General features: G+C 42.3%; 105 protein-coding genes and 1 pseudogene (2 of these 106 cut by a window edge). 53 read left to right on the top strand and 53 right to left on the bottom strand.

What is annotated here, in order from left to right; translation table 11 throughout:
* Both FHW88_RS07000 and FHW88_RS06995 read right to left on the bottom strand, forming a co-directional pair.
* A protein-coding gene (locus FHW88_RS07000) for an MFS transporter (RefSeq protein ID WP_176624153.1) crosses the window boundary here: on the bottom strand, nucleotides 1-1423 show its 5' portion. Its footprint begins 119 nt before the window's first position; only the first 1423 of its 1542 coding nucleotides appear in the window; its start codon is at nucleotides 1421-1423; its stop codon lies beyond the left edge, outside the window.
* 104 nt (nucleotides 1424-1527) lie between these two features.
* Nucleotides 1528-2220 (bottom strand): hypothetical protein, encoded by a 693-nt coding sequence (locus tag FHW88_RS06995; RefSeq protein WP_176624151.1) that lies wholly within the window; start codon nucleotides 2218-2220, stop codon nucleotides 1528-1530.
* 182 nt (nucleotides 2221-2402) lie between these two features.
* Between FHW88_RS06995 and FHW88_RS06990 the strand changes: the two genes are divergently transcribed.
* A complete protein-coding gene (locus tag FHW88_RS06990) occupies nucleotides 2403-3626 on the top strand; it encodes an alpha/beta hydrolase-fold protein (protein WP_176624149.1) in 1224 nt (407 codons plus the stop codon).
* A gap of 15 nt (nucleotides 3627-3641) precedes the next feature.
* On the opposite strand, the gene FHW88_RS06985 is transcribed toward FHW88_RS06990, so the two are convergent.
* Nucleotides 3642-4013 (bottom strand): DUF779 domain-containing protein, encoded by a 372-nt coding sequence (locus tag FHW88_RS06985; RefSeq protein ID WP_176624147.1) that lies wholly within the window; start codon nucleotides 4011-4013, stop codon nucleotides 3642-3644.
* Between the two features lie 114 nt (nucleotides 4014-4127).
* Nucleotides 4128-5628, bottom strand: a pseudogene (locus FHW88_RS06980) (aldehyde dehydrogenase family protein).
* Nucleotides 5629-5782: 154 nt separating this feature from the next.
* Here FHW88_RS06980 and FHW88_RS06975 point away from each other — a divergent pair.
* Complete coding sequence (locus FHW88_RS06975; protein ID WP_129568699.1) at nucleotides 5783-6715, top strand: AraC family transcriptional regulator; 933 nt, start codon at nucleotides 5783-5785, stop codon at nucleotides 6713-6715.
* A gap of 105 nt (nucleotides 6716-6820) precedes the next feature.
* On the opposite strand, the gene FHW88_RS06970 is transcribed toward FHW88_RS06975, so the two are convergent.
* Nucleotides 6821-7465, bottom strand: a complete 645-nt coding sequence (locus FHW88_RS06970) for a redoxin domain-containing protein (protein WP_090524969.1) — start codon at nucleotides 7463-7465, stop codon at nucleotides 6821-6823.
* A 513-nt stretch (nucleotides 7466-7978) separates the two neighbouring features.
* Here FHW88_RS06970 and FHW88_RS06965 point away from each other — a divergent pair.
* The 5 genes from FHW88_RS06965 (at nucleotide 7979) to FHW88_RS06945 (ending at nucleotide 19717) form a co-directional block, all read left to right on the top strand.
* On the top strand, nucleotides 7979-9634 hold the full coding sequence (locus tag FHW88_RS06965; RefSeq protein ID WP_090526190.1) for a murein L,D-transpeptidase: 1656 nt from the start codon (nucleotides 7979-7981) through the stop codon (nucleotides 9632-9634).
* A 365-nt stretch (nucleotides 9635-9999) separates the two neighbouring features.
* Entirely contained in the window at nucleotides 10000-13173 is a 3174-nt protein-coding gene (locus FHW88_RS06960; RefSeq protein WP_218117135.1) for a SusC/RagA family TonB-linked outer membrane protein, read from the top strand.
* A 5-nt stretch (nucleotides 13174-13178) separates the two neighbouring features.
* On the top strand, nucleotides 13179-14801 hold the full coding sequence (locus FHW88_RS06955) for a SusD/RagB family nutrient-binding outer membrane lipoprotein (protein WP_176624145.1): 1623 nt from the start codon (nucleotides 13179-13181) through the stop codon (nucleotides 14799-14801).
* 246 nt (nucleotides 14802-15047) lie between these two features.
* Complete coding sequence (locus FHW88_RS06950) at nucleotides 15048-18275, top strand: VCBS repeat-containing protein (protein WP_176624144.1); 3228 nt, start codon at nucleotides 15048-15050, stop codon at nucleotides 18273-18275.
* Nucleotides 18276-18379: 104 nt separating this feature from the next.
* A complete protein-coding gene (locus FHW88_RS06945) occupies nucleotides 18380-19717 on the top strand; it encodes a vanadium-dependent haloperoxidase (protein ID WP_218117134.1) in 1338 nt (445 codons plus the stop codon).
* A 102-nt stretch (nucleotides 19718-19819) separates the two neighbouring features.
* Here FHW88_RS06945 and FHW88_RS06940 read toward each other — a convergent pair whose 3' ends face one another.
* From FHW88_RS06940 to FHW88_RS06925, 4 genes are all read right to left on the bottom strand, one after another.
* On the bottom strand, nucleotides 19820-20401 hold the full coding sequence (locus FHW88_RS06940; RefSeq protein WP_090524963.1) for a TMEM175 family protein: 582 nt from the start codon (nucleotides 20399-20401) through the stop codon (nucleotides 19820-19822).
* Nucleotides 20402-20416: 15 nt separating this feature from the next.
* Nucleotides 20417-21625: a glycoside hydrolase family 88 protein gene (locus FHW88_RS06935; protein ID WP_176624142.1), complete on the bottom strand. Its 1209-nt coding sequence runs from the start codon at nucleotides 21623-21625 to the stop codon at nucleotides 20417-20419.
* 219 nt (nucleotides 21626-21844) lie between these two features.
* Entirely contained in the window at nucleotides 21845-22492 is a 648-nt protein-coding gene (locus FHW88_RS06930; RefSeq protein WP_176624140.1) for a LamG-like jellyroll fold domain-containing protein, read from the bottom strand.
* A gap of 19 nt (nucleotides 22493-22511) precedes the next feature.
* Nucleotides 22512-23162 (bottom strand): hypothetical protein, encoded by a 651-nt coding sequence (locus tag FHW88_RS06925; RefSeq protein WP_176624138.1) that lies wholly within the window; start codon nucleotides 23160-23162, stop codon nucleotides 22512-22514.
* A 132-nt stretch (nucleotides 23163-23294) separates the two neighbouring features.
* Between FHW88_RS06925 and FHW88_RS06920 the strand changes: the two genes are divergently transcribed.
* Nucleotides 23295-24623, top strand: a complete 1329-nt coding sequence (locus FHW88_RS06920; RefSeq protein ID WP_176624136.1) for a hypothetical protein — start codon at nucleotides 23295-23297, stop codon at nucleotides 24621-24623.
* Nucleotides 24624-24679: 56 nt separating this feature from the next.
* On the opposite strand, the gene FHW88_RS06915 is transcribed toward FHW88_RS06920, so the two are convergent.
* From FHW88_RS06915 to FHW88_RS06895, 5 genes are all read right to left on the bottom strand, one after another.
* Nucleotides 24680-25126 carry a hypothetical protein gene (locus tag FHW88_RS06915; RefSeq protein ID WP_176624134.1) on the bottom strand — a complete coding sequence of 149 codons (447 nt, stop codon included), beginning with the start codon at nucleotides 25124-25126 and terminating at the stop codon, nucleotides 24680-24682.
* 9 nt (nucleotides 25127-25135) lie between these two features.
* Nucleotides 25136-27346, bottom strand: coding sequence for a PQQ-binding-like beta-propeller repeat protein (locus FHW88_RS06910; RefSeq protein ID WP_176624132.1), 2211 nt, complete (start codon nucleotides 27344-27346; stop codon nucleotides 25136-25138).
* 417 nt (nucleotides 27347-27763) lie between these two features.
* Complete coding sequence (locus FHW88_RS06905; RefSeq protein ID WP_176624129.1) at nucleotides 27764-29074, bottom strand: hypothetical protein; 1311 nt, start codon at nucleotides 29072-29074, stop codon at nucleotides 27764-27766.
* A gap of 98 nt (nucleotides 29075-29172) precedes the next feature.
* Entirely contained in the window at nucleotides 29173-30468 is a 1296-nt protein-coding gene (locus tag FHW88_RS06900; RefSeq protein ID WP_176624127.1) for a hypothetical protein, read from the bottom strand.
* Nucleotides 30465-31112, bottom strand: a complete 648-nt coding sequence (locus tag FHW88_RS06895; RefSeq protein WP_176624125.1) for an RNA polymerase sigma factor — start codon at nucleotides 31110-31112, stop codon at nucleotides 30465-30467. The genes FHW88_RS06900 and FHW88_RS06895 overlap by 4 nt, the downstream gene beginning before the upstream one ends.
* Nucleotides 31113-31692: 580 nt before the next feature.
* Between FHW88_RS06895 and FHW88_RS06890 the strand changes: the two genes are divergently transcribed.
* Entirely contained in the window at nucleotides 31693-32496 is an 804-nt protein-coding gene (locus FHW88_RS06890; RefSeq protein ID WP_176624123.1) for a glycosyltransferase family 2 protein, read from the top strand.
* Nucleotides 32497-32583: 87 nt separating this feature from the next.
* Here the strand turns inward: FHW88_RS06890 and FHW88_RS06885 are convergent, their stop codons facing one another.
* Both FHW88_RS06885 and FHW88_RS06880 read right to left on the bottom strand, forming a co-directional pair.
* Nucleotides 32584-33789, bottom strand: a complete 1206-nt coding sequence (locus tag FHW88_RS06885; RefSeq protein WP_090524937.1) for a glycosyltransferase family 4 protein — start codon at nucleotides 33787-33789, stop codon at nucleotides 32584-32586.
* Nucleotides 33786-35198, bottom strand: coding sequence for an oligosaccharide flippase family protein (locus tag FHW88_RS06880; protein WP_176624121.1), 1413 nt, complete (start codon nucleotides 35196-35198; stop codon nucleotides 33786-33788). Before FHW88_RS06880 ends, FHW88_RS06885 begins: the two co-directional genes overlap by 4 nt.
* A 176-nt stretch (nucleotides 35199-35374) precedes the next feature.
* Between FHW88_RS06880 and FHW88_RS06875 the strand changes: the two genes are divergently transcribed.
* The 6 genes from FHW88_RS06875 to FHW88_RS06850 all read left to right on the top strand — a co-directional run bounded on the left by FHW88_RS06875 (nucleotide 35375) and on the right by FHW88_RS06850 (nucleotide 42624).
* Complete coding sequence (locus tag FHW88_RS06875; protein ID WP_176624119.1) at nucleotides 35375-37090, top strand: hypothetical protein; 1716 nt, start codon at nucleotides 35375-35377, stop codon at nucleotides 37088-37090.
* On the top strand, nucleotides 37083-38102 hold the full coding sequence (locus tag FHW88_RS06870; RefSeq protein WP_090524931.1) for a glycosyltransferase: 1020 nt from the start codon (nucleotides 37083-37085) through the stop codon (nucleotides 38100-38102). The genes FHW88_RS06875 and FHW88_RS06870 overlap by 8 nt, the downstream gene beginning before the upstream one ends.
* Entirely contained in the window at nucleotides 38092-39294 is a 1203-nt protein-coding gene (locus FHW88_RS06865; protein ID WP_176624116.1) for a glycosyltransferase family 4 protein, read from the top strand. The genes FHW88_RS06870 and FHW88_RS06865 overlap by 11 nt, the downstream gene beginning before the upstream one ends.
* Nucleotides 39233-40357 carry a DUF1972 domain-containing protein gene (locus tag FHW88_RS06860; RefSeq protein ID WP_176624114.1) on the top strand — a complete coding sequence of 375 codons (1125 nt, stop codon included), beginning with the start codon at nucleotides 39233-39235 and terminating at the stop codon, nucleotides 40355-40357. Before FHW88_RS06865 ends, FHW88_RS06860 begins: the two co-directional genes overlap by 62 nt.
* Nucleotides 40335-41600, top strand: coding sequence for an O-antigen ligase family protein (locus FHW88_RS06855; RefSeq protein ID WP_176624112.1), 1266 nt, complete (start codon nucleotides 40335-40337; stop codon nucleotides 41598-41600). The genes FHW88_RS06860 and FHW88_RS06855 overlap by 23 nt, the downstream gene beginning before the upstream one ends.
* A 61-nt stretch (nucleotides 41601-41661) precedes the next feature.
* Nucleotides 41662-42624, top strand: coding sequence for a hypothetical protein (locus FHW88_RS06850; protein WP_176624110.1), 963 nt, complete (start codon nucleotides 41662-41664; stop codon nucleotides 42622-42624).
* Nucleotides 42625-42739: 115 nt separating this feature from the next.
* Here FHW88_RS06850 and FHW88_RS06845 read toward each other — a convergent pair whose 3' ends face one another.
* From FHW88_RS06845 to FHW88_RS06830, 4 genes are all read right to left on the bottom strand, one after another.
* Complete coding sequence (locus tag FHW88_RS06845; protein WP_176624108.1) at nucleotides 42740-43561, bottom strand: class I SAM-dependent methyltransferase; 822 nt, start codon at nucleotides 43559-43561, stop codon at nucleotides 42740-42742.
* Nucleotides 43558-45021 (bottom strand): B12-binding domain-containing radical SAM protein, encoded by a 1464-nt coding sequence (locus FHW88_RS06840; protein WP_176624106.1) that lies wholly within the window; start codon nucleotides 45019-45021, stop codon nucleotides 43558-43560. The genes FHW88_RS06845 and FHW88_RS06840 overlap by 4 nt, the downstream gene beginning before the upstream one ends.
* A gap of 92 nt (nucleotides 45022-45113) precedes the next feature.
* Entirely contained in the window at nucleotides 45114-46160 is a 1047-nt protein-coding gene (locus FHW88_RS06835; protein WP_176624104.1) for a radical SAM protein, read from the bottom strand.
* A gap of 9 nt (nucleotides 46161-46169) precedes the next feature.
* The gene (locus FHW88_RS06830; protein ID WP_176624102.1) at nucleotides 46170-47672 is read right to left on the bottom strand and encodes a B12-binding domain-containing radical SAM protein; all 1503 of its coding nucleotides are present in this window, start codon (nucleotides 47670-47672) and stop codon (nucleotides 46170-46172) included.
* 310 nt (nucleotides 47673-47982) lie between these two features.
* Here FHW88_RS06830 and FHW88_RS06825 point away from each other — a divergent pair, with 310 nt between their 5' ends.
* From FHW88_RS06825 to FHW88_RS06815, 3 genes are all read left to right on the top strand, one after another.
* The gene (locus tag FHW88_RS06825) at nucleotides 47983-48735 is read left to right on the top strand and encodes a class I SAM-dependent methyltransferase (RefSeq protein ID WP_176624100.1); all 753 of its coding nucleotides are present in this window, start codon (nucleotides 47983-47985) and stop codon (nucleotides 48733-48735) included.
* Nucleotides 48722-49879, top strand: a complete 1158-nt coding sequence (locus FHW88_RS06820) for an amidohydrolase family protein (RefSeq protein WP_176624098.1) — start codon at nucleotides 48722-48724, stop codon at nucleotides 49877-49879. The genes FHW88_RS06825 and FHW88_RS06820 overlap by 14 nt, the downstream gene beginning before the upstream one ends.
* A gap of 145 nt (nucleotides 49880-50024) precedes the next feature.
* Nucleotides 50025-51125: a glycosyltransferase family 4 protein gene (locus tag FHW88_RS06815; RefSeq protein ID WP_176624096.1), complete on the top strand. Its 1101-nt coding sequence runs from the start codon at nucleotides 50025-50027 to the stop codon at nucleotides 51123-51125.
* Between the two features lie 33 nt (nucleotides 51126-51158).
* Here the strand turns inward: FHW88_RS06815 and FHW88_RS06810 are convergent, their stop codons facing one another.
* Nucleotides 51159-52220: a glycosyltransferase gene (locus FHW88_RS06810; RefSeq protein WP_090524906.1), complete on the bottom strand. Its 1062-nt coding sequence runs from the start codon at nucleotides 52218-52220 to the stop codon at nucleotides 51159-51161.
* Nucleotides 52213-53877, bottom strand: coding sequence for an ATP-binding cassette domain-containing protein (locus FHW88_RS06805; protein ID WP_090524904.1), 1665 nt, complete (start codon nucleotides 53875-53877; stop codon nucleotides 52213-52215). Before FHW88_RS06805 ends, FHW88_RS06810 begins: the two co-directional genes overlap by 8 nt.
* Before the next feature lie 222 nt (nucleotides 53878-54099).
* Here FHW88_RS06805 and FHW88_RS06800 point away from each other — a divergent pair, with 222 nt between their 5' ends.
* From FHW88_RS06800 to FHW88_RS06790, 3 genes are all read left to right on the top strand, one after another.
* Nucleotides 54100-55491: a sensor histidine kinase gene (locus tag FHW88_RS06800; RefSeq protein ID WP_090524901.1), complete on the top strand. Its 1392-nt coding sequence runs from the start codon at nucleotides 54100-54102 to the stop codon at nucleotides 55489-55491.
* A 63-nt stretch (nucleotides 55492-55554) separates the two neighbouring features.
* Nucleotides 55555-55932, top strand: a complete 378-nt coding sequence (locus FHW88_RS06795; RefSeq protein ID WP_090524899.1) for a response regulator — start codon at nucleotides 55555-55557, stop codon at nucleotides 55930-55932.
* A complete protein-coding gene (locus FHW88_RS06790) occupies nucleotides 55932-56975 on the top strand; it encodes an adenylate/guanylate cyclase domain-containing protein (RefSeq protein WP_175489916.1) in 1044 nt (347 codons plus the stop codon). The genes FHW88_RS06795 and FHW88_RS06790 overlap by 1 nt, the downstream gene beginning before the upstream one ends.
* Nucleotides 56976-57275: 300 nt before the next feature.
* Here FHW88_RS06790 and FHW88_RS06785 read toward each other — a convergent pair whose 3' ends face one another.
* Both FHW88_RS06785 and FHW88_RS06780 read right to left on the bottom strand, forming a co-directional pair.
* Nucleotides 57276-58154, bottom strand: a complete 879-nt coding sequence (locus tag FHW88_RS06785; protein WP_090524894.1) for a YitT family protein — start codon at nucleotides 58152-58154, stop codon at nucleotides 57276-57278.
* A 12-nt stretch (nucleotides 58155-58166) separates the two neighbouring features.
* Nucleotides 58167-58742 carry an HD domain-containing protein gene (locus tag FHW88_RS06780; protein ID WP_090524892.1) on the bottom strand — a complete coding sequence of 192 codons (576 nt, stop codon included), beginning with the start codon at nucleotides 58740-58742 and terminating at the stop codon, nucleotides 58167-58169.
* Nucleotides 58743-58861: 119 nt separating this feature from the next.
* Between FHW88_RS06780 and FHW88_RS06775 the strand changes: the two genes are divergently transcribed.
* A complete protein-coding gene (locus tag FHW88_RS06775) occupies nucleotides 58862-60097 on the top strand; it encodes a dicarboxylate/amino acid:cation symporter (protein WP_090524890.1) in 1236 nt (411 codons plus the stop codon).
* 55 nt (nucleotides 60098-60152) lie between these two features.
* Entirely contained in the window at nucleotides 60153-60767 is a 615-nt protein-coding gene (locus FHW88_RS06770) for a trimeric intracellular cation channel family protein (RefSeq protein ID WP_090524888.1), read from the top strand.
* A 187-nt stretch (nucleotides 60768-60954) separates the two neighbouring features.
* Here the strand turns inward: FHW88_RS06770 and FHW88_RS06765 are convergent, their stop codons facing one another.
* The 7 genes from FHW88_RS06765 to FHW88_RS06735 all read right to left on the bottom strand — a co-directional run bounded on the left by FHW88_RS06765 (nucleotide 60955) and on the right by FHW88_RS06735 (nucleotide 72349).
* Nucleotides 60955-63234, bottom strand: a complete 2280-nt coding sequence (locus FHW88_RS06765) for a GH92 family glycosyl hydrolase (RefSeq protein WP_176624094.1) — start codon at nucleotides 63232-63234, stop codon at nucleotides 60955-60957.
* Between the two features lie 103 nt (nucleotides 63235-63337).
* Nucleotides 63338-64840, bottom strand: coding sequence for a RagB/SusD family nutrient uptake outer membrane protein (locus FHW88_RS06760; protein WP_176624092.1), 1503 nt, complete (start codon nucleotides 64838-64840; stop codon nucleotides 63338-63340).
* A 25-nt stretch (nucleotides 64841-64865) separates the two neighbouring features.
* The gene (locus FHW88_RS06755) at nucleotides 64866-68267 is read right to left on the bottom strand and encodes a TonB-dependent receptor (RefSeq protein ID WP_176624090.1); all 3402 of its coding nucleotides are present in this window, start codon (nucleotides 68265-68267) and stop codon (nucleotides 64866-64868) included.
* A gap of 276 nt (nucleotides 68268-68543) precedes the next feature.
* Nucleotides 68544-69737 (bottom strand): FecR family protein, encoded by a 1194-nt coding sequence (locus FHW88_RS06750; RefSeq protein WP_176624087.1) that lies wholly within the window; start codon nucleotides 69735-69737, stop codon nucleotides 68544-68546.
* A 100-nt stretch (nucleotides 69738-69837) separates the two neighbouring features.
* Nucleotides 69838-70434, bottom strand: coding sequence for an RNA polymerase sigma factor (locus FHW88_RS06745; RefSeq protein WP_176624085.1), 597 nt, complete (start codon nucleotides 70432-70434; stop codon nucleotides 69838-69840).
* Between the two features lie 176 nt (nucleotides 70435-70610).
* On the bottom strand, nucleotides 70611-71162 hold the full coding sequence (locus FHW88_RS06740) for a pyridoxamine 5'-phosphate oxidase family protein (RefSeq protein ID WP_176624083.1): 552 nt from the start codon (nucleotides 71160-71162) through the stop codon (nucleotides 70611-70613).
* A 173-nt stretch (nucleotides 71163-71335) separates the two neighbouring features.
* Entirely contained in the window at nucleotides 71336-72349 is a 1014-nt protein-coding gene (locus FHW88_RS06735; RefSeq protein ID WP_176624081.1) for a threonine aldolase family protein, read from the bottom strand.
* 79 nt (nucleotides 72350-72428) lie between these two features.
* Between FHW88_RS06735 and FHW88_RS06730 the strand changes: the two genes are divergently transcribed.
* Together FHW88_RS06730 and FHW88_RS06725 are read left to right on the top strand one after the other, a co-directional pair.
* Nucleotides 72429-73082, top strand: coding sequence for a hypothetical protein (locus FHW88_RS06730; RefSeq protein WP_176624079.1), 654 nt, complete (start codon nucleotides 72429-72431; stop codon nucleotides 73080-73082).
* Between the two features lie 480 nt (nucleotides 73083-73562).
* Nucleotides 73563-74147, top strand: coding sequence for a fasciclin domain-containing protein (locus tag FHW88_RS06725; RefSeq protein ID WP_176624077.1), 585 nt, complete (start codon nucleotides 73563-73565; stop codon nucleotides 74145-74147).
* 67 nt (nucleotides 74148-74214) lie between these two features.
* Here the strand turns inward: FHW88_RS06725 and FHW88_RS06720 are convergent, their stop codons facing one another.
* Both FHW88_RS06720 and FHW88_RS06715 read right to left on the bottom strand, forming a co-directional pair.
* Complete coding sequence (locus FHW88_RS06720) at nucleotides 74215-74748, bottom strand: GNAT family N-acetyltransferase (RefSeq protein WP_176624075.1); 534 nt, start codon at nucleotides 74746-74748, stop codon at nucleotides 74215-74217.
* A gap of 10 nt (nucleotides 74749-74758) precedes the next feature.
* Nucleotides 74759-75244, bottom strand: coding sequence for a hypothetical protein (locus FHW88_RS06715; protein ID WP_176624073.1), 486 nt, complete (start codon nucleotides 75242-75244; stop codon nucleotides 74759-74761).
* 100 nt (nucleotides 75245-75344) lie between these two features.
* Between FHW88_RS06715 and FHW88_RS06710 the strand changes: the two genes are divergently transcribed.
* Nucleotides 75345-75977, top strand: a complete 633-nt coding sequence (locus tag FHW88_RS06710; RefSeq protein ID WP_176624071.1) for a hypothetical protein — start codon at nucleotides 75345-75347, stop codon at nucleotides 75975-75977.
* Here the strand turns inward: FHW88_RS06710 and FHW88_RS06705 are convergent.
* Genes FHW88_RS06705 through FHW88_RS06690 form a run of 4 tightly spaced genes read right to left on the bottom strand, consistent with a single transcriptional unit; the run spans nucleotide 75955 to nucleotide 78400 of the window.
* A complete protein-coding gene (locus FHW88_RS06705; RefSeq protein ID WP_176624069.1) occupies nucleotides 75955-76863 on the bottom strand; it encodes an alpha/beta hydrolase in 909 nt (302 codons plus the stop codon). The two genes, FHW88_RS06710 and FHW88_RS06705, sit on opposite strands and share 23 nt — an antisense overlap.
* 47 nt (nucleotides 76864-76910) lie before the next feature.
* A complete protein-coding gene (locus FHW88_RS06700; protein ID WP_176624067.1) occupies nucleotides 76911-77363 on the bottom strand; it encodes a hypothetical protein in 453 nt (150 codons plus the stop codon).
* A 28-nt stretch (nucleotides 77364-77391) separates the two neighbouring features.
* On the bottom strand, nucleotides 77392-77874 hold the full coding sequence (locus FHW88_RS06695) for an NADH-quinone oxidoreductase subunit B (protein WP_176624065.1): 483 nt from the start codon (nucleotides 77872-77874) through the stop codon (nucleotides 77392-77394).
* On the bottom strand, nucleotides 77867-78400 hold the full coding sequence (locus FHW88_RS06690; RefSeq protein ID WP_255485215.1) for an NADH-quinone oxidoreductase subunit A: 534 nt from the start codon (nucleotides 78398-78400) through the stop codon (nucleotides 77867-77869). Before FHW88_RS06690 ends, FHW88_RS06695 begins: the two co-directional genes overlap by 8 nt.
* 64 nt (nucleotides 78401-78464) lie before the next feature.
* Here FHW88_RS06690 and FHW88_RS06685 point away from each other — a divergent pair, with 64 nt between their 5' ends.
* Nucleotides 78465-79679: an NAD(P)/FAD-dependent oxidoreductase gene (locus tag FHW88_RS06685; protein WP_176624063.1), complete on the top strand. Its 1215-nt coding sequence runs from the start codon at nucleotides 78465-78467 to the stop codon at nucleotides 79677-79679.
* Between the two features lie 491 nt (nucleotides 79680-80170).
* Here FHW88_RS06685 and FHW88_RS06680 read toward each other — a convergent pair whose 3' ends face one another.
* Entirely contained in the window at nucleotides 80171-81052 is an 882-nt protein-coding gene (locus FHW88_RS06680) for a glycosyl transferase (protein ID WP_091167987.1), read from the bottom strand.
* A 194-nt stretch (nucleotides 81053-81246) separates the two neighbouring features.
* Between FHW88_RS06680 and FHW88_RS06675 the strand changes: the two genes are divergently transcribed.
* The 4 genes from FHW88_RS06675 (at nucleotide 81247) to purE (ending at nucleotide 83780) form a co-directional block, all read left to right on the top strand.
* Entirely contained in the window at nucleotides 81247-81636 is a 390-nt protein-coding gene (locus FHW88_RS06675) for a hypothetical protein (protein WP_090524856.1), read from the top strand.
* Between the two features lie 65 nt (nucleotides 81637-81701).
* Nucleotides 81702-82841, top strand: a complete 1140-nt coding sequence (locus FHW88_RS06670; RefSeq protein WP_091210454.1) for a 5-(carboxyamino)imidazole ribonucleotide synthase — start codon at nucleotides 81702-81704, stop codon at nucleotides 82839-82841.
* Between the two features lie 48 nt (nucleotides 82842-82889).
* On the top strand, nucleotides 82890-83240 hold the full coding sequence (locus tag FHW88_RS06665; RefSeq protein WP_176624061.1) for a four helix bundle protein: 351 nt from the start codon (nucleotides 82890-82892) through the stop codon (nucleotides 83238-83240).
* A gap of 39 nt (nucleotides 83241-83279) precedes the next feature.
* Nucleotides 83280-83780 (top strand): 5-(carboxyamino)imidazole ribonucleotide mutase, encoded by a 501-nt coding sequence (gene purE, locus FHW88_RS06660; RefSeq protein ID WP_090526185.1) that lies wholly within the window; start codon nucleotides 83280-83282, stop codon nucleotides 83778-83780.
* Nucleotides 83781-83922: 142 nt separating this feature from the next.
* Here the strand turns inward: purE and FHW88_RS06655 are convergent, their stop codons facing one another.
* Nucleotides 83923-84486: a YqgE/AlgH family protein gene (locus tag FHW88_RS06655; RefSeq protein ID WP_176624059.1), complete on the bottom strand. Its 564-nt coding sequence runs from the start codon at nucleotides 84484-84486 to the stop codon at nucleotides 83923-83925.
* A gap of 109 nt (nucleotides 84487-84595) precedes the next feature.
* Here FHW88_RS06655 and pdxH point away from each other — a divergent pair, with 109 nt between their 5' ends.
* From pdxH to FHW88_RS06640, 3 genes are all read left to right on the top strand, one after another.
* A complete protein-coding gene (pdxH, locus tag FHW88_RS06650; protein WP_176624057.1) occupies nucleotides 84596-85243 on the top strand; it encodes a pyridoxamine 5'-phosphate oxidase in 648 nt (215 codons plus the stop codon).
* Nucleotides 85240-85737 carry an NADH-quinone oxidoreductase subunit C gene (locus FHW88_RS06645; protein WP_176624055.1) on the top strand — a complete coding sequence of 166 codons (498 nt, stop codon included), beginning with the start codon at nucleotides 85240-85242 and terminating at the stop codon, nucleotides 85735-85737. The genes pdxH and FHW88_RS06645 overlap by 4 nt, the downstream gene beginning before the upstream one ends.
* A gap of 264 nt (nucleotides 85738-86001) precedes the next feature.
* Nucleotides 86002-87126: an NADH-quinone oxidoreductase subunit D gene (locus FHW88_RS06640; RefSeq protein WP_176624943.1), complete on the top strand. Its 1125-nt coding sequence runs from the start codon at nucleotides 86002-86004 to the stop codon at nucleotides 87124-87126.
* A gap of 192 nt (nucleotides 87127-87318) precedes the next feature.
* Here FHW88_RS06640 and FHW88_RS06635 read toward each other — a convergent pair whose 3' ends face one another.
* Together FHW88_RS06635 and FHW88_RS06630 are read right to left on the bottom strand one after the other, a co-directional pair.
* Nucleotides 87319-88410 (bottom strand): S1C family serine protease, encoded by a 1092-nt coding sequence (locus tag FHW88_RS06635; protein ID WP_090524845.1) that lies wholly within the window; start codon nucleotides 88408-88410, stop codon nucleotides 87319-87321.
* A gap of 12 nt (nucleotides 88411-88422) precedes the next feature.
* A complete protein-coding gene (locus FHW88_RS06630; protein ID WP_090524843.1) occupies nucleotides 88423-88992 on the bottom strand; it encodes an RNA polymerase sigma factor in 570 nt (189 codons plus the stop codon).
* Nucleotides 88993-89321: 329 nt separating this feature from the next.
* Here FHW88_RS06630 and FHW88_RS06625 point away from each other — a divergent pair, with 329 nt between their 5' ends.
* From FHW88_RS06625 to FHW88_RS06615, 3 genes are all read left to right on the top strand, one after another.
* The gene (locus tag FHW88_RS06625) at nucleotides 89322-89525 is read left to right on the top strand and encodes a hypothetical protein (RefSeq protein ID WP_090524841.1); all 204 of its coding nucleotides are present in this window, start codon (nucleotides 89322-89324) and stop codon (nucleotides 89523-89525) included.
* A gap of 178 nt (nucleotides 89526-89703) precedes the next feature.
* On the top strand, nucleotides 89704-89910 hold the full coding sequence (locus tag FHW88_RS06620) for a hypothetical protein (protein WP_090526183.1): 207 nt from the start codon (nucleotides 89704-89706) through the stop codon (nucleotides 89908-89910).
* A gap of 113 nt (nucleotides 89911-90023) precedes the next feature.
* Nucleotides 90024-90467 (top strand): hypothetical protein, encoded by a 444-nt coding sequence (locus tag FHW88_RS06615; protein ID WP_090524839.1) that lies wholly within the window; start codon nucleotides 90024-90026, stop codon nucleotides 90465-90467.
* A gap of 79 nt (nucleotides 90468-90546) precedes the next feature.
* Here FHW88_RS06615 and FHW88_RS06610 read toward each other — a convergent pair whose 3' ends face one another.
* Both FHW88_RS06610 and FHW88_RS06605 read right to left on the bottom strand, forming a co-directional pair.
* Nucleotides 90547-91002: a PA2169 family four-helix-bundle protein gene (locus tag FHW88_RS06610; RefSeq protein WP_090524838.1), complete on the bottom strand. Its 456-nt coding sequence runs from the start codon at nucleotides 91000-91002 to the stop codon at nucleotides 90547-90549.
* Nucleotides 91003-91084: 82 nt separating this feature from the next.
* Nucleotides 91085-91252 (bottom strand): hypothetical protein, encoded by a 168-nt coding sequence (locus FHW88_RS06605; protein WP_175489913.1) that lies wholly within the window; start codon nucleotides 91250-91252, stop codon nucleotides 91085-91087.
* Between the two features lie 363 nt (nucleotides 91253-91615).
* Between FHW88_RS06605 and FHW88_RS06600 the strand changes: the two genes are divergently transcribed.
* The 6 genes from FHW88_RS06600 (at nucleotide 91616) to FHW88_RS06575 (ending at nucleotide 96874) form a co-directional block, all read left to right on the top strand.
* Nucleotides 91616-91840 carry a hypothetical protein gene (locus FHW88_RS06600; protein WP_090524834.1) on the top strand — a complete coding sequence of 75 codons (225 nt, stop codon included), beginning with the start codon at nucleotides 91616-91618 and terminating at the stop codon, nucleotides 91838-91840.
* 97 nt (nucleotides 91841-91937) lie between these two features.
* Complete coding sequence (locus FHW88_RS06595; protein ID WP_176624053.1) at nucleotides 91938-93440, top strand: ATP-binding cassette domain-containing protein; 1503 nt, start codon at nucleotides 91938-91940, stop codon at nucleotides 93438-93440.
* 146 nt (nucleotides 93441-93586) lie between these two features.
* Entirely contained in the window at nucleotides 93587-94711 is a 1125-nt protein-coding gene (mqnC, locus tag FHW88_RS06590) for a cyclic dehypoxanthinyl futalosine synthase (RefSeq protein ID WP_176624050.1), read from the top strand.
* Between the two features lie 70 nt (nucleotides 94712-94781).
* Complete coding sequence (gene scpB / locus FHW88_RS06585) at nucleotides 94782-95333, top strand: SMC-Scp complex subunit ScpB (RefSeq protein WP_176624048.1); 552 nt, start codon at nucleotides 94782-94784, stop codon at nucleotides 95331-95333.
* A 140-nt stretch (nucleotides 95334-95473) separates the two neighbouring features.
* Nucleotides 95474-95668, top strand: coding sequence for a hypothetical protein (locus FHW88_RS06580; RefSeq protein WP_090524826.1), 195 nt, complete (start codon nucleotides 95474-95476; stop codon nucleotides 95666-95668).
* A gap of 84 nt (nucleotides 95669-95752) precedes the next feature.
* On the top strand, nucleotides 95753-96874 hold the full coding sequence (locus FHW88_RS06575) for a GNAT family N-acetyltransferase (protein WP_176624046.1): 1122 nt from the start codon (nucleotides 95753-95755) through the stop codon (nucleotides 96872-96874).
* A 23-nt stretch (nucleotides 96875-96897) separates the two neighbouring features.
* Here the strand turns inward: FHW88_RS06575 and FHW88_RS06570 are convergent, their stop codons facing one another.
* Nucleotides 96898-97239, bottom strand: coding sequence for a helix-turn-helix domain-containing protein (locus FHW88_RS06570; protein ID WP_090524822.1), 342 nt, complete (start codon nucleotides 97237-97239; stop codon nucleotides 96898-96900).
* Nucleotides 97240-97548: 309 nt separating this feature from the next.
* On the opposite strand from FHW88_RS06570, the gene FHW88_RS06565 reads away from it, so the two are divergent.
* A complete protein-coding gene (locus FHW88_RS06565; RefSeq protein WP_176624044.1) occupies nucleotides 97549-97956 on the top strand; it encodes an Rrf2 family transcriptional regulator in 408 nt (135 codons plus the stop codon).
* Nucleotides 97957-98009: 53 nt separating this feature from the next.
* Complete coding sequence (locus FHW88_RS06560) at nucleotides 98010-98651, top strand: NAD(P)-dependent oxidoreductase (RefSeq protein WP_176624042.1); 642 nt, start codon at nucleotides 98010-98012, stop codon at nucleotides 98649-98651.
* A gap of 87 nt (nucleotides 98652-98738) precedes the next feature.
* Here the strand turns inward: FHW88_RS06560 and prmA are convergent, their stop codons facing one another.
* The 5 genes from prmA to FHW88_RS06535 all read right to left on the bottom strand — a co-directional run bounded on the left by prmA (nucleotide 98739) and on the right by FHW88_RS06535 (nucleotide 102603).
* Nucleotides 98739-99575, bottom strand: a complete 837-nt coding sequence (gene prmA, locus FHW88_RS06555; RefSeq protein ID WP_176624040.1) for a 50S ribosomal protein L11 methyltransferase — start codon at nucleotides 99573-99575, stop codon at nucleotides 98739-98741.
* 54 nt (nucleotides 99576-99629) lie between these two features.
* The gene (locus FHW88_RS06550) at nucleotides 99630-100100 is read right to left on the bottom strand and encodes a hypothetical protein (protein WP_176624038.1); all 471 of its coding nucleotides are present in this window, start codon (nucleotides 100098-100100) and stop codon (nucleotides 99630-99632) included.
* A 120-nt stretch (nucleotides 100101-100220) separates the two neighbouring features.
* A complete protein-coding gene (gene tpiA, locus FHW88_RS06545) occupies nucleotides 100221-100985 on the bottom strand; it encodes a triose-phosphate isomerase (protein WP_176624036.1) in 765 nt (254 codons plus the stop codon).
* Between the two features lie 120 nt (nucleotides 100986-101105).
* Nucleotides 101106-102290 carry a GlmU family protein gene (locus FHW88_RS06540; protein WP_176624034.1) on the bottom strand — a complete coding sequence of 395 codons (1185 nt, stop codon included), beginning with the start codon at nucleotides 102288-102290 and terminating at the stop codon, nucleotides 101106-101108.
* A 64-nt stretch (nucleotides 102291-102354) separates the two neighbouring features.
* On the bottom strand, nucleotides 102355-102603 hold the full coding sequence (locus FHW88_RS06535; protein ID WP_090524811.1) for a type B 50S ribosomal protein L31: 249 nt from the start codon (nucleotides 102601-102603) through the stop codon (nucleotides 102355-102357).
* Between the two features lie 241 nt (nucleotides 102604-102844).
* On the opposite strand from FHW88_RS06535, the gene FHW88_RS06530 reads away from it, so the two are divergent.
* On the top strand, nucleotides 102845-103954 hold the full coding sequence (locus FHW88_RS06530) for an NHL repeat-containing protein (protein ID WP_176624032.1): 1110 nt from the start codon (nucleotides 102845-102847) through the stop codon (nucleotides 103952-103954).
* Nucleotides 103955-103967: 13 nt separating this feature from the next.
* On the opposite strand, the gene mce is transcribed toward FHW88_RS06530, so the two are convergent.
* Complete coding sequence (mce, locus tag FHW88_RS06525) at nucleotides 103968-104366, bottom strand: methylmalonyl-CoA epimerase (RefSeq protein WP_176624030.1); 399 nt, start codon at nucleotides 104364-104366, stop codon at nucleotides 103968-103970.
* 110 nt (nucleotides 104367-104476) lie between these two features.
* Between mce and FHW88_RS06520 the strand changes: the two genes are divergently transcribed.
* The 3 genes from FHW88_RS06520 (at nucleotide 104477) to FHW88_RS06510 (ending at nucleotide 106674) form a co-directional block, all read left to right on the top strand.
* Nucleotides 104477-105688 (top strand): IscS subfamily cysteine desulfurase, encoded by a 1212-nt coding sequence (locus FHW88_RS06520; protein ID WP_176624028.1) that lies wholly within the window; start codon nucleotides 104477-104479, stop codon nucleotides 105686-105688.
* 111 nt (nucleotides 105689-105799) lie between these two features.
* Nucleotides 105800-106213, top strand: a complete 414-nt coding sequence (gene iscU, locus FHW88_RS06515) for a Fe-S cluster assembly scaffold IscU (protein WP_076378185.1) — start codon at nucleotides 105800-105802, stop codon at nucleotides 106211-106213.
* Nucleotides 106214-106347: 134 nt separating this feature from the next.
* Complete coding sequence (locus tag FHW88_RS06510; protein ID WP_090526181.1) at nucleotides 106348-106674, top strand: HesB/IscA family protein; 327 nt, start codon at nucleotides 106348-106350, stop codon at nucleotides 106672-106674.
* 114 nt (nucleotides 106675-106788) lie between these two features.
* Here the strand turns inward: FHW88_RS06510 and FHW88_RS06505 are convergent, their stop codons facing one another.
* Together FHW88_RS06505 and FHW88_RS06500 are read right to left on the bottom strand one after the other, a co-directional pair.
* Complete coding sequence (locus tag FHW88_RS06505) at nucleotides 106789-107619, bottom strand: nuclear transport factor 2 family protein (protein WP_176624026.1); 831 nt, start codon at nucleotides 107617-107619, stop codon at nucleotides 106789-106791.
* Nucleotides 107620-107842: 223 nt separating this feature from the next.
* Nucleotides 107843-108439 (bottom strand): short chain dehydrogenase, encoded by a 597-nt coding sequence (locus FHW88_RS06500; protein ID WP_176624024.1) that lies wholly within the window; start codon nucleotides 108437-108439, stop codon nucleotides 107843-107845.
* 146 nt (nucleotides 108440-108585) lie between these two features.
* Between FHW88_RS06500 and FHW88_RS06495 the strand changes: the two genes are divergently transcribed.
* Together FHW88_RS06495 and FHW88_RS06490 are read left to right on the top strand one after the other, a co-directional pair.
* A complete protein-coding gene (locus tag FHW88_RS06495) occupies nucleotides 108586-110496 on the top strand; it encodes an AMP-dependent synthetase/ligase (RefSeq protein ID WP_176624022.1) in 1911 nt (636 codons plus the stop codon).
* A 214-nt stretch (nucleotides 110497-110710) separates the two neighbouring features.
* Complete coding sequence (locus FHW88_RS06490; RefSeq protein ID WP_176624020.1) at nucleotides 110711-111913, top strand: DUF763 domain-containing protein; 1203 nt, start codon at nucleotides 110711-110713, stop codon at nucleotides 111911-111913.
* Here FHW88_RS06490 and FHW88_RS06485 read toward each other — a convergent pair.
* Entirely contained in the window at nucleotides 111905-112438 is a 534-nt protein-coding gene (locus tag FHW88_RS06485; protein ID WP_176624018.1) for a DUF4142 domain-containing protein, read from the bottom strand. The two genes, FHW88_RS06490 and FHW88_RS06485, sit on opposite strands and share 9 nt — an antisense overlap.
* A 444-nt stretch (nucleotides 112439-112882) precedes the next feature.
* On the opposite strand from FHW88_RS06485, the gene FHW88_RS06480 reads away from it, so the two are divergent.
* Together FHW88_RS06480 and FHW88_RS06475 are read left to right on the top strand one after the other, a co-directional pair.
* Entirely contained in the window at nucleotides 112883-113527 is a 645-nt protein-coding gene (locus FHW88_RS06480; protein ID WP_090524795.1) for a two-component system response regulator, read from the top strand.
* 94 nt (nucleotides 113528-113621) lie between these two features.
* Nucleotides 113622-115343: the 5' portion of an AAA domain-containing protein gene (locus FHW88_RS06475; RefSeq protein ID WP_176624016.1), read on the top strand. It continues 189 nt past the right edge of the window; only the first 1722 of its 1911 coding nucleotides appear in the window; its start codon is at nucleotides 113622-113624; the stop codon falls past the right edge of the window.

The raw sequence follows: 115343 nt of genomic DNA, 5'->3' as shown, positions 1-115343 counted from the left end.
AGGCAATCCCGACTGCCTTTTTGTTGGATCCGTCGATACCGGCGGGCACTTTAGCATTGCCTAAGTTGGCCGATTGTTCCATAACCGTCTTTTTATCATTTTCATTAAGGGATAACTTCTTCAACTCCCCCTGCATCGCTCCCGAAAAAAACAAAACCGCCAGGGCGCCAAAAATGGCATTGGCAAAAACATTGGCAATCCGGGTCATGGCATTGTTAATGCCCGATGCCGTGCCCGAAAAATGATCACTTACCGACCCCATTACCGTTGCCGTAAGCGGCGCTACCGTTAATGACATGCCGAAGCCAAAAACAAGCACACCGGGGAAAAAGCTTGTCCAATAATCAGAAGGGCCTGCAGTTTGTTTGATGAACGACAACATTAGTAACCCTGCTCCCGCCAAAGCCGGACCGATGATGAGCAATAAACGCGGACCTTTTTTATCGGCAATAGCTCCTGCATAACGCGCAATGGAGATCATGAGCACAGTAAAAGGTAAAAATGTTAACCCAGATTGCAGTTGGCTATACCCCTGCACCTGCACCATGTTTAGTGACATGAACAGCATACCGCCACCCAAACCCGCATACAGAAAAAATGTAAGCAGGTTTATCCCGCTAAAGGTTTTATTGCTAAACAGGCTTAGCGGCATCATGGGATGTGTGCTTGTACCTTCTATGCAAATAAAAACAATGAGCAATAATAAGCCCAGGGCTAATGATCCATAAACCTGCCAGTTATTAAATCCAACCGCCGGCATTCGCAGAAAACCAAATGTTAGCAAAGCAAGCCCTGATGCAATGGAAATAGCGCCCGGAAAATCGATAGTTTGATCGGTGCTATCATCCTTGCTTTCGGCAACCTTGCGCCACAGGATAACTAAAGCTACTATCCCTATGGGTATATTAATAAAGAATATGTACCGCCATAAACCGGCATCGGCTAAGGCGCCACCCAATACCGGGCCGCCCATAGTAACTACCGTGGTAATGGCCGACCATGTTCCGATAGCCTTGCCCCTTTCTTTTGCATCGATGGATGATGAAATAAGCGAAAGGCTCCCCGGAATCATCAGTGCCCCTCCTATACCCTGTATGATCCGGAAAACAATGAGATAAAAAACACCTGGTGAAAGCCCGCAAAGGGCTGATCCGGTTATAAAAATAAAAATCCCAATCATGAAGACCTTCTTTCGCCCCAATTTATCGCCAAGCGAGCCGCCTATTAAAATAAGAGAGGCAAGCATCAACAGGTAGGCGTTTAGGATCCAAAAGAGATCAGCTCCTTTGGCATCAAGGCTTTGTTGTAATGCCGGCAGCACCACATTAAGCGCTGTTCCATCAATAAATGCCATGGCCGAAGCCAGTATAGCCGAAACCATGATCCATTTGCCTGCCGGGCTGCCCAATGAAACTGTAGCCATATTTTTATAAGGTTGTAACTGAAAGGTTTATTACAAAGTTGCAGTAAATGATCGGATTAAACGGAGCCTAAAAAAACAATTTAAAGTGTTACAAAAAAATATGACTATCGCCTGAAAACACCGATATTTTCCGGGCAAAGCAGTATCAGCAAAAATATTGCAGCAAAATCAAATGGTAAAACCTCCGACTCGTTTACAGCCGAAAATAGCATTATCAAAATAGTTAATATAATTATTGCGATAACGTGGTTGCGGTGAGGGATAGGAATTCCGATTCTATCAATAAAGCGTTTAGCCCTAAAATTACTCCGATATATAAACGGCAATATCAAAAAGTAAAAAGCACTTGCAGCTATCAAAATCCAATAGAGCACAATTTTTCCGGTCTCATTAATTTTAATTATTCCATTTGCATTTGCCCCCAATATTGCGGTGTTGGCTTTAAAAAGCGAATGGGTTGACAGATGAAAAAGGTCAGGTAAACTGCTCATTTTTTCGGTGATGAAAAACAGGCTTGCTATCCCGGTTAAAATTAAAACCACACAAAACTGGATGCTGCGATAGCGCGAAAGCCTTACAATATATGCTGCCGACACTACAAAAATTACAAGTAACAACAATACCGTGAAGTATCCTATAAAACCGCCATAGCGGTTGTATATCATCTCAAAATATCCTTTATCAATGAAGAAGAGTATGATAGCCCCTATAGTGAACACGATCATTAATCCGAATATCAACGTCTCAAACTTTGTTAAGCTGTTCTTTTTACGGGCAGTATTATAAGTATTGAGCACGGCGATAATTTTATGAATGATTGTAATAACTAACAAAAACTTACCAAAACATGTTTTCGGTCCTTTTTTTAAACGAAAACAAGCTCCAAATTATTTCCGTCACGCCAACGACAACATTCGTCACATTTAATTCTGAAGGTCATATTGTTGCTGTACCATTGAATCATAAAATCAACAGCCACATGAAAAAGCTCATCCTGATACTCATTCATCTCACCATTGCATACCTGTTGAAGGCGCAGCAACCTATAGTTTTGGGGAGGGTGGATACCATTTATTCCAAAATCCTGAAAGAGAAACGACCACTTTGGGTTTATACGCCAGGATATGATACCAACTACTTTTCAAAACCGGAATTTCCGGTTTTGTACGTTTTAGATGCCGATGATCATTTCATGTCGCTGGTTACTATGATCAAAGAACTTAGCGCAACTGCAGGCAATACGGTGCTGCCGCAAATGATCATAGTTGGTATTTTGAATACACCCGGAAATCGTACCCGGGACCTTACGCCTACCAGCAGCGCTATGGACAAGTCATCAGGCGGAGGGGAAAACTTTGCCGCCTTTATGGAAAAAGAACTAATCCCATATATCGACAAAACAAATCCAACTGCGCCCTATCGCACTATGATCGGTCATTCGTTGGGAGGATTAACGGTAATCAATTTATTATCAAAACATACACAGGTTTTTAATGCCTATGTGGCTATAGATCCCAGCATGTTTTATGATAACGATAATTTACTTAAACAGGCAACAATTATCCTTAAGCAAAAGAATTTTGGCGGTAAAAAGCTTTTCCTCGGTTTTGCCAATACGATGAATGCAGGTATGGATACTATACAAGTAAAAAAGGACACGGCCGAAATATCACATCATATCCGGTCTATCATGAAACTGGCTGATGATCTTTCTGTCAATAAAACAAACAATCTGCAATGGGCTAAAAAGTATTATCCTGACGACGATCATAATTCTGTTTCATTCAATGCCGAGTATGATGCCTTACGGTTTATTTTCAAAAACAACCGCTTTCCTCGAAACCAGCCTTATAACCAATATTTTGATAAACAGTATAATGCCGTGCAGCTAAGACAAATGATAACTGCCCATTACAAAATGATGTCCGCTGAAATGGGTTACACCGTACGCCCCCCCGAGCCGGAGATGAATAGCATAGGCTACGCGTTTTTGCAACAAAAAGATTATGAAAAAGCGGCCATGTTTTTCCAGGTGAACATAGATAATTACCCGAAAAACTTCAACGTTTATGACAGTATGGGCGATTGCTTTTTAGCCCGTGGGGATAAAGCAAATGCCGAAAAGTATTTTAAGAAAGCTTTATCAATAAAGTATACAAAAGAGATCATGGATAAGCTGGATAAGGTGCAGGCAGAGCAGTAAGAGATTTGGAGGAGGCTAATCTATAAAACTCACCGGTTCTAAATCTTTCAACTCGTCTTCGGTAAACAACCTTGAATGGATCATAAACCTAAAACCCGTCGGTATTTCTATTGAAAAACTTGAACCACGGCCTTTGGTAATATCGAGCTGGAGCTGGGTATGCTGCCAGTATTCAAACTGGTCCCTACTCATCCAAAATTCACAGTCATCCACCTCTCCTATTTTCACATCGCTGCCGCCGAGTTTAAACTCGCCCTTTTCAAAGCACATAGGCGATGAGCCATCGCAGCAACCACCGCTTTGATGAAACATCAGGTCGCCAAAGCGGGATTTGAGTTCGGCTATCAGCTGTGAAGCTTCGGGGGTTATGGTTACTCTTTTGATCATGTCTTCAAATTTCGCGCGAAGAAGCAGATAAGTAAAGAAATATTCAAACACATAAAGACTTACGAAGTTTCAGAAACTTCGCAAGTCTGGGGAACGGGGGGATTAAAGCCGGGATTAAAAAAATCCCAGCTTGTTCTTATTATATGAGATCAGCATGTTTTTTGTTTGACGGTAGTGACCAAGCATCATTTTATGATTTTCGCGACCAAAACCTGATTTTTTGTAGCCACCGAATGGAGCATGTGCAGGATAAGCGTGGTAGTTATTTACCCAAACCCTGCCGGCCAGTATAGCACGCGGCACCTGGTAAAGCTCGTGCGCATCGCGGGTCCACACACCGGCGCCCAACCCGTACAGTGTGTCATTGGCTATCGCGATGGCTTCTTCAGTAGTTTTGAATGTGGTTACACAAGCCACCGGACCAAAGATCTCCTCCTGAAAAATGCGCATTTTGTTATTGCCTTTAAATAACGTAGGCTGAATATAATAACCGCCTTCCAGCTCGCCATCAAGCTTTTTAACCTCGCCGCCGCAAAGTACCTCTGCTCCCTCTTCTTTACCAATTTTCAGGTACGACTGGATTTTTTCGTATTGATCGTTAGATGCCTGCGCACCCATCATGGTATTCCCGTCAAGCGGGTTGCCCATAATGATAGCATTAGTGCGTTCTATCACCTTCGACATAAATTTATCGTAGATGTTTTCGTGTACCAGGATCCTCGACGGACAGGTACAAACCTCGCCCTGGTTAAGGGCAAATAATACGGCGCCTTCAACGGCTTTGTCAAAAAACTCATCGTCGGCATCGGCCACCGATTCAAAAAAGATATTTGGTGATTTCCCACCCAATTCCATCGTAACCGGAATGAGGTTTTCAGATGCGTACTGCATAATTAAGCGGCCGGTTGTGGTTTCGCCCGTAAAAGAAACTTTGGCAACCCTCGGCGATGAAGCCAGCGGCTTACCTGCCTCCGGACCAAAACCTGTAATAATATTTAAAACACCCGGTGGCAAAATATCCTGGATCAATTCCATCAATACCATGATGGATGTTGGTGTTTGCTCGGCTGGCTTCACCACGCAACAATTACCGGCAGCAAGCGCAGGCGCAATTTTCCAGGTAGCCATCAACAGCGGAAAATTCCAGGGGATGATCTGTCCTCACACCCAATGGTTCATTTAAACAAATACTTACGGTATATTCATCATGCTCGGAAATCCCGCCTTCTTCGGCACGGATAACACCGGCGAAATAACGAAAATGATCAATCACCAGCGGCAAGTCGGCAGCACGACATTCACGAATGGCCTTTCCGTTATCGATGCATTCTACAACGGCCAAAAACTCCAGGTTGGCTTCAATAACATCGGCTATTTTATTTAACAGCGATGCCCTGTGTGCGGCTGAAGTTTTGCCCCATGCCGGGAATGCGGCATGAGCGGCATCCAGAGCCAGTTCAACATCTTCCTTTCCTGATCGTGCAGCTTTAGTGAATACTTTGCCGTCGATAGGCGAAATGTTATCAAAATATTCGCCTTTAACCGGCGGGACAAATTTTCCGCCGATAAAATTGTCGTATTTATCCTTGAAGGATGGTTTAGAAACAGCGCTCATAATTTTTATGGTTTTTTGGTAACACTAATGTAGAGCTACCTTGCTGTAGGGCATTTGCATTATGTTCTCAAATGATAGCACAATGGTCGCATTTTTTGCACCCGCTTGTTAATCAGGATAAGTATGCCTAATTTGGTATAAATTATAAACGGCTATGAATAACAAAACCCTGTTATCTCCACTAAGCCTCTCACACGGAAAAGAACTGAATACCCTGGTTGAAAACCGCAGGGCTTATACCATGAACCATTGCGAACTCAACGTTTTTGAAACTTTTGAGCGCAGCGAACTGGTGCCCTTAACTTTTAGCGATCTGGTAATAACAAGCATGCTGCGCGGCAAAAAGGTGATGCATCTGTTTGATAAACCGGGGTTTGATTACCTCCCCGGCGAAACCGTTATAGTACCGCCAAATATTACGATGAAAATTGATTTCCCGGAGGCTACTATCAACCAGCCATCTCAGTGCACAGCTTTGGCTATTAACCACCAGGAAATTACCAATACGCTTGATTTCTTAAATGAGAATTATCCAAGGGAAGATAAGCGGGTTTGGCAGCTGAACTATAACCAGTTCCACTTTTTTAATAATTATGAGCTGGCACAGCTCATTAATAAACTCATCCGCATCAGTACCGGCGATGCGCTGACCAAAGATGTGCTGGCCAACCTCACTTTAAAAGAGTTGCTAATCCGCATTATGCAGATGCAAAACATTAACGAGATCAGCGATAACCTGCATGAGTTATCAAGCAGCAGCCGATTTGCCTATGTACTGGAATACATTAGGGTGCATTTAAGCGATAAGCTTAATATTGATGCATTGAGCCAGATGGCCTTTATGAGCAAAGCCAGCTTTTTCCGGGCATTTAGGCACGAATTGGGGATTTCGCCGGTTGACTATATCATTAAAGAGCGCCTGCAATTAGCCAAGCAGCTCATGAACAATCCGCATAACAGTATCTCTGAAGCCTGTTTTAAAGCCGGGTTCAATAACCTTAACTACTTTAGCCGCGCATTTAAAAAGATAGAGGGCATTACGCCAAGTTATTACAAGGCCAGGCTGCGGGGTGGGCACCTGAATTAACAGACTAATAAAGATATTATTCGGAAGGTAAGAAGCAATCTTATAAGTGCGCTTAGCAAACACTTATAAGATTGCCGTTGTGTAAGATGGTTAACCTCCTGGTGCTTATGCCGATCTGCGGCTATTGCTGATCAATGCTGATTCATAAACAGTGCTGATGATGTCTTCGGCAGAAAAAGTACCCAGGAAATCCCAGTCGATATGGCTGTAGATAACCTGTTTTGATGGTTCAATAATATAGGTGGCCAATAACGGCGCATTTTCGTCGATGCCCGAAAACCTGTCCCACACCGGGTAATCGTCAGAATAAACCCTGAATTGCTGTGCTAATTCTTTATCGGCATCGTGATAAAAATTAAGGGTGAGGCTTTGCTCCCATGCCCATTTTTCAAGCTCTTCGGTGCGCTCATCACTAATAATAAGCAGGTTGCCGCCGCTTGCCTTAACCTCATGCTGCAAATTATTCAGTTGTTTAAGTTGCGCCAGACCTTGCTGCCCCCAATGACGCGAATAAAAAGAAATAACCAGCGGTTTATTTAATAAATTTCTTTGCGAAATAGGCCCATGTGTTTCGCCGCCATTGTAAAATTGCTGCCAGCGGCTATAATCGTTACTTAACTTAAATTCAGGGACCAAATTGCCCGCTTTTACAGGATGTAATGATTTCAGCTTACGAAACTTAAGATCGGGTTCGGCAACAACTTCAAGCAGGTCAAAAAAAGGATATTTATTATTATTTGTGGTTTGCATTTTAAAATAGATTATGATGTTATGGATAATGTTTTTAGGTAATCGTAGTTAAGTTGTATTGTTCAACAACAACGGCATAATCCATAAATTATCCGGTAACGCATGAGCAAGCCCGGCGGGATGGCGTTGCTTAATTGTTTATTGCGGGATGTATTCATAAAAATATATTAATTGAGGCCAGTAAATTTAAAGGTGCGTAACAGCTTATTTTGTATTGGAGAGAATTTCAACAACAGCAACACATGGGCATGTACAGCCCCCGGTTTTCGGCTGGTGCATATTTGTTGCTGCTGATTAAACTGTTGCCTGTCATCTGTTTTTGAATGTCACACAACAAATATACTATAATATCTATAAACTTAGTAGTGTTTATTTAAAAAATATTCATCCTTTTTTTCAATATCGGGATTTCCTGTGCTCTACGGGTATTTTATATCGGTTAACATTCAGTACCCTTTCCTTTTCCAAAACAAAACCTTGTCATTTACGTTCCGTATAACTAATAAATTAGCTATGCAGAACAGGCTGAAACCACAATATATTATCGTACTTGCTTTAAGTGTTTTAGTCCTCTCCAACTGCAAAAACAACAGCAAAAAACATCACAATTATATAGCTGATTCCCTAAAAAAGAAAATGGTTAAAGAGTGGACAAAAACCATTCCCGGTAACTTTAGTGATCAAACTGAAGTTGTATTTGACAGTACCCGTATCGTCACATTTCTTCAAAAGCACCCCGCTTTGGTCCCCTATGAGCAGGATCTGCGGAGTTTTTACCGTAAGCGTAAATTTGCATATGCATGGTACGAAAAAGGCACCTTAATTGAACAGGCCGGTAACCTGAACGACAGGCTTATGAACCTGCAAAATGAAGGCATATATAAAGGTATCCCCTATCAAAAAGATTTAGACTCCCTGATATTTGACAATCATTCAAAAACAAGGGTCAAAAAACCTGATATCGGCACCGAGTTAATGCTCACTGCCCAATATTTCGCGTTTTCAAAACTGGCTTTCCGGGGCATGAGCGATTCGGTTAGCCGTTCGGTAAACTGGTTCCTGCCGCGTAAGAAGATAGCATATGATGATTACCTGGATACGCTCTTAAAAAGACCTTCGAAAACCCCTGCTATAAGCGAGCCGGTATACCGTCAGTACGATCTGCTAAAAAGCTTTCTGGCCAAATACCGCCGGCTTGATGCCCATGAGAGCTGGGAACCAATTATTATCAGCAAAAAACTCAAACCCGGCGACTCGTCGGCCGTAGTTGCCCGCATAAAAGCCCGCCTATATAAACTGGAAGATTTTAAAGGCGATACGCTCAACAATAGGTTTGATGACGAGTTTAAAGCAGCCATAACCCAATTCCAGCTCAGGCACGGCCTTAGCGCCGATGGCTTACCCGGCCCCGGAACTATGGCCGAAATGAATGTACCGCTCAAATCACGGATCAAACAGATCATTGTAAACATGGAGCGCTGCCGCTGGCTGCCTGTAAGTTTAACTACCGACTACCTCGCTGTGAATATCCCCGAATTTAAACTACACGTTTACCATGCCGATAGCTTATTATGGAGTTGCAATGTGGTAGTGGGGGAAAAAGTACATCAAACAGTAATATTTTACGGCGAAATGCAGTACGTGGTATTCAGTCCTTACTGGAACCTGCCCGAAAGTATTGTGCGCAATGAAGTGTTGCCGGCCATGAGCAGCAACCCAAATTATCTTAACGAGCATAATATGGTCATTACCGGCCGGGAAAACGGGCTTCCGGTAATTCAGCAAAAACCCGGACCGGCAAACTCTTTGGGGCTGGTAAAATTCCTGTTCCCTAATAGTTACAGTATCTATTTGCACGATACGCCTTCAAGGTCGTTGTTTGGCGAATCCTCACGGGCGTTTAGCCACGGCTGTATCCGCGTTGGCGAACCGGTAAAACTGGCTTCATTTCTTTTAAAGTACGACAGCACCTGGACAACCTCCCGCATTAATAAAGCCATGCATCTTGGTAAAGAACAGCAGGTTACACTCAAACAAAAGATGCCTGTATTTATAGCTTATTTTACCGCCTTTACCGACAGGAATAATCTGCTCAACTTCCGCAAAGATATTTATGACCGCGATGAACAGCTTGCATCTATGATCATGTCAGGCAGCGGGCAATACTAATCCACTTCTTACCAATCTCTTTTTTTTCCATACAGCAGTTTAAAATACCGGTAATTAATAATTGCAAAATATTTTTCATGGGTTTGTAGGCAATCGCTGAAATTTAATTGTCCTCACTTTAAATCACTAAAGTGCATCCCTACAAAGGATAGATTTCCTTTAGCACAGTGATCATTAACCAAACTATATGACATTATTAATAAACCCAGGAAAACTGATGCCTATGTAAAAAAAGCTTACTCTCCCCGCTACAGGCAATAATTACCCGGAGGGAATTACTGCCCCGAAAAAGATTTTTGAATGTTTATAACTGCGTTGTGCTTCCAGGGCGCTTCGCTATTAACTCCCTTTAAATTCAATAAAATATGAAATTTTTCAAACACCCGGTGGGTGTACACAGGCCATGGGTATCACAATCCATCAACCTGTGTAAATTTGCCCTTGCAGGTATGGTGCTCTTGAACGTGCAGGCTTCGGCTGCTGAAGCGCCAAAAGCAAATGCTAAATCAAACTATAATTTTAACTTAAACTTCGCTAAACTTACAGGTAAGGTTGTTGACGAAAAAGGCGAACCACTCGTAGGCGTAAGCATCAGGATCAAAGGCACCACCACCGGTACCCAAACTGATGCCAACGGTAACTTTACGCTTGATGTTCAGCCAAACACTGTGTTAACCTTAAGTTACATAGGCTACGCAACTGTAGATGTAGCGGTTGGTGGTAAATCAACTATTACCATTACCCTAAAATCAAACACTAACCTGAATGAGGTAGTTGTAACGGCTTTAGGTATAAAAAAGGAAGAGAAAAAATTAGGTTATGCTGTAACAACAGTAAAAGGCGACCTGCTTGATAAAGCGAAAGAAACCAACGTTGCCTATTCATTAGAAGGCCGAGTTGCAGGTGTGAGCATTAGCGGTGTTAGCGGTGGCCCGGGTTCATCAGCTCGTATTTTATTACGTGGCGTTACCAGCGGCAGCGCCGGTTCGCCATTGTTTGTTATTAACGGCGTACCAATGGATAACACTCAGCGTGGTTCATCGGGCGAATGGGGAGGTGCCGACTATGGGGATGGCATCAGCAACATCAACCCGGATGACGTTGAAACAATCACTGTATTAAAAGGCCAATCGGCATCTGCGCTGTATGGTAGCCGTGCATCAAATGGTGTAATTTTGATCACCACTAAAGGCGGCAAAAAAAATTCGGGCTTTGGTGTTGAATTTAATACTAACTACCAGGCAGATAAGGTTAACAACACTACTGATTTCCAGACCACTTACGGTCAGGGCCAACATGGAGCAAAACCTTTAACTGTAGCAGCAGCTAAAGATGCGACCCGCTTGGCATGGGGCTCTAAACTTGATGGTTCGTCAACTATACAGTTTGACGGCAAAATGTATCCTTACTCTGCTACAGGCACCGATAACCTGCAAAACTTTTACCGTACCGGTAATACTTACACCAATACGGTATCATTTGATGGCGGCGGTGAAAACGGAGCCTTCCGTTTATCAATTTCTGATTTGAATGCAGGTTCAATTGTACGCAACAGTAACTTAGACAGGAAAACTTTCAACTTAAACGTAAATCAAAATGTTACGCCAAAATTGAATATCGCTGTTGTAGCCAACTATTTGATCGAAAATTCAAAAAACAGGCCGAGTTTGAGCGATGGCCCGGGTAACCCGAACAACATCTGGTTCCTTGCACCTAACATCAACCAGTCAATACTTAGCCCTGGTACCGCAGCTAATGGTTATGAACAAGTGTGGACTGATGACCCATATGTAACCAATCCATATTTTGCGGCCAACAAATTCATTAACAACACCGGCCGTAAACGTTTAATTTCATCATTAACCGCACGTTATAATTTTACCGATTGGATTTACGCTCAGGCCCGTTTAGGTTATGACAATATCAATGATAGCCGCTTTAAAGTAACCCCTACCGGTACCGCTTACTACACCGGTTTAATGGGTGGTTTGGATGAGCAATCAACAGCTCAAAGCTTTGAGTTAAATGCCGATGGTTTGATTGGTGTAAAACATGATATCGTGAAAGATCTCCTCGCGTTTGATTTTTCAGCCGGTGCTAACATCCGCAAAAATCAATCGGAATACACCAGCCTTAGCGGTGGACCCTTTACGCTGCCTTTCTTTTACAGTTTCAGCAACGTAAGCGTAAAAAACGCGCCTACCTACCAGTTTAGTAAATCTGAAGTTCATTCGGCGTATTACACGGCTGATTTTAACATCAAAAGCTTCCTTACCTTAAGCACGAGCGGCAGATATGATGCTTATTCAAAACTTCCGGCCGGCAACATGGGCATCTTTACACCATCGGTTTCGGCAAGTTTCCTTTTTGCAGACATGTTAAAGCTTCCTTCGCTTGATTTTGGAAAGTTGCGCCTTTCGTACGCCAAAACCAGTGGCGAGCCGGATAAACCTTACTTAACCTCCGCTTATTATAACCTGGGCAACCAAATCAACGGCACCACAATTGGTAATTATTCGGCAGATCTTTTCAACCTTAACTTAAAGCCATATACGCTTGATGAAATCGAGGTTGGTACCGAGTTAAAGTTCTTTAACGGTCGTTTAAGTGCCGATGTTGATTACTTTACGCGTAAAACTAAAAACGAGATCGTTCGCAGCCAAACAGACCCATCTGTAGGTTACAATACTCATCTTATCGGTACACAATCCTTTCAAAACCGCGGTGTAGAAGTTGAGATTAAAGGTACGCCCGTTCAAACAGCAAATTTCAGCTGGACCCCCGCAATCAACTTTACGTATGTTAAAAACAAAGTTTTAAAAACCGACGATTTGAATACCACCCAACCGTTAGGTACTTACAGGCCGTTAAATGCCAACTTGGCTTACATTGTAGGCTTACCTGGCCCACAAATTATGGCTAACGATTACAAACGTGATGCTTCGGGCAACTTAATTTTTGACAAGGACGGTTACCCTGAAACCACGGCCCGTATCCCTATGGGTTCAACTGTGCCAAAAATATACGGTGGTTTAAACAACGATTTCAGCTACAAACATTTTAACCTGTCATTCCTGGTTGATTACCGTTTTGGCAATAAGATCCTTTCAGCAACAAATGCTTATAGTATTTTCCGCGGTTTAAACAAATTAACGCTTGATGGCCGTGAAGGTGGTGTAGTAGGTAAAGGTGTTACCGATGCTGGTACGCCAAACACTAAAAGTGTTGAAGCACAAGATTACTACCAAAAAGGGTTATACAATGTTTCGGCGCTTAACGTGTTAAACGGCGATTTTATCAAGTTACGTCAGGTTACCTTTGGCTACACTTTCACCAGCAGTTTCCTGAATGGCTCACCATTCAACGCCATCACAGTTTCGGCAGTAGGTCGTAACCTTTGGACTATCATGAAACATTCTGATAACATCGACCCAGAATCAGGCTTCTCAAACAATATCAACTATGCAGGCATCGAAGGTACCAGCTTACCGGCAACCCGCACATTCGGTATTAATGTTAACTTTAAATTTAGAAAATAACGGAGATGAAAAAGAGACTTATATATAGTGGCCTTTGCCTGGCAGCAACACTGTTTGCCGGTTGCACCAAAGACTTCACTAAAATAAATACCGACCCTAATGCTACCATTGCCGATCAGTTTAATCCAAACTTTTTACTGGCCCAGGCACAATTGAATTATTCGCAAACGGGTTACTCGCAGTTGCTGTTTCAAAGTATGTGGACACAGTCGTTAGCGTCAACATTTAGTTATTACGGCAATGGCGATAAATATCAGCAAAGCGGATCGTTTAACGATTACATAGGCCGCGTTTACAGCGAAGGTTATGGTGCTGAGACCTACGTTGAGGAAATAAAAAATCTTACCAAAGGCAAAACCGGGTATGACAATCTGAACAACATTGCCACCATTATGAAAGTATTGATTGTACAACGTATAACAGATACTTATGGCGATGTGCCTTACTCAGAAGCAGGCCAGGCTAAACAAGGCGTTTTCTTCCCTAAGTTCGATAAACAGCAGGCTATTTATACAGCTATGTTAACCGATCTCGATGCGGCCCTAACTGCTTTGAATCCGGCCAAAGACAAGCCAAGTTCTGATTTGTTTTATAGCGGCGACATTGCCAAGTGGAAAAGGTTTGGTTACTCACTAATGGTACGCGTAGCTATGAGGTTAACTAAAGTTGACCCGGCAACAGCTCAAAAATATGTTGAAAAGGCTGCCGCAGCCGGTACTATGGTTAGTATTGATGATAATGCGAAAGTAAAAACAAATAATGCTAATGGCTATTCAAACGCTATTGTTAACGCGTTGCTAACGGTTGACGACTTCCGCGAAGTACGCTGGTCAAAAACGTTGATTAATTTTATGAAATCAACTACAGATCCCCGCGTAAGCGCTATTGCCGAAATTTCAAGCGGTACCGGTAGGGCAGCTAACGAAACTGAAACGGTTGCAGGTGATAACTCCTACGCAAAGCAGATTGGTTTGCCTAATGGCTTAGATTTAAACGGCGGCGCTACCGATGTAACTACAGATCCAAACTATCCAGGTGCATCCCCGGCCGACCCGGCTGTTAAAGACGACGCTCCAGCCCCGCTCGGCAGGTATTCACGTCCCCGTTTACAAGTTTATTACACATCATCAAGTAATATTAACCCGGTTGACAAAAGCACCATCAATATGCTTTTAACTTACGGCGAAACTGAACTACTATTGGCCGAAGCAGCGACAAGGGGCTGGAGCGTAGGCGGTAGCGCGGCTACACACTATGCTAACGCCTTAGCTGCCGATATGAAGTCGATAGCGCAGATTAATACAGCCGCCACTATCAGCGACGCTGCGATAACTGCGTATGTTGCCACCCACCCGCTTGGTGCATCAGCTTTGCAGCAAATTAATACCGAATATTGGGTTGAAACTTCAACACTATTTATGTTCAACGAAAATTGGACAAACTGGAGAAGATCAGGTTTCCCTGTGTTAACCCCAGTTAAATATCCATCTCAGTTTGATACTGAAATCCCGCGTCGTGTAATTTATCCTATTTCGCTGCAATCAACAAACCCTAATGGTTTGGCAAGCGGAGTTCAATCATTATCTGGTGGTGATAAATTTTCATCACGTGTATGGTGGGATAAATAATACCCCTATATAATTCACTTTAAAAACAAGGCTATGGCTTCATAGCCTTGTTTTTAGTTTTTACAACAAAAAGGATTAATCATCCGGTGGCAATTATCAATACAAATAAGTAAATTTAAATCCCCCTGCGACCCGGAAAAATAAAATCTGTTGATAATGTGTTGTTCTTCTCCCCTCGTTAATTTTAAACTTAAAAGGTTAAACACTTTTACATTTTGTGCTGTCGCGCTGTTTACATTACAAAGTATGCGCGGTAATACGCAGCAACCGCTTTTTAAGCTGCTTACCCCCGAAGAAACCAATATTAAATTCCGGAATGACCTGGTTGAGGACGAAAAGCTCAATGTGCTCTCCTATGAGTACCTGTACAATGGCGGTGGTGTTGCCGTTGGCGATATCAACAATGACAGTCTCGAAGACTTGTTTTTTACCAGTAATCTTGGTCAAAATAAACTGTATCTTAACTTAGGGAACCTGAAATTTAAAGATATTACCCAGCAAGCCGGCAGCGGCCTCGCGGGCAGGCCCGGCGACTGGAAAACCGGCGTTACCATGGCCGATGTTAACGGCGACGGTCTCCTGGATATTTACGTATGTTACTCCGGCTTTGGTGATAACGCCAAACGCCGCAACCAACTTTTCATAAATAAAGGCGACAGCAAATTTGTTGAAATGGCCAAACAATACGGCCTTGATGATCCGGGCTATAGTACCCAGGCTGTATTTTTTGACTATAATAATGATGGCAAGCTGGATATGTTCCTGCTTAACCATAACGTTAAAAAAATCAGTAACCTTGAATTTGCACAGGCCAAAGCCGAAACCGACGAATTGGCCAGCAATAAACTTTTTGAAAACCAGGGTGGTCATTTTGTTGATGTATCCAAAAAAGCGGGCATCATTCAAAATCCCCTCACCTTTGGCCTTGGGGTTGCCATAGCTGATATGAACAAAGATGGATTACAGGATATTTATGTAACCAACGATTACAACGAACCCGACTACCTTTACATAAACAACGGAAACGGCACTTTTACCGAGGATAGTAAAAAGTGTTTCAAACATTTGTCGCAATTTTCAATGGGCGTTGATATAGCTGATATCAATAATGACGGCCTTCCTGATATGATGACACTTGACATGCTGCCGCCTGATAACCGACGTCAAAAGCTGTTACAACTACAGGAAAACTACGAATCGTTTGAGCTGATGCTGAACCAGAACCTGTACAAACAATATATGCGCAACATGCTGCAGGTTAATAATGGCGATGGTACTTTCAGCGAAATCGGTCAGCTGGCAGGTGTTTCCAATACTGACTGGAGCTGGTGCCCGCTTATTGCCGACTTTGACAACGACGGCTACAAGGATATCTTCATCTCCAACGGTTACTTCCGCGATTATACCAACAAGGATTTTTTACGGTACTGGGGCGATTATAAGCTAAAAAAAGCTATGAACCGCGAACCATTCCTGCTCATGGACCTGGTTAAAGCTATGCCCTCTACTACTCTGTCAAACTATATTTTCCAAAATAATCATAACCTTACCTTCACCGATAAAAAACAAGATTGGGGGATCAATAAAGGTGGCATTTCCAGCGGCTCTGTTTATGCCGACCTTGATAACGATGGCGATCTTGACCTGGTTACCAATAATATCAACAGCGAGGCTTCCATATTACAAAACATGACCATGGAAACCGGCAAAAAGAACTACCTGGCAATAAACCTTAAACAGCCGGAAGGAAATACCAATGCCATAGGCTCAAAAGTATTTGTATATAGCGGTAAGCAAGTACAGTACCAGGAGGTTAACCCTAACAGGGGATATCTTTCATGCGTATCCACAGTTTTAAATTTTGGATTGGGTGACCAGCAGCAGGCAGATTCAGTACGGATCATCTGGCCCGATCAAACATCGCAATTGCTTAGCAATGTTAAAGCAAATCAACGCTTAAACATTACCTATAAAACAGGCAATCCTGTATTTAAAACCAATGGAAAAGCCATTACCAAATCTGTTTTTAGTTTAGCTAAACCGATTATTGATTATACTCATACCGAAAATAGCATCAATGATTTTAAGCGCCAGCCTTTGATGCTGTTCATGAGCTCAAAAACAGGGCCGGTGATAGCCAAAGCTGATGTAAACAAAGATGGTCTTGAGGACCTATTTATTGCCGGTGATCAGAATACACCGAGCAAGATATTTATTCAAAAAACAGGCGGCAATTATGCCGTTCAGGAGATATCGGACGTTAATAAAGAAAACACATCAGCAGCGGCGTTTTTTGACGCCAATGGCGATGGTTTCCCCGATCTGTACGTAGCCAAAGGCGGCTATTCACTATTAGAACCCGGCGTCAATGAGCTGCAGGACAAGCTTTATCTGAACGATGGTAAAGGCAATTTCAGCTTTTCAAGCCCCTCCCTCCCGATATTAACCGCCAGCAGTAAATCATGCGTACGCCCTTTTGACTATAACAACGACGGGAAAATTGACCTGTTTGTCGGATCAAACGTTACACCGGGTTCTTATCCATCAGCACCAAAAAGCTACCTGCTTACCAATACGGGCGGTGGTCATTTTGAAATTACCGATGCACCATTTACAGGCATTGGTATGATCAAAGATGCTCAATGGGCCGACTTGAATGGTGATGGCCGTAAAGACCTGGTAGTATGCGGCGAATTTATGCCTATCATGGTTTTTACTAACACCAAAGCCGGTTTTGTTGATGAAACAGCCAAATACTTTGATCATCCCGTTAGCGGTTTCTGGAACACGCTAACCATTACTGATGTGGATGACGACGGCAAACCGGATATCATAGCAGGGAACCTTGGCGAAAACACGCAGATCCATGCCAGCCAAACAGAGCCCGCCGAAATGTATTTTGCTGATTTTGACGGCAACGGCTCAATAGATCCGTTCTTTAACTTTTATATACAGGGCGTAAGCTACCCTTTTGTAAGCCGCGACGAATTGAACGACCAGATTTACCCCATGCGTAAAAGGTTTGCTTCATACAAAGCTTATTGCGATGCTACCATGAAAGATATTTTCACGCCCGAAGAGCTTGCTAAAGCCACTAAGCTTACAGCTAATGAGGTTGCAACATGCCTGTTCATGAACCGTGGTGGAAAGTTTGTAAAAGCTGAGCTGCCGTTGCAGGCCCAATATTCATCGGTATCAGAGATCCTCACCGGCGATTTTAATCATGACGGTAAAACAGACTTCCTGCTGCTGGGCAACCATTCAGATAACCGCCTGAAATTGGGAAGCTTTGACGCAAATTATGGCTGTCTGCTTACCGGCGACGGCAAGGGTAATTTCACATACCAAAGCCAACCGGTTGCAGGGCTATCAGTAAACGGTGACGTAAAATCGGCCACGGAAATAAAAATAAACGGCGCAAATTATGTAATGATAGGTGCATCGGGCCAGGCTTTGCAGTTTTATAAGTACTGAGTTTTAAGTAACAAGTCTAAAGTCTGGAATCGGGAGCTTTAGTGTGTTAGAGAACTATTAGCTTCTGCCTTAATGCTTGAAACTCGAAACAAAAATTAAAATAGATGATCAAACAAATATCCATATTGTTTTTAGCGCTGATAAGCACAACAGCCTATGCGCAAAAGAATAAAAAAAACATTCTTCCGTACCTGCATATCGATCAGGCTGTAAATGCTATTTCGACGGTTATGATCCATGATGTTGTAAACCCGCCCGCTGCTTCCCGTTATTATGCCTATATAACCCTGGGGGCTTATAATTTGGTTAGCCTAAACAATAAACAGATAATACCGGTTGGCAATTTTATCAAAAGTTACACACAGGATAACCAGATCAGCATCCCGGCTGATAAATATGATTATCGCATAGCCGCTATGTATTGTATACTGGAAACGGGAAAGCAGATGCTCCCATCGGGTTTTATGCTGCAGGATGATGAGGATAAGTATGTAGCTCTTCTTAAAGAGAACGGCGTAACCGAAGATGTGATCAAACAATCAATAGCAGCTGCCATGGAAATGACTGGCAAGGTTATTAATTATTCCAAATCAGATAATTACAACAAACTGAGCGGTCGGCTCAGGTACTCACCTATAAAAGGCGGTAAAAACTGGTTCCCAACCCCTCCAATGTACATGGAGGCCGTTGAGCCTAACTGGAAAACCATTCGGCCTATGTTTATCGACTCCTCTAACCAGTTTGTGCCTATAAGGCCCGCCGTATTCAGCACTGACAGCACCAGCGACTTTTATAAGGAAGCATATGCAGTTTACAAGATATCCAAAAATTTATCGACTGAACAAATCATGATTGCCAACTTTTGGGATTGCAACCCTTTTGCTGTCACCACATCGGGACACATGATGATCGGTTTTAAAAAAATCAGTCCGGGTGGGCACTGGATGAACATTGTCGGTATTGCCGTAAAAAAAGCCGGGCTTAGTTTTGATAAATCGATACAAGTAGCAACGCTGGTAGCCATGACCGAAATGGATGCATTTATCAGTTGCTGGGACGAAAAATATCGCAGTAACGGCATCCGTCCCGAAACCTATATTAACAAATACATTGATATTAAATGGGTGCCCATGTTGCAAACCCCGCCATTCCCGGAATATCCAAGTGGCCATGCCGTCTTGTCAAATTCGTCGGCTGGAGTATTAAGTTATCTGTTGGGTGATAACTTTGCTTACACAGATGATTCGGAAATCCCCTATGGTGTTGGCCCCCGCGATTTCAAATCGTTTAAGCAGGCTGCTGAAGAGGCTTCTTTGTCCCGTTTTTATGGCGGTATTCATTTTAATGATGCCATTGTCAACGGCAACCAGCAGGGGCGCGATGTGGTAGCAGCGGTTATTAAAAAATTAAAAACGGCCGGAATAAACTATTTGGGTAAATAAAGCATAGTTAAAAGTGAACTGCTTTTTAACTATGCGCACCAAGTAAGCAGGGTTACTGCACTTTTTATCATACCGGGATCCCGATCTTAATTCAGGCAACTGTTAAGATTCGAGGAGACGTTCGAAACGTTTATCGGGTATAAACCAACTCCCGGCTACCACTACATAAATTACAACGCTGACAACAGGATTTAGCCAGGTACATAATATAGCAACCGCGTACAGCACCACAGAAATTTTCCCCTTAAAATCATTGCCGAAGGCTTTTGCTATTAACGAGTCTTCACCGTGATGTTTAATGAGCATTAACGCCAGGATGCGATAGGCAATACCATTCATGATGAGCACCACACCATAAAAGAAAACCGGCCATTGGGTGAGGTGGGTCTCTCCCATCCAGCCGGTTACAAAAGGTATCAACGATAGCCAGAATAACAGGTGTAGGTTGGCCCACAATATTTTACCGTTTACAGAGCGTACCGCCTGCAAGGTATGGTGATGATTGTTCCAGTAAATACCTACATATACAAAACTGAGCAGATAGCTTAAAAAAACCGGGATAAGCGGTTTCAAAGCTTCCAGGCTTTCGCCATGCGGAACCTTCATTTCCAACACCATAATGGTAATAATGATGGCTATTACGCCATCACTAAATGCTTCTAACCTACCTTTGCCTAATGCCATGCAATAAATATAGCGTTATTTAGCAAAAGCTTTATAACGCTCCATGGCCTCAACAAAGTAATAATCGGCATAAGTTAAAGGTACGTCAACTTCGGTACCTGCCGGAAAATGGCCCACGCTGTGTTTCAAAATAAAACCTCCGTTAGTGTTCAAGTCAGCTTTATATGCCGGTGCAGATAAGTTTTTGATAATAGTTTGAGCTGTATTAAAATACTCCTGGCCATCCTTTTTATCAACATAACGGCAAAGTTCAAGCAAGGCCGAGGCCATAACTGATGCTGCAGAAGCATCGCGCAACGCATTGGGGATGTTTGGTGCGTTATAATCCCAGTAAGGTATTTTATCGGCAGGCAAGTTTGGATTGGTCAATATAAAATGCGCTATATTTTTTGCCTGCTCAAGGTATTTTTTGTCTTTAGTTTCGCGGTACATAACTGTATAGCCGTATAGCCCCCAGGATTGTCCCCTTGCCCATGCCGACTCATTAGCAAAGCCCTGTGCGGTTTTCTTTTCTTTTACCGCCCCTGTTTGTTCATCATAGTTAATTACGTGATACGAGCTAAAATCCGGGCGGAAGTGGTTTTTCATAGTGGTATTGGCATGGGTAACCGCTATTTTATAAAAGCTCGAGTCGCCGGTTGCCTTGGTAGCGTAAAACAACAGTTCCAGGTTCATCATATTGTCAATGATCACCAGAAAATCATTAGCCTTTGAATTCCATGAACGGATACAGCCAACCGTTGGGTTAAACCTTGTTGAAAGTGATTTGGCACTATTAATCAGAATTTCTTTATACTCAGGTTTCGGCTCAAGATGGTTTGCTGTACCGAAGCTGCAATACATCATAAAGCCGAGGTCATGCGTCCCTTTATTATATTGTTCTTTTTCGAGGCCTTTCAAGTTTTCATTAGCCTGGTTAAGCAGCTCAGCATCTTTAGTTTGCTGATATAGATTTAGTAATGTGCCTGAATAAAAACCACTGCACCACCAGCTACTCTTGCTTGTTTCAAACTTATCGGTATTAGGGTGATACGTTTTAGGAAATTGCTCAGGCCCAAACTGTTTGGCCATATACTTATATTGTACATCCGCATTAGCAAAGTTTTTTTTGACGGTTGCCAATACATCCTTTTGGGGTTTAAAACTATTTTGCGAAAAAGAATTGAGGCTTAGCGCTAATAAACATGCAGTAATTGTTGATTTGTACAGGTGTTTAAATTTCATAGACTATAAATAACTGGTTAAAGTGCTTATGCAGGGCACATTTCAAGTTATAAAAGTGCAGATTTTGGTTCAATAAAAACAAGCACAGGACAGCCATTTGACTATATATTTCTACTACATCGATGTAGTTAGGGCGATTTTTTGCAATTGAAGCCTTGCGAAGTTTAAAAACCTCGCAAGGCCGGACAGAGAGCGCACAAATCCCATTAGCATCATTTCTTAATTAAAAGCTGTTACAACAAGATTTTTGTAAGCACCTTTGGGGCAGTTTCCATGCCAATAACCTACCGCACCGCTTTTCAATGACGGATCAAGCGGGGTGTACACCATCGCCGGCTTCGGGGCATTATCCACATAAACCTCCATTTTGCTGCCCCGAACCACCACTTTAACATGAAACCATTTATTTTGCGGAATTATGGCTTTAGCCTGGTATTTTGTTGCCTCATAGTCCCACCAGTTAAACTCGGCCTTTTTTTCGGGCATGTACTGGATAGCGTTAATAGTACCGGATGATCCCGGCCTGAAATAAACTGTTTCATAATGATGGGCATCCCGGATATGAAAAGCCAAACCAACAAAGCCTCCTTTAGGATTTACACAAGCTACATCCATTTCAATAATACCGTCCTTAAAATTTAAACCCGGTTTATACGCTAAACTGGCCGATTTGTAATCGCCAATTTTCCGTTTGACGAGCAGCGCTTTTTGTCCCTGGAAAGCGCCCAGCTCATAGTCAAGTGTATCGTTTTTTGGAATGATCCATTGTTTAGGGTTTACAACCGAAAGGTTGTATACCTGATGCTTTTGTTGTGCCCGTATTTCCACGGCAGCAAACAGCATTAACATTAAGACTAATTTTTTCATGATGATGGTTGGTTTATACTTATTGAGTAATAACAAGGTTGGCAAAATCGCCCGGCAGCCCGGACGACCAAAGGCCAACGAGCCCGCTCTGCCGGTTATTCAGTTTTTTTATAGTAAGCGAGGGTTGATCCGAATGGTCAACATACACAATAATATCATTGGCATTAACTACAATACGCGCATGAAACCAAGCATCGGCCAGTGGAAAAGGATTTACAGCATTTTCATAAACCAGCGGATGTTCCTTGCGGAGTTTATCCCAGGGAAAATCCGGCTCGCTGATGTATTGCACCGTATGTTTGCGGCGAAGCGTATCTGTGGTTTGAAAATTAAAAGGGCGGAAATAGATAACATCATTGGTTGTAGTATCAATACCGTGAAAAGCTATGCCTAAAAAGCTTTCCTGAAAAACATCCCTGCCCCGCAAATCAATATCAATGGTGCCTGTTTTAAAATCCACATCCTTAAGCCATAAAATACCATCTAATGTCAGGCCTTGTTTATTGCCGTCGGTAAGTTCTTTAACAGTTTGGCGGGTGTAGGCTTTCACCAGTTTATTTTCCTTCAGCAATTGGTTAATATCATATGTAACTTTCTTTTGCTGACTGTAACAAAAGCCGCTGCCAAGCGTCATGCTTAGTATGGCAAACAATAAAATCTTGTTGTTCATGGGTTTTGATTTTAACTTTAATCAAAACTTGCAAATTGTCATTACAATAAAGCACGGACGGCATTTCAAGTTAAGTTCAAGTTTGTTCAAAGCGTTTAGGGATTTTTAAACCACATTATTACCTGTAGATCAATGGAAAAGGAAAAACAATTGCTTTTGTTATGCCGGCAGCTTATTGAGCGAACCTTAAATTGGGGTGATAGTGATATTTGGGGTAATAATGACTTTGAGCAGCTAAGCCAGCAAATCTTTGATAAAACACGGGTACAGCTCAGTGTATCAACTCTGAAAAGGATCTGGGGTAAGGTGCGCTACGAAAGCTTCCCCAATGCAGCAACGCTGAATGCCCTTGCCCGTTTCCTTGACTACACCAGTTGGCGCGATTTCAAGCAACACCACCAGGTTAACGGCGTAATTGAGCAGCCGGTTAAAAATGATTCAGATACCTCAATTGTGGCTCCGCTTTCAAAACCCGGTTTACGCTATATATGGTTTGGCAGCGCATTGCTGCTGGTATTAGGCGCATTGTTTTTCATGAGCAGCAAGCGCAATAAACCAATTGATCCAGGCTCAATAAAATTCACCAGCAAGAAAGTTTCTGACGATTTGCCTAACTCAGTTGTATTTAATTATGATGCCTCAGCATTTCATTCTGATAGCGTTTTTATTCAGCAATCATGGGACCCTAATCGCCGCGAACAGGTACCCGGTGACGGCAAACAGTATACCTCTATCTATTATGATCCCGGTTATTTTATAGCAAAGCTCATTGTAGACAAACATGTGCGAAAGGAAACATCGGTATTTATTAAAACCAAGGGCTGGAAAGGCATCCTTGATCACCAGCCCATACCTGTTTATCTTTCGCCGGAAGAAATTAAAGGGCAGGGCTTTATGGGAATTACAGCAGATGTCATGGAGCAAAAATCAGGAACACCTGTTTTTAACAATACGTGGGTGAAATTTGCTAACATTCGCGAATTTCCGGGAATTAACGCAGATAATTTCACCATGGATTGCACCCTGCGCAATACCTCAACACCCGGCCAATCGGCCTGCGCCAAAGCCGACCTCACCATTTTAGGTAACGGTACTGCCATTGTGATCCCCATAGTAAACAAAGGATGCATCGCCGATATGGGCATTTTAACCGGTGAAGAATGGGTTGATGGCAAAAACCATGACCTGAGTGCCTTTGGTACAGATATGTCACAATTTCAAAACCTGAGATGCAGCGTTAAAGACCATTATCTGAAAATATATCTTAATAACAAACAGATCTTTGAATTTAAACAGGCTCACACCATGGGCCGTATTGTAGGCATCCGTTTTGAATTTGAAGGACCGGGGCAGGTAAAACATTATAAACTACAAACGCCCGGAGGAGCTGTTTATGAGGAGCTGTTTATGAGGAGCAGTTTTAAGAGAGGCCGCTCGCGATCGTCAACTAAAAGACCTTAAACAACGTCATTGTTTCATACCTTATAATGACGTTGTTTTAATGTGGGCGATTATTCCTAATTTACCGAATTATCCTCTACCTTAATATCATACCCCTGGACAAGCAGATCACTCACGCTCGTGGTAAATGGTTTAACAAATTGCTCAATCTTAGCATAAGCCTCCTGAACGGCATCTTCATTTTGTGGGTCAAAAACAAGCTCATCCAAATTACCGATCGCCTTGTTATCACCACGATGCACATCGGCAATTAAAAATATACCTTTAGCATCACTTTTATGGTCGGGGTAATTTGGTTCTGTTTGAGCATTGATGGAAAATACCAACCCATAATCATCATCAGAGATATTTTTTAAAACAGTGACCTCCAATACAAGGCAAAAAGCGCCATTATCGCTGTAACATTGCTGCGTGTACTGGCATTTGATCAGATCCTGAAAATCATTTTCGGCCTTTAACCGTATCTGCTCGTACAAATCAAAAACTGCTTCAAATAAATCCATAAAGAGGTGTTAGTCGGTTAATCCAAAACAAACATAACTATCTCTCGACTTACTTCCAATTTTTCCGCCACCACAGGCAATAACTACGTACTGTTTACCATCAATTGAATAAGTTGCAGGGGTAGCATAGCCCGCCGCCGGCAAATTAGCTTCCCAAACCACTTTGCCTGTACGTTTATCAAACGCACGGATCTTTTCATCTTTGGTTGCCGCAATAAATACCAGGCCACCTTTGGTAACCACCGGCCCGCCATAATTTTCGGTGCCGGTTACGGGGATGCCTTTTTTGGTTAACTCAGGATACTCACCCAGCGGCACTTTCCAAAGCAACTTGCCCGATGTAAGGTTGATAGCATTGAGCGTACCCCATGGCGGTTTTATACCGGGATAGCCATCCTTATCTAAAAAACGGTTATAACCATTCATGGCATAAGGTACTTCATCAAGCATTTTCTTTTCCGCCTCCGAACTGGCGGAGCGATTGCCGGTTGGTTCTTTGGCTACCTCTTTCGCCCCCTTAGTTTCCGGGATCTTGAGCAGGAAAGCAAGCAGGTTCTTTTTATCTGTGGGCGAAATCTGTTTAAAAGAAGGCATCATGTTGCGGCCGGCAGCAATAATACCGCTCACCTGATCGGCAGTATACTTTTTGCCGATGTTCACCAACGATGGATAGGATGTGCCATTACCCTTCAGTTCGGCACCGTGACAGCTGATGCAATTGGTATTATACACTACATGTCCCAATGCCTGCGGTGAATGATCGTTAGTGTTGGTTTTAGGTACATCTATCATCACCTGCGCCCATGGCATTTCAGAGCAGTTTACGTATAGTATCTTACTTTCAGGATCGACAGCAGCTCCGCCCCACTCGCCCCCGCCGTCAAAACCGGGGAAGATCCAGCCTCCCTCCTTGCTTGGCGGGGTGAACATGATCCGGTTTTTAACCTGGTTATATTTTGACAGCATTTCCCTGTGCACTTCGGGCGTACGGCCGGTAACATCTTCGGGATTAAACATTTGCCGGGCGAAAGGTTGCGGCAAAGTTGGGATGGGTTGCGTAGGCCAAACTTCTTCGCCGGGAAGGGCTTTGGTTGGCACAGGTGTTTCCACTATCGGGAATATAGGCTTTCCATTCGTTCTGTCGAACATAAATACATAACCATGCTTGGTGATTTGTGTTACGGCATCTATCTTTTTACCGTCTTTAGCGATGGTTACCAGGTTTGGATTGGCGGGCAGGTCACGGTCCCATAGGTCGTGATGCACAAATTGGTAATACCATTTCAGCTTACCCGTAGCTGCATCAAGTGCCAGCAATGAATTGGCAAACAGATTTTGCCCTTTCCTGAACCCACCATAAAAGTCGCCACCTACTGAGCCGGTTGGAATGTACACGATCCCCCGCTTTTCATCCAAAGCCATACCCGCCCAATTGTTAGCTCCGCCAAATTTTTTGTAAGCCGTTGTATCTTTCCAGGTATTGTAACCCACTTCGCCGGGATGCGGTATGGTGTGGAAGATCCATTTTAGCTTTCCTGTACGGGCATCGTAAGCACGCACATGCCCAGGGGCTGCATCGGCTGATTCGGATACACGGTCACCAACAATCAATACATCTTTATAAACCACGCCGGGCGTAGTTCCTGCGACAAATGATTTGGTATCCCTGTCTAAATTCTTAGTAAGGTCGAGATAGCCACCCTTGCCAAATGAGCGCACCGGAGTGCCGTTTTCGGCATCAATAGCCCAGGTTTTAGCACCCACGCTGTAGAAAATCCTCTTTTCGCCGCCATTATCATTTTGCCAGTATATTACTCCGCGGCTCACTTTATAATAAGCCATAGGGTCGCCGTTATTGGTGGTATCATCCTTTGCTGGATCAAACAGCCACTTTTGCTGGCCCGTGGCAGCATTGAGCGCAAATAGCTTCAATTTAGGACTGGTGCCATACAAAATACCATCAACCATAATTGGGTTACATTGATTTTGGCTGCGGTTTGCGGTATCCTTATCGCCCGTACTAAAAGTCCACATCACTTTTAGCTTATTTACATTATTTAAAGTAATCTCTTCGTTTGATGAATATCGTAACCCTTCTTTTGAACCCGCATAGGCAGGCCAACCGCTATAGTTATTGTTTTGATTGCCTTGCTGATTTTTACAGGACGTATAAATACCTGCCACAAAACACATGGCTATAAAATACCGTGGCTTAATCATTTATAGGGATAATATTGGTGTTAAATTGGTTATGTATAAGGAAACGTTGCCCTCTAATGTATGAATAAAAATTATCTTATAAATAGAAGGAGGCGGTATTATAAATGATAAGCTTCATTTTTTAATCCAAATACCTTAAGCGATATTATAGTTTCTATTGAATTAATTTTTCTAACAAAACAGGGGTTAACAGGGTTAACACAATTCAAGGTTAATATTTATTTAAAATACTTATAATCAATTAATTGATAAATTTTATAGCAAAAATATGTTAACCCCTTTTGTATAAATATTATCGGCTAAATTTAACTCATAGGTAACACAGCACTGGGGTTGTCAATTTATTTATGACGCAGCTTTTTCTATATAAACCTCCGTTCAAAAGGACACAACATCACCCAAACAGTAAAACGCCGTTTACTTCTTTACCAAGCTTACCGGTTCAACTTCCTGGCTCAGCAATTTGCCAAACAATTCCCAACGCTTTGCAGGAGCTTTGGCCGTGCCTCCGTTTGATTCAATGTAGTTTTTCACTAAATCCTGGCCGTAATTGTAGTTGATAACATAACTACGGTATTTTTTGATAAAGCTGATTGATTTTTGAGCCGTCTCATCGTTCATGAGGCAATACTTTCTAAGGTACGACAATGCTTTATCCTGGCTCATGGTATTATTGATCAAGCCTCTTGCAGCCTCATTGCGGGCGTAGTTTAAAGTTCCTTTTATGGCGAGGGCCTTAAAATACAGATCGGCACCGGCGGTATCCAAGCCAGCCAGCGGCAGCAATACATTTTTGGCAAACTTTATTTTATCATCACCAGGGAACGCTACCTCGATACCGTAATTGGCACTGCCCTCGGCAATTAACGATTGCGGACTAAACAACGGGTACAGAGAAATTTCAACCCAGCCTTTATCATGATAAAGGTTTTTCTCCAGCAGCATGTTGTATACATGGTGTCCGGGATAACTTTCATGACTGCCCACATCAATAGCCCGGTCAATAAAGATCTTCAGGTCGGTATTGATTTGTACGGTGCTTTTGTAACCTCCTTTATACCAGTTATAGCCCGACCATGACTTATTAGTTACATACTCCAACGTAAATGTTTCGCCGGCAGGCAGTTGGTAATGTGCAATTGTGCGCTTGCGGGCTTCGGCAATAGCCGCTTTTATAACAGGGTCTAATTTATCTTTTGAGATAATAAACTTATTGGCCAGTTTTTGAAACCTATCGTTCACGTTTCCTTTACCCGGTAAAATGCTGTCGAGCAGGGCTATCTGCCCCTTAAAAAAATCATCGGTATAAACCGGCGCTGCTACACCAAATAACTCGCGCGATTCTTCATCAAAAGGCCTCTCCTCTCCCGAAAAAATACGGATCCGGCGACTGAAGGCCACCAGTTGATCGGCCATCCAGTTAGCACGGATCTTATTAGTATCAATTTTTGTAGTGTTGGCGATGGTGCGCAGGTCATTCATCAGGCTGTTTGCCGATGCCAGCAGGCTATCCTTCGGGAAAGTTTTAAGAGGCTCGGATTTGGGTTTCAGTGAATCCGGCCCGTAATAAGCATCTACAAAATCACCATCATACTGTCCTATAGTTAAACCAAGTTTTACATATTCGACAGCGAGGTGGTTGAGTTTTTTATTTTCGAGCTGCTGCGCCGGGCCCTGCCCGCATGAAAACATTAACAACAGAGGTGCAAAAAACAGTAGTTTTTTCATGGCGAATTATCTTGTGCGCGTAAATGTGGCGCAAGATAATAATTCCATTTAGTATAAAGTGAATGCAAACCTCACAGAAGCAAGCGTACCGGAAACCATTAAGGCTTTCTAAACGAATTGATGTTATACGTTACACCTACCGCTACACCTGTCGATTGCAATTTGATATCAGAATATCCAACTCCGGAGATGGGCACTTTCATATATGGCTGAACACTTACACCAAACTTTGAGTTTATTTTATGCTCATATGTAGCGTTAATATTGATAATGCTTAATAAATATCCTTTACTGTTAGGTACGGTGTAGGTTTGAGGCCATGCGGCACTATTGGCACCATCGCCATAATTATAAGTATACTTTTCATGCAGCATCAGGTATGAGGATAAACCAGTGCCCACTGATAATTTATTGCGGAAATTACCATACACCTGGTAAGCTATATTGACTGGGATATCAAGCATTTTACAATCGGCAGTTACATCAATTGGATCATGCTTAAAGTTATATGTAGTATTATAATTAGCAAAGCTTGTACTGTAAGGCTTTGACGAATACACAACACCACTTGTAATAGTTAACTTTTTAGTGGCACCAAATGAAAGCAGCAAGCCATAGTTGCTGCCAACCTTACCCTGAAAAGAGCTTGTTCCATTAACATCAGATGATGCCAGCGCCGTAATGGCCCATTGCGGCCGGTAACCAAAGCTCTGTTTAATTATTTTTTTATTAGATTTTGTTGTAGGTGCTTGAATAGGTTGTCTTTCAATATTTGTTTTAAAATCAGGAACAGATAAAGGAGAAGATTCTATATCAAGTGATAACGCCCTATTTGCCAGCAAATTTGAAATAGTACCATTATTACCAGCCGGCTCAGCACCTGCCATCAGGGCGGGATCACGCAGCATAATGGTATCACGTCCATTAATTCCCTTTTCGTTTGCACCTGGAACATTACGATGGGATCCGGCGACAGACGGTGTTAAGCTCATTTGACCTGTATGGGCATAATTGCCTGTACTGCTGTTGGCAGCTATGCTACTGTTCCCGGCCGGCCGGGTTGTTAATAAAGTGTCTGTTTGTGGTTTTTGTGTAACCCCGCCGCTGGTTCCAGGAATTGTTTTAGGAACAGTAGGCTTAACCTTAACCTGTTGTTGTCCCGTTGTATTATCATCCTTTACATTAGGTTTAAAAAACCACCATCCTAAAAACAGCAGCAGCATCGCCGCTATTCCGCTTGCAATTGGCAACCAGTAAACAATTCCACGGCGTTTCTTGCCCTCGTCAAGCATTTGCTCAAGCGCATCCCAGTCATCCTCGTTAAACGATCGATGATTTGCCGGGTCTTCCAGCCTCTTCTTAAAAATGTTATCTAAATCTTCTTCGCTTTTCATCCTCTGATACCATTATTAAAAAAAGTTGTCCTTACATCTATGCCTATGCCATTATAGGCCACAATCGGGTTAAAATCCATACCCCTGTTGTAATTGGTTTTATTAGCAGTTTCCTCTGCTTTTAATATCATTTGTTTTAGTTTTTGACGTGCTTTGTGCAGGTTTGATTTTGATGTGCCCAGATTGATATTTAACATTTCCCCTATCTCTTCATGAGAATACCCGTCAATCGCAAAAAGGTTAAAAACAGTACGATAAGCCTGCGGCAACTGCTGTACCATAGCCAGCAGGTCTTCATAATTTAAATTTTTATCTGTCAGGTCCCCCTCGCTCACATTTTCTGCTTTTTCCAAATCCTCGGTATAAGCCATCTTTAAATTGGCCCGGTAATAATCAATAGAAACATTCATCATAATGCGGCCAATCCATGCTTTAAACGGCCTGGAAGTATCAAACCTGTCTATATGGGTAAATACCTTCATAAAGCCCTGGTTCATTACTTCTGCAGCCTCATCACGGTTGCCCGCGTAACGCAGGCAAATACCCATAGAAAAGCCATAAAACGCCTTATAGAGCATTTTCTGACTTTTCCTGTCCTGCTTTACGCAGCCATTGATCAGTTGATGTAACTCTTCTTCGCCCATATGGGGTTTATAAACTCAGAATCAAACACATAAATTTAACCTTATCTACGCACATCACGGCAACTATTATTAAAAGGTTGCCTGTTGTGCAAAATAATTTAAATTTTTCACACAGTTGGATAATATCATGCACACTTTTCTCACCTAAAGAAATCATTTATACAAAATGTGGACAAGTTAACACGTCCTGAATAAATCCTCACAAATAATTATATTTTTGATAATAAGGCAACCGGTACGTGTGCTTATAGCGTATGCCATATAAATCCGCCTGCTTTAAAGGCCTTTTATGAGAATCGATATAAACCCAAACTTCCCTGTAAAAAATTGTAAAACCTGCGGGACACGTCCGGTAATTGAACAAACTAAAGATCGCTGGATTATCCTGTGTCCCAATCCGAATTGTCGAAACGCCATTTCTGATAAGCTGATTAATGTAACAGAATGGAATAAGCAAAATCCATAATGTTTTTTCGCCGGTTTATTTATCTTAAGGCAACCATCCCCGGAACATGCACGATATATATTATAAAAGGGCACAACAAGCCCTTAATAATTTATATACTAATACTACTGCTGCATGGTACCGGTGTCTGTTGTGATCATTACTAAAAACGAAGCTGCCTTAATTGAAGATTGTATAAAAATGGCTTCTTTAATTACGGATGATATTGTTGTGATTGATAATGACAGTACCGATGGCACACCGCTTATTGCCTCCCGTTATGGCTGCAGGGTGTTTCAAAAAAGCTGGAGCGGATATGGAGCAAACAAAAATAAAGGGGTAGCTCAGGCCCGCTACAACTGGATCTTAAGTATTGATGCTGATGAGGTACCTGATTTGGAGCTTATTAAATCGCTCCATGATTTAACCTTTGACAAACCGAGTGTTGTTTACGATATCCAATTCAAATCATACTTTGGCAAAAAGCTGATCCGTTTTGGTAATTGGGGAAATGATCATCATCTGCGTTTGTTTAATCGTTCATTGGTAAAATGGGGCGAAACCGAAGTACACGAAACGTTGCTTTTACCTTCCGATGCCGAGATCAAAAGCATAGCAGGTTATATCCAACACCACTCTGTAACTGATATTGACGACTTTAAGCGTAAAGCTATTCTTTATGCGCAGCTAAGCGCAGCCAAATATTACAAAGCCGGTAAAAAGGCTACCTTTATCAAACTACATTTCTCGCCCGCTTTTGGCTTTTTACGCAATTACATTATCAGACTTGGTTTTTTAGATGGAGCCGAAGGACTGGCTATAGCGCGTGTTATTTATAAAAACACACGCCTTAAATACGCTTATCTGAAACAATATAAAGAGCTGTCTCAAACACGAAACACCTATCGCAACGAGTTGGCTATAGAGCAGATTAACTAACCAAGGTATGGTATCGTATAGTTGGTAGTCTGAAGTCAAAATTAAACAGGACTTTTGGCTTTACAACTAAGTACTATCGACTTAAAACTATTTATCCAGCACCTGTTGGTAAAACTGCAGGGTTTGCCTCGCCACTATATCGATATCAAAACATTCTTTCACTTTTTCGTAGCCGGCTAAAGCAAGTCGCAGGCGTTTTTCAGGCTCATTGAGCAATGTAATTATTGCCGATGCTAATTCCTCAATATTGTCTGGATTTATCAGCAGCCCGTTAACGCCATCATCAATAAGTTCGGTGCCGGATGTTCGGTTTGAATTGATCACCGCCGTTCCGCATGCCATAGCCTCTAACGGCGCAAGTGCAAAAGCTTCGGCATATGATGGGAATACCGCCACTGCCGAATTACTTAAACAGGCATAAAGTTCATCCCTCTCCACATGTCCTTTAAACACAACACTGCTTTTTGCATCCTTCTGCAAGCAGGCGATTACTTTACTTACCGGGCCTTTCCCCAGTATCAGTAACCGGGCATCAGGGACCTGTTTTATAACTATATTCCAGGCCTCCGCTAACTGAAAAATCCCTTTCTTTTGAACAAGGCTCCCCGTAAATACCACCTGTTTGGTATCGGCCGGTGTACTGTTTCCAACTGCTAAGTTTATATCTATACCATTATATAACACCGTGATGAACTTGTTATACGACAGGTAATCAGCGCTTTTTTTTGCAGTATAGGCGCTTGCGCTGCTAACAGCCGCTGCGCGGTTTAAAATATCCTGCTCCATTTTCAAAACATACGGTGCCACCGGTGTTCCTGCCTCAGCATTGAAGTAAGTAATGGAACCATTTAATTTAACAACTATAGGAACAGGCAATGTGGGGAACGGCACATATGATTTACAAAACCTGATATAGTCATTATAATCGGGCATTTCAATAATATTGATCTGCTCATCGGCTATCATATGTTCCAGTTTTTTTTGATAAGCCGCAAGGCTTCTTTTTATATCCCGTTGCGTGATACCTGTATCCAGTAATATCCTGTTGAGCATCCGTACCCCGGCAGACCGCTGATTTTCAAACCACTTATCATCAATGCTCCAGCGATATCTCAAAACTTTTACACCTTCATCCTCAAATTCATCCGCGCCTCCGTATCCGCGGCTATACAACCCGGCAACAATTACCTTATGTCCCAGCTTTACCATTTGCCGGGCAATGAGCCGCACATAGGTTCCAATACCGCCATGCGGTCCGGGAGGATATTCATCGCACAGGTATAAAATGTTCATTGCGCTAAAAACTGTTTACTGTTTTGAATATTACGACTGCTCAATTGTTTTGATATTAAAGCTATTAACAGATAAAAAACTATCCCCAATAAAAGCCTGAACAAGAAATGTATGTTGATTGAAGCTGTTATAAACCAGCCGGCCAAAGCAGCAGGAAGTAGTATCACAAATGGCCGTAAGCTGATATGCATAATATTTTCATTCACCAACCTGTAATAAAGCACCGCCTGTAATATATTGGTAATTAAAAATGCCACAGCCGAACCAATACCATCCAGTAGCGGGATCAATATCAGGTTAAGCGCAATATTTGTTGTAGCACAGATTACGGTAACAGATGATACAGCCTTGTACTTTTTAACGCTAAAACTTAACGACCAAAGCAGGTTTATGAAAAACTGCAGGGGTATACACAATGACAGGATCAAAAATTCGGTAGCATTGGCAGCGCCATATTTGCCGCCGGTTATCATCCCCACTACAGGTGTCCAAAGTATATTAAGGACAAGTGGTAAGAGCATAGCCAACAGCAACTCGACTGTATTAAAGGAATTTACCTGCTCCTGCAATTGGTTAGATGGCTTTAAGGCCATCAGCCTTGACAGGCGCGGTAAAATAACGGGAGCTATAACAAGCATGGGCAGGCGCGAAAGCTCATAAGCCCGGTATGCAAAACTATAGTCGGCCAACACGGTTTTGCTTGCCATAAAACCCAGCAACAGCCAGTCCATCCGCGACAAGCTCATATCAAATATTACCGATACATACTGCGCCGAGGCCTCTTTAAGCAACTTTTTATAAGCCCGAAGTTGAAATTTAAAACTAAAATCTGTTTTCGTGATAACATACATGAGCAGTGCCAGCAATTCGGCCCCGGCTGTGCCTATCATTACCATTACTACAGAACGAACTTGTAATTGCTGTATAGTAATAAGATAGAATGCACCACAAACCCTTAAGCTGTTACTTATAACGGCGATTATACCATAGGGCGTAAATTTTTCCTTTGCGTTTAGAAACTGTTTTAACGGAATACCCAGGAAAAGCAGGCCCTGGGCTATAAAAAACCATGGCAGCGCCTGGTAGATATTGTCGTGCAATATTAAACTTAATAATAACAATACGCCCAGGGTTACAAAAAAAGTAGCGAGCGAATGGAACAAAAATGCCGCCGCCGCCCAATCCGACCGTTGTGAGGCTGCTATACGCCTGATCACTACCTGTTCCAGTCCAAACCCCAAGATGGTGGTAACAAATATAGATAAGGCATTCATCCAGCTAATGGCTCCAAAGCTGTGCTTACTCAGGTAAACAGAAATAATATAAAAAAAGATACTGCCAAGCACCTGCAAGGCAAGTGCCTGCAAACCTGACGAAAAAAACCTGATGAACGCTTTACTCCTGAACAACGACGTATATGTTTATACTCTTATACTATTGTTTTTATCGGCCGGTTGCCTGTAACATTTTAATATCCCGGTTAAATATCTGCATATATCAGCACATTAACGAGGCAACCATTCCATTTTTTGGCACGTAACCTATTTAAACGAAACAATTGCGACAAGGCCGGCAAAACCGGGAAATGAACATCAATAAATACAAAGGAATAATGACAATCAGTTTGCCGGGTTTTGATATTAAGAGGTGGAAAACTTATGCCGATTGGCGGCTGCTGATCTTCCTGCTGCTGTTTATCAACGTGCGGATCCCATTTAAGATAGTTGCGTTGATTTTTGTTTACATAAGCCAGTTTAACTTTCAATTTGGCTTTAAGCTGCGCAATTCAAGGATCCCGTTATTCTATCTGCTGGTTTTCCCTATAGCTATTGCCGCAGCAGTCATCAACCAAAATTTTTCCAACCTGTATTATATACCTGTTTTTGGCGGGGCTTTGATATGCTGGGCGCTGGCCCTGCTGGCCGTTCACCAGGTTAAGCTGATGGTTGATAAAACAGATGCCGAAACCATTTACCGTACACTGATCATTTTTTTTATCATAAACGCAGTTTTCTCGGCAGGTAACCTAATGCATATTATGTGGATCACTAAAAGCATTAACCCCTATGCTTTTATGGGAATGCATCAGCGCTATTATATCAATACCGGCGATGATGTAATGGGCATAAGCTTTGACATTTCATCAACCAATGCTGTTATCTGCGCTTTCGGTGTGTTTTACTTCATTTATAAGAATAATTTGCCCATGATGATCGTGTGCATGAGCACGCTGGCACTTACCTACAGTAACCTCATCAGCATTTTGGTACTGCTGCTCCTCGCTTTCATTTTTGTTTATAAAACCACGCGCAATCAAAAAAGCATGATAGTAGTGGCATTGCTGCTTTATGTGACCTCCCTCGTCAAAATATCGCCGCAAAATGAAAAGTATATTAACGAAGTGACTAAAAGTACGCTGCGGGAAAATCGCATTGAAAAACAGGGCCATGCAGCAGGGCAGGCAACAACTGCCAATCCCGGCGGGCGATTCATAACCAGGGATGAACAAAGGAGAAAATTTGCACAAAACTATCTGGACAGCCTGAGCAGGATAAAGGCCCAACAGGAAAAACCAAGCGCACTTGACAAAAAGATCAAAAGCTTGCCGCTTACCGATGACGGCAGGCTATACATCCCGGGGCCAAACACACACTTTGCCGAATTTTATAACACCGGCGAAATGACTCCCGACAGGCAACAGCTTATCGACTGTATAGCTGCTCACAAGGATCAGCTACCACTTTGCCGGCTTGAGCCCTTCAATCCTGCATTGCCTGGAAAGATTACCGGTGCAATACAAACCTTTAATTATCTTATCAGTCATCCTTTACAAAGTATAGTGGGTTTAGCTCCCGGAAATTTTTCATCCAAAATAGCTTTCAGGGCGGTTGGTGCCGGTATAAGGGGCAATTATCCCCAAAAATACATCTATATCAACCCGGCATTTATGCACAATCATTTAGACCTGTACCTGAGCTTTTTCAGCAAGGACGCAGGTTTCCGTTCGGTACGCAATAACCCCTACTCCACTTACGATCAAATGCTTAGTGAATACGGTATCCTCGGGTTGCTTGCCCTGCTTATATTTTACATTGGCTTTTTTGCCCGGCATTATAAAAAGCTTAGTTATGGTTTGCCCATCCTAATGATGGTAACGGGCATATTCTTTCTCGATTACTGGTTCGAGCAGCTCTCGGTACTGGTAATTTTTGAATTGATGTTACTCCTCAATATAAAAGAAACTACTACACCCCACTTGAAAACAAAAACTACAGTGCAGGAGGAACTTGCGTATGCATAGCCCTCAAATTACTGTTTTAATGCCTGCTTATAATGCCGGTAAATATATTCGCGAAGCTATTACATCGGTACTTGAACAATCGTTTGCTGATTTTGAATTGCTGATTGTAAATGATGGCTCAACTGATGACACGGCAGATATTATTAACTCATTTAACGATGAGCGTATAGTGATTTTGAGCCAGGAAAACAAAGGCGTAGCTGCAGCCCTCAACAACGGTTTACGCCACGCGCGGGCGCCTTATATAGCCCGTTTCGATGCCGACGATGTATGTTATCCTTACCGCCTGCAGGTGCAGTATGATTTCATCACATCTCATCCCTATTATAGCATTATTGGTTCGGGAGTTGACTATACCGATGTTAACGGCGATCTGATATTTACCTGGCAACCTGACGCCCTGAGCCATAACCAGATAAGGCAGCTCAGTTACAGGATTTGTCCCTTCATTCACTCCAGTGTATTTTATAAGCGTGATACCGTTTTAAATGCCGGTGGCTACAATGAGTTGGCCTACACTTTTGAAGATCATTTTTTGTGGGCAGGTATCCTTAAACACGAAAAAGCTTTTAACCTTAATCAACCGCTCATTAAGGTGAGGCTCAATGCCGAATCTGTTACCATTGATGAAAAATGGCGTACAGGTAAATTTAGGCAGATCAAGTACAATGCCCTGCGCAAGGGGAGCATTACTGAAGCCGAAGGAAGGCAGTTGTCTGAGATCGGCATTAAACAGTTATCTCCACGCATCAAAAAAGGAGCTTATTATGCCCTGCTCGGCAAAAAATACCTGTGGAATAATTATCAGCCGGAAAAGGCAAGGGAAAACCTGCTGAAAACACTTTCTATCAGCCCGCTGCATCTCAAAAATTATTTTTTGCTGCTGATGTCATTTCTGCCCGAGCGTATGCTGATGAGTTTATACCAATTAGGTAAACGCAATTTCCGATTAGCCGACGCCGAGCTGCCAACCGCTGTTTTAAATCAAAACGAATTGAATTATGGCAGCTAAAAAGATAAAACTGTTTGTTGATGCCCACTCCTTTGACAAAGAATTTCAAGGAGCGCAAACTTTTATACGCGAATTATACAACCATCTGCTGGCCCACCGCCCGGACATAGATATTTACATCGGCGCCCACGATACCGATAATGTCCGAAGATTGTTCCCCCTGCTGCCGCCGCAAAACATATTGCCTTATAAAAACAGGGGAATCAACATCCTGCGCTTTGTATTTGATATACCGGCCTACATCAAAAAATACAGGTTTGATTTTGCACATTTTCAATACGTCAGCCCTAAAAAAATGGCGGGCTGCAGGTACATAGTAACCATGCACGATATGCTGTTTAACGATTTCAGGACAGATTTCCCCATCCTGTTCAGCTTAACGCGCAATTACCTTTTTGGCCGCAGCATTAAAAATGCAGATATCAAAACCACTGTATCCGACTATTCAAAAGACAGGATCTGTGATTATTACCAAATCCCCGCTGACGAGGTGCATATTATCCAAAACGGGGTAAGTAACTCATTGCTGCAATACCAGTCATCAAAACCAGAGGCAGAAGATTGGATAGCGGAAAAATTCGGCATAAGAAATTTCATCCTGTACACCAGCCGCATTGAACCCCGCAAAAACCACCTTTTGTTACTGCAAAAATATTTGAAACTGAAGCTGTACGAAAAAGGCATCGGCCTGGTGTTCATTGGTAAAGCATCCATAAAAACACCGGGCTTAGCCAGGCTCATCAAGAGCCTTACGCCTGAGCAAGAGCGGTTTTTCAGGTGGATACCGCAGGCAGAACAGGCCGATCTGGCGGCCTTTTACCGGGCCTGCAGGCTGTTTGTATATCCCTCAAAAGCCGAAGGCTTTGGGATCCCGCCGCTTGAAGCAGCCATTTGTGGTGCACCTGTATTATGCTCGGCAGAAACGGCTATGAAAAATTTCTATTTTTTTGCGCCATATACTTTTAACCCGGCCAATCATGCCGATTTTGAGCAAAAGCTATTACTTGCCGCACAGCAACCACCCGGCGATGCCTTCACCAGCCAAGTAGCGCGGCATGTTGAACAGCAATACCACTGGCAAAAAAGCAGCACCATATTTTACAACTTGTTACAAGCAAATTTTCATTGTCATGAAACTAAAAATAGCGATCTTAGGCACGAGGGGCATCCCGAACTACTATGGCGGGTTTGAGCATATTTCCGAATATGTATCGGCCGGCTTGGTAAAAAAAGGACATTCAGTTACCGTTTATAACTCCCATAACCACCCTTATGAAGCCGATACCTGGAACGGCGTTAACATTGTACATTGTTACGATCCGGAGTATCTGATAGGCACTGCCGGGCAGTTTGCCTATGATTTTAACTGCCTTATGGATGCCCGTAAACGTAAGTTTGATGTAGTACTGCTTATGGGCTACACCAGCAGCTCGGTTTGGGGGCACCTTTACCCGTCCAACAGCGTTATCATTACCAATATGGATGGACTGGAGTGGAAACGCTCCAAGTACTCAAAGCCTGTACAACAATTTTTGAAGTACGCGGAAAAGCTGGCCGTGAAACATAGTCAGTATTATATTTCCGACTCAAGGGTAATCAGGTCATACCTTAAGGATAAGTACGAGGTCGACAGCCGGTATATCCCCTATGGTGCCGATCTGTTTTCAGACCAGGAACGTGAGCAGTTTGATAAAAGCGAGGTGCTTAAGGAAGATTATTTTTTGCTGATGGCCCGCATGGAGCCCGAAAACAACATCGAAACTATTTTAGAAGGCTTTAACAACAGTTCATCAAAAAAAAGCTTTATGGTTTTGGGCGATACCAGTAACCGCTTTGGCAAATTCATAACCCACAGGTTTAAAAACGATGATCGCATCCAGTTTAAGGGCGCCAATTTTGATAATTCGGTTGTGCGCGCACTACAGAACAACAGCTACCTGTATTTCCACGGGCATAGCGTGGGCGGTACTAATCCGTCCCTGCTTGAAGCCATGGCTAGCGAAGCCTTGATTGCCGCCCATAATAACCCTTTCAATAAATCGGTACTCAACTCAGATGCTTTTTATTTTGATAATGCTAACGAGGTGCGCCATTTGGTTGAAAATGTGCAGCGCAAGGATACCGAACGCGAAATGGTGAAAAACAATCTTCATAAGATACAATACCAGTTTAACTGGGAGGTAGTGATCAACGATTACGAAGATTTTATACTGGAATGCTATCAGCAACAACATGGAAAAGTTATTAAGGCCTGATGATACGCTAAACAACAGGATAAGCTATTACCTGCTGATGCTGTTATTGCTGAGCCTGCCCTTCAACCTGTTTTACAGCCACCTGTTTTTAATAGGCCTGGCCCTGCATACTATTATCCAAATTCACAAAACAACTATAAAGCCGCTATTAACAAGGGCTAACTTTGCTTTGGCTGCTGTTTTTTTTGTAACGCTTTTGAGCATTATTTACACCACCAATAAATCCCAGGCTTTTACAGAGTTAGGCAGGCAGGTTACTATTTTGCTTATCCCGTTAATCTTTTGTTTTAACCCGCTCGATTTAAAAAAATACCGGCATAATTTTTTACTCGTATTTTCATTCGGCTGTACCATCACTATCACTTATCTTTTTTTACAGGCCCTTTTTACCATAAAATATTATCATCTGCCTTTAAAAGCATTAGCGTCCCCAGCGTTCACAAACCACAATTTTTCGGAACCATTGGAGATCCATGCTACATTTTTTTCCATGCAGATAGCCATAGCACTGGTTTATCTGCTGTATGTTTTAGTAACGGAAACAGTAAAGACCCGCAAATTTTTCTGGCTCATTTGCAGTGGTATTTTAGCTATGGGAATTCTGCAGCTTAGTTCAAAATCGATATTTATAGCTTTGCTGCTTATTATAAATATCGCCCTTCCCTGGTTCATATTAAAAGGGCGAAACCGCTTCAGGTTTATGGCCATTAGCACAGCATTATTTATTGTGGTGATGGCAGGCATTTATACCCGGGATACTTTTAAGGAACGTTATGTAACCGAGCTAAAAAAAGACCTGAGCCAATCAACCGACGCCGAACTCACCGATCCGCGATTAGCGCGCTGGAGCGTGGCCATTAGCGTGGGAGCACAATCGCCTGTTATAGGTCATGGCGCAGGCACTGAAATTGGTTTGCTCAAAGACCCATTTTTCGACCATAAATTTTACCGGTCGTACCTGGCCGGGTTAAATGCACATAACCAGTTTATTAGCTTTTTTATTAAATCGGGGATCGTTGGGTTGATGGTTTACCTGTGTGTGCTGGCATTTGGCATCAGGGCAGCTGTTGCAAAACGCGATTTAATGCTCATGGCTTTTATGGTTATTATAACCGCCGTTTCCTTTTCAGAAAACTACTTAGATGTGGATAAAGGCATCTTTTTTTACAGTGTATTTTTCTCATTACTAATATTTTCTGCCAGCTCAGAAACAACAGGGACCCACGCTAAAAATATTGTGTAATTAGTTTATTCAAAGGCAACCAAAGCTGCAAGGGGTACGTCATCATTATATATACAAAGACGTGAAAAGTACAGTCATCTTAGTTGAACAAAACAATAAACGATTGTTAAATACCAGGAATAATATTTTAGCTACCCTTGCCTATTTTGACATGTGGGACTACCCATTAACCTACGGCGAGATATTCCTGTTTTTGGAAAACAAGTATGGCCGGCATGATTTCACTGAAGCGCTTGATCAACTTATCGTCAATAAGCTGGTATTTCATTTCGACAGGTTTTATTCGCTCAAAAACGATTATATGATAGCGGTAAGGCGTAATAAAGGAAACAAAAAAGCTGCCGGGCTAATCAATAAAGCTAAAGAAGCAGGCGCCTTTCTGATCCGGTTTCCTTTCGTTCGCGGTATTGGCATTTCAGGTTCCTTGTCTAAGAACTTCGCCGATGACAATTCGGACATTGATTTTTTTATCATTACCGAACGCAACAGGCTTTGGCTTGCACGTACGTTTATGCATATATTCAAAAAACTTACCTTTTTGGTTGGTAAGCAGCACAACTACTGCATGAACTACTATATTGATGAGGCCCAACTGCAGATAGTTGAAAAGAACATTTATACAGCAATTGAAGTAGCAACTATTATCCCATTAGAGGGTGACCTTACCTTTGAAAGTTTTTATAAATCTAATGCCTGGACCTCCGGTTTCCTGCCTAACAAATGTATGCGCCTCGCTACCGCTAAACCATTAAAAAAGCGGTGGTATAAAACATTTACAGAAAGCCTGTTCAATAATCCATTCGGCGATTGGCTGGATAATGTATTGATGAAAATCACCTCCGGGCGATGGAAAAAGAAAACTGAAATGAAGAAATTGAATATGCGGGGTACGGTAATGAGCATGGCCGCAAGCAAACATTTTGCCAAGCCCTCTCCCGAAAACTTTCAAATTAAACTGATAGAAAAATACCGGATTAAAGTTTCCATACTGTTACAGCAATTTGAAGAACGGATGGCGCAGTAAAACTCCTCCTTATCGCCATACCGAATTTATTTCTGCACTAAAACGCTAAGTCTGAAATTTGCATGAGACACCTGTTCAATAGTTTCCGGAACAAATTCGGTTACAACTTTTTCAATTACATTTTCCTCAGCGAAATAATATAATAATCGCCCACGTACTTAAACGGGCAGGTGGCCTTCAGCCTATTCTCCCAACGGGCAAGTGTTTTATAGGCGCGCGGATGTTTTTCGGCAAAGCCTTCAATATATGATGGCGGTACGATGGTACACAAGCCCTCAATACCCAATATTTCAAAATCGGATTTTAAACATTTTTTAATGTAGGATGGGTTGTAATAGAAGCAATCAAAGTATACACCTTCAACATGCGCCTTGCGGCCATTACTGCTAAAAAACCGGCGAAAAGCAGTTTTAAATTTCCCTTTAAATACCAGCAAAGTTTCCCAAAGGCAGAATTTGGGCAGCACCACCAGGGTCACCGTGCCGCCGGGTTTTAGCAGCCCGGCAAATGAACTCAATACTTTATCCAGCTCGCCGGTACAATTGAGGCCTGCAAAGTTGGAAAAGATCAGGTCATATGGACCTTTGTTGTTTAGCTGTTCAAGCTGCGTATATGAACAAAGCTCATTGCTTACCGCATGCTGCCTATCACACTTTACCACCTTTTCGCGGAGTTGCTGCTGCATCCCTTTTGAAATATCGGTAGCATGGACCTTAAATCCTTTTTGTGCAAAAAACAGTGCATCTTCACCGGTACCACTATTCAGTTCAAGGATGTTGCTTCCAGGCTTCAGGTATTGCAGGATATGATCACGCACGCGTTTGCGCTTGTACGCAATTATCGTGTCGCCTGAGTACAGTTCATCAAAAACTACCGACTGGTTGCTAAATGCAGCCTCGGCAAATTGTTCGTTTATACTTGATGCGGTGCCGGTCATATCGCCTTTTCAAATTTTTCCAGTTTCAGCTTTTCAAGATAGGTAAGCGGCGCATAATAAAACACCGATAATGCTTTCCTGATATTTTTTACCGAGCTCCCAAACGGATCTTTCAGCAGTTTTTGGAAGCTGTTTTTAGCCAGGTGCTTGTGATAGTTGCGGTGTACGTATTTATGCAATTGCTTGTAGTAAAAAGGCGGGTAGGTGTTTTTAAACATCAGCGCCATCTCGTCGGAGTCAGTCCAGTTGGTTTTCTTTTTCAACTCGGTTTTAACGCGCTCGTAAAAAACGGTACCCGGCAGCGGATACGATACCGAAATACCAATCTCAAATGGCAGCAACCGGTTAATCATATCTATCGTAAGCGTAATATCATCCCGCGTTTCTTCGGGATAGCCAAACTGGATAAAGAACGATGGCTTAATGCCATGCGCTTTCATGAGGTGCGTAGCCGTATGAATCTGATCGATAGTGATACCCTTATCCATGGCGTCCAGTACCTTCTGCGATCCGCTTTCGGCTCCTATCCACACGTTTTCACAACCGGCGGCCGCCAGGGCTGCTACAGCTTCTTCCTCTGCCAATAAATCGGCCCGCGACTGGATCTTGAAACGGATCTTAATTCCCTCCTGTGCCAGTAGTTTGGCAAATTCCTGTACCCAACCGGGTTTCAATCCAAAAATATCATCGCAAAACCAGATATGATCCATCTGGCACCGCTCCTTAAGCATTTTAAGCTCATTAACAATATACTGCGGACTGTGAGAATTATACCGGTTGCCATAAATAGGCTTGGCGCACCAGTTACACTTGAACGGACAACCGCGGGTGGTTACCACATTAATTGAAAAATAGCCTGCATTCTTCATCCACATATCCCGGTAGGTATCCATATTCACCAAATCCCAGGCGGGCATAGGCAAACTATCCAGTTCCTTCATTACCGCGCGGCCGGGCGTTTTTATGATTTCGCTGCCGTTCGTGTAAGCTAATCCTTTTATTTCAAAATGATCAGTATTACCGCTTCGAATATGGTCAGTAAGTTCTGTCAGCGTTTGTTCGGCTTCACCCAATATCACAAAATCAGCTCCTTCGGCAAGATATGCTGCATACCTGTCGGTTGAATCTGAGCTGGAAACGATAACTGTACAGCCACGTTCCTTAGCCAGCTTGCACATTTTAAATGCAGCCTCGCGCATATTGGTGAGGCACATTTTGGTCAGGTAGTTGAACCCATCATCATAAACCACAAAAAAATCCGGTTTATTCAACTCAATAGCGGCTATCACCCCGTCAGGATTGCTCACAAACATGGTATCAAACAGGCTTACCCGGTAACCGCGCTCCCGCATCAGCGCAGCAGCGTATATAGTACCCAGCGGCGCATAAGGTTGCCCTATGCCCCATTGCTTTGGGTCGAACCGTAAAAAATAAGAATGTGTAAACAGTATATTGTTCATTGTTTTGAGCCTGTTTCTAAATCCAGGGAAATTTCCTATATCCTCCCAGGGGAAGAAATCGCACATTTCCGCGCTTCATTGCTTTTTTATTATCAATCCAACCTCGCCAGCGGCGATAAATTAAGCGAGCACACACATTTAACACAGGTAGGGTCATTAGCCATATCCAGTGTTTTGCGAAAATTGATCGCCTCTTTGCTGTTCAAAATATCATTTAATGAATTATCCCTGATGTTACCTATCGCTTCATGAAAAAAGCAAGGCCTTACCGCGCCATCAGCCTCAATCACTGCAGACACCCATGGTGCATTACACTTTTTAAACGGGAATGCATTATGGCCATAAAAAGCAGCATAATAACCATAAATATCCCGGATCTTAGCCGGAGATTCGGCAATGAACCTGCTGGCAAAATCGCTTTTATTAGCCAACACCTGGTTTGTCATTTCCTGAAATTCGGCAAGTTCATTTTCAGTCGGTAGTATCTCATGTTGCCGAGGCTCGGCCCATGCTGTTTGGCGGTTAAAGGCATGGCTGCTCACATCGGCAGGTAAAAAGCTCACCCGGTCAATGCCCATTTGCTTTGCAGCCTCAATAATGGCCGGCCAATTCCTGAAGTTTAAACGGTGAATTACGGTACGGGCTGTAATGCGATATTGGGGTTCGAGAGATTTGATGTACTCCACTCCCTCCTTCAATTTATTGAATGCCCCTGGAACATTTCGGATGGCATCGTGTAAAAGTTCATCGCCATCTAAAGAAACAATGAGGTCGTCAACCCATTTTAAAATATTGAATGCGTTTTTCCTGATAGACAGCCCTGTCGACAGCAGCGTAACCTTGATCTTTTCAGCACGCAAAATCTCGCATAGCCTGAAAAAATTGATATTCAGCAACGCTTCCCCGCCCGACATCAATACCTGCTTTGTACCGAATTTTCGTAAAGCACTTAACAGATCGGTCACGTCGGCTTCGGTAAGCTGCTTCAGGTTTTTATTATCCTTCCAGATATCACACATTACGCAACGGCAGTTGCAGGCACTGTGCGGCATCAAAATCACGATGGGTAGCGCAGCGATGCGGTGCGTTTGCAGTGTGCGGAAACGCTGAAATGTATGATATAACGATTGGCCTGTCATCTGCATAAATTAAAATCCCTGTATTTCGGGCTGCCTGTAACGCCAAACCTTTTGTAGCAACTTTATTTCATAAGGATAATGGTACATGCTCGCCTTATAACGCATGGTAGCTACCAGTTTAATGGCCATACGTTTAATCATATTGAGCCTGATATCCGTTACCGTTGGATACACCCCGTTCAGCACCGTTTCAAAATTCCTGATCTTATCGATCATCTCCGGCGTGAGCCATGGTGTTAACGGATTTTTACGAAGATCAAAGGCTTCCCATGCCGGGCTGATCCAGTCCTCCAGCGTTTCGGGGAAACGGAAGCCGCTTTTCATTACCTGCTTAAACAGTTCCGACCCTTCGGTAGGCACAGGACTGTAGGTATAAATTACGATCTCGGTTTTAGGGTTAACAGCCTTTACCTTTTTTATAAAGTCTATTTCAAAATCAATTTGCGACTGAACCTGTTCCTGGGTTGGCGCCGGAGTACCTAATACAAAGGAATATTCGGGTATGATGTCAAACTTTTTAAGGCGCTCGGCAAACTCAATGATCTGGTCGCCTGTTTGCGTGCCGCCCTTATCCATCTGTTCTAAAATGGTGTTGTTACCACTTTCGGCTCCGAAAAAGATGATCTTACATCCTGATTCGCGGATTGCGGCAAGGGATGAATCTTTAAATTTCGACATGGTATCGATGCGGGCCATCCCCCACCAGGTCATGTTTTCGGGTTTTATTAAGCGGGCAAACTCAACCGCGCGCTTTTCTGATACAAAAAAGTTATTGTCATGAAATTCTATGGCATCGGCCCCCCATTTATCTTTAATATATTTTACATCCTTATAAACGTTTTGGGCCGATTTTGCCTTCCATCTTGCCTCATATATTGGCACTACAGCACAAAAGGAGCAGGTGAAGGGGCAACCGATGCTGGAGTGATAAGCCATCGTTTTTTCGCCCAGGTAAGTTTTACCTAAAAACTTGGTGATGGGATAAAAAGTATTCAGCTTATCATATGGCAAGGCCGGTAGGCTGTCCTGATCTAAAAGGTCTTCCTTAGCGGTCTTGATGATCTTGCCATCAGTTGTTTTATAGATGAGGTTGCGGATAAACTCATAAGGTTCGTTTTTCTCAAGGGCATCAATCAAGGCGGGGAAAGCGAGATCACCAGGCCCGTTGATAATAAAATCGACATAACCGGAATATAAAACCGCGTTAGGCTGATTTGATGGAAAATACCCGCCCCAGATCATTTTGGTATTGGGATATCTCTGCTTTATAGTTTTTGCCGCAGCAATAGCCTGCTTTAACTGCGGACCGGGCATAACTGTAAACCCAAAGTATTTAAACTCGCCGGTACTTAAATAGCTATCTATCTTAACCATCGGGTCATGCTCGCAATTGCCGTCAACAATTACCCAGTCATATTTTCCATCAACCGAGGCCGCTATATTTAGTATCGAATTAGGTATGCGATACTTGTTATTTGCACTGCGCGGGTTAAATAATAATATCTTGTTCATCTGTTAGTATCAATACTTTGCTTTCAATCCCCCCGGCAATGGGTTTATCTTTTAGTTTAAGCAGCCTGTAAGGCACCCCTGCCATCACAAAGTCTGCACACAAAATAAAACCCACTGCCATACCCAATCACAAATGAGGGGGATTGCCCATTCAACAATTAATCTGAGCTTCTACACTATCACTTTCACACTAATAAATACGCCCTGGCTTTCACACAGGTTGCCTGCCTTTATAAATAAAATAGCTGGCAACCATTATTATTTAACGGCCGTATTTGCTGATATAAGATGTTACTAATATCCCGTAATTGTGATCCAAACTGTAAAAAATTATATTAAGCAGCGCTTTTTCCCGCCCAATATCATAGAGAAAAACTCGGTGGATGCCTACGATATCTGGGCCGAGCATTATGATGCGCAGCCAGGTAACCTCATGCTCGATTTGGATGAAGTTTTGTTTCCCCGCCTGGTTACGGATACAGTTATCGCCGGTAAAAACGTGGCCGATATTGGCTGCGGTACCGGCAGGCATTGGGAAAAGGTGTTTGCGCTAAATCCGGGGCGGTTAACGGGCTTTGACACATCGGGCGGGATGCTGGCGCGTTTACAGCAAAAGTTTCCATCGGCAAATATTTACCGCATTACCGACGACCTGTTCGGTGACATGCCATCGGGGAGTTTTGACACCATAGTTTCAACCCTTACTGTTGCGCACATCAAAAATATTGAAGTTGCCTTGCAGGCCTGGATGCGGATCCTGAAACCGACCGGTGACGTCATTATTACCGATTTCCATCCGCAGACACTGGCAAACGGCGGCAAGCGGACATTTAAACATGGCAGCGGTTTTATAGCGGTCGAAAACTATGTGCACCCCGTAAATACCATTAAAGATCTGTTGCTGAACAACGGTTTTAAGCTAATTGCAGAAGAAGAAATTAAAATAGATGAAACCATGAAGCATTATTATGCCAATAAAAACGCGCTTCATGTTTATGATAAGTATAAAGGCTTCCCCATTATTTACGGGCTGCACTTGAGGAGAACCGATGGTACTGAATAACGTCATGATACCGGGAAACGATGCCGTGGTGAGCATAAGTATAAGCGAGGGTAAAATAAAACAGGTTTCCCCCTCACATACTGATGACTACGAACAGCTGACCTTTGTGAATGCCATTGCTTTTCCGGGCCTGATCAACTCGCATGACCATCTTGATTTTAATCTTTTTCCGCAGCTTGGCAACAAAACCTATGAAAGTTATACCGAATGGGGAAAACACATTCACCGCGTTTACGCCGGTGAGATTGCATCTGTGCTAAAAATCCCGATTGCCCTGCGCGAACGCTGGGGTGTTTATAAAAACCTGCTTTGCGGCGTTACCACAATAGTAAACCACGGGGAAAAAGCTACCATAAATGATCCTCTCATCACTATATTTGATAATTGCCAGAGTATCCACTCTGTCCGGTTTGAAAAAAACTGGAAAAAACGGCTCAATAACCCGCTTAAAATAAATAAGCCGGCGGTGATCCATACAGGCGAGGGCACAAACGATATCGCTCATACCGAAATAGATGAACTAATTAAATGGAATATCCTTAAGCGTAAACTCATCGGGATCCATGGAGTAGCTATGGATCCTCAACAAGCCAAACATTTCGAAGCCCTGGTTTGGTGCCCCGAATCAAACTATTTCCTGCTTAATAAAACAGCGGCCATTGATGAGCTAAAAAGCAAAACAACGATTTTATTTGGCACAGATAGCACACTTACCGGGCATTGGGACATCTGGCATCACATTCGCCTTGCGCGTAAAACCCAAATGCTTAATGATGATGAATTGTACAGCTCTCTTACTTCATCCCCTGCTCAAACCTGGAAACTAAATAGTGGCAGCATTACCAGCGGATTTGATGCCGATATTGTAATAGCTAAAACAAAAGGCAAAGTTGGTTTGCAGGCTTTTTATAATATAACACCCAATGATATTTTACTGGTGATGCATAAGGGCGTGATTTTGCTGTTTGATGAATCGCTTTATCACCAGCTTACGGGTATAATTACCCAAAATTACAGTAAGGTCTTTACCGGCAACCATTTCAAATACGTGATGGGCGATATCCCTGGTTTAATAGCCGAAATAAAACGATACAAGCCGGATGCCGGTTTTCCCATACCTTACCCAGCCCCGCCTGCCGCATGAATATCATCAGAAAAATATGGTCAAAATCGAAACGCAAAGCGATTTATTTAAGCGATAGTGCATGCCACATTTTGGGCTTGGATAAAGACCTTGATACCGCTAAATAAAAATAGCATTTGCTGTTGTCACCATTGATACTTTTTAAATGAGATACGTTTTAGCCAGTTATGTGTACACCAAAGAGTTTAACCAGCCACAGGCCTGGTTAAAGCGCATTAACATGTATACCGGCATATTAGATGCCCTGGCCAAAAGCAACGAGGTAATCAGCATTGAACAAATCAGTTACGAAGGTGAACTGACACAAAACGGCGTTAACTACCATTTCAGAAGATACCCAAAAGCGGCGCTCAAATATTTTCCATGGGCTTTGCACTTGTATATTAAAAGCCTGAAACCCGATGTGGTAATAATCCATGGCTTGCTTTTCCCCCTGCAGGTTATCCAGCTACGCCTTGTGCTTGGCCGCAAAGTAAAGATCATTGTGCAAAATCATGCTGAAAAACCTTTCACCGGTTTAAAAAAACTACTTCAGCGGGCAGCCGACCGGTTGGTTGACGCCAACTTGTTTGCGTCGCATGATATGGGGATGGAATGGATTGCCGCCGGCAACCTCAAATCGCCCGGTAAAATACATGAGGTGATGGAAGTTTCTTCGGTTTTTTACCCTATAGACCGCCTGGAAGCCACCTCCCAAACGGGTGCACAAGGCAACCCGGTGTTTTTATGGGTAGGCCGTTTAAACGAAAATAAAGATCCGTTAAATGTAGTGAGAGCCTTTTTGAAATTCGCCGAAAGTTCGCCCGGGGCAAAGCTCTTTATGATCTATCACACCGAAGAGTTACTGCCGAAGATCAACGATTTATTAAACTCATCACCAAATATTGAAGCCATTGAATTAATTGGCGAAGTACCACACGCCGATTTATTATACTGGTACAACAGTGCCGATTTCATTCTCTCCGGCTCACATTATGAAGGCAGCGGCACCGCTATTTGCGAGGCCATGTCATGCGGATGCGTGCCGCTGGTTACAGATATCCTTTCGTTCAGGATGATCACTAACAACGGGGAATGTGGCGTATTGTATGAGCCGGGAAATGAAGCTGCATTGCTTGCTGCGCTCCTGCAAACCACACAAATGAATGTTGCAGAAAAGCGGAGATTATCCATTGAATATTATAATCAAAACTTATCGTTTGAGGCTATTGCCGAGAGGGTTGAGGGGATAGTGCAAAGTCTTTAAGCACTGCTTGCTTTTAGCAGTCGCAAATCCAATCTATTGTTCAAACACCTCCATCATCTTCCTTACATTATCCCTGATCTCATAAACCAATACATTTTTCCTCACCAAATCCGGTTTATCCAAAACCCAACGGATAGTTTGCCCGACTTCTTCCATATCGTTTACAATATGCCAGTTGGTAATACTATTATCCATCGGTTTAACAAAACTTACTACTTCAGCTCCCGCATACAGGGCTTCAAGGCAAACAGCGCCGAAGCCTTCATATTCCGAAGGGTGAAATAACACTCTTGAGCGCTGCATCATTTTAAGCACTTCATGATGCGGTAGTTCGCCCGCAATGGTTATGTTACTTTCAAGTTGCTTTGATTTAATCTGTTTTAATAATTTTTCCTTTTCCGGGCCATCGCCGCATATCACCGTTTTTATATCCGGGTAATATTGCTTCAGCATGGCAACAGCTTCAATAAACAGGTGAAACCGTTTCAAGGGAATAAGCGACCCTACCCCTGAAATATGAATGTCTTTTCCGGCAGATAAATCAGCAAATAATGAAGTATCTATTCCCACCGGGATAACATTCAGTGGTCTTACCTGGTAATTTTTAGCGAACTCACGTACAATAAAATCCGACAGCGCTATCAGTTCCTCTCCTTTTGGCTTTATCCACTTAGCATATTTGTTCCCGGCTTTAGCATCCTGCCCCAGCATCCAGCAACGGTGCTTAATATTTTTTATCCAGGCAAAATAATGACCAACCAAAGCACATTCGCCAAGCCAAAAGCTTAGCAAGCCCATTATTTGGTATTCCTTGCTTAAAAGCCCTAAAGCTCGCCATACTTTTAGCCAAATATTCAGCCTGAATAATTTACCACGGCTTCTTCCTCCAAAACTGATCACCCGTACACCATGCCAATCATATTCGGCAGCGAAAAAAGGATATTGAAAACTTAGCACAGTGATATGCAATTCCGGATTTTCGGCTTTTAATGCCCGTACAAAAACCTGTTGAGGCGGTAAACAGGTAGTATCGGCTTCGCTTTCGGGGAACCCGGGGCTCAGGATAAGCAATGCTTTTTTACGGTTATCATCCATTGGGCGAGATCACTTTATTACAGATAGCCAGGCTGGCCTTGTTATGGGTGATCAGGATGATCATTTTTCCCTGCCGGACCAGTTGCTGCAATTTGGTTAACAATTCATTTTCCGCATCCGCATCCATTTCGCTAAACGGCTCATCTAAAATTAACAGATCATGATTATGATAAAGCGCCCGGGCCAGCATGATCCTTTGGCGCTGACCGCCGCTGATGTTTTTGCCGTTTTCGGTAATAACTTTAGCTGTGCCTTCTGGGTACTCCGCAACCAGCTTATCTAAGCCGCAAAACTCCAGTACACTGGTCAACTTTTGCTCATCGGCAGTTTTATCGTCAAGTATGATGTTCTTTAGGATAGTATCATATATAAGAAACGGTTGTTGTTTAACCAGGGAGATGTTTTTACGGTAAAGCCGGCGCATTGGCGCGGCAGCAATTTTATTGTTGATATAAATGCCCCCTTCGGCCGGCTCCAAAAAACCGGTTAACAGGTTAATGATAGTAGTTTTCCCCCTGCCTGAATTCCCCGAAATGCCCATAATATCACCGGGAGTTATCTCAAGGTAAAGCTCATCCAAAACAGTTTTGTCCGGATAACTGAAACTTACTTTTTCAAGTTTCAATGACCAAATCTGTTCGTCAACAACCTCATTAACCTGTGGTTTATCATCTTCTTCAATGATCAAATCGGCCAGGATAAATTCATAGGTCTTCATTTGCCCGCTGCTGTTCAGTATCTTTACAATACCTGGGATGATCTTATATGCTGCCGCCACAAAAATGCCGATAGTCAGAATACTAACCACCGGAGTATCGCCCGTTAGTTTATTTACAGCGATGAGGATAAAAAAACCCAGAACGGCAAATACTTCCATCAATCGTGAAGGCAGGTTTTGCCAGGTTTGCTGTGAAGCTATATTTTGATTAAGCTGCTGTTGGTAGCTAAAAAACCGGCGACTGAAGAAATCATTTTTTTGATAAATATTGCTCTCCACGTAACCTGATAAGGATTCGTTTAAATGCTGTAGCGTTTTTTCACTCACGATTTTGATCTGCCCCCTGATAAATTTTAGCCTGGTTTTAATGAACCAACCCAAAGCCGCAACAGGCGGCAGCAGCAACACAAACAACAAAACAAACAAGGCCGGGTGATAGAACATAATAGCCCCAATAGTAAAAAGGATCAATACAGTTTGTGATATTATTAGCTGAAAATTAGTGAGCATATAATGGCTAAATTCGATAGGTTGCTGGCTGATTCGCCGGGTATGTACTGATGAATCGATGTGGATGAACTGATCAAAACCTGCATCAAGGTATGTTCGGATATTACGTTCGGATAATCTCGAAGCTACCTGGTAAAAAAAATGATGCTGCGCGTTTTGGGCAAAGAACCCGATGCAATTTTTTATCGCGAAAAGCACAAGGAAGATCCCGATAAGCCACAGCGATTTATTATCGACAAAACTGGCCGATAAAAAATTATAGTTAGTCCTTATGCCTTGCTGTGTATAAAAATTAACCATTAGCAACAGCATTGCTAAAAAAGCAACATCCAAAAGGGCGACAATAATGTCCACAATGATTAACCTGGCAAGCCTCCGCTTTTCAGATTGACTAAGGATGAGCAGAATACTTTTTAAAACTTGCTTCAAGAGGATGATAAAACAATTAAAACCAGGTTCATCACTGGTTTCATTATTAACTACGTTTTATACAGCTTTAAGGTTGCTTTATAAATGCGGGATAAAACACCAAAGCAATTAAAATAGATTGTTTAATCTGTTACTCTTGATAAATTACAGGCATAGTTTAATAATCTCTATAAAATTGTTAAATTTCGGCTTCGCATTTATAAAAGAAGTAAAACAACCTTCATGAGTTTAGAACCTTTCCTTGCCGTATTTGTGATCACTCAATTCAGGAGGCACCTGAAGAATGACGGGCTGCTAACCAAGTGGAACAAATACCTTAACATAGGCTATTATATTGCTATAGCAATCTTCATATTCGGTGTAAGTTTTGATCATGGAGAAAGGCTGACCACGATAATATCACATCTGTTCTTTTTAGGGGTTGTCATATCACCCTATTATATCGAAGATTTGAAATCGGGCAAACAACTTGCCTTCGCATTGATCCCTTATGCAATTGCCGGCTTGATACAAGATGTATTAGAAAAATGGTTCCCTAATTTTTACGAAAACCACGATAACCTGATACAAAGCCTGGTAATGTTCTCGCTTATCTGGGCATTTTCGCTTTGGCTCATCAGCCGCAAACAAACCAAAGCACTTGAAAATGAACGCAAACAACGCTTTGCCGAGCAGGAGCAGAACCGCATGATGGCAGCCATGAAGGTAAACCTTGAAAGCGAAGTTCGTGAGCGCACAGCCGAACTTACCCGCCAAACAGAAGAATTACAGCAAGCCCTGTCCGAACTTAAAAGCACTCAGGCGCAGCTGATCCAATCGGAAAAAATGGCCTCACTGGGTGAACTCACCGCCGGTATTGCCCATGAAATTCAGAACCCGCTGAACTTTGTAAACAATTTTAGCGAAGTAAGTATCGAACTGCTTGAGGAGCTAAAGGACGAGGTACTTGATAAACTGCCCGACGACGTAAAGGAAGATGCCGGCGATATTATTAACGACATTACCCAAAACCTAAGTAAAATAAACCAGCACGGCAAGCGTGCTGATGCCATTGTCAAAGGGATGCTGCAGCATTCGCGTGCTACAACGGGTAAAAAGGAGCCCACAGATATCAATGCGCTTGCAGATGAATACCTCCGGCTGAGCTATCACGGTCTGCGTGCCAAGGATAAATCATTTAATGCAGGCATGAAAACCAGTTTTGATCCTGATCTGGGTAAAATAGAAGCTATTCCGCAGGATTTGGGCCGCGTACTGCTTAACCTGTTTAACAATTCGTTTTACTCGGTAACCGAAAAGAAACGGATTTTGGGAGAAGGGTACGAACCAACCGTAACAGTTAATACCAAAAAGGTAAAATCGCCATCGGGTGTTAATATGGTGCAAATTACGGTGGAAGATAATGGTACGGGCATCCCTCAAAAGGTTCTGGATAAAATTTACCAGCCCTTTTTTACCACCAAGCCTACCGGGCAGGGCACCGGGCTTGGTCTTTCCATGAGTTATGATATTATCACTAAAGGGCATGGTGGCGAACTTAAGGTTGAAACGGCCGAAGGCGAATTTGCGCGGTTTGTAATTTGCATCCCTGTTGGCAATGTTGCCCAAAGTTAAACGCGGGTAATTTTTGCGTTTAACCACTAATAAAACCACACAAAAATTTAACTTTGAAGTACTATGAAAATACTTGTTGTTGACGACGAGGCCGATGTTCAACCCTTGTTTTTACAACGTTTCCGGAAAGAGATCAAAAGCGGCGGGATAGAGTTCAACTTCGCACTATCAGGTGAAGAGGCCCTTCATTTTTTGGAAGACCACCACTCGCAGGTCATACTAATTTTATCTGATATCAATATGCCGGGTATGAGCGGACTTGAACTATTGCGCAACATCAGGCAGCATTACGAAAAACCACCGCCGGTAGTGATGATGATCACCGCTTACGGCGATGATGAAAACTATAAACAATCAATGGAACTTGGAGCCGACGACTTTTTAACCAAGCCGCTTGATTTTAGCAACTTAAAAGACAAACTTAAACACTTAGAACAATAATGGCCAAGATACTGGTAGTAGATGACGAGCAGGACCTGGAATTACTGATCAGGCAAAAATTCAGGAAAAAGATACGGGAAGGCGTGTATGAATTTGTATTTGCCCAAAATGGTTTTGAAGCATTAACTCAACTGGCCTCCCACCCCGATATTGATGTAGTTTTAAGCGACATCAATATGCCGGAAATGGATGGACTAACCCTGCTTACCAAACTGCCCGATGCTAATCCTATATTAAAAGCAGTGATGGTTTCTGCATATAGCGATATGGATAATATCCGCACGGCCATGAACCGCGGCGCATTTGATTTTGTTTGTAAGCCGGTAAACTTCGAAGATCTTGACATTACTATTGAGAAAACTTTACAACACGTTATCGAACTTAAGAAAACCATGCAGGCCATTAAGGAGAACAATATCCTGCGGATGTATGTGGATGAAAATGTACTTAACTTCATGACCCATAAGGAGTTTGAGAACAGCCTTTTGAGTAATGAAACTATCGAGGCAACTGTGCTATTTATTGATATCTGCGGCTTTACCGCCATAACCGAGCATGTTGCCGCCAATACGGTTGTAGGTATGATCAATAAGTACTTTGATGTAATGGTACAGGAGATCATTGCCCAAAACGGTCATATTGATAAGTTTATGGGTGATGCCGTAATGGCCGTTTTCCGCGGTGAATATCACCTTGACCGCGCTATTGACGCAGCCCTCGCTGTTCGCGATAAAATGCACGAGGCCGATGAAATCCAGGCGGGTGATAAAACTTTCAAGCCTTCTGTTTCTATCGGTATCAATTCGGGCGAGATGATCTCAGGCAATATTGGTTCGGCCACATTAAAGCGGCTCGATTATACAGTAATTGGCGATGCGGTTAACCTGGCCCAGCGCCTCCAAACCGTGGCACAAGCCAACCAGATCATTGTAAGCGCCGATGTTTATGAGCAGGCAAAAGGCTCTTTCGCCCTTACTAAAATTGGCGAAGTAAGTTTGAAGAATAAATTAAAGCCGGTTGAGATTTACGAGGTGATTGATTAATAAAAATAACTACCGCGGGTTTAGCATAGTGTAACCCGTGTAGCATCATTGAAGTTTCCAACTTCATCCATCCCATCACTTAAACTATAGATAACGAACACATGGCAAGAATTGGCCGTTGTTGGTGTTCTAATCTTTTGCGCTTAAACTGGAAGCTTAAGTAATGCCCACTCCGGGTTACGCTCCGCTAAACCCGAAGCAGCTTTGTTATTTAACAGCAATGCCATCCTTTTGGGATGGCATTGCTGTTTTTCGCGGTAAACGACTTATGACTTGAAACTAAATACTTAGAACTTCCAATTAATGATCCCTTACCTTCTTCTTCAACACCCCGCCTGCGGCTTCTTTAATACTACTTGTAAAAACGAATGCCTTTGGGTCAATGCCATGTACGAGGTTTTTTAACCTGCGTACTTCCAAACGGGTTACTACCGTAAAGATGATATCAACCGGTTGATGAACATCAAAACTTTCTTTCATAAAGCCACGTTCACCTTTGTAAATGGTGATCCCGCGACCGAGTTCCATAACCAGTCTTTCTTTAATAATCTCACTTTGGCCCGAAATGATATTTACAGCCGTATACTCCTCTAATCCGTCTATTACAAACGTTATTGTTCGTGATGCAGTGTAATAAGTTAAAATAGAATATAATGCTGTTTGTAAACCCAACTCAACGGCTGCTATCAGGAAAATAATAATATTGATACCTAAAATAATTTCGCTAATGGTGAAACTACTGCGTTTTAAGGTGTATAAAGCTAATATCTCGATACCATCCAACGCGCACCCTCCACGAATGGATAGCCCCACGCCCAGGCCCATAAATACGCCACCAAAAATAGACACCAATAGTTTATCCTGAGTTATTACTGGGTATTCTATAAATTGTAAACATAAGCCAAGTCCAATTACACAAGCAAGCGTTTTTAGTGCAAATGATTTATTAACCTGGAACATGCCCATGATAATAAAAGGGATGTTGGCTATGATGATTACATAAGCTATGTTGAAATGATACAGCTCGTGAAGAAGAAGAGAAATACCGGTTACCCCGCCATCAAAGAAACTGTTAGGTACTAAAAAACCTTTTAGGGCGAACCCACAGAATAAAATGCCGATAATTACTGTGACTACGTCTTTCAAAATTTCTTCAATTTTTAAACCCGGTTGTGTCATTAATAGCAGTATTTAAATTTTTTTTGTGATAATTTTCAAATGCTCGTTTTTACCTTCAGCCCTGAGCCTGAGTGCTGTTTGGGTGAAGTAATGATGGCTTTGCAGGAACTTCACCTGCTGCCTGTCCCACTCCAATTCCGATTCAAGGTGATCTGTAATTACAAGTTCCGAAAATAACCTTTTACTAAGGATAAAAAAATCATTTCGGCCCAAATAATCTAAATCAGCATCACAAATTATCTGGCCTAAATGATTGTGAGGGTTTTGCGGCATTTTGGTTGCCATAATAATATCGCAAACCTGCTCAATTTCGTCACTCGTATAACCAAAATCAGGCAGATATTGCCTAGCATTTTTGCATGAACCAGCCTCGTGATTCACCTGGCCGAACAAAAAACCTGAATCATGATAGTAAACGGCCGTAAGTAATAGCTCCAATTCGTCTTCGATTATCCCCTCACCCGTCGCAATTTGTTTTGCAGCAGTATAAACATCAAGCGCATGATCAGCATTATGGTAATGAAAATGTTCGGGGAGTTCTTTCTTTATTTTGTCGAGGATAAAGTCCCCGGCTTGTTCTACTTGCATTCAGTATTTATAATAGGCGCTAATATATTAATTTGAGGGATACTGATATTAGCAAAATTCAAAACCGCGAAGACATATTACCATGCCTCTGCGCTGCACAAATTAATTATCTTAGCACAATGAACAGCTGGTTTAAAAACTACAAAGGCATCATCCTATTAATAACAGGCATTATCATTGGCAGTATCGCCGGAGCTGTTTTAGGCGACAAAGTAGCCGTGCTCAAACCCATCGGTGATATTTTCCTGAACCTGCTGTTCACTGCCGTTGTGCCGCTGGTTTTCTTTGCCATAGCATCGGCTATTGCTGCATTAGACAGCTCACAAAGGCTGGGGAAACTGCTGGGCGTTACTTCACTGGTATTTGTGTCGACTGTTTTAGTAGCTGCTATGGTTACCATTATAGCTATTTGGATCTTCCCAATCCATCAGCACCTGGTGGCCAGCCCCATTACCGAAACCATCACCAAAAAACCTTTTGGCGATCAGCTAACCAGCCTTTTTACCACCAGCGAATTTTACCAGCTGTTATCCCGCAAAAGCATGCTGGCCATGATCATTTTTGCCGTGATCACCGGCTTTGCTACACTGCATGCAGGCGAAAAAGGCAAAGCATTTGCAGCTTTTTTACACAGCGGCAATGAGGTGTTCAAAAATATATTCAGCCTCATTATGAGGATTGGCCCAATTGGTTTGGGTGCTTATTTTGCTTACCAGGTTGGTGTGTTCGGTCCGCAATTATTTGGCGGTTATGCCCGATCAATGGCTTTATATTATGGAGTAGGTGCTTTTTATTACCTTGCGATATTCAGTCTGTATGCTTTTATCGCAGGTGGCGTTAGCGCGTTTAAGCGATACTGGAAAAATAATATTATACCATCGGCTACAGCAGTAGGAACTTGCAGCAGCATTGCCACCATACCTGCAAATTTGGATGCCGCAAAAAAAATGGGCATCTCTGATGCTATTGCCAATATTACCATTCCGCTTGGTGGCACTTTGCACAAAGATGGTTCAAGCATTTCGTCAATAGTAAAAATGGCTGTAGTTTTCGCGCTGTTTGGTAAAAGCTTTGACAACGCTGAAACTATAATCATAGCCCTTGCTATGACAGTTTTAGTAAGCCTGGTTGAAGGCGGTATACCCAATGGCGGTTATATTGGTGAGCTGCTTTTTATTTCGGCCTATGGTTTTCCGCCCGAAGCGCTCCCTCCTGCCATTATTATTGGTACGCTGGTTGACCCAATGGCCACATTGTTGAATGCAACCGGCGATACGGCTGCTGCCATGCTGGTAGCCCGCTTTACGGAAGGAAAGGACTGGATGAAACCGCCCCCCGCTAAGGGAGAACTATAGCATATTCAATAAAGGTTTATTATATTGGCGTATAAATAAACCCTTCACTACCTGTATGCTTCACATTCTCTACATTATAGCCATTATTGCCGAAGCAATGACAGCGGCATTATCAGCCGGGCGCCGGGATATGGATTGGGTTGGTGTTTGTATCATAGCCTGGGTTACAGCTTTAGGCGGCGGCACCGTTCGCAACATATTGTTTAATCATTACCCCATGAGCTGGGTCGAACATCCCGAATATTTAGTGATTACCGCAGCAGCAGCGATATTGGCCGCCATCATCGCACGCCTCATGACCAAAATGAAAACGCTGTTTCTTTACCTGGATGCTTTGGGATTGGTAGTATTTACTATTATAGGCTGCCAGATAGCTGAGCAGATTGATCTGCCATGGCTTATCATTTTGCTAAGCGGCATGATAACTGGCTGTGCAGGTGGTGTGCTTCGCGATGTTTTGTGTAATGAAGTACCTTTGCTGTTCCGTAAGGAGGTTTACGCCAGTGCATCCATTGTAACTGGGGCATGCTATTTAGGTCTCGAACATATGGGTGCCCCCAATGGAGTGGCAATTGTAATAGCTTGTATTATTGGTCTTGCATTACGTTTACTTTCTATTAAATATAACTGGCAAATGCCCAAATTTGTGTACCGGGAAGAATGGCATTAATTCTTGATTTCGGAATTGGGATTTTCGATTTCGGATTTTGTTTTTACGTCAGCTGAAAGCTGACACGATGGTTCACCACGGGCTGAAAGCCCGCGGCAGTAGCCGTTTAACAACCAAGGCGAGGATTTACCTCGCCTTGGTTGTTATTAAAATATCCACCATTGTTCCCCCTTCAGGGGTTAGGGGGCTACTCCGTACTCAACGAATATGGAACATCACTTACCTTCACGCCTCTTGCCTTATTAGGCTGAGGAGCCATATTAAAGTTAAGTACCGCTCCTTTTTTAAGTTCCGAATGGCTTAACCAGGTTAAATCATATGGCTTGCCGTTAACGTTTAACGTGTTGATATATTTATTAGCCGGACTGTTGTTAGCTGCATTGATCACTACCTTTTTACCATTCTCAAGATTTAGCGTAATTTTCTTGAACAGTGGTGTACCCAAAACGTACTGATCACTGGCCGGAGTTACCGGGTAAAAGCCCATAGCCGAGAACACATACCATGCCGATGTTTGGCCATTGTCCTCATCGCCACAATAACCATCCGGAGTAGCTTTGTATAACTTCGCCATAGCATCACGCACATGGAACTGGGTTTTCCATGGTTCACCTGCATAATTGTACAAGTAAATCATATGTTGAATAGGCTGGTTGCCGTGGGCGTATTGCCCCATATTCATGATCTGCATTTCGCGGATCTCATGAATGGTCTCGCCGTAATAGCTATCGTCAAACACCGGTGGCATGCTAAATACCGAATCCAGCTTGGTAATAAATTTCTGACGTCCGCCCATTAAATCAATCAGGCCCTGCATATCCTGGAAAACGCTCCAACTGTAATGCCAGCTATTACCTTCGGTGAAGGCATCACCCCATTTAAACGGGCTGAATGGTTTTTCAAAAGTACCATCCTGGTTTTTACCACGCATCAGTTTTGTTTCCGGATCGAACAGGTTTTTATAGTTCATGGCACGTTTTTTATAAATGCCAATCTCTGATTCGGGTTTGCCCAGTGCCTTGCCTAATTTATAAATCGCAAAATCATCATATGCATACTCTAAAGTACGGGCTGCGTTTTCATTGATCTTAACATCGTAAGGCACGTAACCCAATTTGTTATAGTACTCAACTCCCTCTCTGCCTGTAGCCTGCGGACCGGCATTATTTGCGCCGTGCACCAAAGCTTCCCACAAAGTACTGATATCATACCCGCGTAAACCTTTCAAATAAGCCTCAGAAACCACCGAAGCCGAATTATTACCGATCATCACCGCAGAATACCCCGGGCTCGACCACTCAGGCAACCAACCACCTTCTTTATAATCATTAATGAGGCCTTCCTGCATTTCTTTATTGATGGATGGATAAACCAGGTTCAGGAAGGGATATAGCGCCCGGAAGGTATCCCAAAAGCCGGTACCGGCAAATTTATAACCCGGGAATACTTTACCTGTCGATGCACTATAGTGTACAATCTTGTTATCCTTATCTATCTCATACAATTTGTTCGGGAAAAATACCATGCGGTAAAAGCATGAGTAAAAGGTACGCATCTGATCAACAGAGCCGCCTTCAACCTGCAGGTGGTTTAGGGTTTTGTTCCAAACAGCTTTTGCCTTTTGACAAGTTACATCAAAGCTGTCTTTACCCTGCTCACGCTCCAGGTTCAACTCGGCCTGTTCAATGCTGATGAATGATGAAGCTACGCGCAAATGAACCTTTTCGCCTTGCGTAGTTTTAAAACCTATCAGAGCGCTTGCATGTTCAGCTTTTAGCTCCAGGCCATCAGCTTGCGTAGTATCGCTGAAAGTATGTGCATAGGTGATTGGCTTATCCACATAAATAACAAAATAGTTTTTAAAGTTTTTAAGCGGGCCGCGCGCATATTTGGTTGAATAGCCTACAATCTTCTTTTGATCGGGCATGATCTTTACGTATGAGCCTTTGTTCAGTGCATCAATAACGATAAAGGAGCTATCAGTTTTAGGATAAGTAAACCTGAACTGTGCCGAACGCTCAGTTGGAGTAATTTCGGTAGTTACATCATGATCGGCCAGGTACACACTGTAATAGTATGGTTTGGCAGTTTCGGCTTTGTGTGAAAACCAGCTTGCCCTTTTATTTTGGCCTACTACTGCATGTTTGGTAACCGGCATAATGGCAAACTGCCCGTAGTCGTTCATCCATGGTGATGGCTGGTGGGTTTGTTTAAAACCGCGGATCTTGTGCGCGTCGTAAGTATACGCCCATCCGTCGCCCATAACACCGGTTTGCGGTGTCCAGAAATTCATCCCCCAGGGAAGGGCAATAGCGGGATAAGTGTTACCATTTGAAAGGTCGTAGTGCGAGTCGGTACCCATCAACGGATTGATGTATTCAACAGGATCGGTAACCTTATTTACCTGCTGAGCAAAAGTACCGGACGCCAACAACACTGATGTGATAAGTACCAGGGCTTTTTTCATTGTTTAAATATTTGATTTTTGATGAAACGTTTTACCAAGCCGTAAATATAAAAGACTGGCTTGATATAGCCAGTCTTTTAAGTGTATTATTTGCATTATACAATTACCAACCCGGATTTTGGGTTAATTTACTGTTAGTGCTGATTTCACGCTGTGGTATAGGCCACAGGTAATATTGAGTTTTAAAGGTTACGCCCTGCTCTGTTTGCGAAGCGGTAGGGTCGGCAAAAGTGTTTGATTGCGGCAGGTAGGCCATATGGGTACGCTGCATATCAAAATATGCCTTATTTTCATAAGCGAGTTCATGGTAGCGCTCCCTCCAGATTGCCTGGCGGAAGGTATCTTTGGTTAAATTACTCAATGGCGCAAGTTTAGCGCGTGCACGGATAGCATTAACAGCGGCATAAGCTTCAGCAGTTGGCCCGCTCACCTCGTTAGTTGCTTCAGCATAGATCAACTGAGCTTCGGGCAAACGCAATAAAGTCCAGTTCTCATCACTTCGACCGCTTTGAGCAGCACTTTCAACATGGAAATATTTATAAAGTGCATGTTCACCAAACTGAATGATGTTGCCTGGGTTACCGTATTGAGGATAGCTTGAGAAATAAAACTGGCGCTCCTGTGTACGCAGGTCGCCCGCCTCATAACTTGCCACAAACTGATTGGTAGGGATCATAGCGCCAAGGTGATCTCCATATGCACCAACCAACAGGTTAAACGGAATAGTTAACTGAGGGATAGCATTAGTCTGAGTGCCTACCAGGTAATTAATCTGGAATATTAATTCCTGCTGATTTTTGTGCGCATTATCATGCAGGAATGCATAATCAGGAAACAAAGAATACCAGCCTAAAACAGGCTCAATTTCTGATGCTGCCTTAGCATAGTTTTCGGTTTGTTTTAGCGGGAAGCCTGCTGTTGTTAAATAAACGCTGGCCAATAAGGTTTTAACAGCCCCCAATGAAACGCGACCGCTTGCATCAGTATTCGGCATACCTGATTCTTCGGCTGCCTGTAAATCGCTGATGATTTGTTTATAAACATCGGCCACAGGTGTACGTGAAGGATACAGATCAGGGCTGCTTACTGTTTGCGACGCGGTAATCAGCGGAACATCGCCATATAAACGCACCAGGTGGTAGTAATAAAATGCCCTGAAAAAGTAAGCTTCACCTATCAGTTTCTTTTTTAATCCATCATCCATAGGTGATATGCCGGGGATCTTTTCTATGGCAAGATTTGCATTGGCAATCCCCTTGTAACAGTTATACCATACTGTTTCAAAACCAGGATTAACTGCATCGGTACGCTGATGGATCACGTTACCATTGTTTACGCTCTGTCCTAACGAAGTGGCATGGCCGGCAAACAACTCCAATGTAATAAAAGGACTTTCACCATAAGCATCTCCATTTTGAAAAAAATACATTACGTTGTACAAACCGTTTACAAAGGTTAAAGCCTGGTTTGAACTGACAAAATAATTATCCTTAACAAAGTTGCTTTTATTTTTTTCATCAAGATATTTCTTGCAACCACTGCCTGTAGCAGCAGCAAGGATAAGTAACAAACCACCTACCCTGAATTTTTTAAAGTTAAATTTCATAATATGATGTTTTAACATTTTTTAATTAAAGACTAACATTAACACCTAACAGGAAAGTACGTGGTTTTGGATAATCATAAAACTGGATACCCTGGGTGAAGTTGCTTGAGGCATTGTATGTTGATACCTCTGGATCATAACCTGTGTATTTGGTTATCAGGAACAGATTTTGTGCCTGCGCATAAACCCTTAAACGGCTTAACTTTAACTTTTTAAGAATATTGTCATTAAAAGTATAACCAAGTGTTACCGCCCTGCCGCGAATAAAATTACCGCTTTCAACTTTGGTTGAATAAATTTCGGTTTGATAACGTACATAAGCGGGCCTGCTTTCGGCAATGCTGGTGTTTTGGTTAGTCGGTGTCCAGGCGTTAAGTACGGTAGCATAGCTGTTTGCCTGACCAGTGCGGTCCTGGCCCGAGTGGCGGGTAAGGTTCATGATCTGATTACCGTAATTAAATTGCAGATCAACACCCAGGTCAACGTTTTTGTAGCGGAAGTTGTTGCTGAAAGTACCATAACCATCAGGTATTGATTTACCTAATACCACTTTGTCGTCAGCGCTAACTTTGCCATCGCCATTGGTATCCTGTATTTTCAGGTCACCTGGTAACAAGCCATATTTAGCAGCTTCGGTCGCCTCAGCAGTTCCCCATGTTCCAAGCACTTTGTAACCATAAAAACTACCGGCCGAAAGACCAACCCGCATCAGGTTAAATTGCGAAAGGAAGGTTGGAGCAAGGAAGATATCATCATTAGATGCACCTAACTGCAGGATCTTGTTTTTCAGGAATGAAATATTAAAGGTTGAGTTCCAGGTGAAATCCTGTGTTTTTATAGGAGTAGCATTGATCGTGAATTCGACACCTTTGTTTTGCAGTTTACCTATATTTTTATAAACGGTTTGAAAACCGCTTGTTTCTGGCAGCGGTGCATTTAAAAGCAATGCCTTTGTCTTTTTCAGATAAGCATCTGCTTCAATGTTTAAACGATTGTTAAACAAGCCCAATGAAAAGCCTAAATCATATTCCGCGGTTTTTTCCCATTGCAAATCCTCGTTACCTATCGAGGTTTGCGTGGTACCTACCGCACTGTTGCCGCCAAAGGCGTAGCCAACTGTATTAATATTTGCGAGCGAGCGATATTCACCAATTTCGGAGTTACCGGTTAACCCGTAGCTCAGCCTCAATTTCAGATCTGATATAGTTTTATTATCCTTTAAGAAATCTTCCTGAGATACGCGCCATGCAAATGCCGCAGAAGGGAAAAAGCCGTACTTTTTGTTAGTACCAAATCGTGAGGAGCCGTCTTCGCGCCCCGTTAAAGTTAACAGGTATTTCTCGTTGTAGTTATAGTTCAATCTGGCAAAAAACGACTGCATTTGCCATGCATCATAATCAGACTCTGGTTTGTTAGGTACAATACCAGCAGATAAGTTATAATACTCATAAAAATCGTCAGACAATGTACCTGTTGATCCTTTTAAACGAAGTTGCTGATAGTTTTGACGTTCGGCACCTGCAACAAGGTTTATAGTATGTACCTTGTTAAAGGTTTTGTTGTAGGTAAAATAGTTTTGCCATTGCCAAAACGTCCTGTTAAACTCCTCTATCGAGGCCGAGCTATAGCTTTGTCCTGCAACAGGGCCGCCAACAAGCCCGCTTTGAGAAGCCGGGTTATAATTGGCAGATGTAGTTACACCCAAAACGCTGCGGAATTCCAAACCTGGCAACAGATTTAAATTCAAATAACCATTACCGCTGAAGATACGGTTGCGGGTAAGAGATTGAATTTCGTTAGCTTGTGCTACCGGATTATCACCGCCTTCAAGGTTAGGGTAATCGGTACGTTTGCCGTAGGTTCCGTCGGGATATCTGACAGGAATAAAAGGCACCATCTCAATTAACATACGCGGGATGTTGTTACCGCCTGTGCCCTGATCCTGGTTGCGGCCATCCTGGTAGTTGTAGTTTAATGTAGCCCCAACTTTTACCCATGGTTTTATCTGGTTGTCAACCGTTAAACGCACATTATAACGTTTCAGGTAGCTATTGAGGATAATACCTTCGTCATCAGCATAGTTCAGAAACAAGCCATAGTTTACATTTTCGGCGCCGCCGGTAAATGCAACGTTGTGGTTTTGGCTTACCGAAGTACGGGTTGTAGCTTTTTGCCAGTCAACGTCATATAATGGATTTAAATTTTGATCGAACAGTTTACCGATAAGGGCTGTTCTTTGCGTTACCGGGTTACGGTCGGTATAGTCGCCCGCAGCCCAGCCGGTAGGGTCATATTTTTTGATATTGGCGTAAGAAACATCCTCAATCTGCATAAACTGTTTTGAGTTAAGAACGGGTATCTCCTTAAACATATGATTTACCGCCATATAGGCATCGTAAGAAATGGTACCGCCTTTTTTACCTCTTTTGGTGGTAACCAAAATTACGCCGTTTGCACCACGGGTACCATAAATAGCTGTTGATGATGCGTCTTTCAGTACGTCGATAGTTTCAATGTCATTAGGGTTAATGGCGTTACCACCTTCTGTCCAAACCACACCATCCACAACATATAACGGATCGGTGTTGGTATTAATGGAGCTGTAACCACGGATACGGATTTTGGTTGCGCCACCCGGTGCACCTGAGTTACTTGATACGTTTACGCCGGCAATTTTACCAGACAATTCCTGCTCAAGATTGGTTTGCGGGCGCTCCTGCAATTGCTTTGCACCTACGCTACCTACCGAACCGGTAAGGTCGACCTTTTTTGCGGTACCGTAACCAACCACAACCACCTCGCTCAATGCTTTTGGTTCTTCTGCCAATACAACATCAATCTGGCTCCTGCCGCCAATAGGCACATTTTGGGTTGTATATCCTATAAATGTAAATACCAGTGTTCCGTTGGCATCAGGCGCGTTGACGGTATATTTACCATTAATGTCAGTTTGTACACCAACATTGGTACCTTTAACCTTAACCGTAACACCAGGGATAGGGCCTTTGGCATCGCTTACTGTACCCGTTACTTTAATTGGGGCAACAGCTACCTGCGACACAACAGGCTCATCCTTCTTTTTAACAACAATGGTTTGATCAAAAATTTTGTAGGTAAGCGGCTGATCTTTAAAGCATTGATCAAGCGCATTCTCTATAGATACGTTTGCAACTTCAATGTTGATTGCTCCGGCCTTTGATACATCCTGCTTATCATACATGAAATGATAGCCTGTTTGTTTTTCAATGGAGCGGAGTACTTTTTCAACGGTAGTATTTTTTTGGTGCAAAGTAACTATCTGGCTATAACTTTTGGCGCTCACGTTGGTAAGGGCCGCAATTATAATAAAGGCAGTTAGCTTCATGGCCAATATAAATTTGCGTAATTGGGGCCATGCCAAAGACGTGGCCTTAGAATTAAAATTCATAAGTTTGTAGAGTTTGGGTTAAACATTAACTTTCAATTCATCGATTGTAGAAATTTGGGACCCAGATGTTTATGCCGGGAACGTACTGCGAATACTTCCCGGTTTTTTTCATATGCTGGTTTTGGAATTCGATACACATGTTTGAACGCATGATAAACCGTTTTACCAATTTAGTCCCAAGGGTCGGGCTAACTTATCTTAGGTATTTCTTCCATCATAGGGTTGTTTAAATTGTTAACAATTGGTTGCTTAATATAGTAGGTTATAATAATTATGCTATTGCTGTATAGTAATACGCTTATCTTCAATTTTAAATTTCACCCCGGCATAGCCAAGCATGTTCATCAACTCGGATGCTTTCACATTTCGGGAGATCCGGCCTGTAAACTCGCGCTGTGGTATTTTGCCTTCGTAGGCTACCTCAACATCATACCAGCGGGCAGCCTGCCTCATAATAGCATCTATCCCCGCATCCCTGAATTGAAAAATACCGTCTTTCCAGGCTATTTCATCATCAACATCAACATCGTTAAGCACCTTTAACCTGCCCGCCTTGTTAAGCACAGCCTGCTGTCCGGGCTTTAAAATGCCGCTTGCCGCGCCATTGCTTATTTTTACCGAGCCTTCCAATAATGTGGTTTTCATTTCGGCCTCGTCATTGTAGGCCATGATATTGAAATGTGTACCTAAAACCTCAACTGTAGTGTTATCAGATTTAACCCTGAAAGGCATCTGCGGATTTTTGGCAACCTCAAAGTAAGCTTCGCCCGTGATGGTGACCTCACGCGTTTTGCCAGTAAATCTGGTTGGAAAACTTAATGATGATGCTGAATTTAGACAAACTTTGCTCCCATCCGGCAAAACCAACTGATACTGGCCGCCACGTGGAGTTGAAACAGTATTTATAACCGGTGCATCAGCATTAATACCGACTTCATAAACCAGCTGACCGTTGCGGGTTTTATTGATCCGGGTGGTACCCTGCTGCGCCAGTAAACCGTTTTGCGCGCTATCAAGTGTAATGGTTTTACCGTTGGCTAATGTTAAAACAGCCTTGTTACCACCCGGTAAGGCGTCATTTTTAAGATGAGTTTTGGCAATACTCTTTTTTGTAACAACCTGCTTTTTTTGATTGCTGTAAATATAAGCGCCTATACCAACAAGGAATAAGAATGAAGCTGCAACGCCTAACCTTCTCCACGGTAAATGATTACTTTTTATCGGCACCATAGCAGGTTGTTCGGTATTGGCCCTTAATATCCGGGTAAGCATGTCCTCGCTTTTCGAGCGATCAAAAAGCGGCCCGTTATCGTCGAGCTTATCCCAGGCCTGATGTATAACCGAAGCAAGCTCCGCATCAGTTGCCGATGAGTTGATGATCTCAAACAGTTCATCACGCTCGGCCTGCGTTGCGGCGCCGTTATAATAGGTATTAAACAAATAATCAAGCCGGGCGTAAAGTTCGCTCATAGTAAATGTCTTTCGGTATAACTGTATAATTGGCTACAGTGAGTTGGGGCAGATCTCATGTACATGACACCTGTAAGATTAAAAAAGGGGGTATTACTTTTTAAAAAAAATAAAAAAAATGAATTAATGCCATTACCAATGCTATAGCCTCCATATGCTCATGTACATAATCTTTGATTGATGTAGTAGCAATTTGAAGGTATTTTTTAACAGTTTCGCGGGATAGCTCCAGTTCATCTGCAATTTCATGGTACTTTAAGCGGTTATGCCTGCTCATGAGGTAAACCTTTTGCTGCTGTGGCGGCAGCCGATCAATAGCTTCGTCAATCAAATTATAATACTGGTCTGTTTCCGGCACTTCAGCATTAAAAGGCACAACCTGTGTTTCTTCTAACTTTTTTAGTTGTGTTTGTTCGCGGGCAACTTTTCGCAAACAGTTTATAGCATGGTTTTTTGAAATTACAAACAGGTAAGCCTTGAAATTATCAACCCCGGTTAGTGTTTCACGGGTCATCCAAATCTTCATGAACACGTCCTGCACAATCTCCTCGGCCAGTTCGACAGAATGGGTTATACGCAAAATATGAACGCCTAAACGCTGATGGTAAGCTGAAAACAACTGACGGAAAGCAAACTCATTACCCTGAGCTACTTGCATAAGCAGTTCCTTCTCATTTGATTGAGTAAATTCAAACATAGGCTAATGTATGGTTGCTGCAAATATTATAAAATTCGCAGTATTTGCAGCATTAATAATTATATCGATGAAACCAACGTATAACTGTAAAGAAATTAAAAATGTTTGAAAAAATATAAAACGGTCGCATTTCTTAAAGTTGTTTAACTATTAAGTATGTATTAAATAAAAGGCTATCAGTATAATGGCGTTGGCAAGCCATCTAAGCTGATCCTGTTTTTTTCCTGTTTATAATCGGCCAGCCCCTGTTCGCCCTTCTTTTCGGCCCATTTCATGGCATAATCACGCTCGCCTAAATATTCGTAAAGCGGTACGCTGAAACCACATGAAGTTTGCACCATATCAATATCACCTACTATGATTTGCCGGGTGGCCATATGGATGCTGAAATACCCCGAAAGTTCGTTCCATTCTTCGTTATCATCATCTGGTAAAATGCTGTAACCTTTACCATACAAGCGCAGGATATTGGGCGGCCCGTCGAAGGCGCAAAACATAAAAGTTATGCGCTGGTTTTCGAGCAGGTGGGCGGCGGTTTCATTACCGCTGCCAATAATATCCATATAAGCTACACGATTATTGGAAAGGATGCGGAAACTGGCATTATCTTTTGGCGAGAGGTTTACATGCCCGCCGGGACTTAAAGGCGCTGTTGCCACAAAAAATATTTTTTGATGAGCAATAAAATCCTTGTGATGGTCAAGCATCTCATTAAAAAACTTACCCATAATAAAAGGTTTTAATTAAGGATATTCAAATATAAGGATAATCGTTTTAGCGTTTTGAGGAATAAGGCATTTCAGCCAAAATTTTGATTGAATATTTAGGCTGAAGTCCCCGTTATGAATTCATTTTGTTCCAGTGTTCACCGAACTTTCGATAGCGTATTTAAAGTAGAAATCTATAACCCCTTTAATACCCCTATTGTATATTCCACCTGTTCGGCATGCACATCTAAATGAGTTACAAAGCGGATCCGGTTTTTATCTGTATCGCTTGCCCTAATGCCTTTGTCTGCAAGTTTGGCAAGCACCGCAGCAGCCGGTTCAACGGTATCAAATAAAACAATATTGGTTTCAACCGGAATTACATTGCTTACCCATGGCAAGTGGCCCAGTTCCTCACCCAGAATACGCGCATGGGCATGGTCTATCTTCAGGCGTTCAACATGATGATCAAGCGCGTAGCTCCCCGCGGCAGCTAAAAAACCCGCCTGGCGCATCCCGCCACCCAATACCTTGCGGATACGACGGGCATATTTAATAGTTTCCTTATCGGCTAATAAAACCGAACCTACAGGTGCGCCTAATCCTTTAGAAAGGCAAACTGAAATACCATTAAAATATTTCCCATATTCAACCGCAGCATCACTGGTATGGATAAGCGCGTTAAAAATCCGGGCGCCATCAAGGTGAAGCTTCAAACCTTTCTCGCGGCACAAACCGGCAATAGGTTTAATTTGTTCGAGCGTATAGCAACTGCCGCCGCCTTTGTTAACTGTATTTTCCAAAACCACCAAACTGGTGCGCGGATAATGGATATTTTCGGCATTGATCTCAGGCTCTATCATTTCGGGCGTTAAGATGCCACGGTAACCGTTCAACAACCGGGTTGATACTGCCGAATTAAAAGCAATGCCCCCGCCCTCGTACCTGTAAACATGTGCGGTTTGATCGGCAATGAGCTCATCAAGCGGCTGGGTAAAGCATTTAATTGCTATCTGGTTGGTCATGGTACCTGATGGGCAAAAGATAGCAGCTTCCATACCAAACATAGCGGCAGCTTTAGCTTCAAGGGCATTTATGGTTTCGTCCTCGCCAAAAACATCATCCCCTACTTTGGCGCTCCACATAGTTTCAAGCATGCCCGGGGTTGGCTTGGTTACAGTATCGCTTCGGAAATCAACAGTGATCATATTAAAAAGTTAAAATTTGCGTTCTTTGTATCAGAATTCAGAACTCGTTATGCGCTCAATTTTAATCATTTTATTTTTCATGCTGTGTTTTGTATCAGCAAAATCGCAAAAATGGCAACAGGGTAGCTTTACTGATGTAAAGGGCAACCGCGAAACCGGGCTGATCCGCGCTAATCCTTCAGGAAAAGGGCCAATAAAAGGCGAAGGTTTCATTGAGTTTAAGGAAAACGAAAAAACTAATCCATATAAATTAAGCGCCAGCGATTTAAGATCGTTTGTTGTGGGTCAGGACAGCTTTGTTGTGGCACACGCCCCGGCAAACGAATCGTGGACCAAGGAAGAAACCGACTTTGTAAAAGTGGTGCTTGATGGGCCAGTGAAACTGTTCATGGCAAAGGGCGGCAAAGGCGGGGGAGGCAGTGGCTTTGGTATTACACCGGGGATCTCAGCAGGCTACGGAAGCGGTGGTTACGGCGGCGGAATTGGCGGCGGCATCGGCATTAACCTTGGCGGCGGCGGTGGCCGGGGCGGAAGTTCAAAAACAACCTATTATTATGGTGAAACCACTGCAGGTATGAAACGCCTCACCGATGAAAATTTTGAAGATATTATGAGCGATATCATGGGAGATGAACCCGACCTTGTTGATCAGATCCATGAGCATAAATACAATCTAAAGAGTATCGATAAGCTCATTGCGAAATTTGACGAGCTGCAAAAAGCAAGGCAATAGAAAATATTCATCTTGAAGACTTACGAAGTTTTAAAAACTTCGTAAGTCTGAGTTCTATTGATGTGTATAAAAAGACGACTTGAAAAAATCAGGTCGTCTTTTTTTGTGGTGATGTACAATAGCATTCTAAGACAAAGATTATTTCTTACTAATGGTGTTGCCTGCGGCCGGGCTATCCGCTCATACTGCACAGGCATTAGCCACAAGGCCTGTATCCGCTCCAATCCCTAACGCAAAATCCGTTTCGTTTGGCGCTAATCAGGTTTTAAAACACGTCACAAACCGGCCATCCCCTCTTTTTTCTCCCCTGAACATCACGTGTTTAAGCACAAATGTTAATAAATCAAAACTATTTTACGTAATTAAAAGTTATTAAACTATAGTAATTCACCAAATAAATAACTCTTAATTAATTTATATCGATAAAAACGACTACTCATTACATTTTAATTCACTAAAAAAACAGAAAGAAAGATGAACATGAAAAAGTCAGTTTTAATAGCCGTTGCTTCATTAGCTATTGGTTTTTTATCAAACAAGGCAATAGCCCAAACACAGGATACAACCAAAAAGGACACTGCTAAAACAACTGCTGCTCCTGCAGCCACTTCTACAGCTTCCGCATCTGGCGATGTGGTTGGCGTAATGGCGACTTCAACTAACTACGCGCCAATGGCACTTGCAATAAAATCAGCTCAGCTTGAGCCAACTTTGCAGGCACCTGGCCCGTTTACCATATTTGCACCAAATGATGTAGCTTTCAGTAAATTACCCAAAGCGCAGTTTGATGCCCTGATGAAAGACCCTGCTAAATTTGCCCCGATATTGAAATATCACGTAGTTGCAGGTAAATACACCAAGACTGATATCATTAAAGCCTTAGGTGCAGGTAAAGGCAAAGCCGATCTGAAAACCATCGACGGACAAACTTTGCATTTATCCGTAAACGATAAAAGCAATTTGCAGATCACCGACGCCAAAGGCAACGCTGTATTGGTTACCGCGTTTGACACACAAGCGAGCAACGGTGTTGTACACGGTATTAACGGCGTAATGATGCCATAATCTCAAAATACTTTGTTTAAATTTTAAATCCACGAAAAACCCGGTTATTAAAGCCGGGTTTTTCCATTTATGACAGGCCTTTTAAGTAATCGGCTTTATTCATTCTAAAATCGAGATATGTGCTGCCAGTTTCCGTATCTGTAAAATCTCCCGTAAGCGAAAAACCTGTTTTCTTCAATAACTTCACCGAACTTTCGTTCCCTTGTTTCGGGCAGGCAGTTATCAATTCAAAATGCTGATCATTAAAACCAAAGGCCAGAACCGCGGAAATGGCTTCCTGCATAAAGCCCTGCCCCTGATAATCAGGGTGGAGTTCATAACCTATTTCTGCACTTTTATTGGCAGCATTAAGGTTCCAGTAACAAATGGTTCCTATCAGGTCATCCTGGTCTTTTAAGGTTATAGCCCAATAAAAGCCTTCGTTATTACCCACTATAGCCTCTATCTTTTTAATAAATGATAGCGCCTCATCAACAGTAGTGTTAGCAGCACGGTCAAGGTGTTTGTTCACTTCGGCATTGGAGCGGAGAGCCAATATTTGCGGGGCGTCCGACTCAAGTAATCCGCGCAAGCCCAAACGGTCGGTATTTAAAATATGCATTCCCATCATACTATTTGGATTTCTGGTTTTCCCTATCGGCAATGAAAACTACGGGTAAACCAACGCAAATTATCAGCGTTAACATCCCGGTCAGAATAGTACTTACCGGGATATGATATCCCGGCTTCATGGTTATTTTACTCAGCGGCACAACACTCAAATTCATGATGATCCAGGCAGCTATCCCGTAAATAACAGCTACGAAATATTTATTGCGCAAACCATTATAAAAGAAGGGATAAAGCAGGAAAAACGCCGCGCTGAATATAAAAGCGATCACATAATGGAAAACAACCCCGGCGACTATAATTTCAGCCCCGCCTGCAAAAGCCGCCGGTCCGAAAGCGCCGCTGGCAATAAACTTAAAAATAACACCAGGGTTTATTTTATAGTTCAGGATCATGGCTGCAAGTCCATCAAGTGTACCCGTTATAAACCCGGCGAACAGGATATTGACAAGTTTACTCTTCTTCTTCGGGTTTACTTTTTTTAACATGGCAGAAATTTTATCCAAACATAAAATTATTGTTTAAAAAGCTGTTTGTGTAATGAACTTTTTATCGAAAGGATAAGCAGACATTGCTTATTTTAGTTGCATGCATGATACTTTCACCGTTGACATACCTAAACTATTAAGCAACGACCTTTACAGGAAGATTGTGATAAGTAAAGAAGGTGTAGCTGTTGAAAGTTCGCACAACGAAACCCCTCTGTTTATTTATTCTAATGAACTGGCAGCTTTTAGGTACGGAATGAAATTTATTACAGGTTATGCATTCACTGTTGGCCGGCATTATTTTATTGAGATTAAAACCGAACATCAAAAAAGCATCGTCATAAAATTCAGCAGCTACTATGGGTTCCGTAAAAAGGTTTACAGAAAGGCCTGGAGGGATATAGTGAATAACCTATGGAACTATTATTTCGTACATCATTACCTCAGTCATTACTATAGGCATAAAAACGGTGAAAACTTTGAATTTTTCGGAATGGCATTTAATGAAAGCGGCATTAGTTGGGATAATAAAAATTTATTGCCATATACTGAAATAGGTCTTAGTAACTATGTTACCTATTTCATGGTTTATAATAAGCAAAATAAAAGTCAGCAAAAAAGCTACAATTTCATGCACGATTGGAATGCGCTTGCCTTGCAATCCCTTTTAAAAACACTGATGAAAGAGTACCAAAACTTTGGCGAGGAAACTACTTTAGATATTCATCCATAAAATAAAACACCCTTTTTCTGATCTCTTCGGCATCAAACATCACCCCATAGTGCGGCGCGTTGGGTACAATAATAAGTTCATTTTTAACACCGGCAAGTTTAAGGTATGAACTTAGCAAAACCGATTGGGTGTAATTGACCGATTCATCCTTTTCACCCTGAACAATGAGAAACGGCGGATCGTTTTTATCAACGTAGGTAACCGGACTGGCTATATTGGCCAGATCGGGCCGCTCGATAGCATAAGCACCAAGCAGCAGGTTAACCGGGCTTTTAGGATCATTAACATCGGTACCTTTGAGTGAAAGGAAATTTGATGGCCCATAAAAATCAAGCGCCAGTTTTATTTTAAAATGAGGCTTGCTTCCCCCCGGATAAAACTCTTTTATATTATTGTTATTGGATAAAGCCAGTAAGGATGCCAGATGCCCTCCGGCCGAAAAACCGATCACCCCAAACTTATCTCTGTTGAGTTTATATTTTGATGCGTTTTGATAAAGAAATTCAACAGCCTGGTTACAATCCCGGATTTGCGCGGGAAATGGTGCAGAAGTACTCCAGCGATAATCGATAGAAGCAACGGCATAACCATTATCAATAAAGCCCTGCACGGTTTTCTGCATGTAACCCATATCGGCATATTTATCATTCAGCATCCAGGCTCCGCCGTGGATCCAGATAATAACCGGGTAACTATCTTTTGCTGTTGGCGGCAGGTAAATATCCAGCAAGTGTTTCTTTAAAGTATCACTGGCATAATTAACATCACCATACAATATGGTGCCCTTTGGAAAAAATGGCTGTTTAGGACTTGATGTTTGTGCCAAAGCAGATACAGATAAAGCACTTATCAAAATGATCAGCAGGTTTTGGATTATCTTTTTCATAATTGGTTAATTGTTTAAAGATAATCCATATCCTTAAAAATCAACAATTAAATCCCAATCGAAAAATACGATATCCAGGCTATAAATAGCAATTGTAAAGGAATGCGGAACCACAAATAGCCGGTACCGCTGCCATCATAAGTAGCTTTTTCAAAATTTACATGCTTGATAGCGGCATTGATATTTGCAGGCAGCATTACTACAAACATGACAAGTAAAATAATTCCGGCAATGTGCCTTGTAGTATTAATAATCAACAATGGCCCGAGGATTATCTCCATTATACCGGTTAAATAAACTAACGCACCTTTAAACGGAATAAAGGATGGCATCATCATGACCATGCCTTTGGTAAACATAAAATGCCCTAATGATGCAAACCAAAGCATCAGCATCATGGCAACGTTGCCACTTAGAATAATATTCCAATCATCAATAAAAAGCCGCGAAATAGCGGCCGTAAGTATAAAACTTATGATGAGTACGAGCAGGACTTTCATAAGGTTAATTAAGGCTAAATATCGGGTATCAGGCTTTTATCAGTTGTTCGCCCTCAATTTTTTTCTGCAATTCTAAAATAGCACCAATTAAGGCTTCAGGACGTGGCGGACAGCCTTGTACATACACATCAACCGGGATCACCCGGTCAACGCCTTTTACCACATGGTAGCCATGCTGCCAGTATGGCCCGCCGCAGTTAGAGCATGAGCCCATCGAGATCACATATTTAGGCTCGGGCATTTGCTCGTAAAGCCGTTTAATACGTTCGGCCATTTTAAAAGTAACTGTACCGGCAATGATGATCACATCGGCTTGGCGGGCAGAGGGGCGCGGGAAAACACCAAAGCGGTCCAAGTCATAAGTGGAGGCCATAGAGCCCATCATTTCAATGGCGCAGCAGGCTATACCAAAACTAAGCGGCCATAATGATGACAAACGCGCCCAGTTAAGCAGATCGTTCATTTTGGTTACCACTACACCACCGTTCTCACTTGTTATATCGTTACTCATTTGCAGGCTTTTTAAAAGTTGGCTTAAACATAGGTTTGCGGGCTGGTTCTGGTGAGGGAGTGGCGGTTGCAGTTGCAGTTGATACTGTATCAGCGTTGAAAGCTTTTACTGTAAAACTGCTTTGTTCCTGGTTCAACTGTTCGTACAAGGATGGCGGAATATGCACATCGGTATGCGGCACAATCGGGGTTGGCTTGATCCAGTCCAGGTCGCCTTTGCGCCAAACATATACTAAACCTATAATCAGGATGCCCAAAAACACAAACATTTCGGCAAGTGAAAGCCAGCCCCAGCGTGCGTCTTGTGCTGCAAGCTCATGACTGCCAAATACGGTTGCCCAGGGAAAAATAAACACCATCTCCACATCAAAAAGCAGGAAAACCAGCGCTATCACATAAAAGCGGGGATTAAAGGGTAACCAGGCATTACCGGTAGGCTCTTCGCCACATTCGTATGAGCTTAATTTTTCGGCGTTGGGATTATTGGGGGCCAAAAGTTTGTTGATAAAAAATATCACGCACACCATTATTATCCCAGTAATAATAAAGATGAGTATCTTTCCAAATTCTGATATTTGCGAAACATCCGTCATGAGTACAAATTTAGTAAAACAAACAGATTTTGACGCTATAATAATTGGCGGAGGCGCATGCGGCCTCATGTGCGCCGTACAGGCCGGCTTTTTAGGCAAGCGGGTATTGGTACTTGAAAAAAACGACCGGGTTGGCGCCAAGATACTCATCAGTGGCGGCGGGCGTTGTAACTATACCAACCTTTACGCTACCGATCAGCAATTTATTTCGCAAAACCCACATTTCTGTAAATCAGCATTTTCGCAGTGGACAGTTGATGATACCATCAGCTTTTTTGAAACTTATGGCATCACCGGTAAAGAAAAAACGCTCGGCCAGCTCTTCCCGGTGAGTGACAAGGCCAAAGACGTAGTTGAGGTTTTTACTAACCTGTGCGATGACCTTGGTCAGGAGATCTGGGTAAATACCGAAGTTAAAATGGTAGAAAAAACTGACGATGGTTTTACAGTTCGTGCCGAAGTTAACGGCAGACAGGAATATATAAGCGCTGCCAGTGTAGTGATGGCTGCCGGCGGTTTGCCCATCCCCAAAATGGGCGCTACTGATTTTGGTTTACGAACGGCGCGCAATTTCGGCTTAAAAGTTACCGATACCGCCCCCGCGCTGGTGCCCCTTACCATTACCGGTAAAGACCAGCCCTGGTATGAACAATTATCAGGCAATAGTATCTTTTGCCGTGTTTGGAATGATAGGGCAAGCTTTGAAGAAAATATCCTGTTTACCCACTGGGGCCTTAGCGGGCCAGCCATATTACAGATCTCCTCCTACTGGAAACCCGGTGAAATCATTAACATCGATCTCCTCCCCAATCAAAACATAGCCGACCTTATTCAGCAGGAAAAGGAAACCAACGGCAAAAAAATGCTGCTCGCTTATATAGCATCTTTATATACCCGCAAGTTTGCCGAGGCTTTAAGTGACAAACTCCCAGCCGAAAAAAACATGGCATCACTCACTAAAACCGACATTGAAAATATCAGCGCGCTCATTCACGATTTTAAGGTAAAACCTGCCGGCGATAAAGGTTATGACAAGGCCGAAGTAATGCGCGGTGGTGTGGCCACCGATGAACTATCATCCAAAACATTGGAGGCTAAAAAAGTCCCCGGGTTGTTTTTTGGCGGCGAATGTGTGGATGTTACCGGATGGCTGGGCGGTTATAATTTTCAATGGGCCTGGGCAAGCGGTTTTGTGATAGCGCAAAACATATGACCGTTGACTTTTTTGCGATTACGCTGATTTCGTTGATGCTATTTTACCAGCTAACCTGCCACTATCATTCATTTGCCGACGTTCGGTGATGCCGGGAAATCCTCCTTTGCAATTGTAACAAATCGGGTGTCCCAATTTTTTGATTCTCCAAAAAAAAATAAAAAAAAGCCCGGCGTTCTTTTTTAAAAAAGAGGACTGTTCCATTTTTTGAGAGTGAAAACGCGGAACGCTTTAAAAATGAAACACATTGATTATCAAATACATAATATTTTACACGAAACACTGTTAAATATCTAATTATCAACAATTAAAACTTTAAGGAGTAAGCGCTTCTGGTTTCACATACGGGCTAAAACACCCTTTTTATTTTGCCATTTTTTAAGCCTTTTTGGATTTTTTTGATATTGACCGCGCCGGTTAGAAATAGCGCTGACAAAATAGCGCCACCAAAGTTATGAGTGTAAATACCTATTTTTAATAGCGTTTTTTAACTACCGCTCCACTATCTTATAATTCCTGTACTCACCAACGCGCCAGCCCGTAAGGTCTTCAATCTTTTGCAGTGCCTTACGGCGGAAGTCCATACCAGCCCTTAGTTTTTTGGAGTCAAAATCGATATTCCAGTTAGTAGCTGTTATTCGTTTTTGCATGGTTGCCGGATGCGTGCCGGTAAAGCGGATCAAGCGATCTGCATTGCCATAATCAAACTCATAGGTTTCGGGCAAGTGTTCAGCAAACCAGGTTTCGTCGTGATAAAACTTATTAAAGTTACGCACCTTATGGGTTAACCCTTGTGGTGGCTTTGCCCAGCCGTAATGATATATATAGGCATCAATAAGCTTTACGTTGATTTTACGATCATCAAGCCTGAATCCCTGAGCATCACGATATGAATGGATACCCTTAATATTTTTGAGCAACCGGATTTCGCGGCGGTACCAGCGCCTTGAATGCCCGTAATAGTCATATGAGCCATAAAAATGCAGGTATTTAAACAGTAAGCCTTCAATGTTGGGTTTATTTAAAGCTTCATGCATTTCCTTTTTGATAAGCGGATGATATTTTTCATGCACCGCTTCGTCGCCCTGGATATAGAAACACCAGTCGGCATCGGGCGATATAGCTGCAAAAGCCTTATCTGTTTCGGCAGCGAAAACCTTTCCGCCTTCCCTTAATGATTCATCCCAAACCGAATCAATGATTTTTATAACCGGCGAGTTGATGCCCTCGATCAATCCCCGGGTACCATCATCGGAGTTACCTACTACTACAATAAATTCATCGCAAAGCGGTAATATGGATGTAATGGCCTCAACAATGGGATAATCATTACGTACAGCGTTCTTGATAAAGGTAAAACCGGATACTTTCATATGCGGCGTAAAGATAATAACAGAATCAAGACTTCAGGATACAAGATTCAAGACATCGCTTCCCAAGATCAACAGATTGCAGGTATCTTCAATTTGTGACATTGGGATTAGTGCATTTTGCATCCCGATGCGTTACTTTGCAAATAATAAAATTACTGCGCAGTTTGCGGTAATCCATATCAATAAATATCACTATGAAGGCACTCGCCAGGCAACTTTTCAAAACTTTTCTTTTTTCGGTAATCATATCTATAGTAGCAAGTGCGGTTTATTACTCGCTGCAGCATAAAGGCGTAAGCCAGGACCTAAACGGGATACTCCCCTCATTGTCCGAAAGCGTGGCTTTACTCAACATCTTTATTTTAATAATGACCCTGCCCATGTTGTTTTTAGCCAACCCGGCGTATTACAACAATCTGTCTATAAGGCTGGTGCTTTATTTTTCGGGCTCTGTTGTATTTGTCATTACCGCCTTCCGTTTACAGCTAAACCCCGAAAACAAAACGCTTTACTTTATTACGGCCATTAGTTTTATCATAGTACACAGCGTTTTCTATTATCTAATGACCAAAAAACGACGTTGAACCATTGTTGTTTAAAGCATTTATAGGCTTTTTGAAAGATTTAGGCTAAACTTGCATCTTCAAATATGAAAGCATTTTACGGAGATTTAAAACTGGGTATTTTAGGCGGCGGACAGTTAGGACGTATGCTGATACAGCAAGCCATAAACTATAATGTTACTGTTAAAATTCTTGATCCGGACCGCGAAGCGCCTTGCCGCAAACTGTGTGACGAGTTTACCGTAGGCTCATTGGGTGATTATGAAACCGTTTATAACTTTGGTAAAACTGTCGACCTGCTTACCATTGAAATAGAAAAGGTTAACGTTGACGCCCTTGAACAATTGGAAAAAGAGGGCGTATTGGTTTATCCGCAATCCCGCATTATCCGCCTCATCCAGGATAAAGGTCTGCAGAAGCAATTTTTCAAGGAAAATGATATCCCTACTGCCGATTTCCAGATCATATCATCACCTCAGCAGCTTCAGCAAAGTTTAATCCCTTTCCCTTATATTCAAAAACTACGTAAGGATGGTTATGACGGCAAAGGTGTATATAAAGTAATTGATGAAAGCTACCTTGCCGGCGCTTTTAAAGAGCCGAGCCTGATTGAGCAATGGATAGATTTTGAAAAAGAGATTGCGGTAATTGTGGCCCGTAATGAAAACGGCGAGATCAGCACCTTCCCGATGGTTGAAATGGAGTTCAACCCTAAAGCCAATTTGGTGGAGTTTTTGATCGCTCCTTCTACCCTTCCATTCGCCATCCAACAAAAAGCAGAGCAGATTGCTAAAAAGATAGCCGACAGTCTTAAAATTGTGGGCTTGCTGGCGGTTGAAATGTTTTTAGATAAGCAAGGCCGCATCCTGGTGAATGAGCTTGCCCCGCGCCCGCATAACAGTGGTCACCAAACTATTGAAGGCAATGTGGTATCTCAATTTGAGCAGCATTTGAGGGCGATATTTAATCAGCCTTTGGGCGATACAGCCTGCCTTAACAACGCCATTATGGTGAACGTTTTAGGTGAAGCCGGTTATGAAGGACCTGCCATTTACCAGGGTATCGAAAAGATTTTAAAAGTACCGGGTGTATATATTCATCTTTACGGCAAAGCGCTGACCAAGCCTTTCAGGAAAATGGGCCACGTCACTATTGTTGACGCAGATCGTGAAAAAGCGATTGAAAAGGCACGGTTTGTGCAGAAAACACTGAAAGTAATTAGTTAGTTTAGTTCATGGTTCATAGATCATGGTTTATAGTTTATAGTAGAACAAATGGCATTTAGATTTGAGGATCTTCAGGTTTGGCAGAAAGCTATGGATTTGGATGAACAAATAAATCAACTAACGAAGTCATTTCCCAAAGAAGAAATTTATATTTTAACATCACAGATAAAACGTGCGGCTGATTCTGTTGTTCTGAATATCGCTGAAGGATCAACTGGACAGAGTAAAGCAGTTTTTAAGGTCTTTTTAGGTTATTCACTAAGATCTGCCATTGAAGTGGTAAGCTGTCTTTTTATTGCAAAGAGAAGAAACTATATCGTTGAAGAAAACTTTAAAATTTTTTATGCTGATTATGAAGTATTGGTAAAAATGATCACGGCGTTAAAAAACTCCATATAGCTGATCTTCCCATGAACCATGATCTATGAACCATTAACTATGAACAACACTACAAAAGTCGCCATTATAATGGGCAGCAAATCCGATTTAAATGTAATGCAGGATGCTGCTGATGTTTTAGCCGAATTAGGCGTTGAATATGAAATAACCGTGGTATCGGCCCACCGTACACCCGATAGGATGTTTAGTTACGCCCGTGCTGCTGCCGACAGGGGTATTAAAGTGATCATCGCTGGAGCCGGCGGCGCAGCCCACCTGCCGGGCATGGTAGCCTCATTAACCCATTTGCCGGTGATTGGAGTACCGGTAAAATCAAGCAACTCTATTGACGGCTGGGATTCAATCCTATCTATACTACAAATGCCAAACGGTATCCCGGTAGCCACTGTAGCTTTAAACGCTGCAAAAAACGCAGGGATCCTTGCTGCACAAATCCTGTCAACAGGAGATGAGTACCTGGTAAAAAACCTTATCGATTTTAAAGAAAACCTTAAAAAGAAAGTTGAAGAGTCGGCAAGGGAAATGGAAGGGGAAGAATAGTTGGCAATTTGCAGTGGCAGTTGCAGCAGCAATCAGATTATAAGAAGTAAAGGGCAAGTTTATGAACATGCCCTTTTATTATTTACTGCTACTAAAAGCTGCCCCTGTTACTAAAAACTGCTGCTGCAACTAAAAGCTGCCACTAATTCAACGCTGGATTTTCCGGAAAATTGGCGATGTGGGCGTAGCGCTGGCCGAGGCTGATCACCACCTGGCGCCAAAGATTTTGTTCATCGAGGGTGAACAGTGTTTCTATATCAAACTTATTAGTCACAATCCAACTGTCTTCTTTTATTTCTTCATCAAGCTGTTGCGGTGTCCAACCAGAGTATCCGGCAAAAAATTTAATTTCTTCGGTGCTTAACTGGTAATTGGATACTAAATATTTTACCTGCTCAAAATCGCCGCCCCAGTAAAGGCCATCGGCTATTTCAATGCCGCCTTCTATTTTATCGGGCGCGCAATGGATAAAATGCAGTGTATTTTTGGCTACTGGGCCGCCTTCATAAACAGGCATTTCGGAGTATGATACATCGGGCAATACATCGCCCAATAAATATTCGCTTTGATGGTTCAGGATAAAGCCCATAGCTCCCTCCGCAGAGTATTCTGTTAAAATGATTACTGATCTCCTGAAATTCGGATCCATCATAAAGGGTTCCGAAATAAGTAAATGGCCTGCCGCGGCCGCTATTGGACTAAGCATAAAGTTTAGCTGTTTAATTACGTAACAAGCATAGTAAAAATATGTTCAATTACGAATAATGATTTACATCATTATATACGGTTTAATTAATTTGTAAGTTTGCATTAAAATGAATCAGCAGGAAATACAAAATTTAAGGCAGGATTATAGTGCCTCTACCCTATCAGAAAACAGCACTAAGGGCGATCCTATTAAACAGTTTGAACAATGGTTTAACGAAGCTTTGGAGGCAAAATTGCATGAACCCAACGCCATGACGCTTTCAACTGCCACCGTAACCGGTAAACCTTCGGCACGGATTGTACTTTTAAAAGGCTTTCATGCAGGCGGTTTTATATTCTTTACCAACTACTTAAGCCGCAAGGGCAAAGAGATAGCCAAAAACCCCCAGGGCGCGTTAACATTTTTTTGGGGAGGCCTTGAGCGCCAGGTGCGTATTGAAGGCACTATTGAAAAAGTAAGCAAAGAAGAGTCTGAAAAATATTTCCATTCGCGCCCTAAAGGCAGCCAGGTTGGCGCAATAGTATCTCCCCAAAGCCAGGAAATTGAAAGCCGCGATGCATTGGAGCAAAAGTGGAACGCACTGGAAGCCGAATATGCTGATAAGGAAGTGCCTAAACCATCGTATTGGGGTGGATATATCTTAAACCCGCAATTGGTTGAGTTTTGGCAAGGCCGGCCAAGCCGCATGCACGACCGCATCCTGTATAAAAAAACTGATAAAAAAACCTGGAAAAAAGTACGCCTTGCACCATGAGTTTTGATGATATTAAAAACCTGCTCACCGAAAAATTTGGTGACACCGTTATTACCGGCGAAGAAACAGGCGGTCTGCAACCCGCATTGTTAATTAACCCTGATGATATTGCGGCCGTATGCCTGGAATTGCGGAACAATCCTAAAACTTATTTCGATTTCCTGTCGAGCCTGAGCGGTGTGCATTATAACGACGAAGTAAACCGCTACGGTGTGGTTTATCACCTGGCATCAATCCCCTATAAAACACAGCTTACTTTAAAAATAAGCAAAGCCCATCCAAAAGAAAGTAACGAACTGCCCGAATTTAAAAGCGTGACCCCTGTTTATCGCACTGCCGACTGGCATGAGCGCGAAGCCTATGACATGCTGGGGATCTACTTTGAAGGGCACCCCGATCTTCGCCGGATTTTGCTACCCGACGATTGGGAAGGTTTCCCTTTACGGAAAGATTACCAGAACGCCGAATTTTATAAAGGCATCAGGATAGATTAACCTCAAATAAAGTTTCCTGGCATTAACGGGGCGAAATAAGCTAAGGTAAGCAGTTTGATCACAGCTTTGTTTACTTCATTTTTACAGCGAAAGTAGCCCACAAATGAAAAAAAAAGCTGATTTTTGGTAGCCGGCTATATATCTCAAGCAATATACAACCGGATATAAATTTAACCGGATATAAAATTGGTCATTACAAACCCCAAATACGAAGAAGCACTCCTCAGGTACAATAAAAAGATAGCTGGGGCCAGCGTTGAGGATATGGTACTTAATGTAGGTCCGCAACACCCCTCAACTCACGGGGTTTTACGCCTGGAATTAATTACCGATGGCGAGATAGTAAAAGAGGTGATCCCCCATATTGGCTACCTGCACCGCTGCTTTGAAAAACATGCCGAATCATTAACTTACCAGCAAACCATCCCTTTTACCGACAGGATGGATTACCTGGCTTCGATGAACAACAGCCACGCCTTTGTAATGGGTGTTGAACGGATGATGGGTATTGACAAGGATATTCCTAAGCGTGTGGAGTACATCCGTGTGCTGGTTTGCGAGCTAAACCGCATAGCATCGCACCTGATAGCCATTGGCACTTACGGCATTGACATAGGCGCCTTTACCCCCTTCCTGTGGTGTTTCAGGGACAGGGAGCATATTATGGGGATGCTGGAGTGGGCGTCGGGCTCGCGCATGTTATACAATTACATTTGGGTAGGCGGCTTATTTTACGACCTGCCGGTTGGCTTTGAAGAACGCTGCCGGGATTTTTTGGAGTATTTTAAGCCTAAAATGGTTGAGCTAAACCAATTGCTTACCGACAACCAGGTATTTATTTCGCGCACAGCCAACGTGGGCGTTTTGCCGCTTGATGTAGCTATTAACTATGGCTGCTCGGGCCCTATGTTACGCGCATCGGGCTTAAAATGGGATTTGCGGCGGATTGATAATTATTCGGCCTACCCCGAAATTGATTTTGAAATCCCGATTGGGCAGGGCCTGATGGGCAAAGTTGGCGACTGCTGGGACAGGTACAAGGTACGTGTTGATGAAATTGAGCAATCATTAAGAATAGTTGAACAATGCCTTGACCGTTTGCAGAAAGAATTGAAACGTACGCCTGATTTTGATCCCCGTGCTAAAATGCCCCGCAAAACAATTCCTAAAGCACAGGATTATTATGTACGCTGCGAAGGCGCCAAAGGCGAACTTGGCTTTTATTTTATTACCGACGGCAAATCAGAGATCCCAACCCGTGTAAAATCCCGCGGGCCAAGCTTTAATAATCTTTCGGTGCTGCCCGAGCTATCCAAGGGTGTATTAATTGCCGATTTGATAGCAATTGTAGGTTCTATCGACTTTGTTTTAGGCGAGGTGGATAGGTAGACAACAATTATTATGTCATTGCGAGCGTAGCGCGGCAATCGCACGGAAGCATGACCGCCCTGTACGGTATGCGATTGCTTCGTCGTTCCTCCTCGCAATGACGTGACACTATTGTCAAACAAAAAAAGAGACCCCTCACGGTGTCTCTTCTCATTTTAATATATTAATTTTTATTGAGTGGGCTATTGATGATTACTGGTTATACACTTTAACCATAAACACATAATTTTTGAGTTTGCTACTCTGTTGAGTACGGCTTAATCCAGCTAATTTATTCTTAGTATTCAAATTAAGCGTTTTCGATAATGAATCGGTTGGGATATTTTGTATCGCTTTTAACAGGTAAGTTGATTTTTTAGCAAAATACGCACCTGCAACCTGGGTTTGACGCGCGGTAATAACACCTATCACGTTTCCTTTTTCATCAAGTAATGGTCCACCTGAATTGCCGGGGTTTACCGGAACAGAAATTACATATTCGGTAGTATCGCCCGAATAATTTGCTGCCGATGCTAAATAACCTCCTCCATAAACCATATTATCGGCCGGGTAACCGAGTGTGTATACGCTCTCTCCAAGATCGCCTTCGGCCCTTTTAACGTTATATGGTATAGGGCCAAGGTTTTTAAATGATGGATCATTGATCTGTAAAATAGCCAGGTCATACTGTGGTTCGGTATAAATAACCTTAGCATGAAATGATTCGCCCACGGCATTCTGCACATAAACCGAATCAGCATTTTTAATCACATGGTAGTCTGTAGCCAGGTAACCATTTGATGTAAGCGCAAAACCGGTGCCCCTGAAATTAGCTGGTGTCCTGGTTATTTTGGGTTTTACCGGAGTACGTCCATGGCCTATCTGAGCAACCGTTTTCTCCATGTTGTTGATCTTTTCGCTCAGTTGCTGATATTTTGACTTATCATTATTCAGCTTACCTGTCAGGATCAGGATAGTCAAAACGCCAAAGATCGCAATTGAAGCGGCTACCGATATTTTTGAATGATGATTACGCCACATGCGCACAATCCATACCGGATGGATCATTACTTCTTCTTTCAGCGCATGAACATCAATTTCATTATGAATGGCGTTTAAGCGATTCTCAAGCTCAAGGCGTTCGCCATATTGCTTCAGTAAGCCTATAAATTTAATGTGTTCGGTAACTTTACTTTCAACAGCCGCATCGTTTTTGCGAAGCAACTCAAATTGAACACGTTCTTCGGCGGTCATGCTACCGTCGAGGTACCGTTCAATAAATTCTGTTAGTTGGTTATCACTCATCTCTTGATCTCCTTATTTCTGCTGAAAAAATAGTTTCTTCAGCCTTTGCAGGCATTTGTACTTCTGCGTTTTGGCATTATCCGCATTGGTGTAGCCAAACCGCTCACAGATCTCCTGCATCGATCTGTTTTTTATATAAAAATCTTCCATAATGGTTTTACAGGGTTCGCCTAATAACTGGAGCGCACTCTCCATTTTACCAAACTGGATATCCCTGTCGTTATGGTTATCAATTTCTTCTTCAACGGGTAAGTGTTCTTCAAAGTCCCTGATGTCACCACCATATCGGTTCATTTGGCTCAGCCTTTTAAGCCAAAGCCGCCGGCAAACTGAGTATATATATGTTTTAAGCTTACTGTTTAGCTCAAAATCACCCGCTTTAATTTTATTGTAAAGAACGATAATGGCTTCCTGATAAATATCCTTCGCGTCATCCTCATCGCCATTGTTGTTAATGATCAACTGTAATATCATCGGAAAATAAGTTGTGTAGAGCCTCTTCAGCACTATTTCCGAGTTATTAAGTATTCCAAGAACTATTTCACTATCTGTTGGAGCCGAAGCTTTTAAGTCTTTATTCACTCTTAATACTATTTAGGTCAAATTGTAACCCACTATTATCAAAAAAAATCAAACTAAAATAAATTAATAACATTGGCATTACATTTCATTACCTGTAACAATTGTGTGCTGCATTAATTTAACGTTAATACCGGCAGGTAAACAAGGTAACCCAATGTTAAAAACTATGCAGGCAAATCTGCAATAAAAAAACCGCTTGCAAAAACCGGTACGTAAACTACAAACCCTATGGAATTTACAAAGGTTTAATTTTTATGGGTTACCTTTTCAACTAATGCGTATTAAGTAACAAACGATCACAAAACGTTAACATTTTAAAAATTAAGAAAATGAAAAACACATTTAAATTAGCATTCGTAGCATTAGTTCTGGCAGCTTCTTTTTCAGCTTGTAACGGTGACTCTAAAAAAACTGAAGGTGATACTACTAAAACTACTGTAGTTGACTCAACTAAAGTTGTTACTGACTCTACTAAAACTGACACTACTAAAGTTGTTGCTGATACTACTAAAAAAGACACCACCAAGAAATAATTATTTCTGATAAGATAGAAAGTAGTTAAATATCATTTTTAATCTTTTTCTATTGATTTTTTAGTTATCCATCAATAAAAAAGGTGACTTGTAATTTTTTTTCAAAATTATGGGTTACCTTTTTTTATTTCTGGTATTAAGCTGTAAACTATTAAATCACTTATTAAAAAAATTAAACATGAAAAATTTCAAATTAGGCTTTTTAGCTTTAGCTATCGCTGTTTCTTTCGCTGCTTGTAAAGGTTCTTCATCATCTTCTGCTGCTGATTCAACTAAAGCTGATTCTTCTAAAATGGCTGCTGATACTACTAAAGCTGACACTTCTAAAATGGCTGCTGATACTACTAAAGCTGACACCACTAAAAAAGACACTACTAAAAAGTAATTTAACTTTTTATGTTAAAAAAAACGCCCCCGGTTTTCCGGAGGCGTTTTTTTTTTGCTCAAAACCGCCAAACAATTTCTATTGGTATTGCTTAATGTGATACATAATAAAATATGAAATATTCTGAATGGAAAACGCTTAGTGCCGAGGAGCGTAAAAGTATTGGCTGGCACCGCCATCCGCATATACGCACTGCTACCCTTTTTGCCATAGTTTTTGCGATAACATTTATTATTGTAGTGCTTGGCATAAGTAAAAACAGCGCAATTCATCTTAACCGTAAACCAACTGCAAAGGAAGCTTTTACCATGGCAAAATTATTTGTAAAGGAAAAGCTGAAACAACCTCAAAAAGCGGTTTTTCCTAACAACAGTTTTAAATCGGTTATTGATACAACAATTAATAGCTACGAGGTACAATCAACAGTAAAAATTGAGAACGATAGTGGCAAAATGGAACAATCAGCCTGGGAAGTTAAAATGTTGTATACTGATGGTGACTGGGCCGAGAAAAATAGCTGGCAAGTTAAAAATATAAACATTATCCCTCAACCATAAAACCAACCGCTTAACAGTAATCATAAAAAAGGAGCAGTTATAAAACTGCCCCCCGGTGGTTAATTAGTTATCAATAAATTTAGTGAACAGTATCCCGCAGGGCTTTAATCTCGTCATGAGCGTCAAGCAGTTCACTTTCCTGCTGGCTGATCGTTTCGCGCAGGTAGGCCGGTAAATTTTCGTCTTCAAGCGCGGTACGGTATGCTTTTAAAATGGCATCTTCACCAAATTCGCATTCCTCCAGTACGTTGTGGGTATCATGCCCGGTAAACGCGGCTTTAACATCAAGCCAGGCCCTGTGTATTTTGCCGCTGGTAGTTGTGCTGGTTTCAATGTCTTTTCCAAAAGCACTAACCTCTGTACCCAAAGCAAGCCTGTAACCCTGACTTTGGCCAATAAACCTTGTAAAAAGCGATTTCAGTTCGGTATCGCCATCCTTCAAATCTTTTGAGGCGCGTTGATAGCCCTCAATCCTGTCATTGTTGATCTGTATCAGATCATTTAAAATCTCTACGGTTGCTTGTGTATTTTCCATGATTAGATGTTTTTATATAATATCAACCCCTTTAAAATTAAATTGTTTAATTAATTATATAAAAAATAATCCAAAATGAAAATTAGCTTTTCCCTCTAAATAAAGAGATCACCCAAATAATAATAGCGATAACAATTATTACAGCTATGATACCGGTTACTGCCCCGGCTTTAAAAATATCGCCTATAACCGAGCACCCGCTCATAGTTAATAAGGCGAAAATGAATAATAAAAAATGTGCGTTTTTCATGGTTAATGTTTGATAAAAAGGCATGCAATAATCAGGCCTTTTTAACCTCAGGCTTATTGTCGAAAACCAATTTCGATAACAGGATATTTAAGCTGATTAATTGTATAGCTATATATACAATATGTTTCCGGGGAGGATAAATAAACTGCCGCCTTTAACCGGAATTTAATCTTCGAAATATTTTCTAAATAATCTCAAATTTTTAAAACCAAACACTGCCATAAAGCGTTCATATATATAAGTTATAAACCAATTAAACATATCAATTAATTTATAGAAGGTTACATGTTTACACCGGCTGCCCACAGCAGGTGTGCTGGTTTAGTATAAAATAATTTATTAACAATTTATCTCCAACCAACTATGATAATACCGGTACAACCAAATATTCAATGTGAAAACTGCATTAAATGCGGTAACAGGCCTCATGTTGAACAGCATAAAAAATATTGGGTACTTACATGCCCTAACAAGAGCTGCAAAAATTTTGTAAAAGCGCTCACTATCGACTTTGCCACCTGGAACCGGCTTAACAAAAAGGCCAATGAAATACCGGCTACAACTGAAACCTTAAAACGCACGGCTTAATTACAGGAGAAGGATAGCAAGCGCCATAAATCAACAAAAAATTTTTATGGCTTTAACTCAGATGAGTACATTTACACGCTACTCTACTGGTTAAGCTATGACAAATGCACTTCTATCAATAAATAAAGCAACTGTACGTTTTTTAAATACAACATTATTTACCGGCTTAAGCTTTAGTATAAAAAAAGGCGAAAGCTGGGCCCTTATCGGCGAAAGCGGATCGGGGAAAAGTGCCTTGCTACAAACCATAGCCGGGCGTTTTAATATCACAGGCGGTGAAATAGTTTATCATTTCTGGAATGATTACTCCAAATTTTTCAAGGCCAATGATATTGCCACGCCACATAAGCTTATAGCCCTCGTTGAGCCTAAACATCATTTCCGCAACCTTTCAAACACTACAGATTTCTACTATCAGCAACGCTATAATTCATCCGATTCGGAAGATGCGCTTACGGTTGCAGATTATCTTGATACAATACCACACTTTCCCGGCACCAATACATCCTGGACATTTGAAAGAGTAGTTTCATTATTATGGCTCGAACCACTGCTCAATAAACAGATCATCAAACTATCAAACGGCGAAACCAAACGCTTGATGCTGGCAGCCGCCCTGCTTAAAAATCCCGTATTATTAATGCTCGACAGCCCCTTAACCGGCCTGGATGTAAAAACCCGTGAAGAATTTAATGGCATTATTGAGCAGATCATGGTATCAGGTATTAACATCATAATAGCCACCTCCATCCATGAAATTCCAACTGCTATTACCCATGTCGCCGTGTTAAGCAAAGGGGTTATTATACACGAAAGCCCCAAACAGGATTTTAAAGCAGAACTTTTTGAGCAGGATAAAAGCGATACGATTGATACCAACGAGTTGAATGCCTTACTCAACATCGATAAAAACCCGACCGCTTACAAGCACATTGTAAAAATGGATCAGGTACACATTAAGTATGGCGATAAGGTGGTGCTGGATGATGTAAACTGGCAGATTAACCCTGGAGAACATTGGGCTTTGTTGGGTCCTAACGGGGCGGGCAAATCAACATTGCTAAGCTTAATCAATGGAGATAACCCACAGGCTTATGCTAACAACATTATTTTATTTGATAAAAAACGCGGGACAGGCGAAAGCATCTGGGATATCAAAAAAAAGATCGGCTTCGTATCGCCCGAACTGCATCAATACTTCCCTACTGATAATAGCTGTTTGCAGGTAATCGAGTCGGGCTATTACGACACTCTTGGCTTGTTCAGGCCAAGCAATAAAGACCGTGCAGAAATTGCTTTACGATGGATGAAAGCTTTGGAAATTGAAAAGTACGCTCGCGTATTGCTCAAAAACATCCCGGCAAGTGCACAACGCCTCTGTCTGCTGGCCCGGGCGCTCATTAAAAACCCGGCACTGCTTATTTTTGATGAACCCTGCCAGGGTATGGACGATCATCAGCAACTCCACTTTAAAAACCTGGTTGATACCATTTGCAGCCTGGGTAATGTTACACTTATTTATGTTACCCACTATCAGCATGAAATACCCAACAGTGTTGATAAAGTTTTGAGGTTGGATAAGGGAAAGGTAGTTTCTTGAGCTGAAAGCCAAAAGTTGAAAGCCGAAAGCTGAAGGAATAACAAGCTTTGGGCTTTTTGCTTTAGGCTTTCTGCTTTTCTATCTTTTTTGTCAATTATTTAACAGCCGTTAAAATCAAATTACCAACTTGCGTATATTTGCGTAATATGAATACAGCCGATCTGTTGCAGCGCGCGTTGCGGTTTGATTTTTTAACGCTTGAAGAAGGCGTTTATCTGTATAACAACGCCTCTACTGCCGAGTTGATGTACACAGCCAACGAACTTCGTAAAATACAGGTTCCGCATGGTAAGGTTACCTGGCAAATTGACCGTAATGTTAACACTACTAACGTTTGTATAGCCAATTGCAAGTTTTGTAATTTCTTTCGCCGTCCTGGTCATGAGGAAAGCTATATTACTGATATTGAAACTTATAAAAAGAAGATCGAGGAAACATTTCGGTACGGAGGCGATCAACTGCTGTTACAGGGCGGGCATCACCCCGATCTTGGCTTAAAATTTTATACCGACCTGTTTCGCGAACTGAAACAGCTTTATCCGAAATTAAAACTGCATTCATTAGGTCCGCCGGAAATTGCGCACGTTGCTAAATTAGAAGGCATGCCGCATATTGAGGTACTAAGAGCAATGAAGGAAGCAGGCCTGGATTCATTACCGGGTGCCGGTGCCGAGATCCTGAACGACCGCGTACGCCGCCTGATATCAAAAGGCAAATGCGGCGGTAAGGAATGGCTTGATGTAATGCGTGCCGCTCACCAGCTTAACCTGCCAACATCAGCTACGATGATGTTTGGCCACATTGAAACTATTGAAGAGCGCTTTGAACATTTGGTTTGGATCCGCGAGGTACAGGCCGAAAAACCCGAAGGCAACTATGGTTTTATAGCATTTATCCCCTGGCCTTTTCAGGATGACGGTACTCTTTTACGTAAAGTACGCGGTATCACCAATAATGTTACCGGCGATGAATATATCCGCATGATTGCCTTGAGCCGCATTATGCTGCCCAACGTTAAAAATATCCAGGCTTCGTGGCTTACCGTGGGTAAACAGGTTGCCCAAATTTGCTTGCACGCCGGTGCTAACGATTTTGGATCGATCATGATTGAAGAAAACGTGGTATCCGCAGCCGGTGCACCTCACAGATTTACCGCTAAAGGCATCCAGGAATCCATAAAAGAAGCCGGCTTTGAGCCCCAGCTTCGTACCCAGCGATACGAGTGGCGCGAAATCCCCGTTGAAATTGAAGAACAGGTTATAAATTATTAAGCCCTTAGTAGCAGTGGCAGTTGCAGTAAAAAAATAACTGCAACTAAAAACTGCAACTGCCACTGACTAAATGGAACAATACATAGAGGCCCTAATTTTTGCATCAGAGCAGGCAATCCGGTTGGAGGAGATCATGTATTGCCTCCAGGCTGCTTTTGAGCGCGATTTTGATACACAAGAAGTAACCGATGCCATAGGCAGGATCCACGAAAAATACCAGCATCATAGCTTAGCTATTGAGCTGGTTAAAATTGGCAACGGCTATCAATTCCTCACTAAAAAGGAATATCATGCTGTTATTAACCTTTTGCAGCTGCAACGGTCAAAGAAAAAACTAAGCCAGGCCGCTTTGGAAACCCTGGCTATCATCGCCTACAAACAACCCGTAACTAAGCCCGATATAGAACAGATCAGGGGTGTAAACTGCGACTATTCGATCCAAAAGTTACTCGAAAAAGAGCTAATAGCTATAATTGGCAAATCAGAAGGGCTCGGAAAACCTATCCTTTATGGTACAAGTGCTTTGTTTATGGACTATTTTGGCATTAACAGTATTGAGGAATTACCTCAACTTAAGGACTTTACAAACAATACCGCTACCATTGGCGAGCAATCAGAATAATTTTAATTTCTGTTTTAAAAAAAACCATTTTTCATTATTTTTACTATTGAATCAATAGGGTAAAAGATTTTAGAAACGCTTTTCTTTATCTGATTTTAATTATTATTATTGACAAAGTTTAATTTATAAAATCCATTACAATGGGAGCGCCAAAGAAACCGAACACTAAAAAGATCGAAAACTCAGATAATGATCCTGATGATGATGATGAGTTTGACCCAAAAGTGAAAAAGAAGGTAGTTGATGACGATGATGATGATTTTGACGGACCATTAGATGATGATCTGGGCAGGGGTTACGAGTCATTCGATGACGACGACGAAGACGACTATTAATTCTTTTTAATACATAACATTTACAAAGCATTCAGACTATGCCTCTGGATGCTTTTTTTATTATCTACCGGTAGCGTACAATAAATGAAAGTAACAGAAGTAAAGGACAAAGCAACAAAAAAGGCTTTTTTAGATGTGGCCCGCATCATTTATAAAGATGACGATAACTGGGTTTGCCCGCTTGATAATGATATTGAAGCTGTATTTAACCCGGCAAAAAACAACTTTCATCAACATGGTAAATGTACCCGTTGGATCCTGACAGATGACAATGACCATCTAATTGGCCGGGTTGCTGCTTTTATTAATGAAAAAAAGGCATACAATTACGAGCAGCCAACCGGCGGTATGGGTTTTTTTGAGTGTACCGATAACAAAGAAGCTGCCTTTCTTTTATTTGATACCGCGAGAAACTGGCTTAGGGAAAACGGCATGAAAGCCATGGACGGCCCCATCAACTTTGGCGAAAACGACAACTTTTGGGGCTTGCTGGTTGAAGGCTTCACTCCTCCCTCTTATGGTATGAACTATAATCATCCGTATTACCAGGCCTTTTTTGATGAGTACGGCTTTAAAACCCAGTACGCGCAGATCACTAACCATGTTGACGCTCATAAACCTTTCCCCGAGCGATTTACCAAAATAGCTAATTGGGTAGCAAAAAAGCCCGGATACGATTTCAGGCACTTTGAAATAAAAAAAATAGAAAAATTCGCAGCTGATTTTATTGAGGTTTATAACGATGGATGGAAAGATTTTGAAAACTTTGTTCCTATCACATACGATACGATCATGGAAAGCTTCGAAAAAATGAAACCCCTGATGGACGAAAAATTGATCTGGTTTGCTTATGTTGATGATGAACCGGCATCCTTCATGATCATTTTGCCCGATGCTAACCAGATGCTTAAACCGCTAAACGGCAAACTGGACCTGATAGGTAAACTTAAATTTTTATACTACCGCTGGAAAGGGGTATCCCGCATGCGGGCTATTGTGATGGGCACGAAACAAAAGTACCAGAAGCACGGCCTCGAATCGGCGATGTTTATAAAATTAAAGGAATATGTATTGCCTCTCAAGCGTTATGATGAGCTTGAACTATCCTGGGTAGGCGATTTTAACGACAAAATGATTGCCATCCATGAAGCAGTTGGTGCTACATTTGGCAAAAAGCATTTAACAATGCGTTACATTTTTGATTAGCCCGGTCAAACCGGGCCACCAAATTATGCGGTTACTTTTGAATGTCGAAGTTCTTCAAATAGCTCAATTACTTTTTTTTGCAAATCGATTACTTCAGTTTCACGGTCCATTAAGCGTTTGTTAACGGTTTCAAGCTCGTTAACAAATTTCTGATCCTGTTCGGTATCATTAAATGTAAGCAACTGAACTACTGACATTTCAAACAGGTTTGCTATCTGCTCAAGCCTTGATAAATTAATATCTGTGATCCCTGTTTCAATCTTTGAGAAAGCAGGAATTGAAATATCCAATCTCTTTGCAACATCCTCCTGGCTCCACCCCTTTTGATGACGTAATAATCTGATTTTTTTTCCGAGAGTTTTCATTTGGTTAAATTAATAGTGTAGGTTTCGCAAAAGTTAATTACTTTACAATAATATTTATTATCACGCTAATTATCAACTAATTTGCGTAATTTTTTATTTTAAAGTGTAGTTAATTGTTGCGATTGGCAAATCCCTTAAATTAAAGCAAATAAATCATTCTAAAACATACCTGCTACACGGTATTTTTTCGAGTAATTTAGGTTTGGATTTTCATCCCATTGTAATTTAGTGCGCAAAAAAGCGCAAAAAATTCTTCTTTTTAAAATTAAAATTTCATTTTTGTACTGTAATATTTTTTATTACAGATAAATGAACGGACAATTTCAAATAGCAACCCATGTATTAACCCTGCTTTGCAAACAGCCGGGCGAGCTATTATCGTCTGATTATGTTGCCGGCAGCATGAATGTAAACCCTGTTCTGGTACGTAAAGAAATGCGCAAATTACGCGCCTGTGGGCTTATTGAAAGCAAGGAAGGTAAAACCGGCGGTTATAGCCTGGCTCTCCCCCCGCAAAAAATATCCCTTGCCGATGTTTATAAAGCTGTAAAACTGCCGCCGGCTTTAGGCCAGGCTAAAAATAAGCCCAACCCTGCCTGCCCTGTCGGCAAGCAAATTGGCGCTCACCTTGATCATTTGGCCGATGAGGTTGAAGCAGCCATCGTCAAAAAACTAAGCACCATAACCATTTTTGATTTTGTAAATCAATTTGATTAAAAAAATTTAAAACAAACTGTAACAAATTTAATTACAATATAAAAGCAAAAACAATGAAAATCGCATTAATTGGAGCCACAGGTTTTGTAGGCAAGGCTGTTTTAAACGAAGCGTTACAACGTGGATACGAAGTAACTGCCATAGCCCGTAACCCGAAAACAGATGTTGAAAACCCTAAATTAACACTCAAAACTGCCGATGTATATAAGGTTGATGAGTTAACCGAAGCGTTGAAAGGCCATGATGCTGTTGTAAATTCATTTAATGCCGGCTGGGGTAACCCTAACCTGTACAATGATTTTATTAAAGGGTCAGAGGCTATACAACAGGCCACTAAACAAGCTGGTGTACGCCGCCTGTTGGTTGTAGGCGGCGCGGGCAGTCTTTTTATTGCTCCGGGCGTACAATTAGTTGATAGCCCTCAATTCCCCGCCGAATGGAAAACAGGCGCCACAGCGGCCCGCGACTATCTGAACATTATCAAAAAAGAAGAAGATTTAGACTGGACCTTCCTGAGCCCTGCCATTCACCTGCATCCGGGCACCCGCACAGGTGTATACCGTACCGGTACAGATGAGCCTGTGTTTAACGACAAGCACGAGCATGAAATTTCAGTAGAAGATTTGGCAGTTGCTATATTGGATGAACTGGAAAACAACCAGTTTGTGAAGAGAAGATTTACTGTGGGGTATTAGCCCCCTCTAAATCTCCCCCTAAAGGGGGAGACTTTTAAAAGCGTTCTTCTTAAGCCCTCTCCCTTTAGGGGAGGGTTTGGGTGGGGTTTACTTTATAAACTTAGCAGCTACCCAGTCTTTATCTTTTTTATGGGTAATGTATTTCAGGCCGTACTTGCGGGCTTCGTCGGTAATGATATCCAGGTCGGGCGATTCATAGAAACCACTGAAGTAAATCTCGCCATCGGTCTTTAATACTTCAGCATAACGCTGCATCTGGTCGATAAGGATATTGCGGTTGATGTTGGCCAGGATGGTATCATATTGCTCATTGGGGATAACTTCTTTTGACCCGCAAAGTGGTTTGATATTGCCCACATTATTCAAAGCCGAATTTTCGATAGTGCTTTCATAACAAACCGGGTCGTAATCAATAGCGGTGATATCGTCGGCACCCAGTTTGGCTGCCATAATAGCAAGGATCCCCGTACCGCAGCCCATGTCAAGCACTTTTTTACCGGCAAATTCATTTTCAAGCATCAGCCCCAGCATCATAGCTGTGGTTTGATGGTGGCCGGTACCAAACGCCATTTTAGGGTCTATCACTATCTCGTATTGAAACTCGGGTCTAGGTTCATGAAAGGTTGCCCGTACATAAATCTTATCCCCTATCTCTATAGGTTCAAAATTACTTTCCCACACCTCGTTCCAATTTTTCTGCGGAATGAGTGTTATCTCGTAACTAAAAGTGAACAAGTCTTTATAGGGTAATAATTGCTCATCAAGCGCCTGCTGGTCAAAAACACCTTCTGGAATATAAGCTTTAAAGCCAAGCTCAAGCTCTTCAAAAGTATCAAAACCTATCTCACCCAAAGCATTTATCAGCAGATCCTGCTGGTAATCTTCGGTGGTGATGGTAGTAAAAAACAGTTCGTAGTAATTCATTTTGATTTTTTCGTTGTTAACCCACACCAGAAATCCGATCGGCCGGCAGAGAATTTAAGCTGCAACTGCAGGTTCAACCGGCTCGCTATCTGCGCTTGTCCTCTTCCTGTCGAGCAAATACAGTACAACAAAGTTAACAATCCAGTAAACAGCTTGTATTTCGGTCATATACCACCAAAAACTAAACAGGGGGCTATATCCATCTTCCGGCAACCATATAATATAGCTTAGGGCCCCGGCAAATAATATACAAACAAGGGCAATGCAGGCTCCGGCAATAAAGCGCGCCGAAGCTCCTTTATGTTTAACCCAATTCCAAAGTGGTATGATGATCAGGTACTGGGTGAGGATTCCATCTGCAAGCAATAAGGGCCAAAAAAGGCTGAAGTAGGCCATGAGGCTATACAAGTTACCGTTACCAATTTCGCCAATGCGCATAGGGTGATCGGGCATATTGAGGTATACAACCGCCCAAAATACGCCAAAATCGACCAAAACGGGTAAAAGAACTTTTAAAAGCTTCATGCTTCTGTTAGATTTGAGACGTGAGATATGAGATTTGAGAGTTTATTTTCATAAACAGCTCAAACCCGCTTTGGTTTGGGCCTTGTCTCAGATCTCATATCTAAAATCTCATATCTAATATTAATTAAATGTTTTAACGATATCTGTAAAGTCGCGCGATTTCAGGGAAGCACCGCCAATAAGGCCACCATCAATATCAGGCTGGGCAAACAGTTCGGCAGCATTGGTTGGGTTGCAGCTACCGCCGTATAAAATGGTAGTAGCATCAGCAACTTCCTGGCTATACTTAGCGGCAATTTCTTTACGGATAAATTCGTGAATTTCCTGCGCTTGTGCTGATGTAGCAGTTACACCTGTACCAATAGCCCAAACCGGTTCGTAAGCAATAACCAATTTAGCAAAAGCTTCAGCATCAAGGTGAAAGATGCCTTCAACCAACTGAGTTTTGATCACATCAAAATGTGTATTGGCTTCACGCTCCTGCAAGGTTTCGCCAATGCAGAAGATAGGGCGAAGATCATTTTGTAAAGCAGTATCCGTTTTTTTGGCAAGCAAAGCATTGGTTTCGCCAAAATACTGGCGGCGTTCTGAGTGGCCAAGGATCACATAAGCGGCACCGGTAGATTTAATCATCTTAGCAGAGATCTCACCAGTATAAGCACCTTTTTCTTCCTGATGGGCATTTTGTGCGCCAACAGCAATTTTACTATAGCCTTTTGACAATTGCACCAGGCTATGAATGTGGATGAACGGACTGCAGATCACTGCTTCCTGCGTGCCGGTAGCCTCATCTTTTACCATGTTGATGATCTCTGAAAATAAAGCTAAACCTTCATTGTAATCAAGGTTCATTTTCCAGTTTCCGGCAACGATTTTCTTTCTCATGATTTTATTTTTAGTTGTTTATTCTATTAGTGAATGGTTGATTAAGAGAGTAGTTTGCATGTTCAATTAAATGATGATATTATCAACACCTAATCAACCCAATCGACTACTCACCTAAAGTCAAAACCGGCGATATTCCTCTGTTAGTTCAAATATGGCTGTTAATAAATTTTGTTCGGTTTCATCAAAGTCACGGTGATCGCGGCGGTCGAACACTTTCTGCGCGGTTTCAAACATTTTATTGATCAAATAAACTTCGAAGCCCTGCGCGCCTCCCCATGAAAAGTCGGGCACAAAGTTACGCGGAAAACCTGCTCCAAAAACGTTGGCCCCTACCCCCACTACCGTACCGGTATTAAACATGGTATTGATCCCGCTTTTTGCATGATCGGCCATGATGAGGCCACAGAATTGAAGGCCTGTTTTACGAAAACGTTGTGTACTGTAATCCCAAAGTTTTACTTCGGCGTAGTTATTCTTCAGGTTGGAATTGTTTGTATCAGCACCGATATTACACCATTCGCCTAAAACCGAATTACCAAGGTAGCCTTCGTGGCCTTTTGACGAATAGCCCCAAATCACCGAATTATTTATTTCGCCCCCAACCCGGCAATACGGTCCAATGGTGGTAGCGCCATAAATCTTGGTCCCCATTTTTACCTGCGAATGTTCGCAAATGGCAAATGGCCCGCGGATATGGGTACCTTCCCATATTTCGGTATTAGCCGACAGGTAAATCGGCCCGTTAGTCGTGTTAAATGTCGAACATTCGGCAACAGCACCTTCCTCAGCAAAAAAATCGTCGCCTATAACAATGTTAGTTGAACTGATAGCCGCGCTTGTTCGTCCTTTAGTAAGCAGCTGAAAATCTTTACGAAGCTCGATGTCGTTCTTCCTGAAAATATCTTCAGGGTATTTGATCGATACAAAAAGGTTCGAATAGTTTACCACATCGCCAAAATCAGCATTAGCATCAAAGCTTTCCGCATCCGCGGCATTAAGTTTAACGGCTATTAACTGATCATTGTATTTAAGCGCCTGCCCGGTTTGCAGTTTATCAATTGCTTCAACCAGGTTTTCATCCGGACATATAGCGCCATTGATCAAAACGTTATCAGCCTCAATATTTACCGGGAACTTAATCTTTAGGTAATCAAGCGTTTGAAAAGAATAAGCGCTTTTTAAATGCCTGGCCCATTTTTCGGCAATGGTAAGCATCCCGATACGAAGATCGGCAACCGGCCGGGTATAGGTAAGGGGTAACAGCGTATGGTGTGCGTTATCGTCAAAAAGGATAATTGCCATGGCGCAAAAATAAAAAAAGTCCCGACTGCAAAGCCGGGACTTGTAAATATTAATTAAACAAAAATTACTTTTTGTTGTAACGTGAGCGGAATTTGTCAATACGACCTGCAGTATCAACCAGTTTCATTTTACCGGTGTAGAACGGGTGCGAAGTGTGAGAAATCTCTAATTTAACCAATGGATATTCGTTACCATCTTCCCATTTAACGGTTTCGCGGGTATCGATGCAAGATTTAGTGATAAAAGAGTAGTCGTTTGACATATCTTTAAATACAACTAACCTATAGTTTGATGGATGCAGATCTTTTTTCATTATATTATATAAACTTACCTTCTGTACTTTACTTAAAAGAGGTGCAAATGTAATAATAAAAGTGAAAACTGGAAAAGCAAATTAAAAATAAAATCAACCAGATACGACGCCTATCAGTTTACTTTAAATTTATATTTGGGGAAACAGTCTCCCTGCACTATTTGATAGCTTTTTAACGATAGCTACAATAAAACCGGATGTTTGTTGTTTTAATAATCAAACTTGAACCATATCCACAAACATGAATAATAAAAGATTTATTCCCGCTTTATTACTTATTGGAATTTCAACTTCTGTAGCATTATTTAGCTGCAGTAAAGATAAACCAGCCCCAGCCACAGATGACAACCCCAAATTAGAAAATCTTCCGGGACATACTTATACCCTGGCAGGTAATGGCACGTATGGATATGTTGATGGCCTAAGAGCAAATGCAGCACTCAATAATCCTAATGGTGTAGCGGTAGACGCTGCCGGCAATTTGTATGTTACCGACCAGGGCAACAATGCTATCCGCAAAATAACGTCCGAAGGCATTGTAACTACGCTGGCGGGCGGGACGGGGGACGGACTGGTTAACGGCCCCGCCAAATTGGCAAAATTTGATAATCCCATAGGTATTGCGCTCGACTCGAAAGGAAATATTTTTGTTGCTGATTTCGGTAACAACGTAATTAGAAAAATAGCAACCGACGGCACTGTGAGTACATTTGCAGGTTCGGGAGTAATAGGCTTTAACGATGGAAAAGGCCCGTTAGCAACCTTTAATGGCCCGGCGGGAATAGCAATTGACCACGCCGACAACCTGTATATAACAGATAATCATAACATTATCAGAAAAATCACGCCAACACAGGATGTTACAACATTTGCGGGCAATGTGCATTCGGGTCCCGGTTTTGCAGACGGAACCGGTTCAGAAGCCAATTTTCGGTTACCGGAAGGCTTAGCTATTGACGGTGCAGATAATATTTATGTAGCCGATTATAGTAATAATATGATCAGGAAAATAACCCCCGCCGCGGTAGTAACAACAGTTGCCGGCAAGCTTGCACCCGGAACCGACAACGGCGCTTCAACATCGGCAACCTTCAACGGGCCTCTGGGTGTAGCTGTAGATAAAAACGGAAACATATATGTAACCGATAACCTAAGCTTGATTAGAAAAATAGCGGTAAGTGGCGAGGTAACTACGTTTGCAGGCACAAAAGAAAGGGGCTTTTATGATGGTGCAAACTTACAGGCTAAATTTAACGATCCCCATGGCATAGCGGTAGATGCCAGCGGTAACATATATGTTGGCGACGAACAAAATGCCAGGATCAGGAAAATTATCCCACCTGCAAAATAATATCGATTAAAGTTTAAATTTCCTGGCACAGTTCTATTAGCACCCCATTAGCACTTTTGGGGTGCACAAAGCAAACCAGTTTATTATCCGCGCCTTGCTTAGGCTTATCATTTAACAAAACAAAACCCTCATTTTTAAGGCGTTTCATTTCAGCTTCAATATCATCTACCTCAAAAGCTATATGATGAATCCCCTCGCCTTTTTTAGCTATAAACTTAGTAATGGCGCTATCATCATTAAGGGCCTCGAGCAGTTCAATTTTGTTCGGCCCGCTTTGCAGAAAGGCGGTAACCACATGTTCGCTCTCTACAGTTTCGGTTTTATATACAGGTGCATTCAGCAATTTGGAGTAGATTTCCCCTGCTAACTTAACACTGTTAACTGCAATGCCAATGTGCTCCACTTTGTTCATGTCCAAATATTGTAAATTATTGGTCAGCTTTGGTTATTTGCGAAGGATTTTAGCTGAATTTCAATAAAAACTTGTGTATCTTTGTTTTGTTAATATATTTCAAAAGGACTATGAATATCCCAATTTATTTAGATAACAATGCAACTACACCGATGGACCCAAGGGTACTGGAGGCTATGTTACCATATTTTAACGAAAAATTTGGTAATGCAGCAAGCCGTAACCATGCGTTTGGCTGGGTTGCAGAGGAGGCGGTTGATTACGCACGCGAACAGGTAGCCAAATTGATAGGCGCATCTGAAAAAGAGATCATCTTTACCTCTGGTGCTACAGAATCAGATAACCTTGCTATTAAAGGGGTGTTTGAAATGTACAAAGATAAAGGTAACCACATCATAACTACTGTTACAGAGCATAAAGCTGTACTTGATGCCTGCAAACACGTTGAAAAACTGGGCGGCAAAGTAACTTATTTGCCAGTTAAAGAAGACGGTCTTGTTGATCTTGCAGTTTTAGAAGCGGCAATGACGCCTGAAACCATCCTGGTATCGATTATGTATGGCAACAATGAAATTGGTGTTATTCAGCCAATTAAAGAAATTTCGGCTATTGCCCACAAACACGGTGCATTATTTATGACCGATGCCGTACAGGCTGTAGGTAAAATCCCTGTTGATGTTAATGCTGATGGTATCGACTTATTAGCGTTATCGGCTCACAAAATATATGGCCCTAAAGGTGTTGGCGCTTTATATGTTCGCCGTAAAGCACCAAGGGTTAAAGTTACCGCCCAAATGGACGGTGGCGGTCACGAGCGTGGTATGCGTTCAGGTACCCTTAACGTACCGGGTATTGTTGGTTTAGGTAAAGCCTGCGAGCTTTGCGGCCAGGAAATGGAAAGCGAAGCAAAACGCCTGTCAGCTTTGCGTGACAAACTGCAATCGGCTTTAACCGTGTTGGAAGAAAGCTATGTAAACGGCAATGTTGAACACCGCTTACCACATGTTGCCAACATTTCGTTTAAATATGTTGAAGGTGAAGGCTTGATGATGGCCATGAAAGATCTGGCTGTATCATCAGGTTCGGCTTGTACTTCTGCTTCATTGGAGCCATCATACGTATTGAAAAGCTTAGGCCTGTCTGATGACCTGGCCCACTCTTCTATCCGTTTTGGCTTAGGTCGTTTCACTACCGAAGAAGAAGTTGATTACGCAATTGAAGTAACCAAAAAAGCGGTTACCCACCTGCGCGACCTTTCACCACTTTGGGAAATGTTTAAAGAAGGTATCGACCTTAACTCAATTGAGTGGGCAGAACATTAATTTAATTTCGGATTTGGAATTTTCGATTTCGGATTTACCATTTACGAATTGACATATAAGAGTTTTATAAAGACTCAGAACTTATAACTAACGACTTAGAACTTTAAAAAAATGGCATATTCAGATAAAGTAATCGATCACTACACTAACCCCCGCAATGTGGGCACTTTGGATAAAAGCAGCCACAAAGTAGGTACCGGCTTAGTTGGTGCACCTGAGTGCGGCGACGTAATGCGCCTGCAGATCCAGGTTGATGATAACAATGTTATCACCGATGCAAAATTTAAAACTTTCGGTTGCGGTTCGGCAATCGCTTCTTCATCATTAGCTACTGAGTGGCTTAAAGGCAAAAGCATCGACGATGCTATGAAAATCGACAACATGGACATCGTTGAAGAACTTGCCCTTCCACCGGTAAAAATCCACTGTTCAGTTTTGGCAGAGGATGCTATCAAAGCAGCGATCAATGATTTCCGCGTTAAAAACGGCTTAGCGCCAATTGAAAGCGAAAAAGTACATCACTAAAAAGACTTTAAGATGCAGGAGGCAAGAAAACAAGACTTTCCCTTCTTTGTATCTTAAATCTTCATAGCATGGTACGCAAGAGACGAGTGAAAAATCTTGGCTCTTGAATCTATCAATCTTGACTCTTTTAAAAAATGGTAACTGTAACTGATAAAGCAAAAAGCAAAATAGAACACCTGATGCAGGATGCAGGGCTTGATGCCTCGTACTTTCTGCGTGTATCTGTTCAGGGCGGTGGTTGCTCTGGTTTATCATACAATCTTGATTTTGATAACGAAGAGAAAAAAGGCGATCAGTTTTTTGAAGACCAGGGCGTACGTATGGCGCTTGACATGAAATCGTTCCTGTATCTTGCCGGTACCGAGCTTGATTTTTCAGACGGGCTTAACGGCAAAGGCTTCAATTTCCACAACCCTAACGCCAGTCGCACATGCGGCTGCGGCGAAAGTTTTTCGGTATAAATTCAACCTTAAAATAATTGAAAAGAGGCGCGATGAGCGCCTCTTTTTGTTTTACCATCTGCCGCGGGCTTCCAGCCCGTGGTTTGACATGGTGTCAGCTTTCAACTGAACTCACTAAAACAGATCCTCCGCTTTAACATCATCGGGTACAACCTGCTCTACACTCCAGTGTTCTGCAATTTTATCATTAGCCACCCTAAATATCTCATAAAGTGCAAACGCTTTACCGCCTTTTCTAAACTGCGATTGAACTAAAACAAAATCACCTTCGGCGATAATCCTGTGAATTTTAATAGACCGTTGAGGCTCCGCAAGATAGCCAGTCAGTCCAATACCCGACGTAATTACAGAGGCATCATGCTCGATGTAAGCGGTATCAATAAACCGATTAGCAGATTGCTTAACTATAATCGCTTTGTAAAATTGCTCAACAATAAGTTTGCTATTTTCCGCAGACGCATTATGATCAATTTCAGTTGTGCCATTAGTAGCAGTGACTGTTTTCCCGCTTTCATCAGGCAGGGGCTGGATAGCATCCCAGTGCTCTGTTAACATACCGTCCTTTAACTTAAAAAGGTCGATCACAGCCATCCGCTTCCCCATAAATGAAACATCAAGGTGAGTTACTACTAAGTCGCCATCCTGTATCGCCCTTACAATTGGCGACTTTGCATCTTCGGGAGGCGGCGGCAGCGTTTTCATGTAATTGATCATATCTGTGATACCTGCCCTCCCCTGTTTAACGGTTGGATTATGTTGTTTATACTCTTCGGCTATAAATTCTGGGATCAGCTCTGTTTTACGCTGCCTTACTATTTGTTTATAAAAGGACAATACTTTTTGTTTATTGGTTATGGTATCCATACAGGTATGAGATTTTGCTTCCCGGGCAATGCACGTAAAAATGCAGCAAATGCCCAAAGTAAATATTTGAGTAATTTTCATTACCGGTTAAATAAAATTGATCAGAAATTTTGAGACAATACTAAACACTGCCGCGAATTGCAGCGTGTTACCGAACCTGTATCAACAGGCCGGGGCCTTAGGCAACCCTTGTTTTATATGTGGAGATAGTAATTATGAAGTGAAGATAAGGAAAGTTTGGAAATTACCAGACTTACGAAGTTTCAAAAACTTCGTAAGTCTCTTCCGGTTTTGACAAAGCTTATCAAAACACCTTGATCACCTGCCCCGTAATGGCCCCAAGCACGCTTTTAACATAAGCATTGGCTACCTTATCCATAGCAACAGGCTCATGACCGGGAAAGTATTCAAAGTAGCCGGGCGAATCTTCAACAACGCCCGGGCTTACCGCGTTGATCCGCACGCCGTTTTGGAGTTCAATGGCAGCACCTAATACAAATGAATTTAATCCACCATTAATGGCACCCAAATTCACTCCGTTTACGACAGGATCTTCCGAAAGAATACCTGAGGTGAGCGTGAACGAGCCTTTAGGATTAATATAATGCTGGCCTATCAGTACTAAATTTACCTGTCCAAGCAATTTGCTTTCAATTCCTTTTTTGAAATCGGCAGGTGTTGTGCTTGCGAGCGGGCCAAAATGCCCCGATCCGGTAGTACTCACCAACGCGTCAAACGGACCAACCTTTTTATAAAACGACTCAATTGATTCGGGCGAAGTAATGTCTAATTGAAAAGCTCCGCTTTTAGAACCGGCAGTTATAATCTCGTGCCGGCCTTGCAATGCCTCAGTAACCTTTTTGCCAATAGTGCCCGAGGCACCAATGATAATTATCTTCATAGTATATGTTTTTTGTACAAGTTAACAAGTGCTAACTAAATCAGCATCATCAAAAAGTAAGATGCGCTCAGTTTGTCAAATACCTGTGTCAATGCTTGTTTTTATAAAAATAGATTTAGATTTGTTTCCAATATCCAATTATTTAAATGAGTAAAAATACCGAGCTTTCAACTGTTCCGAGTTTCATTCGCAATACCGTTGCAAAAATCCATCCTTTAGATCATACTTTCCTGATTCATAAAGTTAAAGATGCCTGGGTAGAGATCAGCTACGGTGAAGCCTTAGAAAAAATAGACGCGATTTCGGCCTGGTTCCTGCATATTGGTATCAGAAAAGGCGACAGACTGTCCCTGATCATCGAAAACGGCCCGAACTACGTTTATTACGATCAGGCCCTGCAACAGATTGGCGCGGTTAACACCTCCATATATCCTACCCTTACCGAAAACGAGATAGAATATATCCTGAATGATTCGGGGGCTCGTACTATCATCTGTGGCAACCCATTCCTGTTCAGGAAGGTTTTAAAAGTGGCCAACAACTGCCCGGAGCTGATCCGCCTGATCCCGGCATTTGATGATTTTGAAAAATTCAGCGATAAGGTAAGCTTAAATGCCGGCGTAATTGGCTTTGAACAGGTAATAGCCGAAGGCAGCAAATTGCTGGAGCAATATCGCCACGCCATTAATGCCGCCCGTGAAGCTATCTTAGCAACTGATACTTCATGCCTCATTTATACTTCGGGAACAACAGGTGTGCCTAAGGGGGTTGTGTTAACTCACCATAACCTCACGCAAAACGCTATCAATAGTTTAATCCAGATTCCGTTTGTTGAAAAAACCGACAGGTTTTTATCATTCCTGCCGCTATCGCATGTATTTGAGCGCACCATTTACCATATAGCTATTTACCGGGGATCACAAATAGCTTTCGCCCAAAGTTTGGAGCTGCTGGCCAAAAACATGGGCGAGGTTAAACCTACTATACTTTGCTGCGTACCCCGATTACTGGAACGCATCCACGACAAAGCCATCAAAAGCGGCACATCGGCAGGTGGCCTTAAAACAAAAATATTTCTTTGGGCATTTGAGATCGGTAAAAAAGTACGCCTGGTGCAGGAAGCCGGTAAATCGCCTAATGTTATTCTAAAAGCACAACACGGCATTGCCGAGAAACTGGTATTCAGCAAGATCAAGGAAAAAACCGGCGGACAGCTGAAATTCATGGTATCAGGAGGTGGCGCACTGCCTAAAAACATCGGTGAATTTTTTGGCGATCTGGGCATTGTAATTTTAGAGGGCTTTGGCTTAACCGAAACATCACCGGTAATGGCGGTTACAGAGCGCCACAGGGTAATTTATGGCACCGTTGGTCGTATTATTCCTGGTATTGAAGTGGCCATCCAGAATGTGGATACCAAACATATTTACAGCATACAAACACACGATAACTTTAAAGAAGATACCCTTACCGAAGAAGGAGAGATCATTGTTCGCGGGCATTGCGTAATGAAAGGCTACTGGAACAAGCCCGAAGAAACCGCCACTGTTATTGATTCGCATGGCTGGTTCCATACCGGCGATATCGGCAGGTTTTTCCGCGGCAACCTTCAGATTACTGATCGTCTCAAAAATATGCTGGTGAACGCCTATGGTAAAAATATCTACCCTACTCCGGTAGAGAATACCTACCTCAAAAGCCCTAAAATTGAACAGGTATTTTTAGTGGGCGATAAACGTGAATATATTGCTGCCATTATTGTGCCTGCACGCGAGACCCTGCAGGAAACTTTTAACCTCCAAAATGATTTCTTTGAACGTCCTGAAGTGTTCATTGATGATAAAGAAATAGTTGAATGGATAGGCGCCGACATCAGGAAATACAGCAATGAGCTGGCCAAGTTCGAACGCATCAAATCATTCAAGATAAAACGTAACCCTTTCAGTATGGATGAGGGCGAGATCACTCCTACTATGAAAGCCAAACGTAAGGTCATCGAAAAGAAATATGCCGCCGATATTGATGAACTGTATATTGGCGAAACGGAGGAAGATTGACCGTTGATAAAGTTTTGATTACGCTGATCGTATATAGTACGTCATTGCGAGGTACGAAGCAATCGCGAACCATGCAGGACGGATCTGCAAATTGGGGATTGCTTCGTCCCTCGCAATGACGTTTCTTTTAATTTTTAATCCAAATTTCAGAAAAAATCAACGTACTCAGCGAAATCACAAAAATCAACGGCGAGTTTTTACTAACTTTGTTAGCATGAAGCGATCGGGCAGTGCTGACTTACCTTTACATTATGGCTATGTACCACAATGGCTTGCTGAGCGAATGGCTAAGCTTGGCCTTGCAGTGGTGGAAACCATTGTAATGGATTATGGTAAGGATGAAGTACTTCGCCGGCTAAGTGATCCATTTTGGTTTCAGAGTTTGGGCGCTGTTATGGGGATGGACTGGCATTCGTCGGGCATAACCACTTCTGTAATGGGAGCTTTAAAAAAGTCAATCAACCCGCATAGCCGCGAATTGGGCATTTATATCTGCGGCGGTAAAGGAAAACATTCTACTCAAACACCTGCCGAACTGGTTAAGGTTGGCCAAACCACGGGACTTGATGCTAATTACCTGGTAAAATGCAGCAAGCTGAGCGCCAAAGTTGATAATACCGCCATACAAGATGGCTTCCAGCTTTACACGCATAATTTTATTTTAAGCGATACCGGCAAATGGGCCGTGGTTCAGCAAGGCATGAGCGATGTAAGCCGTACAGCCCGCAGATACCATTGGCATTCCGAACAGTTAAGCTCATTTGTTAATGACCCGCATACTTTCATCTATGGTAAGAACAGCGGCTATATCCTTAACATGACAGATAAGGAAGCGGATGGTTCGCGCAATGGGGTTATGCAGATTGCCGCCGAAAACCCGGGCATCATGATCAACGAGATTAGTAAACTGGTGATGCCCAGCCATCATGAAGTACATGCCAAAGATGTCGACCTGAAACGCCTTGGTGCCGTACTTTGGCTGGCACACGAAAAACAACCCAAGGATTTTGAAGACCTGCTCTTGCTGCAAGGCTTAGGGCCCCGCACGTTACAGTCGCTGGCCCTGGTAAGTGAAGTGATCCATGGCACACCATCCCGGTTTAAAGACCCGGCGAGGTTTTCCTTTGCCCATGGCGGCAAAGATGGTGCCCCGTTCCCGGTGCCTACCAAAGTTTATGACGAAACCTTAAGCTCCCTGCAAACGGCTATTCAAAAGGCAAAAATGGGCAACAGCGATAAAAATGAAGCTATCAAACGCCTTTCCCAAATAGCCGAAAGGGCTGAAAAAGATTTCACACCCAATGCCAACTTTGATAAAGTTATTGAAAAGGAACGTAACGACTCGTGGAAATATGGGGGCCGTACCGTTTTTGGCAAAGCCAAACCATCTGTTGAGCAGCAATTAAAGTTATTTTAATGTACTGCCAATCAGTTTTGCAGTATCTAAATGAGCCTGTAAACCAGGTAGCATTTTATTTGCAAAATCGGCAAGGCTTGTATTTTTTCGGTCTTTTCCTGCTGTTTTGTATAACGCTATTTGTTCAGTATGATCGTTTATAACCAATTGGATATAGGCCTTGTCAAACGCGCCGGCACGTTTTGTATCCAAATCATTAATAATTTGCTGATGCATAGGGCTAATAACAACCGAATCGGCAATAAAATTATCGGTCCTTAGTTTTTTGAAATCATCTGCCAGCATAGTATGATCATCAATCATGAGCTTGGCAAACTGAATAACGCGCTGATTTTTTGAATTCGCGATTGCCAAACCAGATGCTTTTACAGAGGCGAGGGTTGATTCTTCCCCGCTTTTAATAAACAATAAACCGTTATCATCAACCAGGGCCTTGTTATAATTATTGGCATGCCGGTTACTTTGGCATGATTGTGCCATCACTAAAGCAAACAGGAATAATAAAAAGCTGGTTAATCGGCTCATGTTAATAGTTTAGTGTTTCAATATAACAAAAAAAAGTCGCTGTGGTTTTTTTACTTATTCCGTCTAAATTCAGAATTTAATCATCGTTTAAAACAACTTGTTCACAGGCACTTAAAGTTAATATTTTACTGCCGATGGCGGCCTCAAAAAGAAACGGATTGTCAGTTTAAACATACACTTGGGCTATAAAAAACACATTTGTATTTATAGTTAATCTTTTTTATATTTAAATTAATTCGCATAACAGCTGCAGTTATAAAAATGTAAAAATGCAACTATTTTAGTCCATAATTATAATCAACTCAGCATTAGGGAATTGAATTTTATAAGCCTTAACAATCCTAACAAAATAGAAGCTGCTTTGTAAATATTTAACTACAAACCAACAAGGGGCATCAATGTTGAGGCAATTTAAAATGAACTACTAAACAAAACCTTTACACTATGGCCAGCACCGAAAAAATCACCTGTTATTGCTTTAATAAAGACTGCGCAAACTCCATATATAACGATGCCACCTGCTTATCGATACAAGTGCCACTTGAGGTTGCGTTATCACGTACCTTGAATTGCATTGAATGCGGTACCGAACTTTTGTCTCCGTTACTTATCGAAATCAAAAAAGATATCCTCAATCTTATTAAAGACGATCGGCACCGTTCGGTCGCTATCATTGATGATGACATTATTTTTCATGAAACGGTTAAAATCATATTGAAAGATAATTGGTTAAATGCAAGCTTTTATATGGATCCGGAACCTGTTTACAAAGCATTATATAACAACCGGGATAAACATGCAGAAATACCCAACATTATTTTTCTTGACCTCGATATGCCGGTAATGGATGGGTGGGAATTTTTAAAGTTATTCAATAACATTTACAGCTCATTAGTAAAACCTGTTTCGGTTTATATTATTTCAAACTCTGTTGACCCCGCCGATCAGAAACGGGCCAAGGCGTACCCCTTTGTTAAAAGCTTTATTTCAAAACCATTAACAAGGCATTTTTTAGGTAAGATAAATGAAGAGCTTTCAAGGAATACAATTGCTCTTGAAGCAAAACCGGCACCTAACTGGCAGCAATAAATTGTTAATCAGGAAATGAAAAGGGAAAATTCAAGCTCCCTTTTGTGTTTTATGTGATTACGCAAAAGCCGGGCCTAAGCTTTACCTTTGCAAAATGGACTATTTTAAAAAACTGCTCAGTTTACTACAAACTGAGCAGGACGAAGACCGCCAGGCTTACCTCAAACTAACTGAAACATCTTCAACAGCCGAACGCCGGGCAGCAGGGCTTACATGGTACCCCATAGCCATACAAGGCACGGAAATAGGCCGCGGCGATTACCTTACGGTTGAGGTGGAACGGCCTTCTCACCAGGACCTTAGTCACCAATTCAGGTTCGGTGCTTCGGCTGCATTGTTCTCCAACCATGATCCTAAAACCGATCGTGTAAACGGCACAGTATCATACCAGGGCGGCAACCGGTTAAAATTAACTTTGAACACCGACGAGCTGCCCGACTGGACCAGGAGCGGCAAGCTTGGCATCGACCTGCTGTTTGATGACAATAGCTATGACGAGATGCAGAAGGCGCTTAAACTATCTGCCAGGCTTGTTGATGATCATAAAGAAGGCCACCTCACCCGGGTGTTAACCGGGCAAAGTACGCCGGCTTTTATCCCCGAAACAATTCATTACCCGCTTAATGGTTTAAACGCTTCACAACAGCAGGCTGTTCAAAAAATATTTGAGGCACAGGAGCTTGCCATCGTCCATGGCCCTCCTGGCACCGGTAAAACAACCACGCTTGTACAGGCTATCAAAGCGCTGATAAAGCAAAACAAACAACAGATCCTCGTTGTAGCGCCAAGTAATACAGCAGTTGATCTGCTAAGCGAAAAGTTAAGTAATGAAGGTTTAAATGTACTCCGCATTGGCAATCCTACAAGGGTCTCTGAAAAGTTAATGGCTTTAACTTTAGATAGCAGGATAAATGCCCATAGCGATATGAAGGAGATTAAAAAGCTTAAAAAGCAGGCTTCAGAGTACAAGAACATGGCGCACAAATACAAGCGTAATTTTGGCAAAGCCGAACGCGATCAGCGCAAAGCGCTTTTTGATGCAGCCCACCAGCTCATTAAAGAAGTGGATAAAACTGAACAATTTATTACGGAGGACCTGATTGGTAAAGCGCAGATAATTACGGCAACCCTTGTAGGCGCTAACCATTATACCATCCGCAATTTAAAATTCCATACGGTAGTTATCGACGAAGCCGGTCAGGCGCTTGAGCCCGCCTGCTGGATCCCGATATCGAAGGCGCAAAAAGTGATCCTTGCCGGCGATCATTTGCAGCTCCCGCCTACCATTAAATCGCAACAGGCAGCCAAAGATAGCCTTAGTACTACCTTGCTCGAGAAATGTGCTGCCCTCCACCCCGGAGCGGTAATATTGCTCGAAGAACAATACCGTATGAATGAAGCCATTATGGGATTTTCATCCAAACAGTTTTATGACAGCAGGTTAAAAGCGCACCCCATCGTTGCCCATCAGTTGTTATTTCCCGGCGATTTGCCTATAAGCTTTGTTGATACCGCGGGCTGTGGTTATGATGAAAAACAGGAAGGCACCAGTACGGCGAATCCCGAAGAGGCCTCATTCCTGTTCAAACACTTGCATAAGCTGGTAAGCGAACTCACTGGATCTTATTCAACAGAAAACTTCCCAACTATAGCAGTTATTTCCCCATACAAAGAACAGATCAGGATTTTAAACCAATTGTTACTGGATTCACCGGAGTTACTAATTTATGCTGATAAAATTGCCGTGAATACTATTGATAGTTTCCAGGGACAAGAACGTGACGTGGTTTACATCAGCCTCACACGCAGCAATACC

It is taken from the genome of Mucilaginibacter sp. SG538B, assembly GCF_013376065.1.
Lineage (GTDB): Bacteria > Bacteroidota > Bacteroidia > Sphingobacteriales > Sphingobacteriaceae > Mucilaginibacter > Mucilaginibacter rubeus.
The sequence above is the reverse complement of the archived record's forward strand: the minus strand, read 5'-3'. Positions and strand labels throughout refer to the sequence as shown.

Coding starts and splice junctions, on each gene's coding strand:
- FHW88_RS06990 (WP_176624149.1), top strand. CDS start 2,403: ATGAAAAAGCTCATCCTGATACTCATTCATCTCACCATTGCATACCTG.
- FHW88_RS06985 (WP_176624147.1), bottom strand. CDS start 4,013: ATGATCAAAAGAGTAACCATAACCCCCGAAGCTTCACAGCTGATAGCC.
- FHW88_RS06975 (WP_129568699.1), top strand. CDS start 5,783: ATGAATAACAAAACCCTGTTATCTCCACTAAGCCTCTCACACGGAAAA.
- FHW88_RS06970 (WP_090524969.1), bottom strand. CDS start 7,465: ATGCAAACCACAAATAATAATAAATATCCTTTTTTTGACCTGCTTGAA.
- FHW88_RS06965 (WP_090526190.1), top strand. CDS start 7,979: ATGCAGAACAGGCTGAAACCACAATATATTATCGTACTTGCTTTAAGT.
- FHW88_RS06960 (WP_218117135.1), top strand. CDS start 10,000: ATGAAATTTTTCAAACACCCGGTGGGTGTACACAGGCCATGGGTATCA.
- FHW88_RS06955 (WP_176624145.1), top strand. CDS start 13,179: ATGAAAAAGAGACTTATATATAGTGGCCTTTGCCTGGCAGCAACACTG.
- FHW88_RS06950 (WP_176624144.1), top strand. CDS start 15,048: ATGCGCGGTAATACGCAGCAACCGCTTTTTAAGCTGCTTACCCCCGAA.
- FHW88_RS06945 (WP_218117134.1), top strand. CDS start 18,380: ATGATCAAACAAATATCCATATTGTTTTTAGCGCTGATAAGCACAACA.
- FHW88_RS06940 (WP_090524963.1), bottom strand. CDS start 20,401: ATGGCATTAGGCAAAGGTAGGTTAGAAGCATTTAGTGATGGCGTAATA.
- FHW88_RS06935 (WP_176624142.1), bottom strand. CDS start 21,625: ATGAAATTTAAACACCTGTACAAATCAACAATTACTGCATGTTTATTA.
- FHW88_RS06930 (WP_176624140.1), bottom strand. CDS start 22,492: ATGAAAAAATTAGTCTTAATGTTAATGCTGTTTGCTGCCGTGGAAATA.
- FHW88_RS06925 (WP_176624138.1), bottom strand. CDS start 23,162: ATGAACAACAAGATTTTATTGTTTGCCATACTAAGCATGACGCTTGGC.
- FHW88_RS06920 (WP_176624136.1), top strand. CDS start 23,295: ATGGAAAAGGAAAAACAATTGCTTTTGTTATGCCGGCAGCTTATTGAG.
- FHW88_RS06915 (WP_176624134.1), bottom strand. CDS start 25,126: ATGGATTTATTTGAAGCAGTTTTTGATTTGTACGAGCAGATACGGTTA.
- FHW88_RS06910 (WP_176624132.1), bottom strand. CDS start 27,346: ATGATTAAGCCACGGTATTTTATAGCCATGTGTTTTGTGGCAGGTATT.
- FHW88_RS06905 (WP_176624129.1), bottom strand. CDS start 29,074: ATGAAAAAACTACTGTTTTTTGCACCTCTGTTGTTAATGTTTTCATGC.
- FHW88_RS06900 (WP_176624127.1), bottom strand. CDS start 30,468: ATGAAAAGCGAAGAAGATTTAGATAACATTTTTAAGAAGAGGCTGGAA.
- FHW88_RS06895 (WP_176624125.1), bottom strand. CDS start 31,112: ATGGGCGAAGAAGAGTTACATCAACTGATCAATGGCTGCGTAAAGCAG.
- FHW88_RS06890 (WP_176624123.1), top strand. CDS start 31,693: ATGGTACCGGTGTCTGTTGTGATCATTACTAAAAACGAAGCTGCCTTA.
- FHW88_RS06885 (WP_090524937.1), bottom strand. CDS start 33,789: ATGAACATTTTATACCTGTGCGATGAATATCCTCCCGGACCGCATGGC.
- FHW88_RS06875 (WP_176624119.1), top strand. CDS start 35,375: ATGAACATCAATAAATACAAAGGAATAATGACAATCAGTTTGCCGGGT.
- FHW88_RS06870 (WP_090524931.1), top strand. CDS start 37,083: ATGCATAGCCCTCAAATTACTGTTTTAATGCCTGCTTATAATGCCGGT.
- FHW88_RS06865 (WP_176624116.1), top strand. CDS start 38,092: ATGGCAGCTAAAAAGATAAAACTGTTTGTTGATGCCCACTCCTTTGAC.
- FHW88_RS06860 (WP_176624114.1), top strand. CDS start 39,233: ATGAAACTAAAAATAGCGATCTTAGGCACGAGGGGCATCCCGAACTAC.
- FHW88_RS06855 (WP_176624112.1), top strand. CDS start 40,335: ATGGAAAAGTTATTAAGGCCTGATGATACGCTAAACAACAGGATAAGC.
- FHW88_RS06845 (WP_176624108.1), bottom strand. CDS start 43,561: ATGACCGGCACCGCATCAAGTATAAACGAACAATTTGCCGAGGCTGCA.
- FHW88_RS06840 (WP_176624106.1), bottom strand. CDS start 45,021: ATGAACAATATACTGTTTACACATTCTTATTTTTTACGGTTCGACCCA.
- FHW88_RS06835 (WP_176624104.1), bottom strand. CDS start 46,160: ATGACAGGCCAATCGTTATATCATACATTTCAGCGTTTCCGCACACTG.
- FHW88_RS06830 (WP_176624102.1), bottom strand. CDS start 47,672: ATGAACAAGATATTATTATTTAACCCGCGCAGTGCAAATAACAAGTAT.
- FHW88_RS06820 (WP_176624098.1), top strand. CDS start 48,722: ATGGTACTGAATAACGTCATGATACCGGGAAACGATGCCGTGGTGAGC.
- FHW88_RS06815 (WP_176624096.1), top strand. CDS start 50,025: ATGAGATACGTTTTAGCCAGTTATGTGTACACCAAAGAGTTTAACCAG.
- FHW88_RS06810 (WP_090524906.1), bottom strand. CDS start 52,220: ATGGATGATAACCGTAAAAAAGCATTGCTTATCCTGAGCCCCGGGTTC.
- FHW88_RS06800 (WP_090524901.1), top strand. CDS start 54,100: ATGAGTTTAGAACCTTTCCTTGCCGTATTTGTGATCACTCAATTCAGG.
- FHW88_RS06795 (WP_090524899.1), top strand. CDS start 55,555: ATGAAAATACTTGTTGTTGACGACGAGGCCGATGTTCAACCCTTGTTT.
- FHW88_RS06790 (WP_175489916.1), top strand. CDS start 55,932: ATGGCCAAGATACTGGTAGTAGATGACGAGCAGGACCTGGAATTACTG.
- FHW88_RS06785 (WP_090524894.1), bottom strand. CDS start 58,154: ATGACACAACCGGGTTTAAAAATTGAAGAAATTTTGAAAGACGTAGTC.
- FHW88_RS06780 (WP_090524892.1), bottom strand. CDS start 58,742: ATGCAAGTAGAACAAGCCGGGGACTTTATCCTCGACAAAATAAAGAAA.
- FHW88_RS06775 (WP_090524890.1), top strand. CDS start 58,862: ATGAACAGCTGGTTTAAAAACTACAAAGGCATCATCCTATTAATAACA.
- FHW88_RS06770 (WP_090524888.1), top strand. CDS start 60,153: ATGCTTCACATTCTCTACATTATAGCCATTATTGCCGAAGCAATGACA.
- FHW88_RS06765 (WP_176624094.1), bottom strand. CDS start 63,234: ATGAAAAAAGCCCTGGTACTTATCACATCAGTGTTGTTGGCGTCCGGT.
- FHW88_RS06760 (WP_176624092.1), bottom strand. CDS start 64,840: ATGAAATTTAACTTTAAAAAATTCAGGGTAGGTGGTTTGTTACTTATC.
- FHW88_RS06755 (WP_176624090.1), bottom strand. CDS start 68,267: ATGAATTTTAATTCTAAGGCCACGTCTTTGGCATGGCCCCAATTACGC.
- FHW88_RS06750 (WP_176624087.1), bottom strand. CDS start 69,737: ATGAGCGAACTTTACGCCCGGCTTGATTATTTGTTTAATACCTATTAT.
- FHW88_RS06745 (WP_176624085.1), bottom strand. CDS start 70,434: ATGTTTGAATTTACTCAATCAAATGAGAAGGAACTGCTTATGCAAGTA.
- FHW88_RS06740 (WP_176624083.1), bottom strand. CDS start 71,162: ATGGGTAAGTTTTTTAATGAGATGCTTGACCATCACAAGGATTTTATT.
- FHW88_RS06735 (WP_176624081.1), bottom strand. CDS start 72,349: ATGATCACTGTTGATTTCCGAAGCGATACTGTAACCAAGCCAACCCCG.
- FHW88_RS06730 (WP_176624079.1), top strand. CDS start 72,429: ATGCTGTGTTTTGTATCAGCAAAATCGCAAAAATGGCAACAGGGTAGC.
- FHW88_RS06725 (WP_176624077.1), top strand. CDS start 73,563: ATGAAAAAGTCAGTTTTAATAGCCGTTGCTTCATTAGCTATTGGTTTT.
- FHW88_RS06720 (WP_176624075.1), bottom strand. CDS start 74,748: ATGCATATTTTAAATACCGACCGTTTGGGCTTGCGCGGATTACTTGAG.
- FHW88_RS06715 (WP_176624073.1), bottom strand. CDS start 75,244: ATGTTAAAAAAAGTAAACCCGAAGAAGAAGAGTAAACTTGTCAATATC.
- FHW88_RS06710 (WP_176624071.1), top strand. CDS start 75,345: ATGCATGATACTTTCACCGTTGACATACCTAAACTATTAAGCAACGAC.
- FHW88_RS06705 (WP_176624069.1), bottom strand. CDS start 76,863: ATGAAAAAGATAATCCAAAACCTGCTGATCATTTTGATAAGTGCTTTA.
- FHW88_RS06700 (WP_176624067.1), bottom strand. CDS start 77,363: ATGAAAGTCCTGCTCGTACTCATCATAAGTTTTATACTTACGGCCGCT.
- FHW88_RS06695 (WP_176624065.1), bottom strand. CDS start 77,874: ATGAGTAACGATATAACAAGTGAGAACGGTGGTGTAGTGGTAACCAAA.
- FHW88_RS06690 (WP_255485215.1), bottom strand. CDS start 78,400: ATGGTGTGCGTGATATTTTTTATCAACAAACTTTTGGCCCCCAATAAT.
- FHW88_RS06685 (WP_176624063.1), top strand. CDS start 78,465: ATGAGTACAAATTTAGTAAAACAAACAGATTTTGACGCTATAATAATT.
- FHW88_RS06680 (WP_091167987.1), bottom strand. CDS start 81,052: ATGAAAGTATCCGGTTTTACCTTTATCAAGAACGCTGTACGTAATGAT.
- FHW88_RS06675 (WP_090524856.1), top strand. CDS start 81,247: ATGAAGGCACTCGCCAGGCAACTTTTCAAAACTTTTCTTTTTTCGGTA.
- FHW88_RS06670 (WP_091210454.1), top strand. CDS start 81,702: ATGAAAGCATTTTACGGAGATTTAAAACTGGGTATTTTAGGCGGCGGA.
- FHW88_RS06665 (WP_176624061.1), top strand. CDS start 82,890: ATGGCATTTAGATTTGAGGATCTTCAGGTTTGGCAGAAAGCTATGGAT.
- purE (WP_090526185.1), top strand. CDS start 83,280: ATGAACAACACTACAAAAGTCGCCATTATAATGGGCAGCAAATCCGAT.
- FHW88_RS06655 (WP_176624059.1), bottom strand. CDS start 84,486: ATGCTTAGTCCAATAGCGGCCGCGGCAGGCCATTTACTTATTTCGGAA.
- pdxH (WP_176624057.1), top strand. CDS start 84,596: ATGAATCAGCAGGAAATACAAAATTTAAGGCAGGATTATAGTGCCTCT.
- FHW88_RS06645 (WP_176624055.1), top strand. CDS start 85,240: ATGAGTTTTGATGATATTAAAAACCTGCTCACCGAAAAATTTGGTGAC.
- FHW88_RS06640 (WP_176624943.1), top strand. CDS start 86,002: ATGGTACTTAATGTAGGTCCGCAACACCCCTCAACTCACGGGGTTTTA.
- FHW88_RS06635 (WP_090524845.1), bottom strand. CDS start 88,410: ATGAGTGATAACCAACTAACAGAATTTATTGAACGGTACCTCGACGGT.
- FHW88_RS06625 (WP_090524841.1), top strand. CDS start 89,322: ATGAAAAACACATTTAAATTAGCATTCGTAGCATTAGTTCTGGCAGCT.
- FHW88_RS06620 (WP_090526183.1), top strand. CDS start 89,704: ATGAAAAATTTCAAATTAGGCTTTTTAGCTTTAGCTATCGCTGTTTCT.
- FHW88_RS06615 (WP_090524839.1), top strand. CDS start 90,024: ATGAAATATTCTGAATGGAAAACGCTTAGTGCCGAGGAGCGTAAAAGT.
- FHW88_RS06610 (WP_090524838.1), bottom strand. CDS start 91,002: ATGGAAAATACACAAGCAACCGTAGAGATTTTAAATGATCTGATACAG.
- FHW88_RS06605 (WP_175489913.1), bottom strand. CDS start 91,252: ATGAAAAACGCACATTTTTTATTATTCATTTTCGCCTTATTAACTATG.
- FHW88_RS06600 (WP_090524834.1), top strand. CDS start 91,616: ATGATAATACCGGTACAACCAAATATTCAATGTGAAAACTGCATTAAA.
- FHW88_RS06595 (WP_176624053.1), top strand. CDS start 91,938: ATGACAAATGCACTTCTATCAATAAATAAAGCAACTGTACGTTTTTTA.
- mqnC (WP_176624050.1), top strand. CDS start 93,587: ATGAATACAGCCGATCTGTTGCAGCGCGCGTTGCGGTTTGATTTTTTA.
- scpB (WP_176624048.1), top strand. CDS start 94,782: ATGGAACAATACATAGAGGCCCTAATTTTTGCATCAGAGCAGGCAATC.
- FHW88_RS06580 (WP_090524826.1), top strand. CDS start 95,474: ATGGGAGCGCCAAAGAAACCGAACACTAAAAAGATCGAAAACTCAGAT.
- FHW88_RS06575 (WP_176624046.1), top strand. CDS start 95,753: ATGAAAGTAACAGAAGTAAAGGACAAAGCAACAAAAAAGGCTTTTTTA.
- FHW88_RS06570 (WP_090524822.1), bottom strand. CDS start 97,239: ATGAAAACTCTCGGAAAAAAAATCAGATTATTACGTCATCAAAAGGGG.
- FHW88_RS06565 (WP_176624044.1), top strand. CDS start 97,549: ATGAACGGACAATTTCAAATAGCAACCCATGTATTAACCCTGCTTTGC.
- FHW88_RS06560 (WP_176624042.1), top strand. CDS start 98,010: ATGAAAATCGCATTAATTGGAGCCACAGGTTTTGTAGGCAAGGCTGTT.
- prmA (WP_176624040.1), bottom strand. CDS start 99,575: ATGAATTACTACGAACTGTTTTTTACTACCATCACCACCGAAGATTAC.
- FHW88_RS06550 (WP_176624038.1), bottom strand. CDS start 100,100: ATGAAGCTTTTAAAAGTTCTTTTACCCGTTTTGGTCGATTTTGGCGTA.
- tpiA (WP_176624036.1), bottom strand. CDS start 100,985: ATGAGAAAGAAAATCGTTGCCGGAAACTGGAAAATGAACCTTGATTAC.
- FHW88_RS06540 (WP_176624034.1), bottom strand. CDS start 102,290: ATGGCAATTATCCTTTTTGACGATAACGCACACCATACGCTGTTACCC.
- FHW88_RS06535 (WP_090524811.1), bottom strand. CDS start 102,603: ATGAAAAAAGATCTGCATCCATCAAACTATAGGTTAGTTGTATTTAAA.
- FHW88_RS06530 (WP_176624032.1), top strand. CDS start 102,845: ATGAATAATAAAAGATTTATTCCCGCTTTATTACTTATTGGAATTTCA.
- mce (WP_176624030.1), bottom strand. CDS start 104,366: ATGAACAAAGTGGAGCACATTGGCATTGCAGTTAACAGTGTTAAGTTA.
- FHW88_RS06520 (WP_176624028.1), top strand. CDS start 104,477: ATGAATATCCCAATTTATTTAGATAACAATGCAACTACACCGATGGAC.
- iscU (WP_076378185.1), top strand. CDS start 105,800: ATGGCATATTCAGATAAAGTAATCGATCACTACACTAACCCCCGCAAT.
- FHW88_RS06510 (WP_090526181.1), top strand. CDS start 106,348: ATGGTAACTGTAACTGATAAAGCAAAAAGCAAAATAGAACACCTGATG.
- FHW88_RS06505 (WP_176624026.1), bottom strand. CDS start 107,619: ATGAAAATTACTCAAATATTTACTTTGGGCATTTGCTGCATTTTTACG.
- FHW88_RS06500 (WP_176624024.1), bottom strand. CDS start 108,439: ATGAAGATAATTATCATTGGTGCCTCGGGCACTATTGGCAAAAAGGTT.
- FHW88_RS06495 (WP_176624022.1), top strand. CDS start 108,586: ATGAGTAAAAATACCGAGCTTTCAACTGTTCCGAGTTTCATTCGCAAT.
- FHW88_RS06490 (WP_176624020.1), top strand. CDS start 110,711: ATGAAGCGATCGGGCAGTGCTGACTTACCTTTACATTATGGCTATGTA.
- FHW88_RS06485 (WP_176624018.1), bottom strand. CDS start 112,438: ATGAGCCGATTAACCAGCTTTTTATTATTCCTGTTTGCTTTAGTGATG.
- FHW88_RS06480 (WP_090524795.1), top strand. CDS start 112,883: ATGGCCAGCACCGAAAAAATCACCTGTTATTGCTTTAATAAAGACTGC.